This window comes from Hymenobacter fastidiosus, assembly GCF_039539565.1.
Lineage (GTDB): Bacteria > Bacteroidota > Bacteroidia > Cytophagales > Hymenobacteraceae > Hymenobacter > Hymenobacter fastidiosus.
In genome coordinates, this window is record NZ_BAABDJ010000036.1 from 1 (window position 1) to 115,343 (window position 115,343).

Consider the following 115,343-nt stretch of genomic DNA (forward strand, 5'->3'; position numbering starts at 1 on the left):
ACGCCCCGGCGGGGGTGCTGGTGGAGATGCCCCACAAAAAGCCACCGAAACAGGAATTGACGTTTTCCCAAAAGCTTTACAACCAGTTGCTGAGCTCGTTGCGCGTCGTCATTGAGCACGCCCACAGTGGCATCAAGCGCTTGCGCATGGTCCAGGGCACGCTGCGTTTACGCGGCGAGTGGCGGCGCGACACGGTGATGGCCGTGGCCTGCGGCCTGCACAACCTGCGCGTCCGTAGCGCCTGGCGGGCCTACGCGCCCGATAAACTCACCAACCAAGTCGAATAAGGTCTTTTGTCTCGGTGGTCAGTTTATACTGCCAGCGCACGGGCCTGACCCTGGCCCTGCAGGACTACACGGACAAGAAAACGGGGGAGATGAGCGTGCTGCGCGACTTGCTCGCCGGCTTGCAGGACCGGGGCGTGGTGTTCACGCTCGACGCGCTGCATGCCCAAAAAAAACGGCCGCCGCCATCGTGACCAGCGGCAACGACTACGTGCTGCAGATCAAGGGCAACCAGCCCAAGCTGCGGGACGCCATCGCCGCCTGCCACGCCGCCGACCCCACGCCCGCCGGGGCCACCCATTGCCAGGGCGAGCGCCGCGACATCAGTTGGCAGACCAGTGTGTACGCCGCCGACCCGCGCTGGCTGGCCGACTGGGCCGGGGCGGCGGGCTGCGTCGTCGTCGTCAAAACCGTGGTGGGCCCGCAGCTCACCACCCAGCAAACGCACTACTACCTCACCAGCCTAGCCGGGCGCCCGGCGGCCAAATTCGCCGCGGGCATTCGCGGGCACTGGGGTATCGAAAACAAGCTCCACCGTACCCGCGACGTGCATTTTGGTCAGGATACCAACGGCATCCGCCACCGCGTCGCGGCCATGAACGTGGCCCTGTTTAATACCCTGGCCCTGAATTACCTGCTTACCAACGTCGACGCCTCCATCAGCTACGCCCAACTATTCTTCGCCCAAAATTTCAAAAATGCCATGCCCTGACCGAGAACGTATCAACTCTGGCTACTCTACCCTACGATTTTTCAATTAGTTGATTTACAGTTATTTAAAGCTATTTTCAAGCAGAAAAAGGCCTCTGCTGTCTGTTTAAAGGAGTTGCAGACGAAAAACGGGACGGACCGGCCTTTGTGGTTCCAACACCTAAAAGCCACTCCCGCCCCGTGAAGCAACGCCTCATCGCCAAAATTACGACCGTTTTACAGCACGTGCCCCTGGTAGGCCATCTGTCGCGGCAAAAGTTTATCGCGCAATTCGTTATCGGCCTGATAAAGAGCCGCAACGTGCACTTCTGCGAAGTGGCCCAGCACCTGAACGATGCGGCCAAACCCGCCTCGGATGAAACCCGGATTCAGAACTTCTTCCGCGACGTGGAGCTCGACTACCTGGTGCCGGTTCAGCTGCTGGTCAGCTTGTTACCGGCCACCGGCAAGCTGCGCCTGCGTCTGGACCGCACCGAATGGGACTTCGGCCGGTGTCAGGTCACTATCCTGCTCGTCACCGTGGACTACGGCGCGTGGCACGTGCCGCTCTACTGGGAACTGCTCGACAATCGCAGCGGCAACTCCAACGCCGCCCAGCGCATTGCCGTGCTCGAGGCCTGCGTGGCCCTGCTGGGCCGCGAGCGGATTGGCCTGGTGCTGGGCGACCGCGAGTTTGTGGGCCATGTCTGGCTTAAGTGACTCAAAAACAACGGGTTGAATTTCGTCATGCGCTTACCCAAACACCACCTGCTGACCGAGCAGAGCGGCCGCCGTCGCGCCATTGCCGACCTGGGCCTGGCCGTGGGGCAGGTGCGCCGATTTGCCCACGTGCAAGTCGATGGCGTGTGGGGGCAAGTCTGGGTCAAGGCCCTGGCTGAAGGGGAGTTTCTCTTTCTCTTTGGCACGGCCGGCCTGACTTCGCTGGGGCAGTTCTACGCCAAGCGCTGGATGATAGAGCAGTGCTTTCAAAACCTGAAAGGCCGGGGATTCAACCTGGAAAACAGCCACTTGCGCTCGCACGACAAGCTGCGCAAACTCGTCGCGCTGGTCAGCCTGGCCTATGCTTTTTGCCTGAGCGTGGGCCAGGCGGCGGACCGGCGGACGCCAGTGGCGCATAAAAACCACGGCTATCGGGCCACGAGCCTGAGCCGCCACGGCTTGAATATCGTGCGCCAACTACAGCGGTTTCCAAGTTGGTGTACAGTTTTCAAATGAATTAAAAATGAAGAATTAAAAATTAAAAACTTGTTAATCAGGGTTTTAATTTTTAATTCTTCATTTTTAATTCTATTCATTACAGCTGAAACTGCTCTAACCCGCCCCGCCACTGATGCCCGAACCAGGCTAGCCCGACTAGTCGAAGCCTTATTGGACTGGCTCATCAGGCAAGTTGCTCGCTATCAGATACCTGTAAAAATCATGGAGTAGAGTAGTCGAAGCCTTATTGAACTGCTTAGATTCCAAAATGAAATGCAACAAATTTATCTGTAGCAAAAATAGCACATTACCCAGAATGTCAGCGGGGAGTCGCCTCCCCGCTGACGTTCTGGGTAATGTGCTATTTTTGCCACAATCGCCAAACTGTTGCACCATGCCCCACCTAACCCTTAGCCAAAGATATCAAATCTGGCGCCTGCGCCATCTCAAGCCCGCCGAGATTGCCCGTAGAATCGGCAAACACCGCTCGGTCGTCACGCGCGAGCTGGCCCGTAATGGCCCCACCCGCCAGGCGTACCAGCCGCAGCTGGCCCACAAACGGGCGGCCCAACGCAAAAAAGCCAACGCCGTGAAAACGATACCACTTGTGTGCCAGACCATTGCCCAAGGCCTGGCCAACCAATGGTCGCCCGACCAGATAAAAGGCCGCTGCCAGCAGCAGGGCCAGCCCATGCTCAGCCGGGCGGCCATTTATGCCCACATCTGGCGCGACCAGCGGCAGGGCGGCCAGTTGTACAAAGACTTACGCCACGCCAATCGGCCCTATCGCAAGCGCTATGGCAAACCCGACGGGCGCGGCAAAGCAGCCCGCCGGGCGGCTAAACCCAGTATCGACCAGCGGCCGGCGGTGGTCGCAGAAAAGAGTCGTTTCGGCGACTGGGAACTCGACACGGTGCTGGGTCCCCAGCAAAAAGGCGTCCTGGTCACGATAACCGAACGCAGCAGCAACTATCTGCTCATGCAGCGGGTAGACGATAAATCCGCTGCCCAGACCCGTCAGGCGGTTATTGACAGCCTAAGCCAAAGCGGCTTGCCCGTCCACACGCTCACGTCGGATAACGGCACCGAGTTCGCCGACTATGAGCAGATCGCCAAAGCGTTAAAAACGTCTTTCTATTTTGCCCACCCCTACCATGCCTGGGAACGGGGAGCCAACGAGCATAACAACAAACTCATCCGCCAGTATCTGCCCAAAAAGCAAGACTTTTCCCAGATGAGCCCCCAACAGATAACCACCTACCAGGACCGCCTCAATGACCGACCCCGAAAGAAATTGAACTATTCCACGCGCAACAAACACCTTAAATCCCTCTTTTCAACCCAATTTGTTGCATTTCAAACGTGAACCTGCGCTGGCTTATCAGGCAAGTTGCTCGCTATCAAATACCTGTAAAAATCGCGGGGTAGAGTAACCAAGCTCCTTCCTACTTATGGTTGACGGCTATCAACCCCTTACTGACTCGCAGTGGCAAGTTATTGAGTTGCTGCTGCCCACACAACGACGGCGGCGCTTGTGTTTGCGTCACGTCTTCAATGCGTTGCTCTATGTGTGTTGCACCGGCTGCCAGTGGCGGGCCCTACCGCCGCAGTTTCCGCCTTGGACGGCGGTCTACTACTATTTCTATCGCTGGCAACAGCTGGGCCTGTGGCCGCGCCTGAATGTAGCCCAGAATGGGATGGACCGCCTGGCCCAGGGCCGAGAAGCCTTGCCGACGCTGGCTTGTGTGGACAGTCAAAGCGTGAAGCTGGCCCCGCGCATCTATGAACACCGGGGCTTGGATGCGCACAAGCTCGTCAACGGCCGTAAACGGCAGATTTTGGTCGATTCCGGCGGGCGTATCTGGGCCGCGCACGTACACGCCGCCCACCGCCATGACAGCACCGGTGCCTTGGCCTTGCTGCCCCACCGCCCCTGGTGGGCGCGGCGCCTACAGCTGGTGCTCACCGATGCGGCTTACCGCGGGCGCTTCGCGCGACACCTGCAGCAACTGGGCCTGGCCCAGCAGATCAGTAGTCGGCCGCCCACGCAACGCGGTTTCGTGCCGCTAGCCCGCCGCTGGGTCGTGGAGCGTACCTTCGCTTGGCTAGCCTGCTTTCGGCGCGTGATCGTCGATTACGAATTCACCCCCGCCAGCCACGCGACCTAGCTCCTGGTGGCCAATATTACTATGTATCTCAATCTAACCTGAATTCCCAAACACGCTCTTAGTTCCGTTTGCGCTGGCCAACCCACTGTATGGTGGTATACCTGGCCGGATACTGATTAGGATCACACCACCTGCATAGCTTCTTGCAGAACTTTAACGCGCGGATACAGTTGCGCCTCAATACTGAATAACTCTTTTATTTTGGCCTGCCCTTTTTTGGCTATCGTCAGCAGCTCCGAATAGTTATTGTAATAATATTCAACGAATTCAACTATATTATCCGCGTTGTTATCTATGATTACTATATCAGTTTTGTGTTCAAAGTAAACATTCTGCCCCATACTATCGGAGCAGAACAGTGCTACGCCCATCAATCCGGCTTCAATGCAGCCGCCCGTTGGAAAACCATCAAACGCGCCATTTTCAAGTGCCGAAGGAACATTGGGTGAAACAACTATGTCCATCTTGGCATAAAAATCCGGGAAAAATCCTGTTTTTTGCGGACCATAGAACACGATGTTGTCGTAGCCACTGACGTCTATATCGGAGGCATCGAAGCTGCCTACTATATGGAATTTCACGTCATCATGTGCATCACTCATTTTTTTTGCTATTGCAATAAAAGTATCATACCCTTTATCAATACCCAAAGGCATATATTTATTGGCAACAAAGCACAGATCAAAAGTGAATTTGTTCTTCTTAAATTCCAGCTTATTCGCGGCTGCCAGCTGAAGCTTCTCAACCGGGAGCACTACGCCATAAACTAGCTCTATTTTTTCAGCAGGGCAAAGGTTGTTAGTAACTAAGTAATCAAAAGTAATTTTCTGAGTAACAATTACCTTTCTGAAATATTTAGAGTTGAAAATTTCTTTCAACTGCCTGTTCACTATTTTGCTATCCATGAAGAACCCTCCACCGGGATACAAAGTAAAGACAAAGGGAATAGCATTTTTTTCTATTATCGGCAAAAACCGGTGAGTGTTATGCAAAAACACAACATACGCCAAGGAACCCTTGAGCTTTCTGCTTGGATTAAACTCAACGACTCTGCCAGCATAGTCAGGATTTTGCAGCATATGCAAATCCATAATGGCCGTCAAACTTTTCGTTTCGCCGATATATTTCAATGCAGTTCCCGTAGTATATACAATTGAGTCCGGGAATACAGATAAGTAATAATTGAACTCAACTAAGCGGAATGGTGACATCACTAAAGGATATATATCATCCAGCACAATCACTGTGTGTCGTTTTTTGCTGAACAAGTTCGCTGGCAAAGCAAGCCAATAATTCTTTTGCCATTGCAACAATTCACCTGCTTTACGAACTATGCGCTTTATCATATTTTGGGCAATTCAGGAACGCAAAAATGTAAGCCAATACGGCCGGACACTGATTAAGATTATCCTGATACCGGCTTGGCCAGGCCCTGCATCATAAGGACAGCAACTTTCTGGCAGGCAGGGCACAGGCTGCGGGCAGCTATTCCTAGCCTGACTAAGCCAATGCTGCTTACTTGTACTCAACGAGTTACTTGCGCGGCTCCTTTATCACGTACAGGGGCCGCTTGCGGGCAGCATCAAGCCCTCGCCACACGTACTCGCCGATGATGCCCAGCGCCGCCATCTGGAAAGCGGAGACAAACAACACTACCACCATCAGCGTAGACCAGCCTTCCGGCACTTTACTGCCGAACAGGTGCAGGCCAATGATGTAAAGTCCGTAGCCAAACGCGACCAATCCTAAAAACAGGCCTATTACTGAAATCGCACGAATAGGAAAATAAGAGAAGGCCAGAATGGAGTCAATAAACAGCTTAGCTTTTTTCTTAAGCGTCCAGCGAGACTTCCCTATCTCGCGCTTACGCCGCACATAGGGAATATTCACGTAAGGATATCCTAACCAGACCATCAGGTAGAACAGGTTGCTGTTGCGCTCCTGCAGCTGGGTGATATGCTCCGCTACCTGCCGATCAAAAAAGACGAAGTCGAAGCCACCATCCGGAATATTGGGGAGGGCGATTTTCTTCATCAGCAGGTGGAACGTCTTAGCAAATACCTGCTGCAAGCCCGTTTCCTCCCGGTCCTGCCGGTTACCAATGACCAGCTTGAATCCCTGCAGCCAATAGTTGTACATCTGTACCATCAGCTCGGGCGGATCCTGCATGTCGGCCGTAATAATGGCCATACAATCGCCGGTAGCCTGGGAAATACCGGCCACAATGGCATTGTAGGAGCCTACGTTGCTGACCAGCTCGACTACTCTAACCCGATCCGGATATTGGTCCCGAAAGCGGAGCAGTTCGCGCACGGTGTTGTCACCGGAGCCGTCATCCACCATTACGTACTCAAAAGTCACATCAGCGGGAAAGCCGGCTTCGTTGGCAATCAGGGCCTGCGCCGTCACCGGGATATTGTCTTCGTTGTAGTAACAGGGAATGATGATGGAGAGCTTGGGCATAGTAGATGACGGGACGCGAGGCAAGGGGTTGTGGGCACAACAAAGGTAGGGCTCCGTTTGGTTTAAGCTGTTGGCACGACTCGGATTCAGCTGGCGTCCTTGCGAAAACAGCGCTTAGGGATGGTAAGGGTTAGGCTTGATCACGACGCTATCCACGCCGTAATAAAGGGCATACTGCACGGCGTCGTCGTTGTTGAAGTCGTAGGTGTAAAGCACGCTTGGGACACGGTAGGCATCCTCGTTGCTATAGAGCGGATGCATTTCCGTTATTTTGACGTGGTGCGCGGCCTGCTGCTGCAACATTTGCTCGCGCTGCCGGATCCGGGCATAATGCTCGGGGGCCTTGGCGGCCACATCCAGATAAGCCATGTGGGTATTGCTGGTGCTGCTGAAGAAGCACAGGACGCAGAAAGCCAAGGCCGCTAAGCGCCAGCCCGCAGTGCTGCTCAGCGCCCGCAAAAGGCCCGAACGGGAGCTGTACCGAGCAATTACCGTTGTCAGCACCCACAGCCAGCCCAAGAGAAAGTAGAAGTAGACGCACTGCCAGCTATGAGGCCACACCGTCTGGTAAACCAGCATCGAGGGGAAAATCATGGCCCCAATACCGCCCAGAAGCCACAACACCAGCAAAGCCGGGTGGATCCGGCTTAGGTCGAGCCCCGTATCCTGGCGCACCTGCGTGAGCAGGCTAGCCAGCAAAATACTACCCAGCAACAACAACATGCTGTTGGTCCAGGAAATGGTCTGCGTGAGGGCAAAATAGATGCTCTTGATAATGATGACAACGCCCTGAGAGCTCTTCAGCACATGGCCCAGATCCCGGCCGGACATCGCCGCACGCACCTGATTGCCAGGTGCAGTCACAGCAAAGAAGGCCCCGATCATGGCCAGGGCAAACAGGACAAGAAACCAGTTTCTGGCGGGTATTTTCAGCAGCCAAGCGAACACGACAGTACTGCCAAGCAGGTAGCACATGGCCATCATCGACACATCGTAGGCCCCGATGGCCACGATGCTGAAAAAAGCGGCCCAGATCAGACTGGCAAGCTGCGCGCCCGGGCGGCCTTGGTAGCAGTGCAGGCCCAGCATACCCGTGAAGGCAAACAGGCTGGCAATAATCCCGGCTGTGAACGAGGTGTAGCCGCCAAACCAGTAGAAGGCCGCCCCGGCCATTTCGAACCCGTTCAGGTAAAGTACCGTCATCAACAGCGCACAGGCAGCTACGACAGACACATGGGCAGTACGGAGCAGCACCCGAAAAAAGCCGTACGCCGCGATAAGGAGCAGCAGAATAACCACAACGGGCTGGATCCGGGCCAGCAGTGCGGTTTGCTGATAAGACAGGGGGTCGAGATAGGCTTTTAAGGCCAGCTCGGTGTAGCGGCCGGTCCAGGTGTTGTACAAGTCGTGAATAAACTGCTGTCGGCCCAGCTGAATAATCCGGTTGGAGTTGGCGTAGTCATCGTGAATACTGGGGTAGTTATAATACGCCAGGAGCAGAAACGGCAGCACGGCAGCCGCTAACCCCAGTAGCCACCAGCTTCGTACGCGCAGTGCGTTAACAGCCGGGGCACTGATGGTAGAGTCAGAAACATTCATGCGAGAGTGGATACACCAGAAAAGAAGATCAGCGGCTCAAGAACGAGCGGATGGCATCGGTCACGATAGCCACGTCCGCCGCCGTCATGCCGGGCCACATGGGCAGGCTGAGGCAGGAAGTAGCCAGGTTTTCAGCAATAGGAAAGTCGCCGGCCTTGAAGTTCATAGAGCGGTAGGCTTCCTGCAGGTGAGGCGGAATCGGGTAGTGAATCAGCGTGCCGATGCCCTGCTCCGTGAGGTATTTCTGCAGCTCGTCGCGCCGGCTGGTGCGCACCACGTACAAATGATAGACGTGGGTAGCCCCGGCGGCCACGACCGGCAAACGCAGATCAGCAATATCGGCGAGGCGCTCATTGTACAGCGCCGCCACTTGCTGGCGCTGGCCGGTCCACTCCATCAGCATGGGCAGCTTGGCGCTCAGCACGGCGGCCTGCAGCTCATCGAGCCGGGAGTTGTGGCCGATTACCTCGTTGTAATATTTCTGCTGCGAGCCGTAGTTGCGCAGCGTCCGTACTTTCCTGGCCAGATCGGCATTGCTGGTCGTGACGGCCCCGGCGTCGCCGAGGGCACCCAGGTTTTTGCCGGGATAAAAGCTCGTGGCATTCACGTCGCCGAAGCTGCCGGTGATGCCACCTTCGAAGGTAGCGCCCTGCGACTGGGCATTGTCTTCGATTACGTACAGATTGTGGCGCCTGGCAATTTCCATGATGGCCGTCATTTCGCAGGCCTGCCCATACAAGTGCACCGGCATGATAGCGCGGGTACGCGGCGTAATGGCGGCCTCCAGCAGCGCCGGATCCAGGTTGTAGGTGGTTGGGTTGGGCTCGACGGGCACCGGCGTGGCCCCCACGAAGGAAATGGCCAGCCAGGTGGCAATGTAGGTATTAGACGGGACGATTACCTCGTCACCTTCCTTCACGTCGAGGGCCTTGAGCGCCAGATGCAGCGCGTCGAGGCCGTTGGCTACGCCTACGCACTCCGTAGTAGTGGAAAAGCGGGCGTATTCGGCTTCAAACTGCTGCACGGCTTCGCCCAGCACGTACCATTGCGAGTCGAAAACCCGGCTCATGGCATCCAGTACCTGGGTGCGGATGGCTTGGTTCTGGGGAGTGAAGGAAAGAAAAGGGACTTTCATAGCGACTTAGTTAAAATGCGAGCAGGCCAGTACGTGGCCGCAGCCACCGACTCTAAAATTCAATTTTTCGCAGGTCCGGAATACGGCCCGGTTGGTCGCCTGCGTGGTCATCAATACATACTCCGCCCCGTTTTGGCGGGCGCGCTGCACCGTTTCCGCTACTAGCTTCAGGTGCCAGCCCCGGTTGGCAGGGCCTACGGCTGTAAGCACCACGCGGGAAAAGCCCGAGCTCAGACTGACGCCGTGGGCCTGCAGGTCGCTGATGGCCAGAAACGAGTCGACGGGCAAGCCGGGTTCGGCCGGCACCAGCACGTCGTCGCAGTAGCCTTCTACGGCGGCTGCGGCATAGCGCGCCAAAAACCGGTCACCCTGGTCGTCGGCAAACCACTGGTCGGCGTGGAACCGGTCGTACTCGTTGCGGGCCGCCGCCGAAATCCGGCCAATGGCCGCCGCCTCTTCCGGCCGGGCCGGGCGGACCGGGTAGCGGGGCTGCTCAAACGCAGCGACGCCGTCGTGAAAGTACGTCAGCCGCGTTTCGACCAGCCGCCAGCCGGCATCACCCAGGGCCTGGGCCACGCGGGTGTCTTCGGCGGGCAGCTCGGCAAAGCAGTAGGCGGCTCCCTCCTGCCCCAGCTGCTGCCGGAAAGCATTTCCGGCAGCAGCCAGGGTGGTAGCGGAGGTATCATCGGCAAACAAGGCGGTAAAGACCTTGTACACCGGAGCCCGGAAAAAATCAGTATCCCAGGGCAGAAAGGTGTACAGGAACTGGACGGTAGCGCCTTCGTGCTCAAACTCAAATACCCGGTGGTTGGCGTCGGCGGCGTAGTGCAGCGCCGCCCCGGTACCAAAAAGCTCCTGCTGCGTAGCCACGTCGAGCTTGCGAAGGAAATTGTAGGGCGAGTAGAAAAAGAGCTTTTCCGCCCGCGCCGCTACCAGCTTCGCCTTTACTGCTGTCCCCATACCTGGCGAAAGTTTTCGTACTGCCGGATGTAGTCCTGCTCGTTGTAGCGCGTGGAGGCAAATACCAGCTGCACGGCCGTGTGCGAGTACTGCATAGTGTGCCAGGCATTCGGCGGCACGTACACGCCCACGTGCGGCGACTCCAGCACGAAGGTCTGAATTTCCCCGTCGGGCATCTCCGTGGTCACGATAATGCGGCCGGCTACGGCCACCAGTACCTGCTCGGTAGCGTGATGCGCGTGCCGGCCCCGCACGATGCTCTCCGGTGTAAAGTAGGTCCAGAACGTGCGTTCCACCGAGAAGGGGATCAGACCATTGGCTTCCCCGACGGAAATGTAGCCGATGTCGGAGGCGCCCAGCTTCGGAAACTCAATCAGATGCGGTTTTTGCATATGCAGCAGCTACGGCTCAAAAAGAGCGGGGCGTGTTATTGACCTGACCAGAAGCAGCTACCTCAACGTGTTCCTTGAAGTACTCCAGCGTCCGGCGCAGTCCTTCGGCGCGGTCTACCTTCGGCTCCCAGCCCAGAATCTCGCGAGCCTTGGTGATGTCCGGCTTACGCTTCATTGGGTCGTTCTGGGGCAGCTCCTGGTAGGTCGGCTTAAACTCCACGTTCATCAGGTTGGCAATTTCTTCGCCGAACTCCTTGATGGTGATTTCGTCGGGGTTACCAATGTTCACGGGCAGGGCGTAGTCGCTCAGCAGCAGGCGGTAGATGCCTTCCACCAAATCATCGACGTAGCAGAACGAGCGGGTCTGGGAACCGTCACCGAATACCGTGAGGTTTTCGCCGCGCAGGGCCTGGCTCAGGAACGCCGGCAACACGCGGCCGTCGTTGAGGCGCATGCGCGGACCGTAGGTGTTGAAGATGCGCACGATGCGCGTTTCCAGGCCGTGATGGTTGTGGTAGGCCATGGTAATGGCTTCCTGGAAGCGCTTGGCCTCGTCGTAGCAGCCGCGGGGGCCGACGGGATTCACGTTGCCGAAGTACTCTTCCACCTGCGGATGCACTTCCGGGTCACCGTAAACCTCCGAGGTGCTGGCAATCAGCATCCGGGCGCCCTTCACCCGGGCCAGGCCCAGCAGGTTGTGGGTACCCAACGAACCCACTTTCAGGGTCTGAATCGGAATCTTGAGGTAGTCAATGGGCGAGGCCGGCGAGGCGAAATGCAGGATATAATTCAGCTTGCCGGGCACAAACACGAACTTTGACACGTCGGCGTGGTGAAACTCGAAATCCTCTTTGCCGAACAAGTGCTCGATATTCGCCAGGTCCCCCGTAATAAGGTTGTCCATGGCAATGACGTGGTAGCCCTCGGCCATGAACCGGTCGCAGAGGTGCGAGCCCAGAAAGCCGGCGCCGCCGGTAATTAAAACACGTTTTTTATCAGACATCTTATAGTCTTTGCAGCCGGCCCACGGAGTTGCGCTTCGCACACCGGCTTGTTTTGAAATCTAGGCCACCGGCTCCTTGTGGTCGGTACGGATACCGATGCAGTGGTAGGTGAAGCCCGCTTCGTGCAATTCTTTGGCGTCGTAGATGTTACGACCGTCGAAGATAGCCTTTTGCTTCATCAGGCGGGCTACCACGTCGAAGTTGGGCGAGCGGAACTCGGGCCACTCCGTTACCACCAGCAGGGCGTCGGCATCAATCAGGGCGTCAAACTCATCCTTGGCGTAGGTGATCCGGTCGCCGAGGGTGTGCCGGGCTTCGGCCACGGCCACCGGGTCGTAGGCCGTTACGGTGCAGCCTTCGGCCAGCAGCTTTTCGATGATGACCAGCGACGGCGCCTCACGCATGTCGTCGGTCTTGGGCTTGAACGACAAGCCCCAGATAGCCATCTTCTTGCCTTTCAGCTGGCCGCCGAAATGCCTGGTCACTTTGTCGAACAGCACTTCCTTCTGGGCCTCGTTCACGCTTTCCACGGCCTTGAGCACCTGCATCTCGTAGCCGTTCTCGGCCGCCGTCTTGATCAGCGCCTTCACGTCCTTGGGAAAGCACGAGCCGCCGTAACCGATGCCGGGGTAGATGAACTTGGTGCCTATGCGGGCATCCGAGCCGATACCTTTGCGGACCATGTTCACGTCGGCGCCCATGATTTCGCACAGGTTGGCAATGTCGTTCATGAACGAAATCTTGGTCGCCAGCATCGAGTTGGCGGCATATTTCGTCATCTCGGCCGACGGGATATCCATGAAGATAATCGGGTGGCCATTGAGCAGGAAGGGCTTGTAGAGCTTGGTCATCACCTCCTCGGCGCGGGCCGAAGCCACGCCGACCACAATGCGGTCGGGCTTCAGGAAGTCGTCGATGGCGGCACCTTCCTTGAGGAACTCGGGGTTGGAAGCCACGTCGAACTCGATGGTTTCGCCGCGCCGGGCCAGGGCCTTTTCGATTTCGGCGCGCACTTTGGCGGCCGTGCCCACGGGCACCGTGCTCTTGGTCACAATCACGCCGTAGCTGTTCATGTGCTCACCCACGCCGCGGGCTACCGCCAGCACGTACTTCAGGTCGGCTGAGCCATCTTCACCGGGAGGCGTGCCCACGGCAATAAAGGCCACGTCGCAGTCTTTGATGCCGTCGGCCAGGCTGGTGGAGAATTTCAGACGACCTTTTTCCACGTTGCGGCTCACCATTTCCTCGAGGCCGGGCTCGTAGATGGGCAAAATACCTTTGTGGAGGTTATCAATCTTCTTCTGGTCGATGTCGATGCACGTAACTTCAATGCCTACTTCGGCGAAGCATGTGCCGGTAACCAGGCCTACATAACCGGTGCCTACAATTGCGATTTTCATATGGCGCGAATGCGTGAGGGAAAGCTGTTTATCTTAATTCTTGAAGCAAATTTAGCTCATCATCCACTTTTTCCACCACCACTGAAATACAATCAGCGCCCAGATGCGGGCGTGAACGTCGCCGGGATTGCGGGAGAAAAGCTGGGTTTTGAGCGCGCGCGTGGCCTCCACGCTGAAAATACCCTGGGCTTCGATGAAGGCATCGGAAAGCAGGTCGTCTTCGATCAGCGGGCGCAGCTCGTTGCGGAACCACTTCAGCAGCGGCACTTCAAAGCCGTGCTTGGGCCGCTGGTAGAGCTCCTCGGGCAGCAGCGGCCGGAACGCGTCCTGCACGATGCGCTTTTTCATATTCGCGTCGATTTTGCTGGTGACGGGAATAGAGAAGGCGAAATTAACCACGTTGGGGTCCAGGAAGGGCGGGCGCACCTCCAGGGAGTTGGCCATGCTCATCAGGTCCACCTTGGCCAGCATGTCGTAGGGCAACACCAGGTTCATGTCGGTAAGCAGCACCTCGTTCAGGTCGCCATCGGCGTGCAGGTGTTGCAGGATGTCGCGGCGGCGCTTTTCGGCCAGGTTCTTTCCTACTTTCCGACGGGAGGCCGGGCTGAGCAGATTGCGGGCGTCCTTCTCGCTTACAAAGCTGGCCCAGTCCCAATACCGGTCTTTGGGGCCACTAATCATGCCGCGCGAAAAGCGCTGAAACTGCCGCACCTTATTACCGAAGAACGAATTGCGCGACTTGGGCAGCACATCCCAGAGCAGGTTGAGCCCCGTCACGGCTTCGGCCTTAAAGCCGCCTTGCCGCACCTGAAACTCGCCCATGTGCTTGTTGTAGCCGGCAAACATCTCGTCGGCCCCGTCGCCGGACAGGGCTACGGTAGCCTTTTCGCGGGTGCGCTTGCTGAGGATGTATACCGCCAGGGCCGAGGAATCGGCAAAGGGCTCGTCGATGTAGTCGAGCACGTCGAAGATATGGTCGTACAGGTCCTGGTTGGTAAGCGAGAAAACTGTGTGATTGGTTTTGTAACGCTCGGCTACCAGCTTGGCGTACTTGGTTTCGTCGAAGAAGGGCTCGTCGCGGTAGCCGATGCTGAACGTGTTCAGGTGGGGCGTGTGGCGCGAGGCCAGGGCCACAATCACGCTGCTGTCGATACCCCCGCTCAGGAACGCGCCCACGGGCACGTCGGCCACGAGGCGGCGGGCGGTAGCATCATCGAGGAGCTCCACCAGCTTTTTCTGCTGCTGCTCGTAGCTGAGCCGGTTTTTGTTGGTCTTTTTCTGGTCGTAAGGAATCTTGTACCAGCGCTTGCGCACCACTTTGCCGCCTTGCACATAGAGGTAGTGGCCGGGCAACAGCTTCTTGACGCCCTTAAAGATGCTGGCGGGACCCGGAATATAGTTGAGCTGCAGATAGTGGCTCAGGGCCGCGTAGTCGAGTTTGCGGGGCACCCCCAGGGCCAGCAGCGACTTCATCTCCGAGGCAAAGAACAGCTTATCCTCGTCGCGGTACACGAGCAGGGGCTTCTCCCCCATCCGGTCGCGGGCAATGAACAGGGAGTCTTCTTCCTTGTCGTAGATAGCCAGGCCGAAGAAACCGTTAAGCTTCTTCAAAAAACCCCGCCCCTCGCTGATGTAGAGCTTCAGGATAACTTCCGTGTCGGTCTGGGAGCGAAAGGTGTGACCTTTCTTGACCAGCCGCTGCCGCAGCTCCCGGAAGTTGAAAATCTCGCCGTTGAAGACGATGGTATAACGCCCCGACTCATCGGTCATGGGCTGGTTACCATCGGCCGAGAGGTCGAGAATGGCCAGCCGCCGGAAGCCCAGGCCGCAGCTATCGTACACAAAATGCCCCTGGGAGTCAGGACCACGGCTGACGATGGCGTCCGTAGAGGCTTGCAACGCGGCGAGCGAACTACGGCCAGCGTCGGTAAAGGCGAATATTCCGGTGATTCCACACATAATTGGCGGGCAAAAGTACGAACTCTGGGGACTAACGTTCTAAAAAAAGTAGCGGGCCGCCCCCGCAACCAAAGCCGTGCCACGATAGTACACCCTTCGAGATTCACTTTTTACTTCCCCATTTTATGGACCTTCAGCAGCAAATGGACCTACAACAGCAATTCGAAGCCGCCGTGTCGCGGGTGAACGGCTTACCCGGTGACCAAGCCGCGGCCCACATGACGGAGCTTTACGGCCTTTACAAGCAAGCCACCCAGGGCGACCATGACACAACCGGCGAAACAGTCGGCGACGACTCGCCCGACAACCCGAGCGGTGAGCCGGGCATGTCGCAGGCCCAATGGGACTCGTGGAGCAAGTTTAAAGGCGTGAGCGAAGACGACGCCAAGCGACAGTACGTGGCCAAAGTAAGCGAGTTGGCCGGCTCGGCAGATGAAAAAGCCGCCGTATCCACTGATAGTGGTCAGTCAGCTACCGGCAGTGCGGTAAATCCAGGTACTGCCGACAGCAATACCACAACCTCTCAGCAGCCCGAAACCGGTCCCGGCGTATCGCAGGGCGGCCTGCGCGGCGACATTACGGCCGGTGCCCCCTACGGCGGCGAGGATAAGCTCAAGGGCCAGCAGTAGCCCGGAACCACGGATTCGTCCGGATTTGTGGACCACGGATTCGTCCGGATTCGTCGACCACGGATTCGTCCGGATTTTTCGGATTAGTCGGATTTTGTAGTCGATTGTTCAAAAAAAGGAGAAGGCCGCCTGTTTACTTGTCCTTACCCAAATCTTCCCCCGTCTTTCCGGATGTGGCGTAATAGCCTTTTTGCTGTTGGTCGAAGCGGCTTTGTCAGCTGTAAAACGATAGGGTAACCCCTCAAAAAAGCCCTCCTGGCCATATAGCCAGGAGGGCTTTTAAAATTTGGGAAAGGACAAGCTATTGGGGGGCCTTCTCCTTTTGGGTTAGCATGTGCTTACGTCCGTCAGCGCCGTTCACAAAATCCGACCAATCCGAAAAATCCGGACGAATCCGTGGTCGACGAATCCGTGGTTCCGGGCTAGAAGATCTTGCCCGGGTTCATAATGCCGTGCGGGTCGAATACGCCCTTGATGCCGCGCATCAGGTTCAGGTTGACTTCTTTGAGGGCAATGCCGATGTAGCCTTTCTGCACCAGCCCGATGCCGTGCTCCCCGCTGATGGTGCCGCCCAGCTTCACGCAGAGCTCGAAGATCTCGGAAATGGGCTGGCGCAGGCCCACGTTCCACATCTCGTCGTCGAGGTCGCCGCGGATGATGTTGACGTGCATGTTGCCGTCGCCGGCGTGACCGTAACAGACGCTCTTGAAGCCGTAGCGGGCGCCGATTTCTTTCACTCCTTTCAACAGGGTGGGTAGTTCGGCGCGGGGCACTACGGTGTCTTCCTCTTTGTAGACCGAGTTATAGCGCACGGAGTTGCCGATGTTGCGGCGGATCTTCCATAGCTCGTCTTTCTGAGTGGCGTTGTCGGCCAGCAGAATTTCGTCCACGTCATACTTCTCCAGCACTCCGTACACCTGCTCCGCTTCCTTGTACAGCTGGTCCAGGTCCTGGCCGTCGAGCTCGATGAGCAGGTGGGCCCGAATATCTTCGGGCAGGGTAAGCGGGATTTTCAGGTAGTCGGAGGACCAGGCAATTGCCTCGCGCTCCATAAACTCCATACCGGAGGGGATGATGCCGGCCCGGAACACGGCTGACACAGCCTCGGCGGCCTGATCTTCCTGCCGGAAAGGAACCAGCATCAGAATAGTATGCTGCGGATAAGGCAGGAGGCGGAACACTACTTTGGTGATAATCCCCAGGGTGCCCTCAGAACCTACCATAAGCTGGGTGAGGTTGTAGCCCGTGGAGTTCTTAAGCGTGTTGGCGGCCGTCCAGATGATATCCCCGGTGGGCAGCACCACCTGCAGATTGAGCACGTAGTCGCGGGTAGTGCCGTACTTAACCGCTTTGGGGCCGCCACTGCTGTGGGCCAGATTGCCCCCCAGAAAGCAGCTTCCCTTGCTGGCCGGATCGGGAGGATAGAATAAGCCGACCTCTTTCACCGCGTTCTGAAAGGCCTCATTCACCACCCCGGGCTCTACCGTAGCCTGCAGGTTGCGCTCATCAATCTGAATGATCTTGTTGAGCCGCTCGGTACTCAGCACCACCCCGTGATGAACCGGCAGGGCCCCGCCACTCAGCCCCGTACCCGCCCCGCGGGGCGTAACGGGCAGATGATGCTCATGGCAAAGGCGGACAATCTGGCTGATCTCATCTACGTTAGCCGGCCGCAGAACCACGTCGGGCGCGAAATAAAGGTCTTCCGTATGGTCACGGCCAAAGTCGGCGTAGGCCGCGGCCTCGGTGCGCTGGGCCGTGAGCACGTGCTCGGCTCCGACAATGCTTTCGAAGGCGCTGAGCAGTTCAGGAGTAAGGGCTTGGAAATCCATATATAGCGGGACAAAATGAACCTGACACCTATCTTTGTTCCAATGCGGGAACACATCACGAAGGTACGGCATTCAGCACAGTGGCATTGTTGGCTGGTGTTGGGGCTATGGGTACTGCTGGCCGGGCTGGGCAGTTGTGGAGGCACTAAAAAGCTGAACCAGCGCAACGGCCGCTATTACTCAGCCCGGGATATGGCCCGGATGAAAGCGGCCGAACGACGGCGCGGCGGCGTGGCCAAATCCAAAGCGAAAGCCACCTCGCCGGGCGGTAAGTCAAAAGTGGTGGTGAAGCGCAGGTCGACTCCGGCTACCGTTCGGAAAGAGCTGGCCACCGTAATCCAGACGGCTCGCTCTTTCCAGGGCACACCCTACCGGTATGGCGGCACCACTCGCCTGGGCCTGGATTGCTCTGGGCTACTCGTTAATTCTTTCGCGGCCATTAATGTTCAGATTCCCCGCTCGTCTAATGAGCAGGCCAGCTGGGGCACGCCCGTGAAACCGCAGGATCTACAGGCCGGGGATTTGGTATTTTTCGGAGCTTCCCCTGGCAGCAGCACCATCACCCACGTCGGACTGGTAACGAATGCCAGCCCGGAAGGCGTCCAGTTCATTCACTCTTCCAGCTCCTTAGGGGTAGTCGAAAATAGTCTGGAAACAGATTATTTCCTGGGTAGGTTTATCCGGGCGGTACGGCCCGTATTGTGAATTCCCCTGTTACCTTTGCGGCATTATTCGGCACCGGTCGCATTTTTACCAAATCAGAACAATAACGATTCGGTAATGCGCGCCGGCTGCTGGGTCCGTAGTTTTGCACCGTTTTTTAGCAGTTTTCTCTTTTCTCACCATTCCCCCCCTTTATGAAACACTTACGTTTACGCCATTTCTTGCTGCTGGTGCTGACGTTGCTGTCAGCGCAGGTAGCCTGGAGCCAGGGCACCACCACTTCGGCCATGAACGGTGTCATCACTGATAAGGCCGGGGCTGGTTTGCCGGGAGCTACGGTAATTGCCGTGCACACGCCCACCAACACGCAGTACGTGGCGCCAACCAACTCGGAAGGTCGCTTCAACATTCAGAACATGCGCGTGGGTGGTCCATACACTGTTCGCATCACCTTCATCGGCTACAAGGAAGCTGCCCGGGACGGCCTCTTCTTGACGCTGGGCCAGAATCTGCGTCTCGATATCAACCTGAATGAAGCCAGCACGGAGCTGGCCGGAATAACCGTAACGGGCCGCGAGAATCCAGTGATTAACGCCGGGCGTACCGGGGCGGCTACCACCATCCAGCGCGAACAGATTGAGCGGCTACCTACTTTGAACCGCTCGTTCAGTGATTTTACGCGCCTCACTCCCCAGGCTGGCTCCAGCAATACCTTTGGTGGCCGCAGCAGCTCGTTCAACAACGTAACCGTCGACGGAGCCGTGTTCAACAACGCCTTCGGCCTGTCGGGCACGGTAGGCGGGCAGACCAACGCCCAGCCGATTTCGGTGGATGCAATTGAGCAGATTCAGGTGAACTTGGCGCCGTACGACGTACGGCAGGGGTCGTTTACGGGAGCAGGCATCAATGCCGTGACCCGCTCGGGCACTAACACGGTAGCAGGGTCGGTTTACTTCTTCAACCGCAACCAGCGCGAAACCTTTCTCGGCCGTAAAGTAGGCGACCAGGAGGTTACGATTACAGATTTCCGCTTGCAGAACTATGGTTTCCGCCTCGGTGGGCCCATCATCAAGGACAAACTGTTCCTCTTCGTCAATGCCGAGCGTGAGCGTCGGACCGATCCACCGGCGGGCAACTTCATTGCCAGCCGCAGCGACCTGCCCGCAAACGGCACGAGCATTTCGCAGGCAAGCGAACCAACGCTGAACACGCTGAGCACCTTTTTGCAGAATCAGTATGGCTTCGCTTCGGGCCCCTACCAGGGCTACAGCCAGCGCCAGAACAGTGACAAGGCCACCGTTAAGCTCGACTGGAATATCAGCCAGAACCACCGCTTCAACATCAAGTATAACTACCTTGAGTCGTTGGCCGATGTGCCGCCCAGCGGTAGCGGCTCCATCAACACAGCCCTCGGCCGTTCGGGCAACCAGTTTGGCTTGCCCTTCCAGTCGGCCTACTACACTATCAACAACAACCTGAACTCGCTGATTGCCGAACTGAACAGCACGTTTGGCTCACGCTACTCGAACAACTTCACGGCGGGCTACACTGCCTTTCGCGACTTCCGCACCCCTTTCTCGTCGCCGTTTCCCTTCGTAGAAATTGGCAACGGCGTGGGCTTGCAGGGCCAGACGGGTACGCAGGCGCCTAACGCTACGCTGACCTCTTTCGGGTTTGAGCCTTTCACGGCCAACAACATTCTGAACACGGACGTGTATCAGGTAGGCGACAACTTTACGGCCTTCCTGGGCAAGCACAACGTGACGGTGGGTACCTATAATGAGTACTACCGCTTCAAAAATGGTTTTGCGCCCAACTACAACAGCTTCTACCGCTTCAACTCGCTGGAAGACTTTTACAGCAACACCGGCTTCCGCTACGACCGCAACAACCAGGCGCTAACGGCGCTGGGCGCTACGGATCCGCGCGCCAACCCCACGCTGTTTGGCATTCAATACGGCGCCAATGCTGCCCGCGAATTCCCATTCGCCGAGATTCAGGCGGCTCAACTGGGCTTGTACCTGCAGGATGAATACACGCCCATCACCAACCTGCGCATTACAGCCGGCGTCCGGGCCGACCTGCCGATCATTACCTCGGACGTAGCCCAGAACTACGCCGTATCGGGCGGTACCGATCCGGCTACCGGCACCACGTATCCGGGCCTGACTTTCCGCGACGGGGAGACGATCAACACGGGCCGCCTGCCCAAGCGCCAGGTATTGTTCTCGCCCCGTATCGGTTTCAACTGGGACGTGAAAAACGACAAAACCACCCAGTTGCGCGGTGGTACCGGTATCTTCACCGGCCGGGTGCCCTTCGTCTGGATTTCGAACCAGGCCAGCAACAACGGCGTGCTATTCGGTTCGCAATTCGTAACTAACTTCACGGGCGCAAACGCGGTATACAACCGCTTCAATCCCCGCCCCGACTTTTACGCTCCTGGCTCGGGTGGCCCTGTTGCTGGTCCAGCTGCCGCTAACGTAGCCTATAACCTAGCCGTGACGGACGAGAACTTCAAGTTTCCGCAAGTATGGCGCACCAATCTGGCTATTGACCAGCAGCTGCCTGGTGGCGTCACGGCCACGCTGGAAGGCTTCTACACCCGCGATCTGAACGCGGTTTACTTGCAGAACATCAACCTGCCCGGCTCCGAGTCGGCCCCGTTCAACCGCGCCAGCGGCCCCGACCAGCGGCCTATCTTCTATAGATTTGGCGCGCCCCAGACGGGTACCGGCGCTGGCCTGTTGACAACAACCGTCAACAACCGTATCTATGGTTTGGTGCCAACCGCCCAGGGCGGCAATACTGTGGCCAGCCCGAATATCTCGGATGCTATTGTGCTGCGCAACACCAACAAGGGCTACTCCTACGCCGTCACGGGTCAATTGCAGAAGTCCTTTGATAATGGCCTGTATGCCAGCTTGGCTTACACCTACACCGATGCCCGCTCTGTAAACGACGGCGGCTCCATTGCTCAGTCGCAGTGGCGCGACCGGCAGGTATCCGGCGACCCGAACGCCAACGTGCTCGGCTACTCGCAGTTCTTCCAGCGCCACCGCGTAATAGCCGTGGCGTCTTACCGCCGAGAATACCTGAGCCACCTTGGTACCACGCTGTCGGTGTTCTACACCGGCGCCCCGCAAGGCCGCTTTAGCTACGTGTATAATGGCGACATGAACGGCGATAGCCAGTTTTCGAATGACTTGATATACATCCCGCGTGACCGGAGCGAGATTGTTTTGCGCGACATCACGCTGACCCCGGCCCAGGGCGGCGGCATCTATTCGGCCGACCAGCAGTACGCTGATTTCACTTCGTTCGTTAATCAGGACAAATACCTAAGTGACCGCCGGGGCAGCTACGCGGAGCGCAACGGGGCCGAGTTCCCGTGGTTGCACCAGGTTGATGCCAAGTTGATTCAGGACATTTTTATCAATGATAAGACCCGCAACACGCTGCAGCTTAGCGTTGATATTTTCAACCTGGGCAACTTGCTGAACAGCGACTGGGGCACCGTTCGATCTACTAACAGGAGCAACCCGTTGAGCTTTGTTGGCTACGACACGAACAGCAAGCCGGTATTCCAGTTTCCTTACCTGACCAACCCCACCGCGGCCACGGCCACGGCTCCCGCCGTGCCGGCTAAAACGCTGACCGACACGTTCCGCGACAACGTGACGACCATCAGCTCGCGCTGGCAGGCCCAGGTGGGTGTTCGCTACATCTTCAACTAAAGCTGAGCAGCGAAACGCTTATCCCACTCCTCGTAAAAACAGACGAAGCACTTGCTTCGTCTGTTTTTTTTATGGCCGAGCCGCACGACTACGGCTAACTTTAAGTAAGTGAAACAGAGCAAAAAAGCGCTGCTTTTTCGCCGGCTACCGTTTTTTTCCAGCTGGGCCAAACCAAAGTATTTGCAAAAAACCTCTTGTCGGCCTTGCAGAATCCAAAACCCGCCGTACTTTTGTCAAACCAAACGCAACCGGCGGCTGGCACAATACGGGGGATTAGCTCAGCTGGCTAGAGCGCTTGCATGGCATGCAAGAGGTCATCGGTTCGACTCCGATATTCTCCACCAAAGGCCGTCTACGAATCGTAGGCGGCCTTTTTGTTTTTTGGTGCGTCGGCACCGGAAGTCCCGGAACGCAGGAAAGGCCCCCCGCCTGGGGGGCCTTTCCTGTTGGTCAATACGCCGTCCCCAAAATCCGGGCAATCCGAAAAATCCGGACGAATCCGTGGTTCAGACGAACAGCCCCTCCACTGACAGGTACCGCTCGCCGGTATCGTAGCAGAAGGTGAGCACGCGGCTGCCCTGGGGCATTTCGGGCAGCTTCCTGGCAATGGCGGCCAGCGAGGCTCCCGACGACACGCCGATGAACATCCCTTCTTCCCGGGCGGCGCGGCGGGCCATCTCGAACGATTCCTGCTGATTGACCAGAATTACGCCGTCCAGGATTTCGCGGTGCAGGTTGGCGGGGACAAATCCGGCGCCGATACCCTGAATCGGGTGCGGACCAGGGGCGCCGCCGCTGATAACGGGAGAAAGCTCCGGCTCTACGGCAAACGTCTTCATATCGGGAAAGTGGGGCTTGAGCACTTCCGTCACGGCCGTGATGTGGCCGCCGGTGCCTACGCCCGTGATGTGAAAGTCGAAACCCTCGGGTGCGTCGCGCAGGATTTCCTGGGCCGTGGTTTCGGCGTGGACCCTGATGTTGGCGGGATTTTCAAACTGCATGGGCAGCCAGGCGCCGGGCGTGTCGCGCACGATTTCGTGGGCCTTCTCAATCGCCCCCTTCATGCCTTTCTCCCGGGGCGTCAGCTCCAGGTTCGCCCCGTAGGCAGCCATCAGGCGACGCCGCTCAATCGACATCGACTCGGGCATAACCAGCGTGAGCTTGTAGCCTTTCACGGCGGCTACCATGGCCAGGCCTACGCCCGTGTTGCCCGAAGTAGGTTCCACAATCAGGCTGTCGGGCGTCAGCAACCCGTCTTTTTCGGCCTGCTCAATCATGGCCAGCGCAATGCGGTCCTTGATGCTGCCGCCGGGGTTGGCCCGCTCCAGCTTCACCCACACTTCCACGTCGGGACGGTGAGCAAACAGGCGGTTGATACGCACCAGGGGCGTGTTGCCGATAGTATCGAGAATGGTGTTGGCTTTCATGGGCTGAAACGGTGAGGTAGTGAAATGGTGCGTTACAGTTCTGTCATAGCTTCGCTTGGCTCGCCATGACAGACGCTCAAATAGAAAACACGATGTCGGCCGTGGGGTCTTCGGTGCGCGTGACGTGAATCTGGGCGCGGTGGTAGACGCGGGAATGGGAAGGCACGCTCGCGGTCAGCCACACGTTGCCCCCAATGATGCTGTGGCTGCCCACCACGGTGCTGCCGCCCAGAATGGTAGCTCCGGCATACACAACGACGTGGTCTTCGATGCTGGGATGGCGCTTGGTGTTGGCCAGGTGCTTGGCTACGCTCAGGGCACCCAGCGTAACGCCCTGAAAAATCTGGACGTGAGCCCCGATTACCGCCGTTTCCCCAATCACGATACCCGTGCCGTGGTCGATGCAGAACGAGGGGCCAATGCGGGCCCCCGGGTGAATATCGATGCCGGTGCGGGTGTGGGCATATTCGCTGAGCAGGCGCGGCACCCGGGGTACCTGCAGCTGAACCAGGGCATGCGCCAGCCGGTGCAGGGCAATGGCGTAGAACCCCGGGTAAGTGCTGATAACTTCCGTCAGGCCCTGGGCGGCGGGGTCGGCGGCCACGATGGCGGCGGCATCCTGGAGCAAGGCTTCGCGCAGCAGCGGCAGGCGGTCCAGGCAGGTAGTGGCTACGGCGGCAGCGGGCTCGGTTGGCAGTACCACCCGCAGCAGGGTGGTCAGCTGAGTTTGCCACCGCTGCAGCTCCGCCTCCACTTCGGGGGCACCGACGAGCGGCCGGGTGTTACGCTCGGGGAACAGCAGCTGCAGGAGCTGGTCAGCAAGCCGACAAAAGGCGGGACCAGGCAACGGGGCCGGAGCCTGCTGGTGGGCCTGAGTTAGTGCCTGGATAAAAGCAGCCTGCATGAGCGAGTGAATAGGCGGAGACGAAAAGCGTTGCCTCGCGCCGCCAAGATAGCAGCAATGCCACACTCCGCAACCAGCCGCCGACTATAAGGTTTGCAACCCCACCTCAGCACAACCACCCGGCGAAACCTTGCGTTAGGAAAGCGGACAGGGTTGCCTGTCGCGCCTACATCCACCATCCAAACACCTTTCCCATGGCTGATACCACCATCACCAAAGTTGATTCCAAGCATTCGCCCAAGGGCAAAGACGGCGAAAAATATCTGGCCTCCGGCGTGCATGTAGCCATGCGGATGTGGGAGAACGAACAGCCCGGGGAGGCGAAGGAAACGGCTACCCGGCCTTACGAAACCGTGGGCTACGTGCTCAGCGGCCGCGCCGAGCTGCATATCGAAGGCCAGATGGTGCTGCTGGAACCCGGCAACTCCTGGGTAGTGCCCCAGGGTGCCTCGCACACCTACAAGATCCTCGAAGCCTTCAGCGCCGTGGAAGCCACTTCCCCACCCGCGCAGGTGCACGGCCGCGAGGACGCGTAAGCTTTTTAGCCCCGCATCCATAAAGGGCCCGACCTCAGCTGAGGTCGGGCCCTTCTGCTTTGTGCCTGGTTTCTGAATTACCGCACCAAGTCGATCCGCTCGATCCGGTCGCCAATTTCCAGGCGGCTCACCACTTCCATCCCGCTCACAACCTGGGCGAAGATGGTGTAGCGACCATCGAGGTGGGGCGTGGGAGCGTGGGTGATAAACCACTGGCAGCTTTCGGTATCCTTGCCGGCCGAGGCCAGGCCCACGGCTCCTTCGCCGTAGTGGAGGTCGGCGAATTCGGAGCGTAGGTTGTAGTCGGAGCTGCCCCAGCCATCCCCGCGGGGGCAGCCACCCTGCGCCACGAAGTTGGGCACGACGCGGTGGAAGTTCTTGCCGTTGTAGAAGCCCTGCCGCACCAGCGCCACGAAGCTGGCGACGGAGCCCGGGGCCTGTTCCACGAGCAGCCGGAACGTCACGTCACCCTTGCCCGTGCGGATAATGGCGCGCTGCCCGGTCGGAATAGTTTGCACCAACGCCCAGTCGATGGGGTGAGACCCGGCTTTGGCCACCGGAAACGGCACGGCCGGAATATTTTCCAGGAAGTCGATGGTCTGCTGCAACGACTGCCAGGCCTCCAGGTCGCGGGGCAGCAGGAGCTTGTCGCGGGCCTGCCGCAGAAACCCGGTGTTGGCAAACAGGCGGCGCAGGTTCAGCTTAGGGTTGCGCAGGGCTTCGGCCGCCGTGCCCATCACGGCTACGTCGCCGGTACCGATGGCGCGCTGGAGCAGTAGGGCAAACGCGGGCTGCAGCTCCACCGGAAACGCCGGATTGCTGCGCATGGCTACCAACGCCTCGGTGCCGTAGGTGCCGATAACGACCGGCTGCCCGGTCAGAAACGTGGCCCGGGTTACGAAGTCGTAGGCGGCCGGATCTTCGCCCAGCGCCTTCAGCAGATAGCCCTTTTCGTAGGGGTCGGCCGCGGCGGAATACCGTTCCTGAATAGCCGCGCGAATGGCGGCCTGCTGGTTGCCACCCTGCTTGAGGGCCGCGGCCAGCAGCGTGGCCCGCACCCGCCAGGTCGTGAGCCTGTTCGCCTTTTCCAGCAGACTCGCGCCCGGCTCACCTTTGGCATGGGCCAGGAAAAACTCGGCTGCCGTCAGGGCCACCTGCTCATTAGCATCCGTCAGCGCATCCCAGGCCGCTTCCTTCACGGGGGCGTACTGGGCGGCCGTCATGGCCCGCAAGGCACTGATGCGCACGCGGTAGTCCGGGTCCCGACGCGTGAGCACCGACAAAGCAGTAGGCACGGCAGCGGCCGGGGAAGCTTTACTCAACGAGGCGGCGGCGGCACTGCGCACGGCGTAGCTGGGGTCGTTCTGGGCTACGGCGGCAATAATGGCAGCGTAAGGCGTCAGGTTGAGGCCGCGGGTGCGGGCCAGCGCATTGGCCGCCGCCAGACGGGCGCCGGACGGATTAGCCTGGGCCAGCAGCTGCACGGTGCGGGCCACGGCCGCTTCCGACGTCAGCCCGCGCAGGCCGGCGCGGTACAGGCCCCAGGCCTGACCGGCCAGGGCGGCGGTGTCGGTAGCCAGGTTGGCGGGCAGCCGGGTCAGCGTTGCCAGCCCAGTGCGGGACGTGCATTTGCCCAAAGCCTCCAGAACGTAGCGGCGGGTGGTGGCATCGGGCTCTTCAGTGATGCGCTGGCGCAGGGCATTTTCAGCGGTGGAGTCGGCCGTCTGGCCCAGGGCGTAGGCGGCAGCGCGGCGTACGGTCACGTCGGCATCGGCGAGATGGGCGCTGAGGGCCGCCGTGGCGGCTTTGTCCTGCACTGAGGCGAAAGCCAAAGCGGCTTCGCGGCGGTACTGGCCTTCGGGCCGCTCCAGAAACGGCAGCAGCGCGCTGGTAGCCCGCGCATCCTGAGCCGTGGCAATCTGGCGCAGCCCAGCGTCAGCGAATTTATTGGTAACCGGCGGGGGGGCGGCTACGGGCCGCGAAACGCAGGCGGTAACTCCGGACAGCAGGCTGCCCGCCGCGACTACGGCAAGGGCAAAACGACGAAACACAGGTTGGCTCATGGGTGAGCCAAGATAATGAGTTGCCAGTTGCCAGTTGTGAGTTGCCTGTTGCCTGTTGCCAGTTGTGAGTTGCCAGTTGCCTGTTGCCTGTTGTGAGTTGCCGGTTGTCTACTGGTTCAACGACCACGACTGGCAACTGGCAACTGGCAACTCACAACAGGCAACTGGCAACTGGCAACTCATAAAGTCGCGGTACTTGGCGAAGTTGACGCGCAGGGTTGCGGGAGCCGTACGCAGGGTGAGAGCCGCCGTGCGCGACTTCGACACGGTGAGGTTGCGGTATGCCAGACGGAAGCTCCGGATTTCGTGCATCCAACCCCGGAAAATTGGCGACCAGCATCTGGTAGGCGCGGGGGCTGCTCACCACGCGCACGTTACGCCCCCGACTCAGCAAATGGCCGATGACGACCCTGCTGCGCGTCGCGTGGCCCAGGTTTTCGCCGGGCACGCCGTAGAGAATGTTCACGTGGTCCGGACTTTTTGGAGAACGTGCCCATTGATCAGGTTCAGCTGCACAGCCCAGCCCAGCCAGTTACTGGCCCACAGCTGCCCCGCATCTTCCCACAGCTCGCGGTAGGGATTATCAGTGGCCCCGGATACCGACTGCAGCACTTCGGCTTTCCAGAGCAGCACCCCCGCCGTGGAAATGGCCGTCACGTTGTTGTTGTAAAGAATACCCAGGGGCGATTCTTCCAGCAGGAGAATCATTTCGCCCAGCGGCAGCAGCTTGGTGATATGGTATCGGGTCTGATAAAGCAGGGCTCCATCGACGATAACCTGGTTTCGTTCGCTGCTGATCATGAAAGGAGTTGGTAAGCCCGGATGCTAATACAAGTACCACTGAAACGCGAAGGACGGCGTTACGGTAGCAAGCTGCCGTAACGCCGTCCTTCGCTGCTGAGTTATATTATTTCACCCGCTCCGGTTCCCGCGTCTGGCCTTGGTCCGGATCCTGGAGCCGCATCAGATAGCTACCGGCGCTCAGGTCGGTGGTCGAAAACGGAATTTCGGGCGGCCCCGCCGGCGTAGCATCAACCGGCGCATTACCGGCCCGGGAGGGCACGTCCGGCACCACGACGGTAACCGGCACCGGCCTGACGACGACGAATCAGCCGCTGATCTTCGTCCTGGCGCCGGACGAAAGGCACCGTGTATGCCTACCCAAACCGGGGACTGTCGACCTGGCGTGGCTGTGCAGTCAGCCGGTGGACTTTTTACGTTGTCAGACAGCGGAAAGGCCCGGCCGGCTCGCCAGCCGGATGCCCGCCGGCAGCTTTCATTGGCAAGAGCTTCAGCCAGATACCCTGTCCGGATAGCGCGGACGACAAGCTACCCAGGGTTGGACGCGGCGGGCAGTTTTGCGGGCTGGTCGGGGTCACCACGAACTCGTAAGCGCTGTTCGTGTACTTTCGGCCCGGTTTTGGTCCCGCGCCATCCATCATTTATTTTCTTCTCTGGTCTATTTTCGTTTTCTGCTGATGCAAGGGCTTCCTACTTTTCGCACTGGGTTGGCGCTGGCCGCGCTCACCGCTTTCTTCGCTACCAGCTGCATGGCCCCGCGCGCCATCACCAGCTCCGGCAAGGTTACGCCCCGGGGCGAATTCCGCGTGGGTGGTACGCAGTCGTTCAACATCCCCACCGAAACCATCAGCAAAACCGGCGCGGTGGTGAAAGAAGCCGCGGACCAGCTCAGCCGCCAGGACAAAGTGCAGTACAGCGACCTGGTCGACAAGCTGCAGGTGGCCGCCCTGACCTACGTTATTGACCCCGTGCAGCCCGCCGCCGATCTTTACGTACGCTACGGCGCTATTGACCGGCTCGACGTGGGCTACAAGTACGCTTTCGGCTCCCACGTTTTCGATGCCATGTACCAGTTTATGGGCACTACGGGCACGCCCGAGAGTCCGGGCGGCGCGGCCGGGGGCATGTACGGCAGCATCGGCCTGCAGTTTGCCACCCAGCGGGCCAGGCTGCCCACCATTCCCTATTTCGACAACATCAACAGCCTGCTCCGCTTCCAGGCCAACCGCAACGACCTGCTGGTACCGCTGGTATTCAGCAAGTCCTTCGGGCCGGAAGAAGAAATCGGGGCCGTGTCGTTCGGCGCCGTGTACACCCGCACGTTCCTGCGCTACGGCTTCGACCCGCGCAACATCTACAAGTCGGGCTCCAGTACCGACCTGCTGCCCACGCTGCCGGAGCAGAGGCGCAGCTTCTCGTCGTACGGCGCTTTCGCCAACGTGAAAATCGGCTACCGCTACGCCTACATCATTCCGGCGTTTGCGATGTACTACCAGAACTACGGCACCTTCCAGCTGCTCAACAATAAGACGGCCAAGCTCAAAGGATTCACCTTTATTCCCTCCATCGGCCTGCAGTTCCGCATCCCCACGTCCCGCAAGTAAATCGGCGCGCTGTTTTCAGCCCGGCCATCCGCTCACGGATGGCCGGGCTTTTTTGTTAACTTGAACGCCCTGCTTTGCCTTTTCTTCCGTCGCATGCTGCACTTTTACCTCAACAACCAGCGTATTCGCACCGACCAACCGGCGGGCAGCACCCTGCTCGATTTCGTGCGCTACCACCAACACCTGACCGGCACCAAAATCGGCTGCCGCGAGGGCGACTGCGGAGCCTGCACCGTGCTGGTCGGCGAGCTGCAACCCGACGGCCAGACCATGCGCTACCAGTCCATGACCTCGTGTCTGACGCCATTGGGCAACGCCCACGGCAAGCATATCGTGACGGTGGAAGGCATCAACGCGGCGGCGGGTACCCTCACCCCGGTCCAGCAGGCCATCGTGCAGGAGGGCGGCTCCCAGTGCGGCTTCTGCACCGTGGGCTTCGTAATGTCGCTCACCGGATACGCCCTGAGCCACCAGCCCGCCACGCCCGCCGGTGGACTGGCGGCTATCGACGGCAACATCTGCCGCTGCACCGGCTACAAGTCCCTGGAGCGGGCCACGACCCGGCTTACGGAGCAGCTGGCCGCACGGCCGGCCGAAAACGGAATGGCCTGGCTGAGTGAGCAGCAGTTCGTGCCCGCGTATTTCCAGGAAGTGCCGGCCCGGCTCCAGACCCTGCAAGCCGAATTGCAGTCAAACGAGACCAAAAACCAACAACCAATACCCAATAACCAAATCCTGGGCGGCGGCACCGACCTGCTGGTGCAGCGCCCGGAGCAGCTCCGCACCGCGCCGGTGCAGCTGGTCTTCGATCAGACCCACCTGCGCGGCATCCGCCAGCACGCCGACGGACGGGTAGTACTGGGCGCGGCCGTTACGGCCGAAAGCCTACGCGACTCGCCCATCATGCGCCGTCTTTTTCCCCGCCTTGCCGATTACCTGAAGCTGGTTTCGAGCACGCCCATCCGCAACATGGGCACCGTGGCCGGCAACTTCGTCAACGCCTCCCCCATCGGCGACCTGACCATTTTCTTCCTCGCCCTCGATGCTGGCCTGACGCTGGAATCGGCGGCCCGGCAGCGGCGACAGCTGCCACTGCGGGAGCTGTACCAGGGCTACAAAACCCTGACCAAAGAAGCCGACGAGCAGGTAGTAGAAATCAGCTTTGAGGCCCCGGAACCCACTGACTTTTTCAACTTCGAGAAAGTCTCCAAGCGTACTCACCTCGACATTGCCAGCGTGAACTCGGCAGCCTGGCTGCGCATCGATCAGGGTTTTATCCGGGAAGCGCGTATCTCGGCCGGCGGCGTGGGGCCCGTACCGCTGTGCCTGGCCAAAACCTGCGCCTTCCTGGTCGGCCAGGCAATCAGCGCGGCCACCGTGGCCGCGGCCAATGAGGTGATGCAGACGGAAATCAGCCCGATCAGCGACGCCCGCGGCACCGCCGACTACAAGCGCCTGTTGCTGCGGCAGCTGCTGTTTGCCCACTTCCTGCGGTTTTTTCCGGAGCAGATTAACCTGCGGGAATTGATGTAGTTTTTTTCGCCTGTCATCCTGAGCAGAGCGAAGGACCTTCCTCTTCGCCGCCGCAAAACTCATTTCAACGTCTCCTCTTCCACCGCTGACAAAAAAGGTTTTGCTTAATTAAGGGGCTTCTGCTTCGCCCGGAGGCAGGTCCTTCACTCCGCTACGCTCCGTTCAGGATGACAGGCGAAATTTCAAAAAAACCGGTATGCTGCGCCTCACAGCGGCTACTCCGAATACTCAACCCATGAATCACCTCGACCCGGTGCGCCACGTGCGCGGCGAATCCCAGTACGTAGACGATATTCCGACCCAGCGGGGCACGCTCTACGCGGCCGTGTTCGAGTCGCCGCGGGCCCACGGCCGGCTGCTGAGCCTCGATTTCGCGGCGGCGCTGGAGCAGCCCGGCGTGGTGCGCATCCTGACGGCGGCCGACATTCCCGGCGAAAATCAGATTGGCGGCATCGTGCCCGATGAGCCGCTGCTGGCGCAGGGGCACGTGCATTTCCGCGGGCAGCCCGTGGCGCTGGTGCTGGCCGAATCTGAACACCAGGCCCAGGCGGCGCTGTCGTTTATCACGGCGGAAATCGAGCCGCTGCCCATCATCACCGACCCACGCGTGGCCGCGGCCCAGGGTGAGCTGATCGTGCCGCCGCGCACCTTCCGCCTCGGTGACGCGGCGGCGACCTGGAGCCAGTGCACCCACGTTTTCGAGGGGGTGGCGGAGTCAGGCGGCCAGGAACATCTGTACATCGAAACCCAGGGTGCTTATGCCTACCCGACCGAAATGGGCGGCGTGCGGATTATTTCCTCCACCCAGGGCCCCACGGCTCTGCAACGCCATACGGCCCGCGTGCTGGGTATCGGCATGCACCAGATTGAGGTTGACGTAACCCGGCTGGGCGGGGGCTTCGGCGGCAAGGAAGACCAGGCCACCCCCTGGGGCGCTTTAGCCGCGCTGGGGGCTTTCGTGGTGCGCCGGCCCGTGAAGCTGATCCTGGACCGCATGGCCGACATGCGCATGACCGGCAAGCGCCACCCCTACTCCTCCGATTTCCGCATTGGCCTCGATGCCGACCTGCGCATTCTGGCCTACGAAGTCACGTTCTACCAGAACGCCGGCGCCGCCGCCGACCTCTCGCCGGCCGTGCTGGAGCGGACGCTGTTCCACGCCACCAACGCCTATTTCATCCCCAACGTGACGGCCACGGCCTACAGCTGCCGCACCAATCTGCCACCCAACACGGCCTTCCGGGGGTTTGGCGGGCCCCAGGGCATGTTCGTGATGGAGTCGGCCATCGTAAAGGCGGCGGAAGCTTTGGGCGTTGCGGCCAGCGAGATTCAACGGCGGAATCTGCTGCGCGAAGGCGACCTGTTCCCGTACCGCCAGCCGGCCGAAATGTGCAACGCCCGACTGGCCTGGGATACGGCCGACCGGATCTACGACCTGGCGAACAGCCGGGCGGCAGTAGCGGCTTTCAACGAAACCAGCGAGCAGTTCAAAAAAGGGCTGTCGGTGATGCCGATTTGCTTCGGCATTTCCTTCACCAAAACGCCCATGAACCAGGCCCGGGCGCTGGTGCACATCTACACCGACGGCACCGTGGGCGTGAGCACCGGCGCGGTGGAAATGGGGCAGGGCGTAAACACCAAGATAGCCCAGGTAGCGGCCCGGACGCTGGGCATCGGGGTGCACCGCATCAAGGTGGAAAGCACCAACACCACCCGCGTGGCTAACACGTCTCCTTCGGCCGCCAGCGCCACCGCCGACCTCAATGGCAAAGCCACGCAAATGGCCTGCGCCGCGCTGCGGGAGCGGCTTTTGCGCCACGCCTGCACCGAGTACACCCTGAATTACGAAGGCCTCGAAATCAGCAACGAGCAGGTGCTGGCCGCCGGGGTAGTGGCTGACACGAACTGGGAGAAGCTGGTTTCCTCCGCCTACTGGAAGCGCGTGAGCCTGACCGAAAACGCCCACTACGCCACTCCCCACCTGCATTTCGACCCCGTTACCAATCAGGGCCACCCCTTCGCCTACCACGTTTACGGCACGGCCTACACTACCGTCACCGTCGACTGCCTGCGCGGCACCTATGCCTTCGACGCAGTACAGATTGTCCACGACTTCGGGGAAAGCATGAACCCGGCCATCGACCAGGGCCAGATTGAGGGCGGGGCAGTGCAGGGCATCGGCTGGATGACGTTGGAAGAGCTGATCTACAACGACGAAGGCCGCCTGCTGACCAACTCGCTCAACAGCTATAAAATCCCGGATCTGTACTCCGTACCGCAGCAGATGCCGGTGCATTTTCTGGCTACCCCGGGCCATCCGCAGGCCATTCTGCGCTCCAAAGCCGTGGGCGAGCCGCCGCTGATGTACGGTATCGGGGCTTACTTCGCGGTGCGCGACGCCATCCGGGCCTTCCGCCCCGGCCACGAAATAGCTTTCTCGGCGCCCATCACGCCGGAGAAAGTGCTGTTGAATCTGTACCCGAATGCGGTGGCCGCGCCGGCTGGTCCGGTAGTGGTTTCGGCGGAAGCATAACCATCCACCAGAACGTCATTCCGAGCTTGCCGAGGAATCTCGCGTGCTGACGCCTGGTTAGTAATCCTACGTCAGCACGCGAGATTCCTCGGCAAGCCCGGAATGACCGTTCTTTTTTCAGTGCTCTTGCCTGTGCAACCACCTTCTTTCTCCTCCCAATCCCGGCCCCGCGACCTGCTGGTCTGGCAGCACGCGGCGTACCACCTGCGGGCCGGCCAGCCGGCCGCGCTGCTGTGCGTCCTCAGCAGCCACGGCAGCAGTCCGGGCCGGCAGGGCTTTAAGATGAGCGTGGCGGCTGATGATACCGCCGGCTCTATCGGGGGCGGAATCATGGAGCACAAGTTCGTGGACCTGGCCCGGGCTAAGCTGCGCGAGGCGGATCCGGCCCTCGTGCTGCGGCCCCAGATTCACCGCCGCGAGGCCCCCACCGACCGCTCCGGCATGATCTGCTCCGGCGAGCAGGTGGTGTTGCTCTTCCCGTTGCAGGCCCATGACCTGCCGACTATCGAAGCCGGCATCCGGGCCCTGGAGCAGCTGTCGGCGGCGTACTTGCGGCTGTCGGCCACCGGCTTACAGATCAATCCAGCGGCGGCGGACACGCCCGGCTTCACCTACCAGGAGGGCTCCGACTGGTACTACGAAGAGCGGCTGGGCTTCCGCGACCAGGTCACGGTTGTGGGCGGCGGGCACGTTGCCCTGGCCCTGTCGCGCGTGCTGGCCACGCTGGACTTTGAGCTGACGGTGCTCGACGACCGGCCCGGGCTGAACACGCTGGCCCAAAACCCCTATGCTCACCACAAGCGCACCGTGCGCTACGAGGCGCTGGCCCGGGAAATCCCCGAAGGCCCCAACCAGTTCATCGTCATTATGACTTTTGGCTACCGGCCCGATGAGGTTGCCCTGCGCCAGCTGCTGGGCCACCGGGTGAAATACCTGGGGCTGCTGGGCAGTCAGGCTAAAGTAGCGCAGCTGTTGGGCACGCTACGGGCCGCGGGTTTGCCGGAACACGCGCTGGCCCGGATTCACACGCCCATCGGTCTGCCAATTCACAGCCGCACCCCGGAGGAAATAGCCATCAGCGTAGCGGCCGAGCTGATCAGCGTGCGCAATTCGGAATAGCCAGTGGGAGCCTGATCTTACGGTGTCGAATCGGTGCAAACGGCTAGTTGTGCGTCCCCTGTCCTTCGTTGCCGTTGAGGTAGCCTTCGGTGAAGACCCGGTATTGATCGAAGATGGAGCGGACCGAACGTCGCAGCACCACTTCGCCCCGTGGTCCGGGGGGCACCGTGACGCCCGAAGCGTAGCCGTTCCACACCGCCCGGTTGGTGTGGTTATCAACCAGGGTAATGAGCAGGGTACCTTCGGCCAGGATCATCCGAACGGGCCTGTAGCCCTGACGCTCTTCTTTGGGAGTATTTTCATCCTCAACCTGGCCATTGTTCACCCAGCGCGCGATATCATCCTGGGCATACCCGCGGAACGACATGTCGCCCTCAAATACGCGGAAGATCACCAGCAGGTCGGGGCGGTTGCGAGCGGCCCGGTAGCCCTGCACCTTCATTCGGGTGCGGATAGCATCGCGCAGCACCTCGCCCGTCTTGCTGGTGTCGGCAGCGAGGCCGCTCCCCGTTACGAACTCATAGGTGCGATACCGGCGAAAGGTACCGGCGTAGCTGTAATCAGATTCAATACGGGCTTCCCGGGAGGCCAAGCAGCCGGATAAGGTCAGGCCCAGGCCCAGCCAGAACGGAACAGATAGTTTCATACGAGCAGACGTAGGGGGAACACTCTCTTCAAGTTACGACTTACTCGTGCGCTACAAGATTGACAATCAGCTAAAAGACCGTGTAAAATTTTGGCATATTCCGCTCACACCCTCCAATCCCCGCTTTCGGCCAGGCGCTACCGATACCCGGCCGCCTGCAGAGCAAATAGTTCGGCATAACGCCCCGCTTTACCCAGCAGCTCCTCGTGGGAGCCGATTTCCACAAACTGCCCGTTTTCGATGACCAGAATCCGGTTGGCCATGCGCACGGTGCTAAACCGATGCGAGATAAGGATGGCGGTTTTACCCTGGGTCAGCTCGGCGAAGCGCTGAAACACTTCGTGCTCGGCGCGGGCGTCGAGGGCGGCGGTGGGCTCATCCAGAATCAGGAGCTGAGCGTCGCGCATGTAGGCCCGGCCCAGGGCTATTTTCTGCCACTCGCCCCCGCTCAGGTCCACGCCGCCGGCAAAGCGGCGGCCGATAATCTGGTCGTAGCCGTTGGGCAGCTTCTGCACCACCGTATCGGCCAGGCTCTGCGCCGCGGCCGACTCGATGCGGGCCTGGTTGTCCTTTTCCTCGATGCGGCCCACGGCCAGGTTCTGCCCCGCGGAGAGCTGGAAGCGCACGAAGTCCTGGAAGATGACCCCGATTTCCTGGCGCAGCTCGGCCGGGTCGTACTCGCGCAGGTCGTGGCCGTCGAGCAGGATGCGGCCTTCGGTGGGGTCGTAGAGGCGGGCCAGCAGCTTGACCAGGGTAGTTTTGCCGGCCCCGTTTTCACCCACCAGCGCCAGCTTTTCGCCCGCCTGGAGCTGGAAGTTCAGATTACGCAGGGCCCACTTTTCGGCGTTGCGGTACTTGAAGCCCACATTCTCAAACGTAAAGCCTTCCCGGATCGGGTGCGGAAACGGGCGCACCACGTGGGCTTCGTCGCGGATGATGCGGGGCTTGAGGTGGAAGAAGTCGAAGAAATCCTGGAGGTAGAGGGCTCCATCGGCCACCGAGCTGAACCGGCTCAGGATACCCTCCAGCAGCCCCCGCATCCGGGCAAAGGACCCGGCCAGAAACGTGAGCTGCCCAATGGAAATCTGGCCGCGCACGGCCTGGCTGATGATGTAGACGTAGGCCGCGTAGTAGCCCGTGGCGCCCACCCCGGCAAAGAAAGCCCCCCAGCCCGCGCGGCGAATCACGAGGTCCTTGTTCTTCTGGTAGAAGTCGTCGGACAGCAGCCGGAACCGGTCGATGAGGAAGGGTGAAAGGCCGAAGATCTTAACTTCCTTGGCCGTTTCGTCGGAGGCTCCGGTCTGGCGCAGGTAGTCCAGCTCCCGCCGCTCGGGCGTCCAGCCGTGCACCAGCGAGTAGCTGCGCTCATTGAAGTGCGACTCGCCCAGAAACGCCGGAATCACGGCCACCAGGAGCAGCAGCAGCAGCCACGGATTGAACGCCACCAGGCCCACGGCCAGAAAGGCCATCGTAATGGCGTCCTGGGCCTGGCTCAGCACCTGGGCCATGAGCACCGTGCGCGAGAGGGTCTGGCGGCGCGCCCGCTCAAGCTTGTCGTAGAAGGTGCTGTCCTCGAACTGGTCGAGGTCCAGCTCGGCGGCGTGCTCCATCAGGCGCACCGAGGTGCGGTTGGCAAACAGGTCGCCGAGCAGGGAATCGAGCAGGGCCACGCCCCGGCCCAGGGCATCGGACAGGATGGCCAGGCCAAACTCCAGGGCCACCAAAGTCAGGACGGGCGTAAGCAGCCGGTCGGCGGCGGGCTGGCGGCTGAGCTGCACCACGGCGTCGAGGATCAGCTGCGCCACGTAGAGCATGGCCACGGGCAGGGCCGCCCGCAGCAGGCGCAGCAGTACGTTGCCCAGGGTGAGGGCCGGGCTGGTTTGCCAGATCAGGCGCAGAAACTCCGGCAGGTTTTTCAGGGCCGAAACCCGTTCCCGCACCGAAACGGCGGGCTTGCCGTCGGGCTGGGGCTTTTTGGCAGAAATAGTGGCGAAGAAGGAATCGGAACGAGCCATAGGCCCCGGCTACGGCACACTTCGGGCCGGAGTTCCGGGGCGGCCGTTTTGGCAGGGGGGAGTTGGGGGAATGGAGTTACCTTGCCCGGATTAAGGGTTATCACATCGACCAGAATGCTTCTCTATAAGAACTCAAAGCTCTACAAATCAAGGACTTACAAGCTGATCTGATAAGCCACTAATCAAGGAGGCCACAGCGTAGGAACCCTGAATTACCTATTCTACTTCCTATCCCTGCACCAACCGGCTGTTCAAACTGCTCTTTTCCTAACGGGCTTCCTCCAAGCCTGGGCCATGGTGATTGTGCTGCCTGAGCGTTTCAGCAGCCGGATGACTGCCAGGCAAGCGCGAATCTACTCTGGCAGGTTTTAACCCGGCATACTACCGCGGATTCATGACCGGGGTACGCTCCGGTCCGGCGGCTTTTTCAGCCGTCGGGCCGGTCGCCGCCAGAACAACCTGCCAGCATGAACCAATATCCGCGACCTTCGACCGGCCCGACGGCTGAAAAAGCCGCCAGCATGAACCAATATCCGTGACCTTCGACCGGCCCGACGGCTGAAAAAGCCGCCAGCATGAACCAATATCCGCGACCTTCGACCGGCCCGACGGCTGAAAAAGCCGCCGGACCGGACCGTACCCCGGTACCCCGATTCCGAAACCGCTATAGCGGCCAACCCCTCATGGCAGAAGTTGCCAAGATCGGTAAATACACAACTTGCAGCGTCGCCAAAAAAGCCCCTGCCGCCGGGGCTTCCTCGTGCCAGGCCGACACGTCTTTACAACCAAGAACAACTCGCAGGAGTTGCTCTGTCTGGTCAGCAGCGATGCGCGCCTGAACCAGGTCCAACTCACCGCCACGCAACCTCAGTTACTATGTTTTCCAGTAAAGACTACTCTAAAATGACGCTTGAAGAATTAGGGTCAGAAGAGAAAAAAATGAAATCACAGAAAACCATAACTGCTGTGTTCATAGGGGTGTTGATTGGCATTGCTGTCTGGTCTGCTACCCATAAAGGGTTTGTCCTGCCGGTTATTTTGCTGATTTCTGCTTTTCTAATTGGTTACAGAAATTCACAAAACCTGAAGAGCGTCCAGGCGGAAATAAGCCGCAAGGATCCGGTTGGTTAATTACAGCGTCAGCGAACGGGGTAGGTCCCGGCCCGACGACTTTTTCAGCCGTCGGGCCAGTTTCCGTTCGCCGACGCTGTTCAGGCGGCATGGCGCAAGCGGCGACCGGCCCGACGGCGGGTAGCCGCCGGACCAGCAGCCACCCCGTTCGCGAAACCGCTGTAGCTCGAGGTGCGCCGGTTTCGGTCGACAGGCAGACCCTGTTGTACACGACGTTGGAGTACCCTAACCGGCGCGAGTGTAGCGACGAAGGAGCGTAACCCGGGACCAGCCTTCGGGCGAGGCTGTGCCTCGCAATAGAACGATGCGGCCGGACAAGCCAAACGGCGCGGCCCCGCTTTGCCGCTGGCATGGCAGTGGAGCGGCAAACTCCCCCTTTTGCCGGGCACGGGTTACGCTGCCTGCGGCCGCTAAACTCCCGCCCGCGCCGGCCCGCAACCGCTGGCCGCCGTTTGGCACTCCGTGAGGCGCACCGAAGCGGGAGAGTGCCCGGCAAGCTCGTAATGACCGTTCTGCCCCAGCCGCCCCCGCACAGGTAGCGCTACCGCCCGGGTTTTCTGCCGACCTTTGCAGACCTTATCCGTGCCGCAGTGTCCATGCCTTTCCTTAAAAGCAGTGTTTATACCGTCGGCTTCTGGCTGATGTGCCTGAGCTCATTTCTGTTTTTCATGAGCTTCAACATGCTCCTGCCCGAGCTGCCCGACTTCCTGACGCGGCTGGGCGGGGCCGAGTACAAGGGGTTCATCATTGCCTCCTTCACCCTCACGGCGGGCCTTTCGCGCCCCTTCAGCGGGAAGCTGGCCGATACCGTGGGCCGTATTCCGGTGATGGTGTTCGGCTCCCTGGTCTGCTTCATCTGCGGGTTCTTCTACCCCTGGATTTCCACCGTGGGCGGCTTCCTGCTGCTGCGGCTCCTGCACGGCTTCAGCACCGGCTTCAAGCCTACCGGCACGGCCGCCTTCATTGCCGATATCATTCCTTACCAGCGCCGGGGCGAAGCCATGGGGCTGCTGGGCGTGGCGGGCTCGTTGGGCATGGCGGCCGGCCCGGCGCTGGGGCCCTACATCACGGCGGCCACGTCGCTCAATACGCTGTTCTACTGCTCCTCGGGCCTGGCCCTGCTGAGCCTGATCGTGCAGGGCACCATGACCGAAACGCTGCCCCCGGCCCAGCGTCAGCGTTTCAGCTGGCGCCTGCTGCGCCTCGACTGGCACGAGGTGCTGGAACCCCGGGTACTGGGCCCGGCCGTGGTCACGCTGCTGTGCCTGTTCCCGTTCGGCGCCATTCTGACGGTGATACCGGATCAGAGCCAGACCCTGGGCCTGAGTCCCGCGGAGAAAGGCCTGTTCTTCACCTGCTTCACCCTGTCGTCGCTGCTGGTGCGCCTCGTGGCGGGCCGGGCCTCCGACCGCTACGGCCGGCTGCTGATCCTGCGGGTGTCGACGGTGCTGCTGGCGGCCTCGCTGCTCCTGCTCACGCTGGCCCACTCGAAGGAGCTATTTCTGGCGGCGGCCCTGCTGTTTGGCATTGCCGCGGGGCTGAACTCGCCCACGCTCTACGCCTGGACCATCGACCTGAGCCACCCCGAGCGGCGCGGGCGGGCGGTGGCCACCATGTACATTGCCCTCGAAGCCGGTATCGGGCTGGGGGCGCTGCTGGCGGGCTGGATTTTTGGCAACGTGGCCGCTCACCTCCCCTATGTGCACGCGCTGAGTACGGCTTCGGCGCTGCTGGCGCTGGCCTACCTGCTGTGGGGGGTGAAAACCCCGCCCGCTGTAGAGGCTTAGCCCCGGCTCCCGCGGACTTTACTTGGGGCGCTCCGTCTTTTTTGACATCTTTGAGGTGGTCCCGGTCTGCGCCATTGCCTATTCTATTCTTCCCCTCGAAGCTGTTTAGTAATTCGGTTTTTTGTCGATTGTCATCCTTCATCTGTCGGACGCTTGCGAAGGATGACGGACCTGTTGAATTACTAAACAGCGCCCTCGAAAACGGACAGCTAAGCCTACGACTCCCAAAACCCGGGTAGTTCGAAAGCGGCGGGGCCTGGCGGAGCGCCGGAAGTGGTGGCGGCGGCATTTCCGGTAGCCCGCACTCCGGCAGGTTTGGCCGGATTATCGCATCTTCCCCTATTCTGACTCCGTCATCCCGGCGGGTCAGCCTTTTGCTGCCGAAGATGACGTCATTCCTGCTCCTGCCGCTTATTGCCCTGCTCACTGGTTCGCCGCCGGCTCAACCGTCCCGCCCCGGCAGCTTACCCGGGCAGTCCGGGTTCTGGCGCGCGGTACCCCCGGCCCAGGCCCGCCGCCTCGGCCCCCCGCGGCTGGCTCCGGCCCGCTACCGGGTGTTCACGGTAGATCTGACCGGCCTGCGGCAAGCCCTGGCTACGGCCACTCCCACTTCCGGCCCGGTGCTGCTCCTGCCGCTGCCCGATGGTCGTCAGCAGGCTTTCCGGATGCGGACCACCACCGTCCTGGCCCCCGAGCTGGCGGCCAGGTACCCTAGCCTGCGCACTTACGCCGGCCAGGCCACGACGGCCTCAGCCGACTATGTCCGCCTCGAAATAACCCCGGCCGGAGTGCGGGCCCTGCTGGGGCGGGCGGGGAGTACTATCCTGATTGAGCCCTACCGGGCCGGTGATACGCGATACTCTATCTGTTTCGACAAAAATTCGCTTCCTGCCGGCAGCAAGCAGGTTTTTGAAGTTCCCGGCGGACCCGTACGCTGACCAGTAGCGGACAGTAGCGGGTTTTTCCGGCGGCTTGCGCCGCACGGTAAGAGGAAATCCTTCTATCTTAGGGTCTTCATCCTAAGCGCGTTTCGCGGCCTCACTCTTCCCCTATGATTTCAACCTTTACGAACGTGTTGCGCACCTGGCAGCCAGCTTTGCTGGGTGGTTTATTGTGCGCAGCAGCCGGGCAGCCGCAAACCGCGGTAGCTCAGCGCGTGCTGTGGGCCGATGCCGCCCAGGCCCCCGCCGCCGCCCGCCAGACGATGGCCCGGCTCAGCCAGTACCGCTCCGTTACGGTGCAGCTCGAGTCGATGCGGGCCACCCTGGCGCCGGCGCCGGTGGAGCAGGGCGCCGGCGCCCGCAACTCGGCCACGGTAGTTTCGCTACCATTGCCCGACGGCACTTCCCAGCGCTTCCGCATAGTCCAGACCCCTGTTATGGAGCCGGCGCTGGCCGCCCGCTACCCCAATATCCGGACCTACGCGGGCCAGGGCATCGACAACCCCGCCGCCACTGCCCGCCTCGACGTGACCCCGGCCGGTTTTCACGCCATGATCAGTCTGGCGGGCCGCACCGTTTACATTGACCCGGCCACCAACGGCGACACCGGGCACTATGTAGTCTTCGACCGGCAGGCCATGAACTCGAAGGGGTTTGTCTGTCTGAACGATGACGCCCAGGATCTGGGGGTGCCCGAGCCCCCGACGGCGCAACGCGCGCCCAATGGCGCGCTGCTGCGCACCTACCGGCTGGCTCTGGCCTGCTCCGGAGAATACGCCGTAGCGGTGTGCGCCCCGGCCACGCCCACCAAGGAGCTGACGCTGGCCAAGATGGTGACTTCCGTGAACCGCGTTGATGGGGTGTACGAGCAGGAAGTAGCGGTGCGCCTGGTGCTGATAGCCAATACCGACCAGCTGATCTACCTCGATGGCACCACCGACCCCTATACCAACGACAACCCCTCCGCGCTGCTAAGCGAAAATATCAGCAACGTCAACACCATCATCGGAACTGCCAACTACGATATCGGCCACGTGTTTACCACGGGCGGCGGCGGCGTAGCCTACCGGCCTTCGGTATGTACTAACCTTAAAGCCGGAGGCGTAACGGGTCTGCCCAACCCCGTCGGCGACGCTTTCGATATTGACTACGTCGCCCACGAGATAGGCCACCAGTTCGGCGGCGACCACACGTTCAACAGCAACACCGGCAACTGCGCGGGCCGCAACCGGGCCGCAACGTCGGCTTACGAGCCCGGCAGCGGCATTACGATCATGGCGTATGCGGGCATCTGCTCTCCGCAGAACCTGGCCAACAGCAGCATTCCCTACTTCCACTCCCGCAGCTTCGACCAGATCGTGGCCCACATCACGGGCGCGGGCAGCTGCGGCGTCAATACGGCAACGAACAATAATGCCCCGCTCGTAAAGGCCGGCCCCAACTACCGGATTCCGGCCCGTACCCCCTTCACCCTCACGGGCTCGGCTATCGACCCGGAGAATGATCCGCTGACCTATTCGTGGGAGCAGTTTAACCTCGGCCCGGCGGGTTCCCCCAACACGCCGGTGGGCGATGCCGCCATTTTCCGGGTTTTTGCGCCCAGGACGTCGCCGGCCCGCACATTCCCCAAGATCTACAACCTGATTACCAATACCGATACCATCGGGGAGCAGCTGCCCACCTACAGCCGCCGGCTGATTTTCCGCCTCGTGGGCCGTGACAACCGCGTGAACGGCGGCGGGGTCGATTACGACTCGATGCACGTTGTGGTAGTAGGCTCGGCCGGACCGTTCCTGGTAACCTACCCCAACACCCCGGGGTCGGCCATTTCCTGGCTGGCCGGCACGCCCCAGGAGGTGAGCTGGGAGGTGGCCAACACCACGGCAGCCCCCATCAACGCGGCCAACGTGGACATTATGCTTTCGACGGATGGCGGCCGAACGTTCCCTACGACGCTGCTGGCCAATACGCCTAACGATGGTACCCAGACGATAACGCTTCCCATAACCTTAGCCGGCACGGCCACGGCCCGCATCAAGGTGCAGGCTTCGGGCAATATCTTCTTCGACATTTCCAACCAGAACTTTGCCATCCGGGCCGTTACGGCTCCTACCTTCTTCCTGACGGCAACCCCGGCTGGCGGCGGAATCCCGGCCCTCTGTCCCGGCAGCTCTGCTGCTGTTACCGTGGCCGTAGGTCAGCTCCAGGGCTTCACGGGCGCAGTCACGCTGTCGGCCGCTAACCTGCCCGCGGGGCTTTCCGTGGCCTACACCAACGCGACAGTAGCGGCAGGCGGCACCACGCAAGCTACCATTACCGCTACGGCGGCCGTGGCGGCGGGCACCTACTTCATTAACCTGAGCGGAACCAGCGGCAGCACCACCCAAACCCAAACCGTACGAGTCATTATCCGCACGTCGGCTACCGTGGCCGCCGTACCCGTTTCGCCGGTGGGGACTAGCCGGGTGGCCCCCCGCCCCCGCTTCAGCTGGAGTGCCGTCCCGAATGCGGCCAGCTACGAGCTGCAGGTAGCTACCGAAGCCACGTTTGCCAACCCCGTGCTCACCCAGGCCAATATCACGGGCACCAGCTATACCCCCGCTACCCCGCTGCTGGCTAACACCACTTACTTCTGGCGCGTCCGCGGGGTCAGCCCCTGCGGTACGGCTCCTTACTCAGCGACCACTCAGTTCCGGACGGGCCTGGAAGTGTGCAATACGACGGTAGCTACGGCGGTGCCGAAAGTTATTCTGCCCGATGCCAACAGCACCGTGACGTCGGTTATCACCATAGCCAACACCGATCAGGTTTCGAATGTCCGCATCCGCAATCTGATGATCACCCACCCCAACGTGGGAGAGCTGGAAATCAGCCTCACCAACCCTGCGGGCCGGACGGTGGTGCTGGCTTCCCGGGTTTGCCCCGGCACCAGCGACCTCAGTCTGAGCTTCGATGATGCCGCCGCCGCCGCCCTGACCTGCCCCCTGACGGGTGGGGCCACGTACCGGCCGGCCAATCCGCTGGCCGCCCTGATCAACGACCCGGCCAATGGTGACTGGACGCTGAGCATCAACGACAACGCGGCGGGCAACGGCGGCACGCTCACGGGCTGGAGCCTGGAGCTGTGCACCGTCGGCGACGCTCCGGCGGCGCCATCGTCGCTGACGGTTATTGCCGGCACGTTCTCGAACGGCTCCAACGAAAACACCCTGATCTGGCTCGACAACTCGACCAATGAAACCAGCTTCCAGGTGGAGCGCGCGTTTGGCACGAATACCACTTTCCAGCTGGTAGCTACCACCGGGGCCAACGAATCGAACACCGTAGACCGCGTAACGGTTAGTGGCACCTACTACTACCGCGTCCGGGCCTGCAACGCCGTCGGCTGCTCCGCCTACACCACCGAAGCCACGGTGCTGAGCAACCGTAACGCCGAGCTGCTGCAAGGCATCGACGTGTACCCCAACCCAAGCACGGGCGTCTTCCGGCTGAACATCGACAACGGCCGGCGGGGCAACATTACCCTGCGCGTCACCGATGCGCTGGGCCGTACGGTAGCGGCTGAAACGCTGGTGAAAGGCACTACGGCGCTGCAACATCAGCTCGACCTGAGCAAGCTCAGCCCCGGCATGTACCAGCTGCACCTCGACCTGCCCAACGGCACGGCCGTAACGCGCCTGCTGAAGCAATAAGCGGCTTTGTAGCTTGCCTCTGAAAAGGGCGGTTCCGATGGGGAGCCGCCCTTTTTTTTGCGTTGGGGGCTATGATGATTTCTCAAGAAGCGGTTTGAGTTAGCGCAAGAGCCGTCGGAACGAGGTAGCGACGCGACCCTTCGCGTCTCCTCGTTGAACGACCGAAACAGCGGCTTCCAGGCAGCTGATAGGCCTAAAACTTATACCGGACCTGCGCTTTCACCTCGCCCCGAACCGGGCCCTGAATTTCTTCCAGCCCGGAACCCACGCTTTGCTGGTGACGGTAGTGGGTTTCGGCGTAGCGCAGCCAGAGGGTGAGGTGGCGGGTGCATTTCACTTCCGCAATGGCATACACGCGCGTACCCTGACCGGAAAGGGCGGGAATAGAAAAAGCATACAGCACATCCTGCTCGAACACGTATTGCCGGGTGTCGTAGTCGTCGGTGTCGAACAGGGCATAGCGGCCACTCAGCCGCAGGTAGCGGCTCACGGTAACGGAGGCATCCTGGGCCAGCACGTAGCCGGTACGCAGCGGGCCGCCGTCTGCGCGGTAGCGGGTGCCCTGCACGCGGGTGCGCAAACTCAGGCTGAGCGTCGGACTCGTATCATAAAACAGCAGCAGGCTGTGGCGCACGGTGGCTACCGGCATACGCACCGGACGGGGGGCAGCGGGGCTGCGGGCATCGTACTCCTTCACGCGGGAGCGAAACTGGGCGTAGAGCAGGCTGGTTTTCGCGGGCGTGAACGTCAGACGCACCAGCCAGTCGTAGCCCTGCGAGGGGGCCGAAACCTGGTACTTCACCCACGGAAACCAGAACTGGTCGTAGTAGGCCGAGACTTCCCACCGGGCCAGGGGCCGCACTTTCAGGCCCGCGTACAGCCCGGTTTCGTTGATGTTGCGGGTGTTTTCGCTCAGAGCGTTGCCGTAGAAGGTGTGGAAGTCGCGGCGGTAGTGCCGGTAGAGCACTGACGCATCGACGTTGGGCGTCAGACTGGCCAGCAAACCATTGACCGATCCGATACCGCCGCCCGTGGAGCGGGCCGTTTCGCCGAATAGCAGCAGGTTGCGCACCACGTAGCTGTAGTGCGCCCCCACGGCCAGGTTGTCGCGGCCCCGGAATTCGTAGCGGTTATAGAGTTCCGCCCGCCGCTGAATGGGCGTGTCGAAGTGGGTGTTGACGGCCGTGAGGCCCGCACTGAAGTGGCCGCTGCGGCTGACGTAGCTCAGGTTGCCGCCCCCGATGGTTTCGCGCAGCGCCTGGCGGTTAGCCAGCTCATTGGCCGTACGGTGAAACCCGGTCAGCAGCAGGCCCGAGGAGAATTCGTCGAACTGCGCCAGCGAATCGGTAGCCGACTGCACGCTGGCATCGACGCGCTTACGCGAGACGAAGGCCGTGGCCCGGATGGTGGGCACCACCGCCACCGTAGCCGCCGCGCCCCGGAAAAAAGCACTTTCCAGCACGGAGGAATAGGCCCGTACCCCCAGACTGCTGCGGCGGATGGTGGTGATGGTTTCGGCCCCCTTGCCCACCTGCAGCCCCGACGACAGCAGTAGTCCCTGCCCGAACTGGAGCTGATAGTCGCCGATAGCCAGGGTTTTAAGCTTGCCGCGCTCCTGCAGCAGAAAGTGGGCGGAATAGAAGTCGGCGCCGTAGCGACGGGTGGCCGGACTCCAGGTAAGCTGCTCGCCGGCGTCCTTTTCCGCCGTCAGGCCCAGGCTGAAGTCGCGGGCGTGGCTGACGCGGTAGCGCACCAGCAGCTTGTCGGGCGAGCCGAGGTAGCGGCTGGCGAGGCCACCGCGGCTGCTGTCGGCGGGGGTATAGCCCCGGCGCTGCTGCACCACCCGCTCGTAGCGCACGAACAGGGCGTTGTTGTCTTCGCGGGCCATCCGCTGCCAGAGTGGTACCCGGCTGCCGCCGGCACCAGCCAGCACCGTCACGAACGGGGCCACGCGGTAAATGGAACGGGTATCGAAGCCCTGAATGCTTTGCAGCTCGTAGAGGCTGATCAGGCTGCCGCGCCGCTGCCGGTGTTCCAGCAGATGCGAAATCTGGGCTTCCGAAAACAGCAGCAGGCCCCGCAATTCCTCCCGGCTGGCGGTGTTCAGGTTAAGCGGCGTCTGGTAGTACTGGAGCAGCGTTTCGTACAGATCCTCGTAGGGCACCTGGTCGCTCTGAATTTCAGCGAACAGCTCCTGCACCAGCCGGTCAAGGTCGGCGGGCGGGCGCACGTATTCCTGGGCCCGGGCGCGGAATACAGTCAGCCCCACCAGGAATAAGGCCAGCAGGCACAATCCGCGTTTCATGGTTTTTTCAGCCGTTGCAGGCCCACACTCAGGTGCTGACTCAGCCCCAGCCGCGCCTGCCAGGCCGCCGCGTAATCCACCTGAAACTGCCCGGCCCGCAGGCCGATGCCCCCGGTCGTTTGCCGGGTCAGCGACGAAAATCCGGCCCGCACCGCCAAAGCGGCCACGGCCTGGTACTCCAGCCCGGCCTTAAAGTCTGCCGCCTGGGCCACATCCTTCTCGGTTTCCACGTTGAGCCTCACCTTGTCCGTCGGCTGGTACGAAAGCCCCGCCTTCAGCACGGTCGGGACCCGCTCGTCTTCGTACCGGGCCAGCCGCGCCTGATTCAGATTGTAGAGGTAAGCGCCGAAATACAGGCGTTTGGGCACCACCTCCGCTTGCCCGCCTACGGAGCCGGTCACGGAGCGGCGGCTGCCCAGCCCTTCAATGCTGATCTGCAGTACATCTACCCGCGCCCCGATGCTGAACAGGCCGCCCCGGTAGCCGTAGCCCGTACCCACGCGCTGCTCGGAGTACAGCTTATCGCCGAAGCGCTGCACCTCCACGCCGACCACACCATTTGGCGCTTTCCCGTCGCGGAGGCTGCCGAGCGGCAGCGCCGCCGTCAGCACGGCGTTGTTGAGGGCCCGGCTCAGGTAGCGGTTTTCAGCGTACACGCCCACGAAGGCCTGGGTGAGCTGGCCCAGCCCGGCTACGTTATTGCCCATGGCCCAGCCGTCGGCCAGGGCCACGGAGGCGTTGCCCAGCGCCGCCGCCCGGGCCCCACGGATTCCGGGGCCGCTACCCTGGCCGTGGGTCGAGCCGGTAAGAATGCACAGTACACCCAGAATAAAGTAGCGATTCGGCATAAGCGGCAAAGCTGATGGTGCAGGCCCGGGGCCGGATACAATTACAGTATTTTTACAGTAATAAATTGCAATATATTCTTCCCTGCGCTGGCTGTTTCTGCTCCCGGAATGCCCGCCCGGTGCCCGCAAAAAAGCTCTTTCCCGCGCGGCGAAAGAGCTTTTTTGGTGGGCAACAGGTAAAGCACCGGCCGGGCAGCTACTCCACCAGCACGCGCCGCACGACTACCCCCTCCGCGGTACGCACTTTCACTACATACAGGCCCGCGGCCCCTGGCGGCAGCTGTAGCAGCTGCGGCTGTTGCAGCGAAGCCAGCCGCTGCTGCCACACCACCCGCCCGGCCAGATCAGCTACGGTCACTTCGGCGGGACCGGCGGCCGGAGCTTCCAGCCAGCACCGCCCCGCCGGCGCGGGGTTCGGGTAGAGCTGCAGCTTCGCGGCCGGGAGCGGGCCGGCGGCGGCGGTGCTGATTACCGGCGGCACCGTGACGCGGAACGTGCGCGTGATAGTGCCGTTCAGGCTTTGCCCGTTGCTCACCGTGAGGCTGATGACGGCCGTGCCACCCCGCGTGCCACTGATGGTATAGGGCAGGCTGCCGGTGCTGGCAGGGCTGGTGTAGCTCACCGGTCCCACGGCCACCAGGGCCGGATCGGAGCTGACGGCCGTGACGGTGAGGGGCAACGTCTGGTCAGGGTCGCCGTCGGAAATGCCGGTGAGCGGTACGCGTACCTGACTCGCCAGGGTACGGTCGGCGGTGCGGTCGGCAATGGGGTCGAGGGTGGGCGCACCGGCCGTGCTGCCGGGCTGGTAGAACACCCGGAACGTACGGCTGAAGGTGTTGCTGCTGGCCTGCCCGTCGTTCACGGTGAGCGTAACGGTAGCGAAGAGGCCGGGCTGGAACGCGCCTACCGGCAGCACGTACTGCCCGGTGGTGGCCGGACTGGTGTAGGTGAAGCTGCCGTTGGAAATAGCCCCGCCACTCGCCGACGATACCGACGCGGCCAGCGTAAGGGCCTGATTCTCATTGGCCGCACCCGCGGTGATGCCCGACAAAGCCACCACAATCTGGGTGGAAGTCTGATTGAAAATAATATCGGGCACCGCATCCAGCGTGGGTGGGTCGTTTACGGGCGTGATGCTGACGGTAAACGAGCGGCTGATCGTGCCGTTCTGGCTTTGTCCGTCGGAGGCCGTTACGGTGATGGTGCAGGTGCCGAAAGCATCCGGGGCGGGCTGCAAGCGCAACGTGCCGGTGGTAGTGGGGCTGAAGTAGCTGATGGTGGGGTTAGGCACCAGGCTGGGGTCGGAGCTGACGGCCGTGAGCGTAACGGCCTGCCCGGCGTCGCCGCCGTTGCTGATGCCGCTCAGGGCCACGGTTTGCGGGCCGGCATCTTCGCTGAGCGTCAGGTTGGGGAGGGCGTTGAGGGTGGGCGGGTTGTTCTGGTTGGGGTTGGCGGCGGGATTGTAGCGGTAGAGCGAGAGCAGGTCGTTGGTGGCGGTGGTCGTCACGATGTCGGTGCGGCCGTCGCCGTTGAAGTCGCCGGCCAGGGCCTGGCGCGTGCCGCTGGGGTTAGCAAAGCTCACGGGCTGAGTGAAGCTGCCGCCCACGTTGCGCCACACCGACAGCCGCGCCCCATCCGTCACCAGCACGTCCAGCCGACCGTCGCCGTCGGCATCAGCCGCGGTCAGCGAGCGGTTGATAGAACCGCTGGTGGCCAGCTGCGACGAGAAGGTCTGCCCGCCCTGAAACGCCGTGCCCGACGCGGCCCGCTGGTACAGCAGCAGATCGTAGCCGCCCTGCGACGAAGCGCTGGAGCGCAGAATCAGCACATCCGGCCGGCCGTCGTCATCGAAGTCGGCCACCGTCATGCGGTACTGGTTCAGCGACAGCGCGGTGGTTTCCGGGGCATTGAAGCCGGTGTTGGCGGCGTTGCGCAGCAGCACCGTGAGGCCACTGCTGCTGATGCCCAGCAGGTCGGTCAGGCCATCCTGGTTGAAGTCGCCCACGGCCAGGGCCTCGCTGTTGGGGCCGCCGGGCGCGGGCTGGAGCTGGAAGCCGCTGCCCGTGTTGCGCAGCCACTGCAGCGGCCCGGTGTTGGAGGCAATGCTGATCCGGGAGATAAAGATGATGTCCGGCAGGCCATCATTGTCGGCATCGGCCACGCGCAGCGTACGCAGGCCCGCCGTGCCGTCGGCCAGCCGCAACCCGCCCAGATCCGGATTCTGGGCCGTGGCAAACCCGCCGCCGGCGCTGCCCAGCAGCACCGAGATATCCAGACTGCCGGCATTGCCCACCACCAGATCGGGCCGGCCGTCGCTGTTGAGGTCGGCCACTTCCAACTGGCCGGGCAGAAAGCCCGCGAGCAGCTGAATGGGCGGCTGAAACTGCCCGGCGCTACCGTTCAGCAGCAGCGTCACGCTGCTGCCGCCGGTGGCCGCGGCCCCGCTGGCGGTCAGAATGTCCACCAGGCCATCGTCGTTCACGTCGGCCCCGGCCACGTCGTTCACGTTGCTGGCGGCCGGGTAGTCCGTGCGCTGGTACGTGGCCGGGTTCAGCACCCCCGCAAACGTGAGCCGGAAGGCAGCCGTGCTGGCCTGCCGGCCCGAAGCCGTATTGACCACGGTGATGAGGCTGGGCGACGTAGCCCCCACGGGTACCGTGGCGGTGAGCTGGGTGGCACTGGCCGCCGTGAGGGCCACCCGCACCCGCCCTACGAACACCGCGTTCTGTGCCGTCGTGGCCCCAAATCCGCTGCCCTTCAGGGTGATAGTGGTGCCGACCGGCCCGCTGGCCGGCGCGACGCTGGTGAGCGAAACAGGCGTCTGAGCCCGGCTCTGGCCGGTCAGCCCACTGAGCAGCAGCAGGCTGACGAGGGCGGGTAAGCAGTGTTTCATAGAACGGAAGAAAAGGGCGTGGCGGGTTTTATGCAGGACTGCAACCGCTTAACATTGTTCCGCTTAGCTACGAATATTTTTGCTTTTTCCTGCATTATCACCAGGCCAGCCAGTCAGAAAAAGCGCCCCGGCATCAGCAGATACCGGGGCGCTTCTGTGCATGACCGTGGGCCGGCGGCTTACATCCCGGCACCGACGGCTTCCTTTTCCTTCTTCTTGACTTTGATTTTGCTGCCGTCCTCAATTTTTACTTTCATCTTGTCCAAGTCCCTCAGCTGGTTGAGCAGGGCCGGGCCATTAGCGGCCCGGCTCCCGCCGGGGCACCGCTTAGGGCGGGATTGACGTGGTGGGTAGCTGGAGGCTGCCATAGCTGGTTTCCGGACGCAAATAGGATTACCTGGTGTACTCGCCCAGGATTCCTCCCACCGGATCTTTCCGGGCCGTCCGGCCACTGACCGGACAGCCGCAGATTGTGGCGGCGGCCTGTATTGCACTGCCAAAGCCTTAGTCCTGAGTGAAATGCAGCAGACCGGCTTTCCGCTCTGGGATATTCTCTTTAATCAACCCGTCGCGCAACGACCGCTAAAACCCGGACCTGAGCCGGCCGGTTGTCCCCGGTCACGGCACCATTTGCTCGGCCAGGGAGCTGCTTAACGCATTCCTGATTACTTTACGGTCACTCCTGCCACCGCAGAGTTGTCCCCCCCGGGCCAGAAGGCGTCGCTACCGGTTTCATAGTCATATGATTACCCGCTTTATCGTTTACCAACCGCTGATCTCCCCTTGCATCTCCTAACCGGCAATCTTTCGTGGGCCAGGCTGCTCACCTGCTTTCTTTTGGTGGGCCTGGCCGGCTGCGCCCCGAAGACCCAGGAGCCCGTGTACCGGATCGGCTTTTCGCAGTGCACCACCAACGACGCCTGGCGCCGGGCCATGCTGGCGGGCATGCAAAAAGAGCTCAGCTTCCACCCCAACGTCCAGTTTCAAATGCTGGATGCCCGCAACGAAAGCGACTTACAGCAACGGCAGGTACGCGAGCTGATTCGGCAAAAAGTGGATCTGCTGCTGATTTCGCCCAACGAGTCGGGGCCGCTTACGGCCCTGGCCGAGGCCGCTTACAACCAGGGCATTCCGGTGGTGATACTGGACCGGCGCACCACTTCGCGCCTGTACACGGCCTACGTGGGCGGCAACAACCGGGAGGTGGGCCGCACCGCCGGGCACTACGCCGCCCAGCTGCTGGGGGGGCGCGGCCAGGTGCTGGAAATCCTGGGTACGCCCGGCTCCTCGCCGGCCACCGAGCGCGACCTGGGCTTCCGCCAGGCCCTGGCCGGCCACCCCGCGCTGCAGCTCACGGCCCAGGTGAACGGCAACTGGCAGCCGGCTTCGGTGCTGCGGCGCCTGCCGGCGGTGCTACGCGCCCACCCCGAGGTCGACCTGATTTTTGCCCACAACGACCCTATGGCGCAGGCGGCCTACCAGGTGGCGCGGCAACTGGGCCGGGCGGGGCACATCCGCATCATCGGCGTCGACGGTCTGGCCGGGCCCGGCAACGGCTTGCAGCTGGTGGAAGACGGCATCCTGAAGGCCACGCTGCTGTACCCCACCGGGGGCGAAGAGGCCATCCGCACGGCGCTGCACATCCTGCGCCAGGAGCCCTACGAGAAGGAGAACGTGCTGGGCACGATGATAATCGACTCGACCAACGTGGGCACCATGCGCCCCCAGACCGAGCTGCTCGCCCAGCAGCGGCAAGACATTCAGCGGCAGCAGCTGTTGCTGCAGGAAGACCTGCGCCGCTTCGCCAGCCAGAAAACCACCATGTCCCTGCTGCTGACCAGCCTGGTGGTGGCCGTGCTGCTGGGGGCGCTGGCGTGGCGCTCGTCGCGCAACAACCGCCGCATTCGCCAGGTGCTGGAGGGGCAAAACGCCGAAATCAGCGCCCAGCGCAACCAGATTGCGCAGCTGGCCGAGGACGCCCGCCGCGCGTCGGAAGCCAAGCTGCGCTTTTTCACCAACTTTTCGCACGAGCTGCGCACGCCGCTCACCCTTATTCTGGGCCCGGTGGAGGATTTGCTCAGCAACCCCGACGACCTGACCCTAGCCCAGCGCCACGACCTGAAGCTGGTGCGGCGCAACACCCAGCGCCTGCTTCAGCTGGTGAACCAGCTGCTCGATTTCCGCAAGATTGACGTGGGCAAGATGGCCGTACGCGCCACCGAGGGCAACCTGGTGGCCTTCGTGCGCGAGCTCATGGACCTGTTTGAGAAGGCGGCCCACCGGCGGGGCATCACGTTCCGGTTCCGGCCGGCCGAGCCCGTCATCACCCTGTGGTTCGACGGCGCTATCCTCGACAAGGTGTTTTACAACCTGCTCTCCAACGCCTTTAAGTATACCCCCGACGGCGGGCAGATTACGGTGAGCCTGCAGCGCGGCCCGGCCAGCACCGTGCGGGTGAGCGTGGAAGACAACGGGCGCGGCATTGCGGAGGTTGACCAGCCCCACATCATGGGCTGGTTCTACCAGGGCAGCCAGGCGTCGCCCAACGGGTCGGGCCTGGGGCTGGCCCTGGCCGATGGCCTGACCCGGCTGCACGAGGGCACGCTGGCGTTTCGCAGCCAGTCGGGCCACGGCAGCACGTTTGAAGTAACCTTGCCGCTGGCCCGGCCGGCCACCTTCCTCGACGCCGAGCCGGCCCCGGCGCACGCCCCCCTGGCCCTGGATATGCTGCTGGACGACGATCCGGCGCCACCCCACCCGGCTGGCCCGGCCCGCACCGCCACCACGGTACTCGTGATTGAGGATCAGGAGGAGGTGCGCGACTTTCTGGTGCAGAAGCTGCAGCCGCATTTCCAGGTGAGCACCGCTGCCGACGGGGCCACCGGCCTGCGCCAAGCCGGCGAAACCATCCCCGATATCATCGTGTGCGACGTGAACCTGCCCGAGCTGAGTGGCCTGAAGGTAGCCGTGGCCCTCAAAGGCGACTGGCGCACCTCGCATATTCCGCTGGTGCTGCTCACGGCCCACGGTGCCCCCGAGCAGCAGATTGAGGGCGTGCAGGCCGGGGCCGACCTCTACCTGACCAAGCCCTTCAACCCTACCTTTCTGGTGGAGAGCCTGCGCACCCTGCTACGCAACCGCGACCAGCAGCGCGAGCATTTCCGCCGCGAGCTGAGCGTGAACACCGCCACCGTGGCCCCCCAGCGCGTGGACCAGAAGTTCCTGGCCGACCTCACCGCCATCATCGAGGCGAACCTCGACCGGCCCGGCCTGAGCGTCGACGACATTGCCCGCAGCCTGGGCGTGTCGCAGATGCAGCTCTACCGCAAAGTGAAAGCCCTGCTGGGCACCGGGGTCACGGACTACATCCACGGCCTGCGCCTGACCAAGGCCCGGCAGCTGTTGCTGCAGGACGGCAGCACCGTAGCCCAGGTAGCCTACCAAACCGGCTTCTCTTCCCCTTCCTATTTCGCGACCCTCTTCAAAGGCCGATACCAGGTGTCGCCGTCCGAGTTCAAAGCCCTGCACGCCGCCAACCAATACTGACGGATTTTTGCAGGCGGTGTACGATTCGTGAAGATGCGCCCGGCTTGCGCAAACGGTTGTTGGGCCTAACCCACTGACCAGCAGGCCGGGTATAGATAATTGACTCATTGTAAGAATCCTTGATGCTTTTGAAAGAAAGCAGCAGATGATTACTGGAAATCGGGGTAACATTTGGGAAACGTTCTGGCCGGGCCTCCCATGATTCAACGCAAAGTAATTTTCTGGTCCATGGTCACGGCGCTCGGCGGCTTCCTGTTCGGGTTCGACACGGCCGTGATTTCGGGCGCGGAAAAAGCCATTCAGCAGCTCTGGCAGCTCAATGCTTTTGAGCACGGATTCACCATTTCCATTGCCCTCATCGGCACGGTGCTGGGGGCCATGTTTGGCGGCATTCCGAGCGACCGGCTGGGGCGGCGGCAGACGCTGCGCTGGATTGCGGGGCTCTACCTGGTATCGGCGGTGGGGGCGGCGCTGGCCCCGGCCTGGGTGCCGTTCCTGCTATTCCGCTTTTTGGGCGGGCTGGGCGTGGGGGCCTCGTCGGTCACGGCCCCGCTCTACATCTCCGAGATTTCGCCGGCCGAGTCGCGGGGCAAGCTGGTAGGCCTGTTTCAGTTCAACATCGTCTTCGGCATTCTCATTGCCTACCTCTCCAACTACCTGCTGGCCAACGCCGGCGAGCACTCCTGGCGGCTGATGCTGGGCGTGCAGGCGGTACCGTCGGTGGCCTTCCTGCTGTTCCTGTTCCGGGTGCCCGAAAGCCCGCGCTGGCTGCTGCTGCACGGCCGCCTGGCGGAGGGCCGCGACGTGCTGCGCATCATCGGCCCGGAAACGGTGGAGGCCGACGTGGCCGCCATTCTCACGGCGCAGGCGCGGGCGGGGCAGCAGAGCGAGTCGCTGTGGGCCACGCAGTACCGCACACCGGTGCTGCTGGCCGTGACCTTCGCCTTCTTCAACCAGGTGTCGGGCATCAACGCCATCATCTACTACGCCCCGCGCATCTTCGAGATGACGGGGCTGGGCCAGGGCGCAGCGCTGCTCTCGTCGGCGGGCATCGGGCTGGTCAACTTTGTCTTTACCCTACTGGGCGTCAACGTCATCGACCGGTTTGGGCGGCGCAAGCTTATGCTGGTGGGCTCGCTGGGACTCATTGCCACGCTCGGGCTGGTGGCCCGGGCATTCTACGCCGAGCAGTTCGGGGGCATGCTGGTGCCAGGGCTGCTGTTCGTATACATCGGCTTCTTTGCCTTCTCGCAGGGCGCGGTTATCTGGGTGTTCATTTCCGAGATTTTCCCCAACGCCGTGCGGGCCAAGGGGCAGGCCCTGGGCTCGTCCACGCACTGGGTAATGGCCACGGTCATCGCCTTCACCTTTCCTTATTTCGCCGAAAAGCTGGGCGGCGGGCACACGTTCACATTTTTCTGCGCCATGATGGTGCTGCAATTGATTTTCGTGCTGCGCTTCATGCCCGAAACCAAGGGCAGCAGCCTCGAGCAAATGGAAAAAACCCTGGTCATGCACTAGCGGCGCGGGCAGTTTCTGCAACCCCCTTTTTATAGCCTCTAACCCTCCTAACCGTTCCGTCGAGCCTGTCGAAGCATCGCCGCTTTGCGGGGCCCTCGTCCGCTGCAACTGACGAGCCCAAGGCCGGCGCTGCTGGTGGGCCGATGCCCGGCACCAAAGCAGCGCGCTGCTTCGGCAGGCTTAACGGAACGGCTTTTTTCACTCCTTCCTCATTCCCTCCCATGCCCATTGTCTGCTTCGGAGAAATGCTCTGGGACGTGCTGCCCACCGGCAAGCAGCCCGGCGGCGCGCCCCTCAACGTGGCGGTGCACCTGCACAACTTTGGCCTGGCGGCCGAGATAATCAGCCGGGTGGGCCACGACGATCTGGGCTCCGAGCTGCTGGCCTTCGTCGCATCCAAAGATATCGGCACGCGCTTCGTGCAGCGCGGCGAAACCCACCTGACGGGCGTGGTGAAGGCCAACGTGAGCGACAGCATGGAGGTGACCTACCAGATAGTGCAGCCCGTGGCCTGGGACTACATCCACTACGAAACCGCGCTGCGGGTGCTGGTCGAAACCTGCGAAGCCTTTGTGTTTGGCAGCCTGGCCGCCCGCCAGGCCCCTTCCCGCGAAACGCTCTACCGCCTGCTGCAGCAGGCCCCGCGCAAGGTGTTCGACGTGAACCTGCGGCCCCCGCACTACTCGCGCGACGTGGTAACGTACCTGCTGAACCAGGCCGACATGGTGAAGCTCAACCACCACGAGCTGGCCGAAATCATGGCCTGGTTTGGGGTGAACCCCGACGAAACCACCGCCCTGCGCTGGCTGGCCGAACGGTTTCAGCTGCAAGCCGTGTGCGTGACCAAAGGGGCCGCCGGCGCCGCCCTCTGGGTGAACCAGCAGCTGTACCGCAGCCCCGGCATTGTGGTGCGGGTGCAGGACACCATCGGCAGCGGCGACGCTTTTCTGGCGGCGCTGCTCCGGGGCTGGCTGGCCGGCCAGGCCCCGGCCGAGTACCTGGCCTTTGCCTGCGCGGCAGGCTCGCTGGTGGCCACTTGCCAGGGCGCCACGCCGGCCATCTCCGAAGCGCAGGTGCTGGCCCTGGCCACCGCTGCGGCTGCCTGAAGTCCCTTTCTACCGTCGCTTTTTCCTCGCATGAAACTCGCTTTACTTTCCGCTTTCACCCTGCTGGCCACTTTTCAGGGCGCCGCGCAAGCCCCCGACCCCTACCGGCCGGTGTACCACTTCACGGCGCCCAAAAACTGGATTAACGACGCCAACGGCCTGGTGTACACCAACGGGCAGTATCAGCTTTTTTACCAGTACAACCCGTTCAGCGCCGACCCCGGCCACCTGAGCTGGGGCCACGCCACCAGCTCCGACCTGTTGCGCTGGACGCCCCAGCCCGTGGCCCTCACCGAGTACCAGAACCCGGACGGCAGCAACACCATGATTTTTTCGGGCAGCGCCGTGGTGGATAAGGACAACACGTCCGGCCTGTTTCCGGCCGGCCAGAACGACGGCCTCGTGGCCTTCTATACCGGCCACGTGGAGCGGCCCGGCGTGGTGCTGCGCCAGCACCAGAACCTGGCCTTCAGCCTCGACCACGGCCTCACCTGGCAGCGCTACGCCCAGAACCCCGTGCTCGACATCGACAGCAAGGAGTTCCGCGACCCCAAGGTATTCTGGTACGCCCCCCAGCAGAAGTGGGTGATGGCCACCGTGAAGGCCGACCGCCAGCAAATCTACCTCTACGAATCGAAAAACCTGAAAGCCTGGACCTTCCTCAGCCGCTGGGGCCGGGCCGGCAATACCGTGCGCGAGTGGGAATGCCCCGACCTGTTTGAGCTGCCCGTACCCGGCGGCGGCACCAGGTGGGTGCTGCTGATTTCGGCCGGCAACCCCACCGAGCAGTTCCGGGGCCAGCAGTACTTCCTGGGCAGTTTTGACGGCCAGTCCTTCACCCCCGACCAGCCCTACGACGAGGCCAGCTACCTCGATTTCGGCAAAGACTTTTTCGCCGGGGTCACCTTCAACGACGCGCCCGACAACCGGCGCGTCCTGATAGGCTGGACCAACGACTGGGCCTACGCCCGCGACGTGCCCACCGGCACCCAGTGGCGCGGCAACTTCGCCGTGCCCCGCGAGCTGAGCCTGCGCCGCACGGCCCAGGGCCTGGCGCTGGTGCAGCGGCCCGTGCCCGAGCTGCGCAAGCTGGGCAAGGCAGCCGTGAACCTGAAAACCCTGGCGCTAAAACCCGGCCCGGCGGGCTACGAGCTGCCGTTCCGGGGCGAGGCCTACGACCTGGAGTTGACCCTGAAGCCCGGCACGGCCAAAATCCTCAGCCTGCACGTGCTGCAAAGCGAGGCCGAGCGCACCACGCTGCGCTACGACGTGGCCCGGCAGGAGCTGACGCTGGACCGCACGCAGTCGGGCAACGTGGGCTTCCACCCCCTGTTTGCCAGCAGCCTGGAAACGGCGCGCGTGCCCCTGCAAAACGGGCTGCTGAAGCTGCGGCTACTGGTAGACAAGTCAGTAGTGGAAGTATTCGCCCAGGACGGCGAAGTGACGCTCACCGACCTGGTTTTTCCCCGGCAGCACGCCGGCCGCATCACCCTGGCGGCTGAAGGCGGAACGGCGCAAGTCACCGCGTTGCGCCTGACCAACCTGAACCAACCCATTGCGCCGTAGCCAGTCAGCGCTTTCCCAACTCACTTTCTCCGCTTCAACAACCAACACCAGTGCATAAAGCGAGTAGCGGGGCCGGCCGCCCCGAAATCGATTGCAGTAATCCCCGTTCGGCTGAAGGCCGCTATAATTCCCACCATTCACCATTTTCACTCATGAGAAACAACTGGTACCCAACGCACAATCACGCAGCCGGGGTCCCGGCTGGTCGATTCGGACCCGCGGCGGTGTTTAGAATGCTGGCTTTCGCCCTGCTGGCTATTTTTATTCCGCTGCTCAGCCAGGCGCAGAACCGGACCATTACCGGCAAGGTGAGCGACCCCGCCGTGGGCGGCCTGCCCGGCGTAACGGTACTGGTGCCGGGCACCAGCAATGGCACCAGCACCGGGGCCGACGGTAGCTTCCAGCTGGACGTGCCCGCCACGGCCACTACGCTGTCTTTCTCATTCGTGGGCTACGCCATGCAGCAAGTCGATATCACGGGCAAAACCTCGGTGCAGGTAACAATGAAAACCAACGCCCAGGGCCTGGACGAGGTGGTGGTGGTAGGCTACGGCACGGCCCGCAAGCAGGACGTGACCGGGGCGGTGGCGGTTATTGGGGAAAAGGACTTCAACCGGGGCACCTTCACCTCGCCCGAGCAGCTGATTCAGGGCCGCACGTCGGGAGTACAGGTGGGCAACAACAGCGGCCAGCCCGGTGGGCCGGCTACCGTGCGCATCCGCGGCAACTCCGCCGTGACGGGCTCGGGCCAGCCGCTCTACGTGGTAGACGGCGTACCGCTCGACGGCCGCTCGGCCCGCCCGGGCCTGGTGGCTTCGAACGACATTGGGGCCGGTGCCGACAGCAACCCACTCAACTTCCTCAACCCCGACGACGTGGAGTCGGTGACGGTGCTCAAAGACGCCTCGGCCACGGCCATTTATGGCTCGCGGGCTGCCTACGGGGTGGTGCTTATCACCACCAAGAAAGGCAAAACGGGGGCCCCGGTCCTCAACGTGGGGGTTTCTACCGGCTTCTCGACCCTGTTGCGCCGGCCTGAGTTCCTCGACGCCAGCCAGTACCGGGAGGCCTTGACTTACTACGGCGTAACCGGCGGCGACAAAGGGGGCGACGTGGACGCGCTGGACGAAATTCTGCGCACCGCCCGCCTGCAGAACTACAACGTGGCCATGAGCGGCGGCGGCGAAACCGGCCGCTACCGCCTCTCGCTCGGCTACCTCGACCAGGATGGCATCGTACGCAAAACGGGCTTTAAGAAATACAGCGCCAACCTCTCGACGAACTTTCAGTTTCTGGAAAGCAAAAAACTGGGCCTCGACATCAACCTGACTACCAGCCAGTTCCGGGAGCAGCTGGCCCCGATTACGACCGATGCCGGCTTCCGCGGCAGCCTGATTGGGCAGGCCCTGCAATGGAATCCCACGCAGTCGCTGCGCAACCCCAACGGTACGCTGTTCGTGCAGGCCGGCGACGTGGTGAACCCCGTGGCCGCCCAGGAGTATTATAACGACAACTCCCGGGTAACCACCATTTTGGCCAATGCCTCACCTTACTACAAGTTTACCGACTGGCTGGAGTACCGGGCCTTGCTGAGCGTGAACTACAACACCGGCCAGCGGCGCACCTCCATCGACCAGCGCCTCATCAACTTCCCCGATCTGATTGACAAGGGCTTTGCCAGCATCAGCGACAACGAGCTGACCACGCAGCAAATCGCCCAGACGCTTAACTTCAACAAGGCCATTGCCGGCGACCTGAACCTGAACGCGTTGCTGGGGTACGAGTACACGAAGTTCGCCAATTCGGGCTCCAACGTGAATGCGTTTGGCAACCCCGCCGGGGGCGGCTTCGGGGTCTTCGGCCTCGATTACACCAACTACATTCAGTATTCGGCGGCCGGCAACCGCCAGGTGTCGTCCTTCATCGACCCGTCGTCGGAGCTGCAGTCGATTTTTGGCCGCGCCATCCTCAACTACAAGGACCGCTACGTGCTGACCGGCACGCTGCGCCGCGACGAGAGCAGCAAGTTCGGCCCCAACAACCGGGTGGGCTACTTTCCCTCCTTTGCCGTGGCCTGGGACCTGGGCCAGGAGGACTTCTTCCCGGCCGAGAAGCTCAGCCAGCTTAAGTTGCGGGCCGGCTACGGACGCACGGGCAACCAGGAGTTTCCCGCCGGCTCGGCCCAGTCGCGCTACACCTTCGACAACAACGGCCAGGCCCAGTCGCCGCTCAACGTCGGGAACGACGATTTGAAGTGGCAGTCGGACGCGCAGTTCAATGCCGGCATTGATATCGGGGCCTTCGACAGCCGCCTCACCTTCACGGCGGACTACTTTTACAAAAGCACCACTGACCTGCTGTTTCCCACCACTCCCGGGGAGCCCCGGCCCTCCAACGCGGCCATTCAGTGGGAAAATCTCGACGGCAAGATCATAAACAAAGGCGTGGAGCTGGCCGTGACTACGGCGCTGGTGCGTAGCGAGCAAGTGGAAGTGGGCCTGAACGTCAACGCCACCTTCATTCGCAACGAAGTATCGGACCTGATTGGGGCACCCATTCCGACCGGGGCCATCAACGGGCAGGGCCTGTCCGGGGCGTTGTCGCAAAGCATTCGCAACGGACTGCCCATCAACGCCTTCTACCTGCCCCAGTACAATGGCCTGAACGACAATGGCCTATCCAACGAATTTGGCGCCCTCGGGTACGCGGGCAGCCCCAACCCCCGCACACTACTGGGGTTGAGCGCTAATGCCCGCTACGGCAAGCTCGCCCTCATTGCCAACATGACCGGCGTGTTCGGCCAGTACGTTTACAACAACACGCTCAACGCCGTGGGCAACGTGGGTCAGATCGGGGCCGGCAAAAATATTGCCCTCTCCACTTTCGAAAACCCCATTAAGGAAGCCACCGGCAACCCGTCGGCGGCCTCGACCCGCTACCTGGAAAAGGGCGACTTCCTGAAGCTGTCCAACGTCACGCTGTCCTACAGCTTCGGCGACGTGAGCAGCTTCATTAAGGGGGCCCGGATATACGCCACGGGACAGAACCTGTTTGTGTTTACCGACTACGACGGGTTCGACCCGGAAATCAACACCGTGAAGCGCGGGGCCAACCAGGTTCCTTCCGTCGGGATTGACTACCTGCCCTACCCCAGCGCCCGCACCTTCACGTTCGGCGTCAATTTCTCCCTGTAACTCCTAATTTATTCCCACCATGAAATACCCTAAAATTGTCTGTACGGCCGCCGTGCTGACGTTGCTACAGGTGGTTAGTAGCTGCGAAGTCAACGAGGTTCTGGAAGGCCAGCTCACGGAGGGCCAGATTCCGCGCGGCGACCCGGCGGCCTTGCTCACGGGCGTCTACAACGCGCAACGGGACCCCATCCAGGGCTGCGTGAGCGTGTTTGCCCTCGAGGAGGTCTCCACCGATGCCCGCATCATGCCCACCCGCGGCCCCGACTGGGACGACAACGGCAAGTGGCGGCAGCTGTTCAACCACACCTGGGACCCCAACAACGAGCGGGTGCGCGAAACCTACACCCAGCTCAACGGCATCATCTTCGCCGCTACCGACCTGCTGCGCTTCAATCCTACCACGCAGCAGCAGGCCGAGGCCCGGTTCCTGCGGGCCTGGGCCATGTTCCTGGTGCTCGACCTCTACGACCAGGTGCTTTACCGGGAGCCGGGCGAGAAGCTGAGCGAGCTGGCCCGCATCCGCAAGGGCAGCGAAGCGCTCAACTACATCGTCAGTGAAATCACGGCTATTCAGGCCAGCCTGCCCGATGCCCCCGTTAGCCGCGCCACCAAGGATGCCGCCCGGGTGCTGCTGATGAAGTGCTACCTCAACAAGGGCGTGTACGCCAACCGCCAGGCCCCGACGTTTGCCGCCGCCGACATGAATCAGGTGGTGGCACTGGCCGACCAGATCATCACCAGCAACAAGTACTCATTCACGCCCAACTTCTTCGACAACTTCGCGCCCAACAACGGCGCCATTGGCCGGGAGAACATCTTCACCCAGGAAAATACGTTCGGCAACAGCGGCCCTACGCGCGACTTCTGGAAGTTTGTGTCGCACTACAAAATGGTGCCCGTGGACGGCTACAATGGCCCGGCGACGACGGCCGAGTTCTACGACCTGTTTGAGGCGACCGACAAGCGCCGGGGCGTGGCCTACGATGTCAGCGGCGGCCCCGCTAACCCGGGCCGGCGCATCAACGTGGGCTTCCTCATTGGCCAGCAGTACAATCTGCTGACCGATGCCCCGCTCGAAACGCGGCGGGCCGGCACACCGCTGATCTTCACCAAGGACATCAATCTGTTTGAAACCGGCGCCGACCTCGAAGCCAAGGGCATCCGCCCGCTGAAATACCCCGTCGACTACGTGAGCGAAGGCAAAGGCGGCAACGGTGCCGAAAACGACCACGTGAGCTTCCGGCTGGCCGACGTGCTGCTGATGAAGGCCGAAGCCATTCTGCGGGGCGGCACGGCCACCAGCGCCGGCACCTTCGGGGCCACGCCGCTGGCCCTCGTCAACACGCTGCGTACCCACCCCTCGCGCGGGGCCAGCGCCCTGGCCGCGCTCACCCTCGACGAGCTCAGCAACGAGCGGGGCCGGGAGCTGTACGGCGAATCGTGGCGGCGGCAGGACCTGATCCGGTTCGGCAAGTTTCTGCCGGCCCGCAAAGACAAGCCCGCCAGCGCTCCGACGCGGCTGATTTACCCCATTCCGCAAACGCAGGTGGACGTGAACCGCAACATCACCCAGAACCCCGGCTACTAAGCCCGGGCCACTCTCCGGTAGCGCAGGAGCAGGCCGTTGGTTGCTGCCCGTCGGCAGCGGCCAGCGGCCTGTTTGCGTGGATATTGCTTTTGCTACCAGCAAATAAAGGCCGAAGGGGGCAACCTCACCCGGTTTGTAGAAGCCCAGAAGCTCACCGGCCGCGACAACGGCCGCACACCGTTTCAGTGGGATGCCACCGCCAATGCCGGCTTCAGCACCGGCAAACCCTGGCTGACGGTTAACCCTAACTACCCCACCATCAACGCCGCCGCCGAGGAAGAGGCCCCCAACTCCGTCCTCAACTATTTCCGCAAGGCCACGGCCCTGCGCCGGCAGCACAAAGTGCTGGTGTACGGGGCCTACCAGCTGCTCGACGCGGCCAATCCGCCCATCTACGCCTACACCCGCACGCAGGGGCCGGAGAAAGTGCTCGTGGTGCTCAATTTCACTTCCGAAAAGCGCGCCTGGGCGCTGCCCGCCGGCCTGGCGCTGGGCGGTGCGCCCTGGCTCAATAACTATCCTACCTTTAGTCCAGCCGCCACGCCGGCGCTGCAGCCCTGGCAGGCGCTGGTGCTGCCGCTGCGCTAAGTGCGGAAAACAACTCGTCCGGCCTTTACCGGCCAGCCTTTACTGCCCTCCATTCAGCTCGTCCTACGCCTACCTAAATTCTCCCCATGCCCGCGCACAGCAAAAAACTACATCTGCTCTTATCCGCCCTGGCGCTGCTGCTCCTTGCTGCTCCCCGGCCGGCCGAGGCCCAGGCCCCCGACCCCTGGCGCATCGCCGCCGACCCGGTAGACCCGCGCAACTACTACGGCGTGACGGTGGCCAACGGCATGCTCGGCATTGTATCGTCGCCAGAGCCGTTTCAGGTGAAGAGCGTGGTGCTGGCCGGGGCCTACGACCAGTACGGCCGGGGCCGGGTGAGCAACTTTCTCAATAGCTTCAACCTGCTGAACATGTACCTGGAAGTGGACGGCCGCCGGCTCTCGGGCAAGGACGTGACCAACTTCCGCCAGGAATTGGACCTGCGCCACGCCGCCCTCACCACCACCTTCGACTACGCCGACAAGGCCACCATCCGCTACACCCACTACGCGCTGCGGCACCTGCCGTTCACGGTGCTGCTCGACGTATCCATAACGGCCAAAAAGGACGTGGCCCTCATTGCCGCCAGCGTCATGGACGCCCCGGATGCCCTGCGCGAGGTGCAGAACTACTACAACGAAATCGACCGGCCCCACGTCGCGCTCAGCCTGCTCACGTCGTCGGCGAAGAGTTCGACCGGCAAGCTGCAGCTGTGCGCCTCCAACAGCTTTCTGTTCGGGGAGCCGCACGGGCAGGAGCCGCGCGTCATCCACGAAATGTGGGACAGCAACCAGCACCTGATGAAGTTCAGCAAGGCGCTGAAGGCCGGGCAGTCGTACAGCTACGCCGTGGCAGGCTCGTCCATCACCTCGGCCCACCACGCCGACCCGCTCAACGAGGCCGAGCGCCTGACCATCTTCGCCCGCCTCGAAGGCAAGGAGCGCCTGCTGGCCTTCCACGCCAAGGCCTGGGACGAGCTGTGGCAGAGCGACATTCAGATTGCCGGGGACCCGCAGGCCCAGCAGGACGTGCACAGCATGATGTACCACCTCTACAGCTTCTCGCGGGCCGGCACCGACTACTCGCCCTCGCCGATGGGCCTTTCGGGGCTGGGCTACAATGGCCACGTGTTCTGGGACACCGATTTGTGGATGTTCCCGGCCCTGGCCGTGCTGCACCCCGAAATCGCCAGGTCGATGGTGGAGTACCGCTTCCGGCGGCTGGAGCCGGCCCGGCGCAACGCCTTCGCCCACGGCTACCAGGGCGCCATGTTCCCCTGGGAAAGCGCCGACACCGGCGTGGAGGAAACGCCCGTCTGGGCCCTGAGCGGCCCGTTTGAGCACCACATTACCGCCGACGTGGCGCTGGCCGCCTGGCAGTACTACTGCGTGACCCAGGACAAGACCTGGCTGCGCGAGAAAGGCTGGCCCATTTTGTCGGCCACCGCTGATTTCTGGGCCAGCCGGGTGGAGCGCAACGGCCCCGGCCGCTACGACATCAAAAACGTGGTGGCGGCCGACGAGTGGGCCGAAAACGTGGACAACAACGCCTTCACCAACGCCGCCGCCCAGGTGAACCTGCGCAATGCCGCCGCCGCCGCCAAGCTCCTCGGCCTGCCCGCCAACCCCGACTGGGTGCTGGTGGCCCAGAACATTCCCATCCTCAAAATGGCCGACGGCGTGACCCGGGAACACGCCACCTATAAGGGCGAGGGCATCAAGCAGGGCGACGTGAACCTGCTGGCCTACCCGCTGAAAACCATCACCGACCCCGCCCAAATCCGCAAAGACCTGGAATACTACGAAACCCGCGTGCCCACCGAAGGCACCCCGGCCATGACCCAGGCCATCTTCGCGCTGCTCTACGCCCGCCTCGGCAACGCCGACAAAGCCAAACTCTGGTTTAAGGATGCCTACGAGCCCAACCTGCTGCCGCCCTTCCGCGTCATCGCCGAAACCAAGGGCGGCACCAATCCCTACTTCGCCACCGGTGCCGGCGGGGTGCTGCAAGCCGTGCTCATGGGCTTCGGCGGGCTGAACATCACGCCCACGGGCATCACCCAAAGCAAAACCACGTTGCCCACGGGCTGGCAGTCGGTAAAGATTACGGGCGTGGGCCCGCAGCGCAAAACCTACTCCGTGAGTAGATAATGGTGTTTTAGTGAGCAAAAAGCCCGTCAAGCCGAGCGCAGCCGAGGCATCTCGCGGGTGGCAGTACCTCAATCGTTGAACGAAGCGAGCGAGATGCCCCGGCTGCGCCCGGCACGACATTATTCCCGCAAAACCCCACCTCATGCGCAAGCTATTCCTCGCGTTGCTGCTCGCCACCACGAGCCTCGCCTTTGCCCAAACGCTGCCGCCCTCGCCCCGGCAACTGTATCCCGGGCTGTTCGAGGCGGTGCAGCTGGGCCGCGTGTACCCCGACAATAAAACCTTCGTCGATGCCGTGGCCAAACAGCCCCCGGCCGACGTGCTGCGCGCCTACAACCAGCAGAAAGCCGGGCCGGGGTTCGACCTAAAAACCTTCGTGGCGGCCCACTTCACGCCCCCCGCCGCGGCCGGCGGCCAGTACCAAAGCCGGGTAGCGGCCGGCCTGCGCGCCCACCTCGACACGCTCTGGACCGTGCTCCAGCGCCAGCCCGACGCCAAACAGCAAGTGGGCTCGTCGCTGCTGCCGCTGCCGCGGCCCTACCTCGTGCCGGGCGGGCGCTTCCGCGAGGTCTACTACTGGGATTCGTATTTCACTATGCTCGGGCTGGCCGAAAGCCACCGCACGCCCGTCATCCGCGACATGGTCGACAACTTCGCCTACCTGCTCGATACCTACGGCTTCATCCCCAACGGCAACCGCACCTACTACCTCACCCGCTCACAGCCCCCGTTTTTCTCCCTGATGGTGAGCCTGCTGGCCCGGCAGGAAGGCGGCCTGAAAACGCTGCCCCGCTACCAGAAGCAGCTGCTGCGCGAATACGCCTACTGGATGGCCGGGGGCGTAACACTGAAGCCCGGCACCGCCAAAAACCGCGCCGTGCGCCTGCCGCGGGGCGAGCTGCTGAACCGCTACTGGGACGACAGCGACCAGCCCCGCGAGGAATCCTACGTTGAGGACGTTGAAGCGGCTAAACGCAGCCCGCAGCCGCCCGCCCGGTTCTACCGCAACGTGCGCGCCGCCGCCGCCTCGGGCTGGGACTTCAGCACCCGCTGGTTTGGCCCCAAAGGCGACCTGGGCAGCATTCAAACCACGGATTTGGTGCCCGTTGATTTAAACTGCCTGCTTTACAACCTCGAAACTACCATTGCCAAAAGCTACCGGCAGCAGGGCAACGGGGCGCGGGCCACCGCTTTTCTGGCCAAGGCTCAAGCCCGTAAAAAAGCCATTCTGGCCTACTGCTGGGATGCCAAAGCCGGCTGGTTTGTCGATTATAACTTCCGGCGGCAGCAGCGCTCCCCGCGGCAGACCCTGGCCGGCGTGTACCCGCTCGAATTTGGCCTGGCCACCCCGGCGCAGGCCAAGCTGGTCGCCGCCGGCTTAAAAACCAGCTTCCTCAAACCCGGCGGCCTGACCACCACCCGCACCCGCAGTGGCCAGCAATGGGACGCGCCCAATGCCTGGGCGCCTCTGCAGTACATGGCCATCGACGGCCTGGAGCGCTACAACCACACCACCCTGGCCCGCACCATCGGCACCCGCTGGATTAGCCTTAACCGCGAAGTATTCCGGCAAACCGGCAAGCTGATGGAGAAATACAACGTCGTCGACCCCCATCTGAAAGCCGGCGGCGGCGAGTACCCCCTGCAAGACGGCTTTGGCTGGACCAACGGCGTACTGCTCAAACTCATGAATAAATACGAACCGCAAAAGCCGTTGTGAGGCAGCGGGAGCCCCAGGCGACAGCGTTTGCCCGGTCCCGCAAAAATGCCCCGGCATCTTCCGATACCGGGGCATAGTGCCGGAGTCGTCAACGCCCGGGCTTACATCCCGGCGCCGACGGCTTCCTTCTCCTTCTTCTTCTTGACTTTGGTTTTGCCGCCGTCCTCGGTTTTCACTTTCATCTTCTCCACGTCGCTCATGCCATTGAGCAGAGCCGCACTGCTGCCGCCCAGGCCCACGCCGGGGTTCGGGCCGTTGTTGACGATGGTCATCTCATCGACCAGGCTCTTGGCGCCACCGAGCTTCTCGATGCACCAGAGCACGTAGCGGATGTCCACGTTGATGCAGCGCTTCAGATTGGGGTCGTAGGCCAGGTCGCCGGTCATGGCTTCCCAGTTACCGTCGAAGGCAATGCCGATCAGCTCGCCCCGGCCGTTGATGACGGGCGAGCCGGAGTTGCCGCCGGTGATGTCGTTATCGGTAATGAAGGCTACCGGCAGCTGGCCGTCCTTGCCGGCGAAGCGGCCGTAGTCCTGGGCCTTGAGCAGGGCCAGTTCCCTGGTCGGCACCGCAAACTCGGGGTTGGTGGCGTCTTCCTTTTCCAGAATACCCCGGGCCGTGGTTTTGTAGTCAAACTTCACCGCGTCGCGGCCGGTGTAGGCGCGCACGGTGCCGTAGCTCAGCCGCAGCGTGGAGTTGGCGTCGGGCGAGTATACTTTGTCGGTGTTCTTGGCGCGCAGGGCCGCCACGTAGGCGCGGTTGGCCCGGCCCAGCGGGGCCTGGAAGGCCTGCTGCTTGGGCAGGATGTTCTGGGTGTAGTTGCTGTAGACCGAGTTGAGGGTGGCAAACGCCGGATCCTTTTCCAGCTGGGCCAGCGTGGGCTTGGCCAGGAAGGCCTCCACTTTGCTCTTCGAGGTCAGGAAGGAGTTGGCAAATACGTAGTCGGCATACTTCTTCATCGAGCCGCCGTACTGCTTTTCCACGGTGCGGAACACGTCCGGCTGCTGGGCTTTCGGTACGTCGTTGTAGTACAGCTGCATCAGGGCCGCGTACACCTTCTGGTCGGTGGCCACATTGTAGTCTTTGAAGAAATCTTCCAGAGGCCCCTGCAGGTCGGCCGTGGCTTTTTTCACGGCGGCGGGGTCAGCCTTGGGGTCTTTCAGCAGCGTGTGGAGCGGCAGCATCCGGGCGGCGAAGGCGGTCAACTCGTTGCCCAGGGCGGCTTCGTTGAGGTACACGCTGGTCAGGTTGTACTCGCGCAGGCCGGCGTAGCTCCGGTTGATGTCGTTCAGGGCGGCGCCGTAGAGCTGGGTGCGGGCCGGGTCGGCGGCAATCCACTGGGCCAGGGCAGCCTCTTCAGCCTGCTTGGCCTCCACGGTTTTCAGGCGCTTCATGCCCTCGTTCTGCCCGAGGTAATACTTCCAGTAGTTGGCGATGCCGGCGTACTTGGAGGCGTACTTCAGGCGGATGTCGGCGCTCTGGTCCATGTCTTCCTTCCAGAGCTTGAGGCGGGTATCGCGCAGCTTCACCCGGGCGGGGTTGCTCTGGTCCAGCGTCAGCTGCAGGCCGGCGGCGGGCAAAAAGCGCTGGGTGCGGCCGGGGAAGCCGAACACCATGGCGAAGTCGCCCTCGCTCACGCCCTGCAGGCTTACCGACAGGTGCTTTTTGGGCTGGTAAGGTACGTTATCGGTCAGCGGGCCGGTAGTGGGCTTATTGTCTTTGGAGGCATACACCCGGAACATGGAGAAGTCGCCGGTGTGGCGGGGCCACATCCAGTTGTCGGTGTCGCCGCCGAACTTGCCCACCGCTTCCGGCGGGGCGCCTACCAGGCGCACGTCGCCGAAGCGTTGGTACACGAACAGATAGTACTCGTTGCCGGCGAAAAAATCGCGCACGTAGGCTACGTACTGGCCGTTTTCCTTGGCCGCGTCCGCCAGCTCCTTCTGGTGCTTCTGCACCAGGGCGGTGCGCTCCTGCTCGGTCATCTGGGGCGTCACGCCGTCGAGCACCTTGGCGCCCACGTCTTCCATGCGCACCAGAATGTCGACGAACAGGCCGGGGTTGGTTTTTTCCTCAGCGGGGTTCGCGGCGAAAAAGCCGTCCTGCAGAATGTTCTTCGCGGGCGTACTGTGGCTTTGCAGCGCGTCGTAGCCGCAGTGGTGGTTGCTCAGCATCAGCCCGCGGTTGCTCACGAACTCGCCGGTGCAGAAGCCGCCGAGCTGCACGATGGCATCCTTGAGGCTGGCGTTGTTGACGTCATATATTTCTTCGGCCGTCAGCTTAAGGCCTTTTTTCTGCATGTCGGCGTGGTTGAGGCGCTTCACGTAGAGCGGCAGCCACATTCCTTCATCGGCGTGGGCGGCGCCGGGCAGCAGCAGCACGGCCAGCAGCGCCAGGGTAAGCCAGTTGATTTTCAGCATGGGAATTTGTTGGTAAGAGAATAAATTGGGAGCAAACTGCCGTTAAGCCGTTGCGAAATCAAATCTACAACTTGCCGGCTGTTTACCGCTACTGGCGCCGCTACTGGCGGAAGTCTTAGCCGCCTTAGGCGGCGCGACTTCCAGCCGCAGCACGAGGTCAGTCTCCTGACTGACGGCTGTTGAACAACTGTTGCTGGCACCATTGCGCAAGTCCGGAGACTTGCCGCGTGCTTCCGGCTGGAAGTCGCGCCACCGGCGGCGGCTTAAGACTTCCGCCAGCGGCAGCTTCGATACGCTAACCTGACCTTTTGCTTACTCTTCCCATGTCTTTTCTCTTCCGGCAACTATTCCTGGCGCTCATCTGGCTGTACCAGAAGCTGATTTCGCCGCTCACGCCGCCCAGCTGCCGGTTTCAGCCCACCTGCTCAGCCTACGCAGCCCAGGCCCTGCGCAAGTACGGGCCCTGGCGGGGAGGCTGGCTGGCCCTGCGGCGCATCGGGCGCTGCCACCCCTGGGGCGGGCACGGCTACGACCCGGTACCCTGAGCCGCGCTTTCTGCGTACACGCTCTTCTACCGCTGCCTGGGCCCCGGGGCCCGGGCAGCTTTTTTTTCGCACCAGCTTACCCTACCATGCGCAGATTATTTGTGTTCGTCACCCTGATAAGTACCGTTATCGGCGGCAGCAGCTGCTCCGAAGCCCAGAGCGACGACAACGCCTCCAAAGGCAAGAAGAAGGATAAGTCGGAAGCGGGCAACGCCGGGGGGCTGGTGCCCGGCCTGCAGAAAGTGGGCACGATGAACAACGTGTCGGAAAGCTCGGGGCTGGCCCGTGCCAACACCGCCGGCACCTTCTACACCCACGCCGACGCCGGCAACGAGCCCATCCTCTACAAAGTGGACATGACCGGCCGCCTGCTCGAACGCTCCCAGCTGCCCTTCACCAACGTGGACTGGGAAAGCCTGGCCCAGGACGATAAGGGGACGCTTTTCATCACCGACGCCGGCAACAACAACAGCTCCCGCCGCGACCTGGCCATCTACCGCCTGAACCCCGGCACGTCGGAAACCACCAAAATCAAGTTCGTCTACGCCGACCAGCGGGCGTTTCCGCCGGGCAAGAAGGAGCGCAACTTCGACTGTGAGGCCTCGCTCTGGCACGCCGGTAAGCTCTACCTGTTCACCAAGGACCGGGCCCAGCAGCGCACCAGCAAAGTGTACACGTTGCCCGATCAGCCCGGCGAGCAAACCGCCCGCCTGCTGACCAGCCTGAGCATTCCCGGCGAAGTAACCGACGCCAGCCTCAGCCCCAACGGCCGGCGCCTGGCGCTGCTGGGCCGCGAAGAGCTGTTCCTGCTGGATGGCTCCGATCTGGCTTCAGCCCTGAAAGCCACCCCCAGACAGGTATCGCTGAAAGGCGCGGGCCAGACCGAAGGCGTGGTATTTCTGGACGACCAGACGCTGATGATCAGCACCGAGGAAGGCTTTTTGTACCAGTATAAAATTCCGGCGGAGTAAAAGCAAACGGCCATTACGCTGGAAACCAGCCGGTCATCCTGAGCATACCGCGCTTAAAGCGGTGACGAAGGACCTTCCTCTTCGCCTCTACCAAGCCTGTTTCAATGCCCAAAGCCCTTTCCCGTACGCAACGGAAAAGGGCTTTGGGCATTGAAACAGGCTTCTGATCAGCTCGGAGGAAGGTCCTTCGCAGGCAGACGCCAGATGAAGGATGACAAACGTATGCGGACTTTTTCTATTTGGCTTTGATGGCGGTTCCTTTTTGCGGAACCTCCTCGTCCAGATCCCGGGGCGCGTAGCCATAAGGGTTGCCGGAGTCTTTGCCGGCTTGCCAGAGCACCCACAGTCCGACCAGAATCAGCGGCAGGCTTAGCAGCTGACCGAGGTTCATGTGGGTCAGGGCCAGCATTTTCCGGTCCCACTCGCCCTGGTCTTCCTTCAGGAATTCACCCAGAAAACGCTGGGTGAACAGCAGCACGACGAACAGCCCGAACAGCCGGCCGCGCGGGGTGCGCTCCTTGGTGCGGGTCCACAGGAAATAGAGAATGACCAGCAGCAAAACGCAGAACAGCGCTTCGTAGAGCTGGGTGGGGTGGCGCAGCTCGTTGGGAATGTTGGTCACCTCGTGGTGAATCTCGTTGTAGCGGGCAAATTTGAAGGCCCACGGCACGTCGGTTACCTTGCCGATAATCTCGGAGTTGAACAGGTTGCCCATCCGGATCAGGGCCCCGCCAATGGCCACCACAATCACAATCCGGTCGAGCACCCAGAGGTAGTCGAACTTATTGTTGCGGGCAAACAGCCAGCAGGCCAGCAGAATGCCGATGGTCGCGCCGTGGCTGGCCAGGCCGCCCTCCCAGATTTTGAGAATGTCGAGCGGGTGGGCCAGGTAGTACTGCGGATCGTAGAACAGGCAGTGCCCCAGCCGGGCCCCCACCACCGTACCGATGAGCATGTAGATGGTAATCACATCGACCCAGCGCGGCGACACCCGCTCCGAGCGGTAGATGTGCGACAGCACGAAGGTGCCAATCACGAACCCCGACATGAACAGCAGCCCGTACCAGCGCAGCGTCAGCGGCCCGATATGAGCGATGATGGGGTCGGCAGTCCAGGTGATGAAAGCAAGCATAGGTAACATGGTTACGAAAAGATGGAAAGGACTCAAAGGTACTCAGACATTCGGCTTGCGGCTTGGCAAACTGCCCTCCTGCTCGGGCACTGGGCAGGAGCAGCGCGTAACGGCGGCGACCAGTCAGCGGGCGGGGAGCAATGCTTGCTGGCCGCCGGGATAGAGTTGATAGGGGGTGGCCGGCGCTGCTGAGCGCAGCACCGCACCGTCGCCGCTAAGCAGCAGTATTATACCGAGCATGAAGGCATAGCTGGGCCAGCGCAGCCAGGTGGGCAGCGGTTGGCGCTCCACCGGTGCCTCACCAACGAGCCGGGCACGGACCCGACTATAAAAAAACGGGCGCGGCTGGGCTTTTTGCTGGGCCCGCCATTGCCGCAGCAGGTTTTCCCATTCTTCATCGGCAGGCGGGCGAGGGGCGGAATCAGGCATGACGCAGGGAAAGAGTGAGATGGGTACGAAGAGTTTTGCGGGCGCGAAACAACAGGGATTCTACGGCCGGCACGGTGGTTTTGAGCACCGCAGCTATTTCCTCGTAGCTCAGTTCCTGCTCGTGGCGCAGCGTAAAAGCCAGCTGCTGCTGGTCAGGCAAGCGGGCAATATGGGCGAGTAAAAGCTCCAGCTGCTGCTGCCCTTCCATTCGCGCCTGCGGGTGCGCATGGTCAGGGGGCTCGTGCAGCACCTGGTTGTCGAAGCCCAGCAGGCTGGTGAAATAGGCAAAGCGCTTCCGGGTCCGGGCCCGCTGCCGATGTTTCAGGGCCCGCGAAGTGGCCAGCCGGTAGAGCCAGGTACTTAGCGCGGCATCACCCCGAAACCGGCCAATAGTTTGGTGGACTTCTACAAAGACTTCCTGCGCCACGTCTTCCGCCTCTTCCGGCGACCGTAGCAGGGCCAGTACCGTGCGGTAAATACGATTCTGGTATCGTTCCACCAGCGTGCGAAACGCAGCCTCGCTGCCCTGCTGCAATTGTACCACCAGCTCGGCATCAGCCGAAGCAGCGATGCATGGCGCAGGAGGCAGGGAGCCATGAACGATAGGCAGCGGGAGGGTATACACCAGGGAAGCGAGAGCTGAAGGATAGAAACGATACCTGTTCAGCTCCCGGCCCGGGCCGCGAATACTGAAGCTACACCTGCTTAGGCCACGTTAGCGCGTAAAACTTGCGCCAGCCCTTCCAACTTTCTTACAGCCCGTTGGCTTACAAGCAATTAGACTTGTTCCTAAACACAGAAAAGCGCAAATTCAGCGGTCATGCTTCATCTGGCGTCCGCGCAGTCGAAGCATCTCTACCGCTTTGTTGCTGTAGCATTGATTACTAATGCGGTAGAGATGCTTCGGCTGCGCGGACGCCAGATGAAGCATGACGTTCTTTTTTCATTATTGCTTATTCGGGAACAAGTCTATTGCCTTTACAAAAACCCGCAACACCCTTCTTCCGAAGCTCAACCATAACTTACCCGGTAACTACAACTCAGCCAGCTCCTGGGCGAAGCCTCCGCTCAGAATCGGGAAGCGCAGCCAGGAGCGCGGGTCCACATTGTAGTCGTCGAGGTGGAAGGCGGGGGCATACCGCTCGCGCTTCCACTGGTTGCGGCTCCAGAGCGTGTAGAAGCGCTTCACGTAGGTTTTGAGCTGCTCCGGTTCGTAGCTTTTCTCTTCCTGCACCAGCGCAGCCAGCACCTGGGCCGGACTGAGCCGGTCGTAGAAGGCCAGCCGCTCGATGCGGTTAAGCAGAATGTAGGGCATCAGGTCCTGCTCGTCGGTCTGCTGATGTTTCAGCGGGCGCAGCTCGGCGGTGGGCCACAGGGCATTCACGTGGCGCAGGCCGGGGTAGCCCAGCTCAGTTTCGGCCCAGCGCAGCCACTTCTTCACGAAGTCCTTATCCACGCCGGCAATGGGCGAGATGCTGCCGGCCGTGTCGCCGTCCATGGTGCAGTAGCCCACGGAAGCTTCCGAGCGGTTGGAGGTTGTCAGCAGCAGGCCGTTGAGCACGTTGGCCAGCATCCAGATGCCGGGAGCCCGCACCCGGGCCTGAATGTTCTGCAACGCCAGGTCGTCGGTTTCCCAGGTCAGCTTCCGACCCAGGGCGTGCTCAATCTTGCCCACGTAGCCGGTTACCTCCGCATCGATGCCCCAGTTGAAAAACACGGCCCCGAGGGAATCGGCCAGCTCTTTGGCCGAGTTGTAGGTGTCGTCGGAGGAGTTGACGGTGCCCTGGTAAGCGCAGGTGAGCAGCCTTTCCGTTAGTTTTTGGTTGGTAGTTTTTGGTTGGTGGTGGTTGGCCGAATTATTAATTACTAATTCTTCATTACTAATTCCAACGCGGCGCCTAAACTCCTCCACGCCCAGTTCCTCCACGCCCAGGCGCACCATTTCGGCCACGCCCACGGCGCACATGCAGGAGTCGGCCCCACCGCTCAAACTCAGCACGAAGCCTTTGCTGCGGGCCTTACGCAGGTAGTCGAACAGGGCCAGGCTCAGCGCCTGATTCAGCTCGCGGTACTCGTCGGGCTCGGACAGCGGCACGATGGTTTCAGCCAGCGGCAGATCGGTAGTGAAGTCCACGTCCACGTGCTCCATATCCACTTCCTTGAAGCTGAGCAGCTGGTTGCGGTGCAGCAGGTGGCCGTTGCGGGCCACCAGAATTTCGCCGTCGTAGATCATGCGGCCGGCTTCGTTGCCGAGCAGGTTGGCGTAGAGGTAGGTGCAGCGGAAGTTGCGCGACGCATTCAGCACCAGCTTGTAGCGCACGTCGGTTTTGCTCATCGCAAAGTGGCTGGCCGACGGATTCACGATCAGGTCCACGCGGCCCATGAGGCGGCAGGCAGGCCGCTCGTTGTCGGGCCGCCAGGCATCCTCGCAGATTTCGAAGCCGAACCGCACGCCCTTATGTTCGAACACCAGGTCGCCGATGGCCCACTGCTGCCCTTCCCAGACTACGGTGCCGGTTTCGCCGGCCCGCCACGGCGTAAACCAGCGCGGCTCGTAATGCACGCCGTCGTTGGCCAGAAACTGCTTGGCCGCGAAGCCCAGGATTTCGCCGTCGCGCAGCACGGCGGCCGTGTTGTAGGTGCGGTGGTTCAAACGGATGGGCAGCCCCACGCACACCAGAATGCCTTGGGTCCAGGGCCGGATCTGCTGCAAATGGGCCAGCGCCGACTCCGGGAGCCAGTCACTCAGAAACAGATCCTCGCAGCCGTAGCCCGTCAAACACAGCTCCGGCAAACACAGCAGCTCCACGCCCGCGGCTTTGGCCTGCTCAATAGCCTCGCGGATGGTGCGCAGGTTATGTTGCCAATCGAAGGGAATCTGGTTGAGGGCAGCGCCGGCAATTCGCATCTTAAAGAGATATTGATTCTATCTAACAACTGTATTCCCTGGCATCAGGTTGTCGTTAGCCCTCTGCGGACCTGCGCGAAACCACCCGCGTACCTCTGCGGGAACCGTCGTCTAACGATTTTTCCCGCAGAGGTGCGCGGTGGTTTCGCGCAGGTCCGCAGAGGGTTATACGCCCAGCGCCGTCAGGGCCCGCTCGGCGGCCAGCTGCTCGGCCTGCTTCTTACTCAGGCCCATGCCAGTAGCCACCACTTCGTCGTCGAGCACCACGGAGGCCGTGAACTCCATTACGCCGCCGGGGCGGGCTTCGCCGTTGAGGTCGTAACGGATGGCTTTGCCGTTGCGCTGGGCCCACTCGATGAGCTTGCTCTTGAAGTTGGTGGTGGTTTCGGTCAGGGACTTTACATCCACGAAGGATTTGATCAGCCGGCCCAGCACGAATTTGCGGGCCGCTTTGTAGCCCTGGTCGAGGTACACGGCCCCTACCAGCGCCTCCAGGGCGTTGCCGTTCACGGAGCGGGAGCGGGCGGCCCGGCCCTGGGCGGGGTCGAGCTGCACGAGCTTGTCGAGGCCGATTTTCAGGGCCAGGGCATTCAGGCTTTCTCGGTTCACGATGCGGGAGCGCAGCTCGGTGAGGAAGCCTTCCTGCTCGTAGGGAAACTTACGGAACAGGTATTCGGCTACCACCGCCCCCAGCACGGCATCGCCCAGAAACTCCAGCCGCTCATTGCTCTGATGGCGGCCCATATCCGTCTGCTGGCGCACGATGGAGGAGTGGGTGAACGCCAAATGGTAAAGCCGCACGTTGTCAGGCGTGCGGCCGGTTACCGTGGCAATAGCTTGCCGGAATGCTCTGTCGTGCCCCAGCACCCGCCGGAAAAAGCCGAAGAGCGGCAACGGCTGGCCGGGACGAATCATTAGTCTTGGAGCTTGCGGAAAAGGACGGAGGTATTGTGGCCGCCAAAGCCGAAGGTGTTGCTCATCGCCACGTTCACTTCCCGCTTCTGGGCCGCGTTGAACGTGAAGTTCAGGCGGGCGTCCAGCTCCGGGTCATCGGTGACGTGGTTGATGGTAGGCGGTACGATGCCGTGCTGAATGGCCAGAATGCTGGCTACCGCCTCAATGCCGCCCGCGCCGCCGAGCAGGTGCCCGGTCATGCTTTTGGTCGAGCTGATGTTGAGGTTGTAGGCATAGTCGCCAAACACTTTCTGGATGGCCTTGATTTCGGCTCCGTCGCCGAGCGGCGTGCTGGTGCCGTGGGTGTTGATGTAATCCACATCCTCCGGACCAATACCAGCGTCGCGCAAAGCGTTCTGCATGACCAGTACCACGCCTTCGCCGGTGGGGTCGGGCGCGGTGATGTGGTAGGCATCCGACGACAGACCGCCGCCGATGATTTCGGCGTAGATCTTCGCGCCGCGGGCTTTGGCGTGCTCATACTCTTCGAGAATGAGCGCTCCGGCGCCTTCCCCCAGCACGAAGCCGTCGCGGTCCTTGTCGTAGGGCCGCGAGCCGGATTCCGGGTCGTCGTTCCGCTCGCTCATGGCTTTGAGGGCATTGAAACCACCTACACCGGCTTCCGTAATAGCCGCCTCCGAGCCGCCGGTCACGGCCACGTCGGCCATACCCAGGCGGATATAGTTGTAAGCCGCCACGATGGCGTCGGAAGAAGAAGCGCAGGCCGAAGTGGTTACGAAGTTGGGGCCGCGGAAGCCGTTCTTGATCGAGATGTTTCCCGACGAGGAGTCGGCAATCATTTTCGGAATGAAGAACGGATTGTAGCGGGGCGTGCCGTCGCCCTTGGCGAAGTTGAAGCACTCGTCCTGGAAGGTTTTGAGCCCTCCAATCCCCGAGCCCCAGATCACGCCGACGCGGTCTTTATTGACGCCTTCCAGCAGGCCGGCGTCCTTGATGGCTTCGTCGGAGGCGATGACGGCAAACTGCGTGAACAGGTCCATCTTCCGGCCTTCCTTGGTGGGGAAGTAGTCATCCGGGTTGTAGTTTTTCACCTCGCAGGCGAAGCGGGTCTTGAACTTGCTGGCGTCGAAACGGGTGATGGGCGCGGCACCACTCACGCCCGCCGACAAGCCGTCCCAGTATTCGGCGACGGTCTTGCCCAGCGGGGTAATGGCACCTAGGCCGGTCACAACAACTCTCCGAAGAGACATAGGCGATTGGGAGACGGGATAGAAAAGCAAAACGGCCGGCGGCGAGCCGGCCGGTAAGCGCTAAAGGAGGGTAGAAAGACGCAAAAGCTTACTTAGCGTGCTCTTCCAGGTAGCTGATGGCCTGACCTACGGTAGCAATGTTCTCGGCCTGATCGTCTGGAATAGATACGTTGAATTCCTTTTCGAATTCCATGATCAGCTCAACGGTATCCAGCGAGTCAGCGCCCAGGTCGTTCGTGAACGACGCTTCCGGCGTTACTTCCGAAGCCTCAACACCAAGCTTATCAATGATAATGGCTTTTACTTTTTCTGCAATTTCAGACATTTCCGTGGGGGTTTGGGGAAAACTAGGCGCAAATAACACTAACTTCCCTAACATTGTCAAACCAAGCCGGCCGAATCTTGTGTCCGCAAGATTATGTTGGGCCGAGTTTCAATCGGCCGGTAGCGTGCGTAGTTTTGCCCTTCCCTGCCCTGGTACCTGTCTATGAAAACGCTGACGCTCGATGTGGACTACGATTGTGATTTCGACCTGTTCGGCATTGTATCGTCGAGCCGGGAACACAAGCTGGCCTGGACGCTGAACAGTACGTTGCGCCTGCGTTTGGTGAAGCAGCAGGACCTGATTTACGACCTGCTGACTCAGGGGCGCCTGGTTATCAGCAACTACCTGCACGCTACCGAAACGCTGTCGTTGCGCCTGTTTCGCAACCGCTCGGTGGATCCGTCGCCGCTGAAAAAGCCTTTTCTGGCCCCCGATATCAAGGAATATGATTACTTGATTCAGGTCAGTAATGGCTGCGGCGCGCTGGCTCCGGAAGAGCTGCTGGAGCAGCTGACGCGGCTGCCGGAGGTGCAATACGCCTGTCAGTTCGATCCAAATTCGTTGAAATTCAAAGAAAACCTGCTCTTTTGAGCTTCTAAATGTTCGTTGTCAGAACCAGAAAAAGCGGAGTGCGGGGCTTTTTGCCGGGCTGAAAACAGCTGATTCTTACGCGTAAGAACCGCTGTTTCTCCGGCAAAATAAAGTTCTTCCCTCCGCTTCGCCGCGTTCGGATGCCACCCTAACTCCTGACCTTAATTTTCCTTATGGAACCTCGTCCGCACTTCAACAAAACCAAAATCGTGGCCACCGTGGGCCCCGCGTCCAACACCTACGAACGCCTGGGCACCCTGATGCGCGAAGGCGTGGATGTGTTCCGCCTCAACTTTTCGCACGGCTCCTACGAGGACCACCTCTCGGTTATCAACACCGTGCGGCGGCTCAACAAGGACATGCGCACCAATGTGGGTCTGCTCCAGGATTTGCAGGGCCCCAAGATTCGCCTGGGCGAAGTGGAAGGCGGCGGCGTCGAAATCACGCGCGGCGACAAAATCAAGCTGGTGTGCGGCGAAAAGGAAATCAGCACCGCCACCCGCCTGAGCACGATTTACCTGGGTCTGGCCCGCGACGTGAAGGCCGGGGACATGATCCTGATCGACGACGGCAAGATTGAGCTGAAGGTGCTGGCTACCGACCGGGAGACGGAAGTGGACGTGGAGGTTATCTACGGCGGCCTGGTGAAGCCCCGCAAAGGCATCAACCTGCCCGACTCCGACGTGTCGGCCCCGTCGATGACGGAGAAGGACGTCGAAGACCTCAAGTTTGGTCTGGAGCACGATGTGGACTGGGTGGCGCTGTCGTTTGCCCGCCGGGCCGAGGACATCCGCTTCATCAAGCAGCTCATTGCCGAGAGCGGCAAAACGGCCCGCGTCATTGCCAAAATCGAGACCCCCGAAGCCCTCAAGAACATCGACGAAATCATTGCCCTGGCTGATGCCATTATGGTAGCCCGCGGCGACCTGGGCGTGGAGGTGAAGATGGAAGAGGTGCCGATGGCCCAGAAGATGATTATCGAGAAGTGCAACAAGGCCGGTAAGCCCGTCATTGTGGCCACGCAGATGATGGAAAGCATGATTACGGCCCCCCGCCCTACCCGCGCCGAAACCAGCGACGTGGCCAACGCCGTGATGGACGGGGCCGACGCGCTGATGCTCTCCGCCGAAACCGCCGTGGGGGCCTACCCCGCCGAAGTTATCCGCTCGATGGTAGGCACCATTCTGAGCGTGGAAACCCGCACCGCCAGCCTGTTTCACCACTGGTTCCCCATCGACGCCACCGCGCCCACGTTCATGGCGGACAGCCTGCTGTCGGCCGCCTGTCACCTGGCCAAGAACACGGGCGCCCGGGCCATTACCGGTACCACCCACCGCGGCTACACGGCGTTCCAGATTGCGAAGTACCGGCCCAAGGCGGACATTTTCATCTTCACCGACAACCGCCCGCTGCTCACGGCTCTGAGCCTGGTCTGGGGCGTGCGCGGCTTCTACTACGACCGGCTGGTGAGCAACGACAATACCGTGTCGGACATCAAGTACATTCTCACCACCACCGGCCACCTCTCCCCCGGCGACGTGTTCATCAACACCGGCTCGATGCCGATTATGGACAAGGGCTTGGCCAACATGGTCAAAGTAAGCGTAGCGTAGATCCGCTCAGCCTTAAAACGTCATAGCAAAGCCCGTCTGAAGTTTCAGACGGGCTTTGCTATGACGTTTTAATTCTTTTACTGGTGCTGCAGCCGCAGATGCTGCGCTGCCCCGCCGGCGGCCTGTACTTCGACCATGTACAGGCCAATGATCAGGTCCTGAAGCGGTAGGATAGCGGTAGTTTGCCCGGCGGCCAGCGGCTGGGTGCGGACCGTGCGGCCCAGGTTATCGAGCAGGCGAATGGTGGTAGCGGCCCGCGCCGGCGCGGGAAGTTGCAGCGTAGCAGAAGCAGTGGCCGGGTTCGGATAGAGTTGAAAGAACGCGACTCCAGAGGCAGCTTTGGCCGGCAGCAGCGTGGCGAAATCGGTGCCGCTGCCGCAGGCTTGTACCGTGCCGTTCAGCATTCGGCTTACGTAAGCCAGGGCAAACTCCGACTGTCCCAAAGACCCTACGCCGTCCGCCACCCGCCTTTCCCAGGTTAAGGCGTCGATACCGGGCCTATAGCCGCCCGGTGCACTATTGCTACGGTACAGCATCTGCTGACGTAGCTTAGCGGGGCCACTGCAGGCGGTGCCGGCTTGCGCGGGGATGACCGGGTGGCCCATCAGCACCGCCGTTGAGCTTAGCTGCCCCCCCCGGTACTCGTACGCCAGCAAGTCGATGCCGGCGTACGGAATAGCACCCTGGCTCTGCCACTGGCCGGTCCGCCGGCCCGCGGCCACCCGCACCACCGACACCGGGGAAACCACCGGACTTCCTCCCGGGCAGCCGGGGGCAGTGCTGAACGCGGTACGGCTCTGCTCCTGAAACGTATAGATAACGCTGTCGGCCGTAAGCTGACGATTCAGCACCCGCCGCAGAATAAAGCTGGTGTAGCAGGAAAAAGGGGTGAAAGAAAATGCTTCCCGCCTGTACCCCAGCGCGTCGCCGGGCTGCAGGTCGAGGATGATCAGCGGATTGTAGTAGCTGCGGCCGGCGGCATCCGGACGGCGGGCCAGGGTGAGTATTTTGGCCGCCGGGTCGCGCATGCGCAGGTTCTGCGGAGCCGATACCAAGCCGTAGTGCTTGCTCAGCACGATGTTCTGGCTGTTGCCCACGCGGAACGTGGCAACGGAGTCGCTCACCCCGTCAATCTGGACCGTGCCGCGCGACAGCAGCGTGGTAGGTATGATTACGTCGATATCGACACTCTGCCAGGTGGTGCCCACGGGCACAAAGGGCTTCAGCACGATGACCTGCTGCAGTTGAAAGTTGTTCGTGGAGTACTCAAACAACAGAGAGTAGGTGCGCTGGGCCACATTGTAGCGCAGCTGCTGGCCGAACTGGTTATTCACCGCTTTGCTCCATCCGAAGCTGCCGGTGCGCCGCATGATGCGGTTGAAGTAGTACACCGAGTCAGCGCCCTGCACGGCAGCGGAATCCAGGCGCAGGGTCAGCACGGTGTCGGTGGAGGCCCCGTGAAAGGCGTGGACGTCGCCGTTGGGCCGGAAGGGGCGCCAGTTCTGGGCCTGGGTGGGCAGCCAGCTCAGGCAGGCGCATATCATCAACAAGCGGTACCAGTATTTCATAAGTAGATCGTTAAAAGTAAGACGCCGAAAAGATAGAATAATAATCAGGCGGTCAAGCAAGAATACCTGCCTGCTCCGGACGACAGCCGGTCATCGGCACTAAAACCCAGCTGATTTTCCAGCTCGAATCACCTACCCCGGCTATGGCCCGGCCAAACGTGAAAAGGCCCTGCACTTGCGCGCAGGGCCTTTTCTATACCCGAGCAGATCGGTCGGTGGGTTGCTTAAGCAGCCAGCGACGTCACGAACTTAGCCAACTTCGACTTGTTGTTGGCGGCTTTGTTCTTGTGGATGATGTTCTTTTTGGCCAGACGGTCCAGCATCGACGATACTTTCTTCAGCAGCTCCTGAGCAGCTGTAGCATCGGTGGTAGCACGCAGCTTTTTGATAGCGGTGCGGGTGGATTTAGCCTGGTAACGGTTCAACACGCGCTTAGCTTCGTTGGAACGGATGCGCTTGAGGGCCGATTTATGATTTGCCATGAGGATGGAAAAATTGACGTTCTGCTCGTTATTGTATTCAGTTGGGGTGGCAAAGGTAAGGCTTTGCCTGGAAATAGCAAATGCCCCGGCCCGAAAATCCCTGACTTATGCTCCTGGCACAGTAGTTTATGAAACCGCCGTAGGGTGCGGGGCTTGCCCCCGCCCGGCGGTGGACGAATCCGGCCCCAATCGTTCCACGACGGGCGGGGGCCAGCCCCGCCCCTACGGCGGGAGGAGGGTAGCAGCCCCCGGCACCATCAGAACAGCCGGCTGAGCCGGCTTTCTGATCAACTGCTCGTAATTGCGTTACTTCCTTTATTCCCCGGTATCCTGTGCGCATGAAATACCTGACCCGTACTATCTGGCTGCTTTCGCTGGTCAGCCTGTTTACCGACCTGGCCAGCGAGATGCTCTACCCCATCATGCCGCTCTATCTGCGTAGTATCGGCTTTTCGGTGGTGCTGATTGGAGTGCTGGAAGGCGTGGCCGAGGCTACGGCAGGATTGAGCAAGGGCTATTTTGGGCAGTGGTCCGACCGGCTGGGCCGCCGGCTGCCCTTCGTGCAGTGGGGCTACGGGCTGAGCGCCCTCTCCAAGCCCATGCTGGCGGTACTGGCCGCGCCGTGGTGGGTGTTTCTGGCCCGCACCCTCGACCGGCTGGGCAAAGGCCTGCGCACCGGCGCCCGCGACGCCCTGCTTTCCGACGAAACCACCCCCGAAACCAAGGGTCGCGTGTTCGGCTTTCACCGCGCCATGGACACCTTCGGAGCCGTGCTGGGGCCCGCCGTGGCCCTGCTCTGGCTGGCCTGGCGTCCCGGCGACTACCGCCTGCTGTTCCTGCTGGCTTTTTTACCTGGCCTGGCGGCCATCGCGGTAACGCTGCTGGTGCGCGAGCAGCGGCGGGAACCCTCCAGCCGCCCGGTGCTCCCGTTCTGGGCTTCGTTCGGCTACTGGCGGCAGGCCCCGCCGGCGTACCGGCAGGTGGTGGGCGGACTGCTGATCTTCGCCTTGTTCAACAGCTCCGACGCCTTCCTGCTGCTGCTGGCCCGCGAGCGGGGCCTGTCCGATGCCACCGTTATCGGGCTTTACATCTTCTATAATCTGGTGTACGCGCTGGCGGCTTTCCCGGCGGGGTATTTATCCGACCGGTTCGGGCCGCGCCGGATGCTGGTGGGCGGGCTGCTGTTGTTTGGAATCGTGTACGCCGGCGTGGCTATGGCGCATGAGCTATGGGCTTTTGGCGCGCTGTTCGGGCTCTACGGGCTGTATGCGGCCGCTACTGAAGGCGTGAGCAAAGCCTGGGTCAGCAACCTGTGTGCCCGGCCCGACACGGGGGCCGCGCTGGGTACGTTTGCCGGCCTCAGCAGTCTGGCGGCCCTGGTGGCCAGCAGCACGGCGGGCCTGCTCTGGCACTGGGCCGGGCCGGGTCTGACGTTTGGGCTGGCGGGCGTAGTGGCCGGAATGGTCGCGCTTTATCTGGCGCTGGCGCGATTGCGCCCTGCAACTACCTGACCCTGAAGGCGAAGCTTACCGCGGCGAAACGAAGTTGCCAAACAAGTAGTATGCATGTCGCCATTATGGTATATTATCTGTGATTTCGCGCCTGTTCTACCGCTGCCATGCCTATCGTAGCCCAATCCCCGTATCAGCCGCCGTTCTATATGTTCAACGGCCACGTGCAGACCATTGTACCCAGCCTGTGGCGCTCGGTTCCCGAGGTGCAGTACCAGCGCGAGCGGGTCGAAACCGAGGATGGCGACTTCCTGGATCTGGATTGGTCCCAGCTGCCGCAGGGTAAGTCCGATACCCTGGCCATCGTTTCGCACGGCCTGGAAGGGGATGCCGGCCGGCCCTACGTGCGCGGGATGGTGCGGGCGCTGAACAAAGCCGGCTTCGATGCCCTGGCCTGGAATTACCGCAGCTGCAGCGGCGAAATGAACCGCCTGCTGCGCTCCTACCACCTCGGCGACACCGACGACCTCGACTTCGTGGTGCGCTATGCCCTGGGTACCGGCCACTACAAGCATGTGTACCTGACCGGCTTCAGCGCGGGCGGCAACGTGACGCTGAAATACCTGGGCGAGAAACCCGAGCGCGTGCCGGTGCAGGTGGAGCGGGCCGCCGTTTTCTCGGTACCGACCGACCTCAGGTCCAGCTCCTACCAGATTTCCAAGCCGGAGAATCGTCTTTACCTGTACCGGTTTCTGAAATCCTTGCGAATCAAAATGCGGCAGAAAGCCGAGCTGCTGCCCGGCCAGGTAGATGTAACCGACCTGGACGAGCTGCTGGACTTTCCCCAGTTTGACAACCGCTTCACCGCGCCCATGCACGGCTTCAAGTCGGCGGATGACTATTATGAGCAGGCCAGCTCGGGCCGCTACTTAGCCAGCATCCGTATTCCCACCCTGCTGGTGAATGCCGAAAACGACCCGTTTCTGCCGCCCTCCTGCTTCCCGCGGGATTTAGCCGCGCAGAGCAAATTCGTCTTTCTGGAAACCCCACCCGAAGGCGGCCACGTCGGTTTTGCCGAAGGCTCGCCCGACGGCGAGTATTATTCCGAGCGGCGCGCCGTACAATTCCTGACGGCGAAAGTGCCGGCGTAGAAACACCGGTCCTTGCGAGGCATAAGCCGAAGCAAGCCGTCCTGAATAAGGATAGAAAGTCTTATAAACAGCCAAGCCCTGACGTTGGCATACGTCAGGGCTTGACAGTGAAAAAGAGCTACGGGCATCTCAGAGGACGGATTGCTTCGGCTTACGCCTCGCAATGACAATATCAGGATTCCCCGCTCTTTCAGGCCTCTACCGCGGGCCGGCATTGGCCACGGGCACGAACACGACTTTCTTCGTCTCAAAGAAATCTTCCTGGAAATAGTCGCTCAGATGCTGAACGTGGGCTTTCAGGCCGGACTCTTCTATTTCTTCGGTCAGGTCGCCACCCTTCAGGTAGTAGAGGCCGCTGGTGGCGTCGCCCTGCGGCTTGTAGCGGTGGGCAATCCAGGTGTGGAAGGTGGCGAGGCGGGCCACGGCGCGGCTGACCACGTAGTCGTACTTGGTGCGCAGCTGCTCGGCCCGGATCTGCTCGGCCGTCACATTGTGCAGCCCCAGCGCGGCGGCCATTTCCTGCACGGCGTGGATTTTCTTGCCGATGCTGTCCACGAGGTGAAACTTCACCTCGGGGAACAGGATAGCCAGCGGCAGACCCGGCAGGCCCCCACCCGTGCCCACGTCGAGTACCGAGCTGCCGGGAGCAAACTGCACCACCTTGGCGATGCCCAGTGAGTGCAGAAAATGGCGCTCCGCCAGATTATCCACGTCGGTGCGGGCTATCAGGTTCAGGCGCTCGTTCCAGCTGCGAAACTCGGTGTCGAGCCGCTGGAAGTGACGGCGCTGCGCCTCGGTGAGGTCGGGGAAGTAGTGGGCGAGAATATCCATCGGGGCAAAGATAGTACGGTAGCTTCTTGCCCGTCATCCTGAGCAACGCGAAGGACCTGCCTCAGTTCTATCGTAAAACTCCTTCCAATGCGTAAAACCCTGTATCCATTCGTCTTTCACCGGCACCGGCGTTGAGCATTGCACACCGTTTTACAGTGCAGAAAGAGGAAGGTCCTTCGCTCTGCTCAGGATGACAGACGGAAAAAGCGGCAAAAAAAGCCCCGACTCGCGCCGGGGCTTTGGTATTCAACTTGTCAGCACGCTTAAATGATGTGCTTCTTGTTCTTTACCATGTCATAGAGCAGCTCCCGGGCGCGGTGCAGCTGGGCTTTCACGGTGCCCAACGGAGCTTTCAGCTCGGTGGCAATTTCCTCGTAGCTCAGCTCGTCGAAGTAGCGCAGCGTAACCAGGCGCTGGTATTTGTCGGGCAGGCGGGCCACGACGTGCTGCATGATTTCAATTTTCTGGTTTTTGATGGCCGTCTCCTGCGGGTTCAGGTTCTGGTCGCGGAAATCGATGGTAATTTCGTCGCCATTATCAATCTTGATGGCTGAGTCGATGGACATCGTCTTGATTTTATTCTTGCGAATAAAGTCGATGCAGTTGTTGGTGGCAATACGGAACAGCCAGGTGCTGAAGGCGTATTCCGGGTTGAACTTGTGCAGGTTCCGAAACGCTTTGGCGAAGGCCTCAATGGTCAGATCCTCGGCGTCGTCGGGGTTGCGCACCATTTTGAGCACCACGTGGTACACCGGCTTTTTGTAGATCTGCATCAGCTCGGCGTAGGCTTTTTCGTCGCCGTGCTCCACGGCGGCCCGGATCAGCTTGAAGTCGTGCTTGGCCTTGGCCGAAAACTGTTTCTGAATTTCCTGATTGTTTACTTCCATCGGAGGTTGCGGTAGAGGAACAGCGAAATTCCCAAGGCGAGATAGTAAAAAAAATAAACAACGTCGAGCAAGGGTAGCCAGGCCACCGGTAGCCGGTCATCGAGCCGACGGCCAATCTGTGCGTAGGCCGCGCCAACCGCTACCGTGCGTACACCCCACAGAACGGCCAAAGGTACCCAATCGGGGCGGGAAAACAGCAGGGCTGCCGTAGTGAAATAAAAAAGCAGATTAGCACCAATAAAGTTTCCAATCCGCCACCGGTCGGCGAAGCGGTAGCTTTTGCCGGCCGACAAATGCCGCCGCTTTTGCCGCCACCAGGCGCTCCACGTATGCGCGGCCTCGCTCAGCGTATGCGCCGCCGGCTCGGCCTGCACCGCTACCCGCTGCCCGTGCCGCGCGGCGTCCTGCACGAACAGGTCATCGTCGCCGCCGAGGCTGCGGATGTGGGAAGCAAAGCCCTTGGTGGTGCGGAAACAGGCCTGGGTGTAGGCCAGGTTGCGGCCCACGCCCATGTAGGGCTTGCCCCGCCACGCGAACGACAGGTACTGCGCCCCGGTCAGCAAGGTTTCAAACCGGATCAACTTATTTAAAAACCCGGGCTCCGGCGCATAGGCCGAATAGCCCAGCACCAGATCGGCGGACCGGGCAAAGTCCTGTTGCATCTCCCTGATCCACTGCCGGGTGGCCGGAATACAGTCGGCATCGGTGAAGAGCAGACGCTCGTGGCGCGCCGCCCGGATGCCCAACGTCAGGGCGTATTTTTTGGGCGACAGGCCCTCCGGCGTCCGGTGAACGGAGACGAGGCGCACGTTGGGATAGTACTGGGTGAGCTGCTGCACATAGAGGTAGGTGTCGTCGCCGGACCGGTCGTCGATAAGAATGACCTCGAAGCCGGGCCTATATTCCTGCTGGAGCAGCAGCGGCAGCAGGCGGCGCAGATTTGCCAGCTCGTTGTGCGCGCACACCAGCACCGACACGGGCCCGGCGGCGGAATCATCGGCGGCAGCGGCCTCGGGACGGCGGGCGAAGGGCAGGAAATAATAGCCCACGTAATACAGCTGGATCAGCACACTCGCCGCGAGCAGCCACAGAACGGGGGAAAAGGAAATCGGCAAAGCGCAGAGTCAAGGATTGGGCCCACGAAAGTAGGCATTCGGGATGGGGCGAGTACCTTTGCAGTCGTATCAGTTGCCAGTTGCGGGTTGCCAGTTGCCAGTTTGTTCTTTCTTAGGAACATCTGCTAACCGGCAACTGGCAACCCGCAACTGGCAACTGGCAACTCAAGCTCTATGACCTTCGACCTCGTCGCCCACGATCCGCACACCAAAGCCCGCGCCGGCGTAGTCCACACCGCGCACGGGGCCATTGAAACGCCTATTTTCATGCCCGTGGGCACGGCCGGCACCGTGAAAGCCGTGCAGCAACGCGACCTGGTGAACGACGTGCAGGCCCAGATCATCCTCGGCAACACCTACCACCTCTACCTGCGCCCCGGCCTGGAGGTGCTGCGCGCCGCCGGCGGTTTGCATAAATTCAACGGCTGGGACCGGCCCATTCTCACCGACTCGGGCGGCTACCAGGTGTACTCGCTCAGCGGCACGCGCAAAATCAAGGAGGAAGGCGTGAAGTTCCGCTCCCACATCGATGGCTCGTCGCACCTGTTTTCGCCCGAAGGGGTGATGGACATTCAGCGCACCATCGGGGCCGACATCATCATGGCCTTCGATGAGTGCACGCCCTGGCCCTGCGAGTACGACTACGCCAGCCGCTCGCTCGACATGACCCACCGCTGGCTGAAGCGCTGCATTGCGCAGTTCGACAGCACCGAGGGCCACTACGGCTACGACCAAACCCTGTTCCCGATCGTGCAGGGCAGCACGTTTAAAGACCTGCGCATCAAGTCGGCGGAGTTCGTGGCCGAGCAGGGGCGCGAAGGCAACGCCATCGGGGGCTTAAGCGTGGGCGAGCCGGCCGAGCAGATGTACGAGATGACCGAGCTGGTCTGCGACATTCTGCCGAAGGACAAGCCGCGCTACCTGATGGGCGTGGGCACGCCGGCCAATATTCTCGAAAACATTGCGTTGGGCGTGGACATGTTCGACTGCGTGATGCCGACCCGCAACGCCCGCAACGGCATGCTCTTCACCACCCAGGGCATCATCAACATCACCAACAAGAAGTGGCAGCTCGATTTCGAGCCGATTGACGCGACGCTGGGCGGCTACGTCAGCACGTTCTACTCGCGCTCCTACGTGCGCCACTTGTTCCAGAGCCAGGAAATGCTGGGCCCGCAGATTGCCTCCATTCACAACCTGAGCTTCTACCTCTGGCTCGTCAGGCAGGCCCGCGAGCAAATCGTGGCCGGCACTTTCCGCGAGTGGAAGGAGAAGATGGTGAAGCAGGTGATGACGCGACTCTAAATCACTGATTTCCGCTGATTAAATTGATTTCGCTGGTTTTTTCATTCAGCGAAATCAATTTATGAAAAAGGCTTGTTGAACGGCACAAGGCCGGCAGAAGCACAAAAAAATCAGCGAAATCAGGCCTAATCTGCGCAAATCAGCGATTTATGAAGCTGCTCGACAAATACATTATCCAGAAGTTTCTCACCTCGTTTTTCTTTACGGTGGTGGTGCTGGTGGCCGTTATCTGCGTGATTGACTTCACGGAGAAAAACGACGACTTCATTCAGCACAACCTGTCGGCGGGCAAAATTATTTCGGAGTATTACCTCAACCTGTTTCCCTACTACGCTAATCTGCTGAGCCCGATTACGGTGTTCATCTCGGTGGTTTTCGTGACGGCCCGGCTGGCGGCGCGTACCGAAATAGTGGCTATTCTGGCCAGTGGCGTAAGCTTCAAGCGCCTGCTGCTGCCCTACCTGATGGGGGCTACCGTTATCAGCGCCGTCACGTTCGGGCTCATTGGCTGGGGCATCCCGAAGGCGAACAAAACCCGGGTGGCCTTCGAAAAGAAGTATATCAAAAACCCCTTCCGCTACGACGCCCGCAACATCCACATCAAGATTGGCCCGAAAAGCTACGTCTACATGGAGAGCTACGACAACAGCAGCAACGTGGGCTACAAGTTCGCGCTGGAAACCATCGACGGCACCGTGCTCAGGCGCCGCATGACGGCCGACGCCATCAGCTGGGACTCCACGCGCCGGGCCTGGCACCTTTCCCCTCAGCTGGTGCGCACCTTCAACGGCCCGCAGGAAAGCCTGCGGACCGTAGCGGCCCGCGACACGACGCTGAACCTGTTCCCGAAGGACTTTGCCAGCACCTACCGTCTTTCCGAAACCCTGACTTTGCCGGAGCTGAACCGCTACATTCAGCAGAAGATCGAGCGCGGGGCCGACGATACCCAGATATACCTGAGCGAAAAGTACGAGCGCTACGCTTACCCCTACGCCATCTTCATCCTGACCACCATCGGCGTGGTGCTGAGCGCGCGCAAGTCGCGGGCCGGCGTGGGGGGGCAGATTGCGCTGGGCTTCGTGCTGGCCTTCGTCTTCATCATCTTCGTGATTCTGAGCCGCAACCTGGCCCAGGTCGGGGATATGTCGCCGATGCTGGCCGCCTGGGTACCGAGCATCGTGTTCACCGTTATCGGCGCGGCCCTGTACCGGTTCGTCCCCCAATAGGTGAACCGGTGAGGTTGGGAAATGGTGATTTTGAGGTTTTACCGGCGCGAACGGCGCAGGCAGAACCTTAAACTCACCATTTCCCAACTTTACCAGTTCACCACTTCACCTTATGCTCAAAGACTACCTGCGCCTGCACTTTATTGTCCTGCTCTGGGGCTTCACGGCCATTCTGGGCAAGCTCATTTCAGTGCCGCCGGTAGAGCTGGTATTCTGGCGCACGCTGCTGGCCTCGGCGGGCCTGGTGGTTTTACTGACGTTGCGCCGGCGGAGCTGGCGGATTCCGCTGGCTGATGCGGCCCGGCTGCTGGGCGTGGGCGCGCTGGTGGCCGCCCACTGGATTACCTTTTTCCTGGCGGCGCGCCTGTCGTCGGTCAGCGTGTGCCTGGCGGGCATGGCCACGCTGGCGTTGTGGACGTCGCTGCTGGAGCCGCTGCTGCTGTGGCGCCGGGTGCGGGCCTACGAGGTATTTCTGGGCCTGCTCACCATGGTGGGGCTCTATCTGGTGTCGCAGGCGGAGTTTGACCAGCTGCTCGGGCTGGGCGTAGCCATTGTGTCGGCGGGACTGTCGGCGCTGTTCAGCGTGCTGAACTCGCGGCTGGTGAAGCAGCATTCGCCTTTGCGGCTCACGCTCTACGAAATGCTGGGAGCCTGCCTGAGCATCGTGCTGTTTATGCCCGTCTACTCCCGCTATTTCACCGCAGGCGCGGGGTTGCAGCTGGCCTGGCACGGCTACGACTGGCTCTGGCTATTCCTGCTGGCGGGCGTGTGCACCGTGTACGCCTTTTCCTCGTCGGTGGAGCTGATGAAGCGGCTGTCGGCCTTCGTGGTGAACCTGACCGTCAACCTGGAGCCGGTCTACGGCATCATTCTGGCCGTGCTGCTTTTCTGGCTGGGCATCCCGGGTTTTGATAAGGAAAAGCTGTCCGGCGGCTTCTACCTCGGCACCCTGGTTATCCTGTTCAGCGTCCTCATTCACCCCGTGCTGGACCAGTGGATGCAGCGCCGCCGGCGCAAAGCCGAGCCGACGGAAGCCGTAGGGTAACCCCAGCCTCCGGCCTTACAGCACTCCGTCCCAAACCAGGTAGCCGTCGGCGACCGGAAATTCCGGCGGCAGCTCCCGACCCGGAAACAGCCCGTACACTGCCGACCCCGACCCCGACAGGCTGGCGTAGGTAGCTCCCGCATCGTAAAGCGCCTGCTTGATTTCGCCCAGCACCGGGTAGAACGGCGTCAGGGCCTCCTCAAAATCATTGCTGACCGTGGCGCGCCAGGTTGCCAGCGGCTGGGCCAGGCTGGCGCGTAGCTCGTGGCGCGGCGGGCGCGGCGTCACGCGGCCGTACGCTTCCGCCGTGCTGATGTGCAGGCCGGGGTAGATGACTTTGCAGGCCGTGCCGGTCAGGTTCAGGTCGATGGACTGAAATACGTCGCCTTTCTCGTGGGCCAGCACGGGTTGATTGCGGATGAAAAAGGCGCAGTCGGAGCCGAGGCGGCGGGCGTAGTTTTCCAGCGCTTCGGGAGTCAGCTTTAAGTCAAAAAGCTCGTTCAGGGCGCGCAGGGTGAAGGCCGCGTCGCCGGAGCCCCCGCCCAGGCCGGCCCCGATGGGCACGACTTTATGCAGGTGCAGCTGCACCGGGGGCAGGCTGAAATCGGCTTGCAGCAGCTCGTAGGCCCGCCAGCACAGGTTGGTGGCCGGGTCGCCGGGAATGGGAATACCGGTGAGGGTCAGCTGATTTTCCGGGGCGGGCAGAATTTCCAGCGCGTCGCACCACGGCAGGGGCACAAACACCGATTCCAGGGTCCGGAAACCATCGGGGCGCCGGCCGGTGACGTAGAGGCCCAGGTTGAGTTTGGCATTCGGAAAAACGAGCATAGGCGGCGGCGGACAGGAAACGACGAGCAGGTAGCGGAGGCATGGCGGCTCCCACCGGAGTGGACCGGGGCCGCAAGCTACGGCCCCGACTACAGAAAAAGGATATTTTTGCCCCGCCCGGAGTCTGCCGGCGCTAACATTCGCGTATGTCTTCCACCCAACCCACCAACTGGTACCATAGCTGGGGCAAGCGCAGCCTCGACCTGGGGCTGGCACTGCCAGTGGCTCTGCTCACCTTCCCCCTGCTGGGGCTGGCGGCCGCGGCGGTGGCGTTGCAGAACCGGGGCCGGGTGCTGTTTCGCCAGCTGCGGCCCGGCCGGCACGGCGTCCTTTTCCCCCTCTACAAGCTCCAGACCATGACCAATGCCCGCGACGCCCGGGGTCAGCTGCTCCCCGACGCGGCGCGGCTCACCCGCCTCGGCCGCTGGCTGCGGGCCACGTCTGTTGATGAGCTGCCCCAGCTCTGGAACGTGCTGCGGGGGGATATCAGCCTGATTGGCCCCCGGCCTTTATTGCCGCACTATCTGCCGCTGTATTCGCCCGAACAGGCCCGCCGCCACGAGGTGAAACCCGGCATCACGGGCTGGGCGCAGGTGAACGGCCGCAATGCCATTTCCTGGGAGCAGAAATTCAGCTACGACGTCTGGTACGTGAATAACCTGTCGCTGGCCCTCGATTTACGTATCCTGCTCCGTACCATCCGCCGCGTGCTGAGTGGCCGCGACGTCAGCATGCCCGGCCAGGCGACTACCGAAGCCTTCCGCGGCTCTCCCTCTTCGACTTCTTCTCTATGACCCAGCTTTTCTTTTCGGAATACCACGACGAAGACAACCCACCCCTGCGGCCCCTGGTCATCGTAGGCGCCGGCGGCCTGGGCCGGGAAGTGCGGGTGCTGGTTGAGCAGCTCAACGACCAGCAACCTACCTGGAACCTGCTGGGCTTCTACGACGACGTGCGGCCAGCTTCCGCATCCCCACTTCCGCTGCCCTACCTGGGTACGGTGGCGGACCTGAACGCCACTGCGGAGGCGGTGGCCGTAGTCGTGGCCGTGGGCAACAGCCATTCCCGCGCCGCCGTGGCCGCCCGGCTCACGGCCGCCCACCTGTCGTTCCCAACGCTGATTCACCCCAGCGTGGCCCGGGCTCCTTACCAGCAGCTGCACTTCGGGGAAGGCTGCCTTATCAGCCAGGGCTGCATTCTGACCACCGACATCCGCCTGGGCCGGCACGTGTTGCTCAATCTGGGCTGCACCATCGGCCACGATGCCGTGCTGGAAGATTTCTGCTCCCTGATGCCCCACGCCAACGTGGGCGGTGAAGCGTATCTGGAAGCCGCCGTGTACCTGGGCACCAATGCTACCGTTATCAACCGGGTGCGCGTAGGGGCGCGTACCATCGTCGGAGCCGGGGCCGTGGCCGTGCGCGACCTGCCCGCCGATTGCACCGCCGTGGGCGTACCGGCCAAGCCAATGAGCAATGAGCAATGAGCAATGAGCAATTATTGAAGCTGTTTAGAAAGTCAGGAAGTCTGTCATCCTGAGCGCAGCGAAGGACCTTATCACGGCTGAACGGTACCCGCTCGATGAACTATCAGGCGTGATAAGGTCCTGCGCTGCGCTCAGGATGACAACCGCTTAGAAAAACCGACTTTCTAAACAGCTTCATCAGCTATATCTCACTCTGCTGCTCCTGGTTGTTGTCAATTTCCCCCTATCTGATTGTTGGTAATTGCTCATTGTTAATTGCTCATTGATCTACCATGCGTAGCCAGGATTACGACCGACTGTATCTTTCTCCACCCCACCTGGGCCGCCACGAGCTGAACTACGTGCACAAGGCCATTGAGGACAACTGGGTAGCGCCGGCCGGACCCAACCTGGCGGGCTTCGAGGCCGATATTTGTGCCGCTACCGGCGCAGGGTACTGCGTGGCCCTGACGTCGGGCACGGCCGCTATTCATTTGGGGTTGCTGCTGCTGGGCGTAGAGCCCGGCGACGAAGTACTGTGTCCTTCCTTCACTTTTGTGGCCACGGCCAACCCGATTCTGTATTGCGGGGCCACGCCCGTATTTGTCGACAGCGAGGCGGCCACCTGGAACATCTGCCCTGACCGGCTGCGGGAAGCTCTTGCGGACCGGATTGCCCAGGGCAAAAAACCCAAAGCGCTGATTCTGGTCCACCTGTACGGCATGCCGGCCCGGCTGCCGGAAATCCTGGCTATTGCGGACGAGTATGCGGTGCCGGTCCTCGAAGATGCCGCCGAGGCCCTGGGCGCCCGCTTCCGGAATCAGCCGCTGGGCAGCTTCGGCACCGTAGGCGTGTTTTCCTTCAACGGCAACAAGATTCTGACTACCAGCGGTGGCGGGGCCCTGGTGACGAATGACGCGGCACTGGCCCAAAAAGCTCTCTTTCTCGCCACTCAGGCCAAGGACGAGGCGCCCCACTACCAACACTCCGAAGTAGGCTACAACTACCGCCTGAGCAACATCCTGGCCGGCATCGGCCGCGGGCAGATGGAACTGCTGGAGGCCCGGGTGAAGCGCCGCCGCGAGATTTTTGCCTGGTACCAGGAGCATCTCGCCGGCCGGCCCGGCCTCACCGTAGCCCTGGCCCCGGAACCCGCCGGCAGCCACTCCAACCGCTGGCTGACGACTATTCTGCTGAACCCGGCCGCAACCTCGGCTACCCCCGAAACCCTGCGCCAGCACCTCGAAACGCGCAACATTGAAAGCCGCCCGCTCTGGAAGCCGCTCCACCTGCAGCCGCTGTTTGAAACGACGCCTATGTACGGCGGGCAGGTGGGTGCCGACCTTTTCGCCCGCGGCCTGTGCCTGCCCAGCGGCTCGGCCATGACGGAAGCGGACCTGCGCCGGGTTGCGGAAGCCGTGCGGCAAGGGTTAGGCCAGTAAGCCGGTAAGCCGCCGCTGCTGCCCGCGAGGGTAGACGAAACAACTTGCCGGCCGGCTTGTACCTTTAGCTGTACCCTGACTGTACCCTGACTGTACCCTGACTGTACTCTGGCCCGCCGCTGCCATGCTCGTTCACGTTGACTTCAGCGTTATCCTGCACCTGTTCTGCATCGGGCAGGGCCTGACAACGGCCGCGTACCTGCTCACGGCCGGGTCCCGGACGGCGGGTAACAAGTGGCTGGGCCTGCTGCTGCTGGGCCTGACCCTGCAGGTAGCCGACTACTTCCTGAGCCGGTCGGGAATCTACTACCGGCACCGCTGGCTGTACTTCACGCCCCTGTTTTTCTCGTGGAGCTTCGGGCCGCTGCTGTGGACCTACGTGCGGACCCGCTACGCGCCGGGCCGGGGCCTGGCGTGGCCGCATTTTCTGCCGGTGGTCGTGCAGGGGCTGTTTTACGGGGTGATTTCGCTGCAGTCGTTCGATACGAAAACGTGGTTCTGGCTGATTGTGCACAAGCCCGTAACCCGCTACGTGGAACACTACGGCGCCATCGTCTCCATTCTGAGCTACCTGCTGCTGGCCCTGGGCTTTCTGCGGCAGCACGCTCCGGCGCTCCGCTGGCCGCGGCACGTGCTGCTGGGGCTGGGCGCGTTCTACCTGGCCGCCGCCCTCGACCCACTGGTGAACAGCTATTACCTTCCCGCCGGAGCGCCTAAGTTTTACCTGACCAGTCTGGTGCTGCCGGTACTGGTCTATGGGGTGGCGCTGATGAGCTGGCTTAAAAGCCCGAGCGCCGCCAGTCAACCACAGCCGGAGCCAGCGTCTGCCCTGGGGTTGGTGCCGGCGACTCCGGTCCGCCAGGCCGTTGAGCCGGGGCCGCCAGTAGATGGGGAGCAGCTGACCCGGGTGGTTCAGGCGCTGGAGCAGGAAGAGCTGTTCAGGAATCCGGAGCTGACTTTGGACGGACTGGCCCAGCACCTGGAGCTCACGCCCAACACCGTTTCGCAGCTGCTCAACGCCGGCCTGGGCCAATCCTTCCACGACGTGGTGAACGGCTACCGGCTGGCCGAAGTGAAGCGCCGCCTGCTGACCAACGATGCCCGCCGGCTGACGGTACTGGCCCTGGCGCTGGAAGCGGGCTTCAACTCGAAGACCACCTTCAACCGCGTATTCAAGGAAAAGACCGGCTTTACGCCCAAAGAGTACCAAAAGAAGTACCATCCTACCCGTTGGGACGACTCACTAGCGGCTCCCGGCTAGGTTTGGGGCACACTAACTCACCAGCCCATGCGCCTGTTCGTCTGCCTTCCGCTGCTGCTGTGCGGCCTTAGCCCCGCCCTCGCCCAACCCTCGACCCCGGTGCCGCCGCCCTTGCCGCGCACCGTGGCGGCCCGCATCCGGCAGGTCGAAAACAGCCTGCTGCCCTACGTGCCCGTGCAGGGGCTGGCGGGCTGGAACCTGGTTGAGCGCATGAAGCACCACCGCGTGCCGGGCCTCAGCATCGCCGTAATCCGCAACTATAAAATAGACTGGGTGAAGGCCTACGGCTGGGCCGATACCACGGCCCGCACGCCCGTGACGCCGGCTACGCTGTTTTCGGCCGGCTCTATCTCGAAGCTGGTGGCGGCCGGCGCGGCTATGGCGCTGGTGCAACAGGGCCGGCTGGATCTGGATGCGCCCGTCAACACGTACCTGAAATCGTGGCAGCTGGCCGAAAACGACTTCACCCGCGCCCGGCCCGTCACGCTGCGCCTGCTGCTGAGCCACCAGGGCGGCACCAGTCAGTCGTCGTACTGGGGGTTCGTGCCGGGCAAGGAGCCGCTGCCTTCCGTGGTGGATATTCTCAGCGGACAGCCCCGGGCCGAATCCCGCCCCGTGGTGGTGAACCGGCTGCCGGGCACGGGCTTTCAGTACTCCGGCGGCGGCTACCTGGTGGCCCAGCTGGCCCTCACCGATGCCACCGGCCAGGACTTCGCGCCCCTGACCAACGCCCTGCTGTTCCGGCCCTTGAAGATGCGCGCCACCACCTTTGCCCAACCTCTGCCGACCGCTTTGCAGCGCCGGGCGGCCTGGGCGTATTCCGAAAACAGCTGGTTTAAGGGTATGCCCTACCTGTATCCGCAGCAGGCCCCGGCCGGCCTCTACGCCACCCCCACCGACCTGGCCCGGTTCCTGATTGAGGTGCAGCAGGCTTATCGAGGCAAAGGCAAAGTGCTGACGCCGGCCACGGCACGGGCAATGCTCACGCCCCAGGTCGAGGTTTCGGCCGGCACCTACCACGAGCAGATGGCGCTGGGCGCGTTCCTGCTCCAGCGCGCCGACCTCACCGACGAAAGCAGCCGCTATTTCGAGCATACCGGCGTGAATGCGGGCTTTGTGGCCTACGCCGTCGGCAGCGTGACGGGCGGCAACGGCGTGGTGATTATGATGAACAGCGACGGCGGGGCCGCCGAGCTGGGAAAAGAGCTGCGCCGGGCCGTGGCGAAAGTATACGGCTGGCCCGGCTTTCTGCCCCCGCCCATCCAGCCCGTGGTATTGCCGGCTCAAAATCTGGCGGCCTACGCCGGCCGCTACCAGCGTGGCCCCGACGAAGTGATATCCTTCCAGCAGCAGGGAAACTACCTGATCGAAACCATTAACGCGGGCAGCCCGATCCTGACTTTTCCCGTGGCGCCGGATACCGTTGCCTTCACCGATTACCCCATGAAAGGCGTATTTGAGCGCACCGCCACGGGCCAGGTTACCGGCTTTCGGATGCTGGGCGCCGACAAAGCCATGCCGCGGCTGGACGCCAGGGAGTTTCTGCCCAACGAGCTGCTGCGCCTGGGCCGCGTGCCCGAAGCCGTGGCCGGCTACCGCGCCCTGAAGCTCAACGAGTACCAGCTCACCTACATGGCCTACGAGCTGTATCATCGGGGAGCCGCTAATCTGCCGGCGGTGGAAGGGCTGCTGAGTCTGGCGCTGGAACAGTTTCCGCAGTCGGCCGTGGTGCACGCCCGCTGGGGCGACCTGTACGCCGTGAAGGGCGACACGCCCCGAGCCATCGGGGCCTACCAAACCGCCTTACGCTTCAACCCCGACGATAAAGACCTGCAAGAGAAGCTGCAGGGATTGATGAAATAACGGGCCCGTGGCAAAGACCGGCCCGGCCCCAGACCGGCCGCCCCAGGTTTCCCGACCCTATTCCAGCGCCTGCGCCAGATCAGCCAGCAACTCCTCCACCGGCTCAATGCCCACGCTCAGCCGCACCAGCCCCACGGTAATGCCCAAGGCCTGCTGCTGCTCCGACGTAAGGGAACGGTGCGAGGTGCCCAGCGGATACGACAGCGACGAATCAACCCCCGCCAACGACGGCGCGAACGGAAACCGCTGGCTACGGCGCATGAAGTCGTTCACCACCTCCGCGTCGTCGGGCAGCAGAAACGACATCATCCCGCCGAACTGCCCGGCACCCTGTTTCAGCGCCAAATCGTGCTGCGGATGCACGTCTAAACCTGGATAATTCACCTGCCGCACCTTCGGGTGCGTGGCCAGAAACCGCGCAATGGCCAGAGCGTTGGCGCTGTGCTCCCGCATGCGGATACGCAACGTTTTGAGCCCGCGCATCGCCAGCCAGCTTTCCATCGGGCTCAGCGTGAGGCCATAGAACACCCCGATCTGCTTCAGCCGCGCCGCCACCTCCGCGTCGGCCGCCACCACTACGCCGGCCGTTACGTCGCTATGGCCGCTGATGTATTTGGTTACGCTGTGCAGCGTAATGTCGGCCCCCAGCGCCAGCGGGCGGGTGAGGATGGGCGAGGCAAACGTATTATCGACCACCAGTTTCAGGCCGTGGGCGTGGCACTCAGTGGCCAGGCGGCGCAGGTCGGCTACGCGCAATAGTGGGTTGCTGATGGTTTCGGCCAGCAGCAGACGGGTAGTGGGCTGCACGAACCGGCTCAGGTCATAGAGCTGCTCGAATGGTACGTAGCTCACCGTGATGCCCAGGCGGCTCAGCTCCGCATTCAACAGCGCCGAGGAGCCGCCGTAGATGTCGGCGGCGCACAATACATGGTCGCCGGCCTGGCAATACCCCGTGATGGCGGCGAAAATGGCGGCCATGCCCGAGCCGGTGGCCACGGCGCCCGCGCCGCCTTCGAGCTGGTTCACCGCTTCGGCCAGCTCATCGGAGTTCGGATTGCCGTTGCGCGAGTAGAGGTAGCGGCTGCCCGGCTCCCCGAAATACTGCTCCAGCTCATTCAGGTCGTCGAATTTAAAAACCGAAGTCTGGTAGATCGGGGTGATTTTGGGTTTGATAAGCACAGGAGAAAGTTTGTGGAGTTGGAATTCAGCTAGCCGGCTATCGTCGTGAAATCTGCGCCTGGCCCGGATGGTGGTTGTTTTACTCGGGTACGCTACGGTTGTCCGGGGAGCTGCTTCACTTTTCGCGCCGCCAGTGCCGCCCGGTTTTCGCGCCGGAACACTTCCATCAGCACCAGAAAGTAGGAAACCAGCAGCGGCCCCACCACCAGCCCGATAATGCCGAAGATTTCGATGCCCAGCACCAGCCCCACCAGCGTTACCAGCGGATGAATGTCGCCCATACGCCTGGCCAGCACGATGCGCAGTACGTTATCCACGTTGATGATGACGATAAAGCCGACCAGCAGAATGCCCAGGGCCGACCCGGTTTGCCCCTGCGAGTATTGGTACACCGCCGCCGGCCCCCACACCAGCGGGGTACCCAGCACCGGTAGAAACGCCATGAAAAAGGCCACCACGCCCCAGAACAGCGGATCGGGCACGCCAAATAGCCACAGCACAAGGCCCGTGAGCACACCCTGCACCAGCGCCACCAGCACCTGCCCCAGCACGTTGGCATTCACGTTGTTTTTCAATGACTCGCCCAGCTCACCCATGGTATCACCGCGAAAGGGCAGGTAGCGGCGCAGCCCCAGCAGGAAGTAGGTTTCCTGCATAAACAGATAGTAGAGCGTGAACAGCATCAGCCCCACCACTACCAGGAAGTTGAGCGCGCCGCTGGCCAGCGTGGGTAGCCAGCCGCTCAGCTGTCGGGCGCCCTGCTCCAGCAGCTGCCGCACATTCTGCTGGGCAATCAGGCGCAGGCCGGTAGCCTGCTCCAGCTTGTGCAGCACAGCCAGAATCCGCTCCGGGTGCCGGGCAAAGACCAGCAGCCGGTCGATGAGCAGCGTGCTGAGGGCATAGAAGGGAATGACGAGCACGACCACCGTCACCAGCAGCACCCCAATCGTCACCAGCTGCCGGTTCCAGCGCCGGCGGTGCACCAGCGCCACCCACACCGGCCGGAAGATCACGAACAGAATACCCGCCCCCAGAAACGCCGTCAGGTACTGCGCCAGGCCCACCACAATCAGCGCGCCCAGCCCCAGCAGCGACACCACCAGCAGCACGTGCCGCTGCCGGGGCGTGTAGATGTTTTCGATGGCGGAGAAGAAGTCGGGGGGCAGCTGCATAACGAAAGCCGGACAAGCCTGAAACGTAAAGGTAATCGCCGCGGCCGCGGTGGCCCTACGGCCCGGCAGCGCGCCGGCTAGTTAGCAAAAAGCCGCTTCTGCGGGGCAGAAGCGGCTTTTTCAAGCAAATCGATTGGGAAATAGCTTAGGCTACTACGCCTTCCGCCAGCACAATCACGTTGTTGCGGAGCACTTCCACCACGCCACCTTCGATGCGGAAAGCCTCGCGGCCGGCAGCACTGCTCACCGTCACGTTGCCGGCCTTCAGCGCGCTGATGAGCGGCGCGTGGTTGTTCAGAACTTCAAACAGGCCGTCGGCCCCCGGAAACTGAGCCGAGCTAACCTCGCCCTCAAATACTTTCCGGTCCGGGGTGATGATTTCTAAATGCATCTTTTCTAATGTGAGAAATGTGGAAATGTGATGAATGTGCCGGTGAGAAGGTGAAATCAAAGCATTTTCACATTTCCCCCATCAGCACATTCCTCACATTAGAAATTACTTCGCTTCGGCCATCAGCTTGGCACCCTTGGCTACGGCATCTTCGATGTTGCCGACCAGGTTGAAGGCCGACTCGGGCAGGTGGTCGTACTTGCCGTCGATGATTTCGTTGAAGCCTTTGATGGTGTCCTTGATGTCGACCAATACGCCGGCGAGGCCGGTGAACTGCTCGGCCACGAAGAAGGGCTGCGACAGGAAACGCTGCACCCGGCGGGCGCGGTTTACGACCTGCTTATCCTCTTCGCTCAATTCGTCCATACCCAGGATGGCAATGATATCCTGCAGCTCCTTGTAGCGCTGCAGAATCTCCTTCACGCGCTGGGCGGTGTTGTAGTGCTCAGCGCCCAGAACTTCAATCGACAGAATGCGCGAGGTGGAGTCCAGTGGGTCAACGGCGGGGTAAATGCCCAGCTCGGCAATCTTCCGCGACAGTACCGTCGTGGCGTCCAGGTGAGCGAAGGTGTTCGCGGGGGCCGGGTCGGTCAAGTCATCGGCCGGCACATACACGGCCTGTACCGAGGTGATGGAACCGCGCTTGGTGGAGGTGATGCGCTCCTGCATGGCACCCATCTCGGTAGCCAGCGTAGGCTGGTAGCCTACGGCCGACGGCATGCGGCCCAGCAGAGCCGATACTTCCGAACCCGCCTGCGTAAAGCGGAAGATGTTGTCGATGAAGAACAGGATGTCGCGGCCGGCACCGGTGCCGTCGCCGTCGCGGAAGTTCTCCGCAATGGTGAGGCCCGACAGGGCTACGCGGGCCCGGGCTCCCGGAGGCTCGTTCATCTGGCCGAACACCAGCGTCGCCTGCGACTTGGCCAGCTCAGTCTGGTCAACTTTCGACAAATCCCAGCCGCCCTGCTCCATCGAGTGCTTGAACTCGTCGCCGTAGCGGATGATGTCCGACTCAATGAATTCGCGCAGCAAGTCGTTGCCCTCGCGGGTACGCTCGCCCACGCCGGCAAACACCGACAGGCCTTCGTAGGCCTTGGCGATGTTGTTTACCAGCTCCATGATGAGTACGGTTTTGCCTACGCCGGCCCCCCCGAACAAACCGATTTTGCCGCCCTTCACATAAGGAGCGAGCAAGTCAATTACTTTAATGCCGGTGTAGAGAATTTCCGACGACGTAGCCAGATCCTCGAAGGGTGGCGGCTGACGGTGAATCGACATCGGACCCGCGCTCTTAGGCTGCGGAATGCCGTCGATGGCATGACCAATTACATTGAACAGACGACCTTTCACCCCTTCGCCAGTGGGCATCGAGATGGGGGAGCCCAGGTCAATGACCTCCGCACCGCGGGTCAGGCCTTCGGTCGAGTCCATGGCGATGGTGCGCACACGGTCTTCGCCCAGGTGCTGCTGGCACTCCAGAATGACCACCTGGCCATTATCTTTCGTGACCTGCATTGCGTCGAGGATGTTAGGAAGCCTGGTGTTTTCACCAGCGAAGCTCACGTCCACAACGGGACCGATTACCTGGGTGATTTTGCCGTTATTCGCCATTGCGGTTGTTTATAGGTAAATGTTGCAACGTTTTCAGGCCGCAAAACTACGGCTTAATCCCCGCTTTGCCAAAGCTCGTCCGGCGGAAAGATTTACCCGGGCCGAACGCGTACGTCGTGGGTTGAAAATCAGCCCTTCAGCCTTCTTTAATGGACTTTTAGGACGGGAGGACAGAAAGTTTTCCGGAAAAATAGTTGCCGGAAAATTTGCCCCGAATGAATCCCGTAGTACATTTGCAGACCCAAACAGAACACGGTTTGGCATTTTGTCCGATGGTGTAACCGGCAACACGCTTGATTTTGATTCAAGAAAGTCCAGGTTCGAGCCCTGGTCGGACAACTCCCTAAGTAACGCGAAAGGCGCTGATCCTTCCTCCCCGGAAGAATCAGCGCCTTTCGCTTTTGGCATTGCTGATGCCACCGATTGAACGCTGATTTCGCCGACCTCTCGACGCCTCCGCGCTCCATCAGCGAAATCAGCGGGTAATCAGCGGCATCAGTGATTCATCTTCATTCCCCTTGGCCATGTCACAGCAGGTTAAAATCTTCGCCGGAAACGCCTCGCCCGAACTCGGGCTTAAAATCGCCGCAGCCTTCGGTCAGCCCCTGGGCGACCTGAGCATCCAGCGCTTCGCCGATACCGAGCTGGGGCCCAGCTTCAACGAAAGCATCCGCGGCTGCGCGGTTTTTCTGATTCAGAGCACCAACCCGCCGGCCGAAAACCTGATGGAGCTGATGCTGATGGTGGATGCCGCCAAGCGCGCCTCCGCCGCTTCGGTAACCGTGGTGATGCCCTACTACGGCTACGCCCGCCAGGACCGCAAAGACAAGCCCCGCGTGAGCATCGGGGCCAAAGTGGTGGCCGAATTCATCCAGAGCGTGGGCACCGACCGCCTGATGACCTGCGACCTGCACGCGGGGCAGATTCAGGGCTTTTTCGATATTCCCGTCGATCATCTGGACGGCGCCACGGTACTCGCGCCCTACATCAAGTCGCTGAACCTCGACGACCTCATCTTTGCTTCGCCCGACGTGGGCGGCGTGGTCCGGACCCGCGGGTTCGCCAAGAAGTTCGGGGCCGAAATCGTGGTCTGCGACAAGATGCGCCTGCGGGCCAACGAAATTGCTTCGATGCAGGTTATCGGCGACGTGACGGGCATGAACGTAGTGCTGGTCGATGACATCGTGGACACGGCCGGCACGATCTGCAAGGCCGCCGAGCTGCTGATGGAGCGCGGGGCCAAATCGGTGCGGGCCGTGATTACCCACGCCGTGCTGAGCGGTCCGGCCCACGAGCGGATTCGCAATTCCGCTTTGGAAGAGCTGATTGTGACCGATACCATTGCCCTGCGCGAAGAGAACCCCAAAATCAAGGTCATTTCCCTGGCCGAGCTGTTTGCGCGGGCGATTCATAACGTCGTATCGCACGAGAGCATCAGCTCACTGTTTGTGTAGTATCCCCAAAGTCGTCTGTTATTCTCCCTCTGGCGTCCGCTCGTAAAGGCCCTGCCTCCTCGACTCTGACAACCATTGTTTAACGAGCAAAGCCCTTTACCATACCCCGGTAGAGGGCTTTGCTCGTTTACGAAGGCTCATTACCTTATCCGAGGCAGGTCCTTCGCTTTGCTCAGGATGACAGATGATTATATATGCAGCCTTTTCAATCCCGAACTATCCGCCTATCTTTGCGGCCCGTTTGGGGCTGATTTTCAGCCTTGGCGGAATTCACACCATCATTTTTTTCAAAAACACCAGCTTATGAAAAGCCTCGAGATTGTAGGGTTTAAAAGAGCGAATCTCGGTAAGAAGGATGCTAAAGCGTTGCGTCTTGACTCGTATGTGCCGTGCGTATTGTACGGTGGCACCGAGCAGGTTCACTTCTCGTCCCCAGCCATCCTCTTCCGCGAATTGCTGTACACGCCCGAAGCCCACATCGTTGATCTGAACGTGGAAGGCACCATGTACCGCGCTATCGTGCAGGACGCCCAGTTCCACCCCGTAAACGAAATGCTGCTCCACGTTGACTTTCTGCAACTGGAAGAAGGCAAAGAAGTGAAGATGGACATCCCCGTGAAGTACATCGGGGTTTCGCCGGGCGTACTGGCCGGTGGCAAGCTGGTGAGCAAGCTGCGCAAAGTGAAAGTAAAGGCTCTGCCCGAGCACCTGCCCGACTACGTGGAGGTGAACATCGCGGCCCTTGAGCTTGGCAAGTCGGTAAAAGTAAGCGAGGTCGTTGCTTCCGGCTACACCATCCTGACCAGCGGCGCGGCGCCGATTGCCACGGTGGCCATCCCACGGGCGCTGAAAGGCACCCTGGCTACCGACAAGTAAGGCCTGCACCACGGATTCGCGCGGATTTTTCGGATTCCGCGGATTTTGTGGACGACTTACCTGAATTATCCGGAAAGCCGCTCCAACGTTGGAGCGGCTTTTTTGTGGGCTCAGGCGCCCTGAAGTAAGCTGGCCTTCCCAGCTACGAAATCCGATTACTCCGTCTAATCCGAAAAATCCGTGGTCAGGACATTGGTTCTTTGCCTGGGCAATATTGGCCCCGAATACGCCGACACGCGCCACAACATCGGCTTCATGGTAGCTGATTATCTGGCGGCCAAACACGATGCCCGCTTTGAAATAGGCCGTCATGCTTTCGTAACGGAAATCAAGGCCAAGGGTAAAATGTACGTGCTGGTAAAACCCACCACCTACATGAATTTGAGCGGCAAAGCCGCGGCGCATTACCTGACCAGCCTCAAGCTGGAAAAGGAGCAGCTGCTGGTGGTAACCGATGATCTGGCGCTGCCCTACGCCAAGCTGCGGCTCAAAGGCAAAGGCTCGGCCGGCGGCCACAACGGCCTCAAGTCCATCCAGGAAATCATCGGCAGCGACGAATACGCCCGCCTGCGCTTCGGCGTGGATGCTAACTTCCCCAAAGGCCGGCAGGTAGATTATGTCCTGGACCCTTTCTCCGCCGACGAGCGGATTGATTTGCCCTTACACATCGAAAAAGCCGCCGACGCCGTGCTGGCGTTTGGGGCGCTGGGCATTGAGCGGGCCATGAACGTGGTGAACGTGAAGTAAGAGCCTCACCCCCTTTCCTGAAGAGGGGAGCCTGATGGCATGAACGCACAAAAGCCAACTGCTTCGCAACAGTTGGCTTTTGTATCCCGGATATTCCCGAATCAACTCGTACCCGGGCGGGGTCAGAGGCGAAAGCCGATGACTCCGCCCGGGTGCGTCCTAAGGCTCCTTTCTCCTCTTGGAGCGGGGCCGGGGGTGAGGCTACGCCACGAAGCTGCCCGGCTTCACCGGCTGGCCGGGCTGCATGAGTTGGAGCGTGCCGTCGGCGTCTTCGGCCATGAGCAGCATGCCCTGGCTCTGGATGCCCTTGATTTCGCGGGGCGCTAAATTCAGCAATACCAGTACCTGCTGCCCTACCAGCGCTTCGGGAATAAAGTGTTCGGCGATGCCGCTGACGATGGTGCGCTGCTCGAGGCCGGTATCGACGGTGAGCTTGAGCAGCTTTTTGGTTTTGGCCACTTTTTCGGCGGCTACCACCGTGCCCACGCGCAAATCCATGCGGCCGAAATCATCGAAGCTGATGTCTTCTTTCGCCGGGGCGGTAACGGCATTGGCCATTTCGTTGGCCTTTTTTGTGTCGAGCAGCTTCTGTACCTGGGCTTCTACCGTGGCATCCTCAATCTTGTCGAAGAGCAAAGCTGCCGCGCCAATTTCATGGCCCGCAAGCAGCGCATCGGGGCGGCCCGCCGCCTGCCACGTACCCTTTTCAATACGGAGCATTTCACCCAGCGTAGCGGCGGAAGCGGGCAGGAAAGGCTCCAGCAATGTGACGAGTCCGGCGGCAATCTGCAGCGCTACGTGTAGCACCGTGCCGGTGCGCGCTTCGTCGGTTTTAATTAATTTCCACGGCTCCGTTTCAGCCAGATATTTATTACCGGCGCGGGTCAGGTTCATCAGTTCGTGAAGCGCGTCGCGGAAGCGGTAATGCTCAATCAGCTCGCCGATGCGCCGCGGAAACCCAGCTAACTGCGTCAGTACTTCGCGGTCGATATCCTGTAATTCGCCCCCGATGGCGGGTACCTGGCCGGCGAAGAATTTGTGCGTCAGCACTACGGCGCGGTTCACGAAATTACCGAGGTTGGCAACCAGCTCATTGTTGTTGCGCGCCTGAAAATCTTTCCAGGTGAAGTCGTTGTCCTTGTTCTCCGGCGCGTTGGCACAAAGCACGTAGCGCAGCACGTCGGCTTTGCCGGGGAAATCCTGCAAATATTCGTGCAGCCACACGGCCCAGTTACGGGACGTCGATATTTTGTCGCCTTCCAGATTCAGGAATTCGTTGGCGGGCACATTGTCGGGCAGAATATAGTCGCCGTGGGCCTTAAGCATCGCGGGAAATATGATGCAGTGGAACACGATGTTGTCCTTGCCGATAAAATGCACCAGCTTGGTACCACTGTCTTTCCAATACGTTTCCCAGGTGTCGGGCAGCAGATCCTTGGTGGCGGAAATGTAGCCGATAGGGGCATCAAACCACACGTAGAGCACTTTGCCGTCGGCACCTTCCACCGGCACGGGCACGCCCCAGTCCAGGTCGCGGGTCACGGCGCGGGGGTGCAGGCCCTGGTCGATCCAGGATTTGCACTGCCCATACACGTTGGCTTTCCAGTCGGACTTATGGCCTTCCACAATCCACTCGCGCAGCCACGGCTCGTACTGGTCGAGCGGCAGATACCAGTGTCTGGTTTCGCGCAGCACGGGCTGGTTGCCGCTGAGCATGGAGCGCGGATTAATCAGGTCGTTGGGGCTGAGGGAGGAGCCGCACTTCTCGCACTGGTCGCCGTAGGCGTTGTCGTTGCCGCAGTTCGGGCAGGTGCCCACGATGTAGCGGTCGGCCAGAAATTGTTCGGCTTGCTCGTCGTAGTACTGCTGCGAAGTCTGCTCAATGAATTTTCCCTCTTCGTACAGCTTGCGAAAAAAACCGCTGGCGACCTCGCTGTGCGTCTGGGAAGAAGTACGCGAGTAAATGTCGAACGACACGCCGAAATCAGCGAACGAGTCGCGGATAATTGCGTGGTATTTATCCACTACCTGCTGGGGCGTAATGCCTTCCTTCTGCGCCCGGATGGTGATGGGCACGCCGTGCTCATCGGAGCCGCAGATGAACCTGACATCACGGCCTGCGGAGCGCAGATAGCGCGCGTAAATATCGGCGGGCAAATACACGCCGGCCAAATGCCCGATATGCACCGGACCATTTGCGTAAGGCAGCGCCGCCGTGACGGTATAGCGTTGGAAATCAGCTTGCATGAGAAACAAAAAAGACAAACAAAAGTGTAGGATGGGAAGCGTTGGTGCGCGCAACCCTGGCAGGAAGCAGGACGCAAATAAACGAGGAAAAGCAGGAATTAATGGCCCGAAAACAACCCGGTATCGTTTGAGTACTGAATTGCTCTATATTTGAGCACAAGCCCGCCAAGTCAGGCTTTTTTTGAACCCTACTTTCTCACCACCCTCGCCCATGAAAAAAGCTGCTCAAGATCAACCTGAAAAAAAGGGCAAAAAAGATCCTGCTCAAAAGGCCCAGCGCCAAGCGGCTAAAGCTGCGGCGCAGGCAACGGATACGATGAGCGGCGTGAAGGCCGGTAAAAAAGCGGATCAGAAGAAGTCGCTCAAAATTGCCGCCAAGCAATTGCAGAAGGAACTGGACGGCCGCATCTCGGAAGTAGTGAAACGCATCCGCAAAGAAACGAAAGCCAAACTGAAGGAAGTCGTAAAAGATGCCACGCGTCGGTTGGACCAGGACACGGAGCGGATGTTTGAGCAGGCTCTGCACACCATAGTGCGTCACAACGACAGTGGCACTCCCGCCGCCTCCGACAGCATTTCCACCGCGCCTGCTTCTACCGCCACTTCTCCTGCAGCCCCGAAAAGAAGCCACGCGGCCAAGGTATCCAAGCCGGCAACGGTCAATACCAACGGCGTCCTGCGCAAGCCCCGGACCACGGCTACCGCGGCCGCCAGTGCTGCTCCGGCCAGCCGAAATGTCAAACCTGCCGTCAGCCCTACCAAGCGCCGCCCGAAGAGTACGGGTAGTGCCGCTGCCGACGCCCCCGATACGGCCGGTGATGCCAGCTAATCAGCGCGGTTAAACATCCTCCAGCTGCAAAACGGCCCGTTCCCTTCGAAGGAGCGGGCCGTTTTGCGGTCAGGGGCGGCGCAGGGTGTCAGCCGGAGCATCGTTGAGGCGACGCATCCGGGTTTCGGGGGTGGTATTGTTCGGGTCGTTGGTATTGAGCGTTTCCACCCGTTTGCGGGCATTGGTGCCGCTGGCCTGCTCGCCCAGATTTACCCGGCCGGGCGTGGCATCCGGCACGGCGCCCCCGTAACCGGCCCCACTGTTGTAAACGGCCTTACGGTCGGCGTCAGAACGAATTTTGGTGGGTACCGGCGCCCGGTCAACTTCAGCGGCACTCTCCTGGGAAGTGGTACAGGCACCCAAAAAAGCACTCAGCCCCAGAGTGAAGCTCCGGCACAAGAATCTACGGCAGGTTGTCATTGGGCAGCAGCTGAAAGCCGGCTCGGTGCTGAGCCAGCTTTGCTACAACGCGCTTTGCAACCTGGAAGTTAGTTTATACCCGGTGCGGCCACGCTCAGCGTCTGGCGAATCCCGTTCCAGAGGGCCACGCGGGCTTGCATGCACCGGCTGGCTACGTCCTGACAGTCAGCCCAGCGCTGGGCGTCGGTACCGCACAACTCGCGCACCATCTGCTCCGCCAGCGGCGTATGCACTTCCTCATCCAGCTGAATGTGCCGGTCGAGATAATACGCGAACGTGTCGAGCTGGCCGGGAAAACGCTGGTGCAGATCGGCAATCAGGTGGCGGAACATATCCGGAATAACGTCTTCGCGGCCGAAGGTAAAGGCGGCGGCTACGGCGTGGGGCTGGCCCGAATTGATAATACTGAACGTGCTGAGCACGAACTGCTGCACGGCGTAGGGCGCATCGGCCCGCAGCAGCGCCTGTTCCACCGACTCGCCCACCGACAGCGCATCGAGCAGACGGCGGATGGGCTGGGTGTCGGCCCCGCATTCTTCCATGGCCCGCAGGTAGAGCTCGAAATGGCTGGTGGGCCGGCCGTGCTGATCCACGTCGGTTTCCTCTTCCAGCACGATTTCGTTGATCAGGCGGCGGGTGGCGGCGTTGCCGCGCGGCACCCACGGCACCGTCACGCAGGTCAGGTCGCGCTGCAGGCATTTGAGCAGGGACATAAAGTCCCAGACGGCAAACACGTGCTGCTGCATAAACTGGCGCAGGTCATCGAGGGAGTTCAGGCTTTGGTAGACGCCGTGCGCAATAAGCTGCGCCCGGGCCGGGGCCAGCTGCTCGTGCAGCACTTGGATAGGGTCAGTGGCGGTGGTAGTGGTCATGAGCGGGAGGCGGAACCGGAGTCCGCAGTTGGTGAAGTCAGACAGCCTGAATAAGCGCAATGGCGCTACAAAGTTCAGGCGGTATTTTTCGGCTATAAAGCATGACCGGCCGGCAGAGGCTGCCGGCCGGTCATGCGCGGGAAGCATATGGGGGCCTACTGCTTCTCGAAGATCATGGCGTCCGAGTCCATGCAGTAGCGCTGGCCGGTGGGCTTGGGACCATCATCGAATACGTGACCAAGGTGGCCGCCGCACTGGGCGCACACAATTTCGTCGCGGCTCATCCCCAGGGTGCCGTCGGCAGTTACCTTCAGGCTGCCGGCGGCAGCCGGAGCCCAGAAGCTGGGCCAGCCGGTGCCCGACTCAAACTTGGTTTCGGACGAGAAGAGCAGGTTGTGGTCGGCGGCGCAGTAGTAGCTGCCCTTCGCGTGGTTGTCGTGGTACTTGTTGGCGAAGGGCCGCTCGGTGCCCTGCTGGCGCAGGATAAAGTACTGCTCCGGCGTGAGCTGCCTGCGCCACTCCGCATCGGTTTTGGTTATCGGAAACTCGTTGGGCTGGCCCGTGACCAGCGCGGGCTTGGGGTAAGCGCTGGCCGCCGCCGTGGGTTGGGTGGCGGCCTGGGGCTTTTCGGTGGCCACGGCCTGCCGCTTCTGGGAGCAGGCCGAGCCCAGCGTAAGGACGAAAAAAAACAGAATCAGAACGGAGGAACGCATACGTAGAAAGAGGATTAAGTCAGAATACCAGGCCGGCAGGGCTGCCGCGCCACTGCTCAAACATACGCGGCGGGTATTGGGTTCGGTTCGGTTTGGCGGGTACGTTTCAGTCTCAGGAGGTTAACATTTTCATCACGTGGGCTTTTGCGGTAAACATTCTATACCTTTGCACCCGGAAAACCCTTTGTATGCAGAACATTCGGAATATCGCAATCATTGCGCACGTTGACCACGGCAAGACTACGCTCGTGGACAAAATCATTCACGCCTCGAAGCTATTCGACGAGCACCAGCAGTTCGACGACTTGATCCTCGACAACAACGACCTGGAGCGCGAGCGAGGCATTACCATCGTCTCCAAGAACGTATCCGTACGCTACAAGGACGTTAAAATCAACATCATCGACACGCCTGGTCACGCCGACTTCGGCGGCGAGGTGGAGCGGGTGCTGAAGATGGCCGACGGCGTATTGCTGCTCGTTGACGCCTTCGAAGGCGCCATGCCCCAGACCCGTTTCGTGTTGGGCAAAGCCATCGACCTGGGCCTGAAGCCGATTGTGGTGGTGAACAAGGTGGACAAGGAAAACTGCCGTCCCGACGAGGTGTACGAGCAGGTCTTCGACCTGATGTTCAACCTCGGCGCTTCGGAAGACCAGCTCGACTTCGTGACGCTGTACGGCTCCAGCAAGCAGGGCTGGATGAGCACCGACTGGAAAGAAAAAACCGACGACATCATTCCGCTGCTCGACGCGGTGGTGGCCTCGATTCCACCGGCGCCGACGTTGGACGGCACGCCCCAGATGCAGGTTACCTCGCTCGACTACTCGTCGTTCGTGGGCCGTATCGCCATCGGCCGCGTGCACCGCGGTACGCTGAAGGAAGGCGCCAACATGAGCCTGGTGAAGCGGGACGGCACGATCAAGAAAGTAAAAATCAAAGAGCTGCAGGTGTTCGAAGGCCTGGGTCGTACCAAGGTTTCGGAAGTTAGCTCCGGCGAAATCTGCGCCGTGACCGGCATCGAAGGCTTCGACATTGGCGATACCCTTGCCGACGCCGAAAACCCGGAAGGGCTGGCGGTAATCAGCATCGACGAGCCGACGATGAACATGCTGTTCACCATCAACAACTCGCCGTTCTTTGGTAAGGAAGGCAAGTTCGTGACCTCGCGCCACCTACGTGACCGGCTGTTCAAGGAAACCGAGAAAAACCTCGCTTTGCGGGTGAAGGAAACCGATAAGGAAGACACGTTCCTGGTCTACGGCCGCGGTATTCTTCACTTGTCCGTCCTCATCGAGACCATGCGTCGCGAAGGGTTCGAGCTGCAGGTAGGTCAGCCACAGGTACTGTTCCGCGAAGACGAGGACGGCCACCGCACCGAGCCTATCGAGCACCTGGTGGTCGACGTACCGGAGGAAACCGCTGGTAAGGTTATCGAGCTGGTGACGATGCGCAAGGGCGAGCTGACCATCATGGAGCCGAAAGGCGACCTGCAGCACCTGGAGTTCAACATTCCGGCCCGGGGCCTGATCGGCCTGCGTAACAACGTGCTGACGGCTACCGCTGGGGAGGCTATCATGAACCACCGCTTCGCGGCTTACGAGCTGTACAAAGGCGTAATTCCCGGTCGTATCTCCGGCTCGCTGATTTCGATGGATACGGGTGCCGGCACCGCGTACACCATCGACAAGATGCAGGACCGCGGCGAGTTCTTCGTTGATCCGGGCGAAGAGGTGTATGCCGGCCAGGTTATCGGCGAGCACACCCGCCCGAACGATTTGACCATCAACATCCAGAAAGGCAAGAAGCTCACGAACATGCGCGCGTCGGGTACCGACGACAACGCCAAGATTGTTCCCAAGCGCCAGTTCTCGCTGGAAGAAGCCATGGAATACATCCAGAAGGATGAGTACCTGGAAGTAACCCCCAAGTCGGTGCGGATGCGTAAGATCCTGCTCGACGAAAACGAGCGTCTGCGCTCGGCCAAGAAGATTGACTAGCTTTTAGGAAGCTAGTTTGAAAAGGGGTGCGGCCGACGGCTGCACCCCTTTTTTGATGCCGGTTGAAATCAGGAATGATGATTTGGCCGCTTTCCTGTTGTAGCAGCACCGGCTTCGATAAGAAGCTGGGCGGCTGCTCCACTTTGCGTTATTTCACGTCCGTGCCTTCTTCCCCACTTTCTCCTCCCCAACGGTTCTCTATCATGCGGCAGCGCTGGAGCCAGCTGCTGTTCGCGCACTGGCCCGTAGACCCGGCCCTGCTACGCCCTTACCTGCCGGCGCGGCTGGAGCTGGATTTGTTTGAGGGGCAGGCGTGGCTGGGCGTGGTGCCTTTTACCATGAGCCACATCCGGCCGCTGGGGCTGCCCGCCGTGCCGGGCCTGAACCGCCTGCACGAGCTGAACGTGCGCACCTACGCTACGCTGGACGGCGTACCGGGCGTATGGTTTCTGTCCCTCGATGCCACCCAGCCCCTGGGCGTGTGGGCCGCCCGCACGCTGTTTCACCTCCCCTACCTCCACGCCCGTATCCGCCTGACCGACACGAATGGCACCCTCCGGGCCGTGGCCGAGCGGACGCACCGGGGGGTGGCGCCAGCCCGATTTTCCGCTACCTGGACTCCGGGAGAAAAGCTGCCGCGCGCGGCACCGGGTACCCTGCCGCACTTCCTGACGGAACGCTATTTCCTGTACACTGCCGGCGCCGATCTGAGGCAAGCCGTGAGCAGCCCCAACCTGTGGCGCGGCCGCCTGTTCCACGAGCCCTGGACTTTGCGGGAGGCCACGGTAAGCGAATGGGAATCGACACTGGTGGAAAGCCACGGCCTGCCCACCCCTACCGGACCACCGCTGCTCTACGCCGCCGATGCGCTGGACGTGTGGATCCAGGAGTTGCGGCGGGTATAGTGGCGGAGGTCGGCAACCAGGCCCCTAAACCAAAACTTTAGCTATTAGAGTTGTTCCCGAACAAGCAATAATGAAAAAAGAACGTCATGCTTCATCTGGCGTCCGCGCAGCCGAAGCATCTCTACCGCATTAGTAATCAATGCTACAGCAACAAAGCGGTAGAGATGCTTCGACTGCGCGGACGCCAGATGAAGCATGACCGCTGAATTTGCGCTTTCTGTATTTGGGAGTAAGTCTATTGACTTTTGGGCCACGATTGGTGCCGTGAGCTGACAATACCGTTAGCCGGCGGAAGCGGCGCAGAGCAGCGGCTCCCGCCCTGGTCAGCACTCTGCGGATAAGATAACCTTGCCGTGGGCTGATTCCTTACGAGCGCACCTCAAAGGCTCGATAATTAATCACCGCGCCTTGCGCCGCTTCCACCTTGTCGACCCGGGCGGCGGGTGGCCCGTGCCGGCACCAGGCTTCCAACCTGGCCAGGGCAGCTGCGGGGCCTTCCGCTTCGATGGTGACGGTGCCGTCGGGGTTGTTGCGGGCGTAGCCGGTGAGGCCCAGCCTCTCCGCCTGCTGCCGGGCCGATTGGCGGAAGAATACGCCCTGCACGCGGCCGAAAATATGGAAGACACGATGCTTGGTCATGGCGTAAGGCGGCTGGGTTTCACCCGTAAAACCAATCCGAAGCCAGTGGAATATTCCGCGGGGCTTAGCGTTGGCAGCACGTAAATTACGCCATCTTATTTTGCGTAGCTGAACCCCGGCAGGTTCTTCCATTTCCAGTAGAATACCTCCTGAATATTAGCCACCTTTGCGGGTGTTTATCTCCCTTTCCAACGTCTGAACCAGGTTGTTAAAGGGTTTGCTTTATTGGTTTCACTCCCCTTTATAGTGCTTTTATGAAGCTACTCTTTACCCTCAGTCTACTGCTGGGCACTACCCTGCTGGCGGCCGCCACGCCCGGTCCGGGCTTCGATTTCGTCCCGAATCAGCGGCAATGGCCGGCCCCGGTCCGGTTCAGCACCCT

At 61.5% G+C, this 115,343-nt stretch carries 94 protein-coding genes, 2 tRNA genes and 1 pseudogene (1 of these 97 running past the window's edge); 51 read left to right on the top strand and 46 right to left on the bottom strand.

Annotated elements, in window-relative coordinates; genetic code table 11:
- From ABD833_RS15555 to ABD833_RS15585, 7 genes are all read left to right on the top strand, one after another.
- The coding region (locus tag ABD833_RS15555; protein ID WP_345074203.1) for a transposase family protein at positions 1-287 on the top strand (287 nt) is incomplete at its 5' end.
- A gap of 14 nt (positions 288-301) precedes the next feature.
- Positions 302-478: a hypothetical protein gene (locus ABD833_RS15560; RefSeq protein WP_345074205.1), complete on the top strand. Its 177-nt coding sequence runs from the start codon at positions 302-304 to the stop codon at positions 476-478.
- Positions 475-996, top strand: a complete 522-nt coding sequence (locus ABD833_RS15565) for an ISAs1 family transposase (protein WP_345074207.1) — start codon at positions 475-477, stop codon at positions 994-996. Before ABD833_RS15560 ends, ABD833_RS15565 begins: the two co-directional genes overlap by 4 nt.
- 179 nt (positions 997-1,175) lie before the next feature.
- Complete coding sequence (locus tag ABD833_RS15570) at positions 1,176-1,694, top strand: hypothetical protein (RefSeq protein WP_345074209.1); 519 nt, start codon at positions 1,176-1,178, stop codon at positions 1,692-1,694.
- A 27-nt stretch (positions 1,695-1,721) separates the two neighbouring features.
- The gene (locus tag ABD833_RS15575) at positions 1,722-2,210 is read left to right on the top strand and encodes a transposase (RefSeq protein ID WP_345074211.1); all 489 of its coding nucleotides are present in this window, start codon (positions 1,722-1,724) and stop codon (positions 2,208-2,210) included.
- A gap of 376 nt (positions 2,211-2,586) precedes the next feature.
- On the top strand, positions 2,587-3,558 hold the full coding sequence (locus ABD833_RS15580) for an IS30 family transposase (RefSeq protein ID WP_345074213.1): 972 nt from the start codon (positions 2,587-2,589) through the stop codon (positions 3,556-3,558).
- Between the two features lie 85 nt (positions 3,559-3,643).
- Positions 3,644-4,360, top strand: a complete 717-nt coding sequence (locus ABD833_RS15585; protein WP_345074215.1) for an IS5 family transposase — start codon at positions 3,644-3,646, stop codon at positions 4,358-4,360.
- 122 nt (positions 4,361-4,482) lie between these two features.
- On the opposite strand, the gene ABD833_RS15590 is transcribed toward ABD833_RS15585, so the two are convergent.
- The 9 genes from ABD833_RS15590 to asnB form a co-directional block, all read right to left on the bottom strand.
- The gene (locus ABD833_RS15590; RefSeq protein WP_345074216.1) at positions 4,483-5,706 is read right to left on the bottom strand and encodes a glycosyltransferase family 4 protein; all 1,224 of its coding nucleotides are present in this window, start codon (positions 5,704-5,706) and stop codon (positions 4,483-4,485) included.
- 187 nt (positions 5,707-5,893) lie between these two features.
- Positions 5,894-6,823 (bottom strand): glycosyltransferase family 2 protein, encoded by a 930-nt coding sequence (locus tag ABD833_RS15595; protein WP_345074218.1) that lies wholly within the window; start codon positions 6,821-6,823, stop codon positions 5,894-5,896.
- A 114-nt stretch (positions 6,824-6,937) separates the two neighbouring features.
- Positions 6,938-8,422 (bottom strand): DUF6056 family protein, encoded by a 1,485-nt coding sequence (locus ABD833_RS15600; protein WP_345074219.1) that lies wholly within the window; start codon positions 8,420-8,422, stop codon positions 6,938-6,940.
- 28 nt (positions 8,423-8,450) lie between these two features.
- Positions 8,451-9,557: a DegT/DnrJ/EryC1/StrS family aminotransferase gene (locus tag ABD833_RS15605; protein ID WP_345074221.1), complete on the bottom strand. Its 1,107-nt coding sequence runs from the start codon at positions 9,555-9,557 to the stop codon at positions 8,451-8,453.
- Between the two features lie 6 nt (positions 9,558-9,563).
- Positions 9,564-10,517, bottom strand: a complete 954-nt coding sequence (locus tag ABD833_RS15610; protein ID WP_345074223.1) for a GNAT family protein — start codon at positions 10,515-10,517, stop codon at positions 9,564-9,566.
- The gene (locus tag ABD833_RS15615) at positions 10,502-10,909 is read right to left on the bottom strand and encodes a sugar 3,4-ketoisomerase (RefSeq protein ID WP_345074224.1); all 408 of its coding nucleotides are present in this window, start codon (positions 10,907-10,909) and stop codon (positions 10,502-10,504) included. Before ABD833_RS15615 ends, ABD833_RS15610 begins: the two co-directional genes overlap by 16 nt.
- 16 nt (positions 10,910-10,925) lie before the next feature.
- The gene (locus ABD833_RS15620) at positions 10,926-11,912 is read right to left on the bottom strand and encodes a UDP-glucuronic acid decarboxylase family protein (protein WP_345074226.1); all 987 of its coding nucleotides are present in this window, start codon (positions 11,910-11,912) and stop codon (positions 10,926-10,928) included.
- A gap of 60 nt (positions 11,913-11,972) precedes the next feature.
- Positions 11,973-13,313 (bottom strand): UDP-glucose dehydrogenase family protein, encoded by a 1,341-nt coding sequence (locus ABD833_RS15625; protein WP_345074228.1) that lies wholly within the window; start codon positions 13,311-13,313, stop codon positions 11,973-11,975.
- Positions 13,314-13,364: 51 nt separating this feature from the next.
- The gene (gene asnB, locus ABD833_RS15630; RefSeq protein WP_345074229.1) at positions 13,365-15,272 is read right to left on the bottom strand and encodes an asparagine synthase (glutamine-hydrolyzing); all 1,908 of its coding nucleotides are present in this window, start codon (positions 15,270-15,272) and stop codon (positions 13,365-13,367) included.
- A gap of 125 nt (positions 15,273-15,397) precedes the next feature.
- Between asnB and ABD833_RS15635 the strand changes: the two genes are divergently transcribed.
- Positions 15,398-15,901 (top strand): acyl-CoA-binding protein, encoded by a 504-nt coding sequence (locus tag ABD833_RS15635; protein WP_345074231.1) that lies wholly within the window; start codon positions 15,398-15,400, stop codon positions 15,899-15,901.
- Positions 15,902-16,323: 422 nt separating this feature from the next.
- On the opposite strand, the gene ABD833_RS15640 is transcribed toward ABD833_RS15635, so the two are convergent.
- Positions 16,324-17,733, bottom strand: a complete 1,410-nt coding sequence (locus ABD833_RS15640; RefSeq protein WP_345074232.1) for an FAD-binding oxidoreductase — start codon at positions 17,731-17,733, stop codon at positions 16,324-16,326.
- Between the two features lie 42 nt (positions 17,734-17,775).
- Between ABD833_RS15640 and ABD833_RS15645 the strand changes: the two genes are divergently transcribed.
- The 3 genes from ABD833_RS15645 to ABD833_RS15655 all read left to right on the top strand — a co-directional run bounded on the left by ABD833_RS15645 (position 17,776) and on the right by ABD833_RS15655 (position 22,477).
- A complete protein-coding gene (locus tag ABD833_RS15645; protein WP_345074233.1) occupies positions 17,776-18,438 on the top strand; it encodes a C40 family peptidase in 663 nt (220 codons plus the stop codon).
- A 152-nt stretch (positions 18,439-18,590) separates the two neighbouring features.
- Positions 18,591-22,133, top strand: a complete 3,543-nt coding sequence (locus tag ABD833_RS15650) for a TonB-dependent receptor (RefSeq protein ID WP_345074235.1) — start codon at positions 18,591-18,593, stop codon at positions 22,131-22,133.
- A gap of 267 nt (positions 22,134-22,400) precedes the next feature.
- Positions 22,401-22,477 (top strand) — tRNA-Ala (locus ABD833_RS15655).
- A 162-nt stretch (positions 22,478-22,639) separates the two neighbouring features.
- Here ABD833_RS15655 and cysK read toward each other — a convergent pair.
- Together cysK and ABD833_RS15665 are read right to left on the bottom strand one after the other, a co-directional pair.
- Positions 22,640-23,560 (bottom strand): cysteine synthase A, encoded by a 921-nt coding sequence (gene cysK / locus ABD833_RS15660; protein ID WP_345074236.1) that lies wholly within the window; start codon positions 23,558-23,560, stop codon positions 22,640-22,642.
- A gap of 76 nt (positions 23,561-23,636) precedes the next feature.
- The gene (locus tag ABD833_RS15665) at positions 23,637-24,464 is read right to left on the bottom strand and encodes a serine O-acetyltransferase (RefSeq protein WP_345074237.1); all 828 of its coding nucleotides are present in this window, start codon (positions 24,462-24,464) and stop codon (positions 23,637-23,639) included.
- 194 nt (positions 24,465-24,658) lie between these two features.
- Here ABD833_RS15665 and ABD833_RS15670 point away from each other — a divergent pair, with 194 nt between their 5' ends.
- Entirely contained in the window at positions 24,659-25,000 is a 342-nt protein-coding gene (locus tag ABD833_RS15670; protein WP_345074239.1) for a cupin domain-containing protein, read from the top strand.
- Positions 25,001-25,077: 77 nt separating this feature from the next.
- Here the strand turns inward: ABD833_RS15670 and ABD833_RS15675 are convergent, their stop codons facing one another.
- From ABD833_RS15675 to ABD833_RS15690, 5 genes and pseudogenes are all read right to left on the bottom strand, one after another.
- Entirely contained in the window at positions 25,078-27,063 is a 1,986-nt protein-coding gene (locus ABD833_RS15675) for a peptidylprolyl isomerase (RefSeq protein WP_345074240.1), read from the bottom strand.
- Positions 27,064-27,171: 108 nt separating this feature from the next.
- Entirely contained in the window at positions 27,172-27,375 is a 204-nt protein-coding gene (locus ABD833_RS15680; RefSeq protein ID WP_345074241.1) for a hypothetical protein, read from the bottom strand.
- A 70-nt stretch (positions 27,376-27,445) separates the two neighbouring features.
- Positions 27,446-27,529 (bottom strand): annotated as a pseudogene (locus ABD833_RS19400) (glycosyltransferase family protein); the annotation flags it as partial.
- Positions 27,526-27,864 (bottom strand): DUF7957 family protein, encoded by a 339-nt coding sequence (locus ABD833_RS15685; protein ID WP_345074243.1) that lies wholly within the window; start codon positions 27,862-27,864, stop codon positions 27,526-27,528. The pseudogene ABD833_RS19400 and the gene ABD833_RS15685, both read right to left, overlap by 4 nt.
- 106 nt (positions 27,865-27,970) lie before the next feature.
- Positions 27,971-28,153: a hypothetical protein gene (locus ABD833_RS15690; protein WP_345074244.1), complete on the bottom strand. Its 183-nt coding sequence runs from the start codon at positions 28,151-28,153 to the stop codon at positions 27,971-27,973.
- A gap of 388 nt (positions 28,154-28,541) precedes the next feature.
- On the opposite strand from ABD833_RS15690, the gene ABD833_RS15695 reads away from it, so the two are divergent.
- The 4 genes from ABD833_RS15695 to ABD833_RS15710 all read left to right on the top strand — a co-directional run bounded on the left by ABD833_RS15695 (position 28,542) and on the right by ABD833_RS15710 (position 34,653).
- A complete protein-coding gene (locus tag ABD833_RS15695) occupies positions 28,542-29,468 on the top strand; it encodes a hypothetical protein (protein ID WP_345074245.1) in 927 nt (308 codons plus the stop codon).
- A 93-nt stretch (positions 29,469-29,561) separates the two neighbouring features.
- On the top strand, positions 29,562-31,001 hold the full coding sequence (locus ABD833_RS15700) for an FAD binding domain-containing protein (RefSeq protein WP_345074247.1): 1,440 nt from the start codon (positions 29,562-29,564) through the stop codon (positions 30,999-31,001).
- 235 nt (positions 31,002-31,236) lie between these two features.
- Positions 31,237-33,534 (top strand): xanthine dehydrogenase molybdopterin binding subunit, encoded by a 2,298-nt coding sequence (locus ABD833_RS15705; RefSeq protein ID WP_345074248.1) that lies wholly within the window; start codon positions 31,237-31,239, stop codon positions 33,532-33,534.
- Between the two features lie 132 nt (positions 33,535-33,666).
- Complete coding sequence (locus ABD833_RS15710; RefSeq protein WP_345074249.1) at positions 33,667-34,653, top strand: XdhC family protein; 987 nt, start codon at positions 33,667-33,669, stop codon at positions 34,651-34,653.
- 43 nt (positions 34,654-34,696) lie between these two features.
- On the opposite strand, the gene ABD833_RS15715 is transcribed toward ABD833_RS15710, so the two are convergent.
- Both ABD833_RS15715 and ABD833_RS15720 read right to left on the bottom strand, forming a co-directional pair.
- A complete protein-coding gene (locus ABD833_RS15715) occupies positions 34,697-35,299 on the bottom strand; it encodes a DUF4136 domain-containing protein (protein WP_345074251.1) in 603 nt (200 codons plus the stop codon).
- 137 nt (positions 35,300-35,436) lie between these two features.
- On the bottom strand, positions 35,437-37,314 hold the full coding sequence (locus ABD833_RS15720) for an ABC transporter ATP-binding protein (RefSeq protein ID WP_345074253.1): 1,878 nt from the start codon (positions 37,312-37,314) through the stop codon (positions 35,437-35,439).
- 876 nt (positions 37,315-38,190) lie between these two features.
- Between ABD833_RS15720 and ABD833_RS15725 the strand changes: the two genes are divergently transcribed.
- From ABD833_RS15725 to ABD833_RS15740, 4 genes are all read left to right on the top strand, one after another.
- Complete coding sequence (locus tag ABD833_RS15725) at positions 38,191-38,445, top strand: hypothetical protein (protein WP_345074254.1); 255 nt, start codon at positions 38,191-38,193, stop codon at positions 38,443-38,445.
- Between the two features lie 596 nt (positions 38,446-39,041).
- Complete coding sequence (locus tag ABD833_RS15730) at positions 39,042-40,232, top strand: MFS transporter (RefSeq protein ID WP_345074256.1); 1,191 nt, start codon at positions 39,042-39,044, stop codon at positions 40,230-40,232.
- Positions 40,233-40,618: 386 nt separating this feature from the next.
- The gene (locus ABD833_RS15735; RefSeq protein WP_345074257.1) at positions 40,619-41,170 is read left to right on the top strand and encodes a hypothetical protein; all 552 of its coding nucleotides are present in this window, start codon (positions 40,619-40,621) and stop codon (positions 41,168-41,170) included.
- Positions 41,171-41,283: 113 nt separating this feature from the next.
- A complete protein-coding gene (locus tag ABD833_RS15740; protein ID WP_345074259.1) occupies positions 41,284-44,865 on the top strand; it encodes a reprolysin-like metallopeptidase in 3,582 nt (1,193 codons plus the stop codon).
- A 193-nt stretch (positions 44,866-45,058) separates the two neighbouring features.
- Here the strand turns inward: ABD833_RS15740 and ABD833_RS15745 are convergent, their stop codons facing one another.
- The 4 genes from ABD833_RS15745 to ABD833_RS15760 form a co-directional block, all read right to left on the bottom strand.
- Positions 45,059-47,170 carry a ComEA family DNA-binding protein gene (locus tag ABD833_RS15745; RefSeq protein WP_345074260.1) on the bottom strand — a complete coding sequence of 704 codons (2,112 nt, stop codon included), beginning with the start codon at positions 47,168-47,170 and terminating at the stop codon, positions 45,059-45,061.
- Positions 47,167-48,018, bottom strand: a complete 852-nt coding sequence (locus ABD833_RS15750; RefSeq protein WP_345074261.1) for a hypothetical protein — start codon at positions 48,016-48,018, stop codon at positions 47,167-47,169. The genes ABD833_RS15745 and ABD833_RS15750 overlap by 4 nt, the downstream gene beginning before the upstream one ends.
- Positions 48,019-48,214: 196 nt before the next feature.
- The gene (locus ABD833_RS15755; protein ID WP_345074262.1) at positions 48,215-50,911 is read right to left on the bottom strand and encodes an FG-GAP-like repeat-containing protein; all 2,697 of its coding nucleotides are present in this window, start codon (positions 50,909-50,911) and stop codon (positions 48,215-48,217) included.
- A 179-nt stretch (positions 50,912-51,090) separates the two neighbouring features.
- Positions 51,091-51,279, bottom strand: coding sequence for a hypothetical protein (locus ABD833_RS15760; protein ID WP_345074264.1), 189 nt, complete (start codon positions 51,277-51,279; stop codon positions 51,091-51,093).
- Positions 51,280-51,694: 415 nt separating this feature from the next.
- On the opposite strand from ABD833_RS15760, the gene ABD833_RS15765 reads away from it, so the two are divergent.
- The 9 genes from ABD833_RS15765 (at position 51,695) to treF (ending at position 67,890) form a co-directional block, all read left to right on the top strand.
- Entirely contained in the window at positions 51,695-54,457 is a 2,763-nt protein-coding gene (locus tag ABD833_RS15765; protein ID WP_345074265.1) for a hybrid sensor histidine kinase/response regulator transcription factor, read from the top strand.
- A 198-nt stretch (positions 54,458-54,655) separates the two neighbouring features.
- Entirely contained in the window at positions 54,656-55,978 is a 1,323-nt protein-coding gene (locus tag ABD833_RS15770; RefSeq protein ID WP_345074266.1) for a sugar porter family MFS transporter, read from the top strand.
- Between the two features lie 221 nt (positions 55,979-56,199).
- Positions 56,200-57,084: a carbohydrate kinase family protein gene (locus tag ABD833_RS15775; protein WP_345074267.1), complete on the top strand. Its 885-nt coding sequence runs from the start codon at positions 56,200-56,202 to the stop codon at positions 57,082-57,084.
- A 30-nt stretch (positions 57,085-57,114) separates the two neighbouring features.
- Positions 57,115-58,650, top strand: coding sequence for a glycoside hydrolase family 32 protein (locus ABD833_RS15780; protein WP_345074269.1), 1,536 nt, complete (start codon positions 57,115-57,117; stop codon positions 58,648-58,650).
- Positions 58,651-58,883: 233 nt separating this feature from the next.
- The gene (locus ABD833_RS15785; RefSeq protein WP_345074271.1) at positions 58,884-61,844 is read left to right on the top strand and encodes a SusC/RagA family TonB-linked outer membrane protein; all 2,961 of its coding nucleotides are present in this window, start codon (positions 58,884-58,886) and stop codon (positions 61,842-61,844) included.
- Positions 61,845-61,863: 19 nt separating this feature from the next.
- A complete protein-coding gene (locus ABD833_RS15790) occupies positions 61,864-63,432 on the top strand; it encodes a RagB/SusD family nutrient uptake outer membrane protein (protein WP_345074273.1) in 1,569 nt (522 codons plus the stop codon).
- Between the two features lie 72 nt (positions 63,433-63,504).
- Positions 63,505-64,020, top strand: a complete 516-nt coding sequence (locus ABD833_RS15795) for an alpha-amylase family glycosyl hydrolase (RefSeq protein WP_345074275.1) — start codon at positions 63,505-63,507, stop codon at positions 64,018-64,020.
- An 86-nt stretch (positions 64,021-64,106) separates the two neighbouring features.
- A complete protein-coding gene (locus ABD833_RS15800) occupies positions 64,107-66,170 on the top strand; it encodes a kojibiose hydrolase (RefSeq protein WP_345074276.1) in 2,064 nt (687 codons plus the stop codon).
- A gap of 142 nt (positions 66,171-66,312) precedes the next feature.
- Positions 66,313-67,890: an alpha,alpha-trehalase TreF gene (gene treF, locus ABD833_RS15805; protein WP_345074278.1), complete on the top strand. Its 1,578-nt coding sequence runs from the start codon at positions 66,313-66,315 to the stop codon at positions 67,888-67,890.
- Positions 67,891-67,991: 101 nt separating this feature from the next.
- Here treF and ABD833_RS15810 read toward each other — a convergent pair whose 3' ends face one another.
- Positions 67,992-70,310, bottom strand: a complete 2,319-nt coding sequence (locus ABD833_RS15810) for a S46 family peptidase (protein WP_345074280.1) — start codon at positions 70,308-70,310, stop codon at positions 67,992-67,994.
- A 323-nt stretch (positions 70,311-70,633) separates the two neighbouring features.
- Between ABD833_RS15810 and yidD the strand changes: the two genes are divergently transcribed.
- Positions 70,634-70,855, top strand: coding sequence for a membrane protein insertion efficiency factor YidD (gene yidD, locus ABD833_RS15815; protein WP_345074281.1), 222 nt, complete (start codon positions 70,634-70,636; stop codon positions 70,853-70,855).
- Between the two features lie 86 nt (positions 70,856-70,941).
- Complete coding sequence (locus tag ABD833_RS15820; RefSeq protein ID WP_345074282.1) at positions 70,942-71,826, top strand: hypothetical protein; 885 nt, start codon at positions 70,942-70,944, stop codon at positions 71,824-71,826.
- 235 nt (positions 71,827-72,061) lie between these two features.
- Here ABD833_RS15820 and lgt read toward each other — a convergent pair whose 3' ends face one another.
- The 7 genes from lgt to ABD833_RS15855 all read right to left on the bottom strand — a co-directional run bounded on the left by lgt (position 72,062) and on the right by ABD833_RS15855 (position 78,785).
- The gene (gene lgt, locus ABD833_RS15825; RefSeq protein ID WP_345074283.1) at positions 72,062-72,958 is read right to left on the bottom strand and encodes a prolipoprotein diacylglyceryl transferase; all 897 of its coding nucleotides are present in this window, start codon (positions 72,956-72,958) and stop codon (positions 72,062-72,064) included.
- Positions 72,959-73,081: 123 nt separating this feature from the next.
- The gene (locus tag ABD833_RS15830) at positions 73,082-73,387 is read right to left on the bottom strand and encodes a hypothetical protein (protein WP_345074284.1); all 306 of its coding nucleotides are present in this window, start codon (positions 73,385-73,387) and stop codon (positions 73,082-73,084) included.
- A complete protein-coding gene (locus ABD833_RS15835; protein ID WP_345074285.1) occupies positions 73,380-74,012 on the bottom strand; it encodes an RNA polymerase sigma factor in 633 nt (210 codons plus the stop codon). The genes ABD833_RS15830 and ABD833_RS15835 overlap by 8 nt, the downstream gene beginning before the upstream one ends.
- A 408-nt stretch (positions 74,013-74,420) precedes the next feature.
- Positions 74,421-76,295 carry an NAD(+) synthase gene (gene nadE / locus ABD833_RS15840; RefSeq protein WP_345074286.1) on the bottom strand — a complete coding sequence of 625 codons (1,875 nt, stop codon included), beginning with the start codon at positions 76,293-76,295 and terminating at the stop codon, positions 74,421-74,423.
- A 165-nt stretch (positions 76,296-76,460) separates the two neighbouring features.
- On the bottom strand, positions 76,461-77,210 hold the full coding sequence (gene rnc, locus ABD833_RS15845; RefSeq protein WP_345074287.1) for a ribonuclease III: 750 nt from the start codon (positions 77,208-77,210) through the stop codon (positions 76,461-76,463).
- Positions 77,210-78,460: a beta-ketoacyl-ACP synthase II gene (fabF, locus tag ABD833_RS15850; protein WP_345074289.1), complete on the bottom strand. Its 1,251-nt coding sequence runs from the start codon at positions 78,458-78,460 to the stop codon at positions 77,210-77,212. Before fabF ends, rnc begins: the two co-directional genes overlap by 1 nt.
- Positions 78,461-78,548: 88 nt before the next feature.
- The gene (locus tag ABD833_RS15855) at positions 78,549-78,785 is read right to left on the bottom strand and encodes an acyl carrier protein (protein WP_073109216.1); all 237 of its coding nucleotides are present in this window, start codon (positions 78,783-78,785) and stop codon (positions 78,549-78,551) included.
- Positions 78,786-78,947: 162 nt separating this feature from the next.
- On the opposite strand from ABD833_RS15855, the gene ABD833_RS15860 reads away from it, so the two are divergent.
- Together ABD833_RS15860 and pyk are read left to right on the top strand one after the other, a co-directional pair.
- A complete protein-coding gene (locus ABD833_RS15860; protein ID WP_345074292.1) occupies positions 78,948-79,376 on the top strand; it encodes an IPExxxVDY family protein in 429 nt (142 codons plus the stop codon).
- Between the two features lie 173 nt (positions 79,377-79,549).
- On the top strand, positions 79,550-80,989 hold the full coding sequence (gene pyk, locus ABD833_RS15865; protein ID WP_345074294.1) for a pyruvate kinase: 1,440 nt from the start codon (positions 79,550-79,552) through the stop codon (positions 80,987-80,989).
- A gap of 77 nt (positions 80,990-81,066) precedes the next feature.
- Here the strand turns inward: pyk and ABD833_RS15870 are convergent, their stop codons facing one another.
- Positions 81,067-82,557, bottom strand: coding sequence for a T9SS type A sorting domain-containing protein (locus ABD833_RS15870; RefSeq protein WP_345074296.1), 1,491 nt, complete (start codon positions 82,555-82,557; stop codon positions 81,067-81,069).
- 224 nt (positions 82,558-82,781) lie between these two features.
- Positions 82,782-83,039 (bottom strand): 30S ribosomal protein S20, encoded by a 258-nt coding sequence (gene rpsT, locus ABD833_RS15875; protein WP_129922670.1) that lies wholly within the window; start codon positions 83,037-83,039, stop codon positions 82,782-82,784.
- Between the two features lie 338 nt (positions 83,040-83,377).
- On the opposite strand from rpsT, the gene ABD833_RS15880 reads away from it, so the two are divergent.
- Both ABD833_RS15880 and ABD833_RS15885 read left to right on the top strand, forming a co-directional pair.
- On the top strand, positions 83,378-84,550 hold the full coding sequence (locus ABD833_RS15880) for an MFS transporter (RefSeq protein WP_345074300.1): 1,173 nt from the start codon (positions 83,378-83,380) through the stop codon (positions 84,548-84,550).
- 107 nt (positions 84,551-84,657) lie between these two features.
- Positions 84,658-85,641, top strand: a complete 984-nt coding sequence (locus ABD833_RS15885) for a YheT family hydrolase (protein WP_345074301.1) — start codon at positions 84,658-84,660, stop codon at positions 85,639-85,641.
- Between the two features lie 198 nt (positions 85,642-85,839).
- On the opposite strand, the gene rsmG is transcribed toward ABD833_RS15885, so the two are convergent.
- The 3 genes from rsmG to ABD833_RS15900 form a co-directional block, all read right to left on the bottom strand.
- Entirely contained in the window at positions 85,840-86,472 is a 633-nt protein-coding gene (rsmG, locus tag ABD833_RS15890) for a 16S rRNA (guanine(527)-N(7))-methyltransferase RsmG (protein WP_345074303.1), read from the bottom strand.
- A 263-nt stretch (positions 86,473-86,735) separates the two neighbouring features.
- The gene (locus tag ABD833_RS15895) at positions 86,736-87,359 is read right to left on the bottom strand and encodes an RNA polymerase sigma factor (protein WP_129922678.1); all 624 of its coding nucleotides are present in this window, start codon (positions 87,357-87,359) and stop codon (positions 86,736-86,738) included.
- Positions 87,350-88,474, bottom strand: coding sequence for a glycosyltransferase (locus tag ABD833_RS15900; RefSeq protein WP_345074305.1), 1,125 nt, complete (start codon positions 88,472-88,474; stop codon positions 87,350-87,352). The genes ABD833_RS15895 and ABD833_RS15900 overlap by 10 nt, the downstream gene beginning before the upstream one ends.
- 174 nt (positions 88,475-88,648) lie before the next feature.
- Between ABD833_RS15900 and tgt the strand changes: the two genes are divergently transcribed.
- From tgt to ABD833_RS15915, 3 genes are all read left to right on the top strand, one after another.
- Positions 88,649-89,779, top strand: a complete 1,131-nt coding sequence (gene tgt, locus ABD833_RS15905; protein WP_345074306.1) for a tRNA guanosine(34) transglycosylase Tgt — start codon at positions 88,649-88,651, stop codon at positions 89,777-89,779.
- A 149-nt stretch (positions 89,780-89,928) separates the two neighbouring features.
- Positions 89,929-91,005: an LptF/LptG family permease gene (locus ABD833_RS15910; protein WP_345074308.1), complete on the top strand. Its 1,077-nt coding sequence runs from the start codon at positions 89,929-89,931 to the stop codon at positions 91,003-91,005.
- A gap of 112 nt (positions 91,006-91,117) precedes the next feature.
- Positions 91,118-92,050: a DMT family transporter gene (locus tag ABD833_RS15915; protein ID WP_345074309.1), complete on the top strand. Its 933-nt coding sequence runs from the start codon at positions 91,118-91,120 to the stop codon at positions 92,048-92,050.
- A gap of 15 nt (positions 92,051-92,065) precedes the next feature.
- On the opposite strand, the gene ispE is transcribed toward ABD833_RS15915, so the two are convergent.
- Entirely contained in the window at positions 92,066-92,878 is an 813-nt protein-coding gene (gene ispE, locus ABD833_RS15920; protein WP_345074311.1) for a 4-(cytidine 5'-diphospho)-2-C-methyl-D-erythritol kinase, read from the bottom strand.
- Between the two features lie 146 nt (positions 92,879-93,024).
- On the opposite strand from ispE, the gene ABD833_RS15925 reads away from it, so the two are divergent.
- From ABD833_RS15925 to ABD833_RS15945, 5 genes are all read left to right on the top strand, one after another.
- On the top strand, positions 93,025-93,672 hold the full coding sequence (locus ABD833_RS15925; protein WP_345074313.1) for a sugar transferase: 648 nt from the start codon (positions 93,025-93,027) through the stop codon (positions 93,670-93,672).
- Positions 93,669-94,364 (top strand): NeuD/PglB/VioB family sugar acetyltransferase, encoded by a 696-nt coding sequence (locus ABD833_RS15930; protein ID WP_345074315.1) that lies wholly within the window; start codon positions 93,669-93,671, stop codon positions 94,362-94,364. The genes ABD833_RS15925 and ABD833_RS15930 overlap by 4 nt, the downstream gene beginning before the upstream one ends.
- A gap of 272 nt (positions 94,365-94,636) precedes the next feature.
- A complete protein-coding gene (locus ABD833_RS15935; RefSeq protein ID WP_345074316.1) occupies positions 94,637-95,785 on the top strand; it encodes a DegT/DnrJ/EryC1/StrS family aminotransferase in 1,149 nt (382 codons plus the stop codon).
- 124 nt (positions 95,786-95,909) lie between these two features.
- Entirely contained in the window at positions 95,910-97,046 is a 1,137-nt protein-coding gene (locus tag ABD833_RS15940) for a helix-turn-helix domain-containing protein (protein WP_345074318.1), read from the top strand.
- A 27-nt stretch (positions 97,047-97,073) separates the two neighbouring features.
- Positions 97,074-98,909 (top strand): serine hydrolase domain-containing protein, encoded by a 1,836-nt coding sequence (locus ABD833_RS15945; RefSeq protein ID WP_345074319.1) that lies wholly within the window; start codon positions 97,074-97,076, stop codon positions 98,907-98,909.
- A 57-nt stretch (positions 98,910-98,966) separates the two neighbouring features.
- On the opposite strand, the gene ABD833_RS15950 is transcribed toward ABD833_RS15945, so the two are convergent.
- From ABD833_RS15950 to atpD, 4 genes are all read right to left on the bottom strand, one after another.
- Entirely contained in the window at positions 98,967-100,088 is a 1,122-nt protein-coding gene (locus ABD833_RS15950; protein WP_345074320.1) for a trans-sulfuration enzyme family protein, read from the bottom strand.
- Positions 100,089-100,180: 92 nt separating this feature from the next.
- The gene (locus tag ABD833_RS15955; protein ID WP_345074321.1) at positions 100,181-101,260 is read right to left on the bottom strand and encodes an AI-2E family transporter; all 1,080 of its coding nucleotides are present in this window, start codon (positions 101,258-101,260) and stop codon (positions 100,181-100,183) included.
- Positions 101,261-101,405: 145 nt separating this feature from the next.
- Positions 101,406-101,651 carry an ATP synthase F1 subunit epsilon gene (gene atpC, locus ABD833_RS15960; protein WP_345074323.1) on the bottom strand — a complete coding sequence of 82 codons (246 nt, stop codon included), beginning with the start codon at positions 101,649-101,651 and terminating at the stop codon, positions 101,406-101,408.
- 105 nt (positions 101,652-101,756) lie between these two features.
- The gene (gene atpD, locus ABD833_RS15965) at positions 101,757-103,262 is read right to left on the bottom strand and encodes a F0F1 ATP synthase subunit beta (protein WP_345074324.1); all 1,506 of its coding nucleotides are present in this window, start codon (positions 103,260-103,262) and stop codon (positions 101,757-101,759) included.
- A gap of 266 nt (positions 103,263-103,528) precedes the next feature.
- Between atpD and ABD833_RS15970 the strand changes: the two genes are divergently transcribed.
- The 4 genes from ABD833_RS15970 (at position 103,529) to pth (ending at position 106,339) form a co-directional block, all read left to right on the top strand.
- A tRNA-Gln gene (locus ABD833_RS15970) sits at positions 103,529-103,601 on the top strand.
- Positions 103,602-103,786: 185 nt separating this feature from the next.
- Complete coding sequence (locus ABD833_RS15975; RefSeq protein WP_345074326.1) at positions 103,787-104,716, top strand: ribose-phosphate pyrophosphokinase; 930 nt, start codon at positions 103,787-103,789, stop codon at positions 104,714-104,716.
- A gap of 303 nt (positions 104,717-105,019) precedes the next feature.
- Positions 105,020-105,592: a 50S ribosomal protein L25/general stress protein Ctc gene (locus ABD833_RS15980; protein WP_345074328.1), complete on the top strand. Its 573-nt coding sequence runs from the start codon at positions 105,020-105,022 to the stop codon at positions 105,590-105,592.
- 180 nt (positions 105,593-105,772) lie between these two features.
- Positions 105,773-106,339: an aminoacyl-tRNA hydrolase gene (gene pth, locus ABD833_RS15985; RefSeq protein WP_345074330.1), complete on the top strand. Its 567-nt coding sequence runs from the start codon at positions 105,773-105,775 to the stop codon at positions 106,337-106,339.
- 201 nt (positions 106,340-106,540) lie between these two features.
- On the opposite strand, the gene metG is transcribed toward pth, so the two are convergent.
- The gene (gene metG, locus ABD833_RS15990) at positions 106,541-108,586 is read right to left on the bottom strand and encodes a methionine--tRNA ligase (protein ID WP_345074332.1); all 2,046 of its coding nucleotides are present in this window, start codon (positions 108,584-108,586) and stop codon (positions 106,541-106,543) included.
- Between the two features lie 211 nt (positions 108,587-108,797).
- Here metG and ABD833_RS15995 point away from each other — a divergent pair, with 211 nt between their 5' ends.
- Entirely contained in the window at positions 108,798-109,415 is a 618-nt protein-coding gene (locus tag ABD833_RS15995; RefSeq protein ID WP_345074334.1) for a hypothetical protein, read from the top strand.
- 69 nt (positions 109,416-109,484) lie between these two features.
- Here ABD833_RS15995 and ABD833_RS16000 read toward each other — a convergent pair whose 3' ends face one another.
- From ABD833_RS16000 to msrB, 3 genes are all read right to left on the bottom strand, one after another.
- Positions 109,485-109,814 (bottom strand): hypothetical protein, encoded by a 330-nt coding sequence (locus ABD833_RS16000; protein ID WP_345074335.1) that lies wholly within the window; start codon positions 109,812-109,814, stop codon positions 109,485-109,487.
- An 89-nt stretch (positions 109,815-109,903) separates the two neighbouring features.
- Positions 109,904-110,707, bottom strand: a complete 804-nt coding sequence (locus tag ABD833_RS16005; RefSeq protein WP_345074337.1) for a DUF3050 domain-containing protein — start codon at positions 110,705-110,707, stop codon at positions 109,904-109,906.
- Positions 110,708-110,862: 155 nt separating this feature from the next.
- Entirely contained in the window at positions 110,863-111,420 is a 558-nt protein-coding gene (gene msrB, locus ABD833_RS16010; protein ID WP_345074338.1) for a peptide-methionine (R)-S-oxide reductase MsrB, read from the bottom strand.
- 188 nt (positions 111,421-111,608) lie between these two features.
- Here msrB and typA point away from each other — a divergent pair, with 188 nt between their 5' ends.
- Both typA and ABD833_RS16020 read left to right on the top strand, forming a co-directional pair.
- Positions 111,609-113,417 (top strand): translational GTPase TypA, encoded by a 1,809-nt coding sequence (gene typA, locus ABD833_RS16015; RefSeq protein ID WP_345074339.1) that lies wholly within the window; start codon positions 111,609-111,611, stop codon positions 113,415-113,417.
- A gap of 161 nt (positions 113,418-113,578) precedes the next feature.
- A complete protein-coding gene (locus ABD833_RS16020) occupies positions 113,579-114,322 on the top strand; it encodes a YqjF family protein (protein ID WP_345074340.1) in 744 nt (247 codons plus the stop codon).
- A gap of 366 nt (positions 114,323-114,688) precedes the next feature.
- On the opposite strand, the gene ABD833_RS16025 is transcribed toward ABD833_RS16020, so the two are convergent.
- Positions 114,689-114,961 (bottom strand): acylphosphatase, encoded by a 273-nt coding sequence (locus tag ABD833_RS16025; RefSeq protein WP_345074342.1) that lies wholly within the window; start codon positions 114,959-114,961, stop codon positions 114,689-114,691.
- A gap of 254 nt (positions 114,962-115,215) precedes the next feature.
- Between ABD833_RS16025 and ABD833_RS16030 the strand changes: the two genes are divergently transcribed.
- Positions 115,216-115,343: the 5' portion of a DUF7948 domain-containing protein gene (locus ABD833_RS16030; RefSeq protein ID WP_345074344.1), read on the top strand. Its footprint extends 2,731 nt past the window's final position; only the first 128 of its 2,859 coding nucleotides appear in the window; the start codon lies at positions 115,216-115,218; its stop codon lies off the right edge, out of view.

Excerpts from the sequence above, each read along its gene's own strand:
- ABD833_RS15870 (WP_345074296.1), bottom strand. The coding sequence starts at position 82,557 with ATGAAATACTGGTACCGCTTGTTGATGATATGCGCCTGCCTGAGCTGG.
- ABD833_RS15600 (WP_345074219.1), bottom strand. The coding sequence starts at position 8,422 with ATGAATGTTTCTGACTCTACCATCAGTGCCCCGGCTGTTAACGCACTG.
- pyk (WP_345074294.1), top strand. The coding sequence starts at position 79,550 with ATGGAACCTCGTCCGCACTTCAACAAAACCAAAATCGTGGCCACCGTG.
- ABD833_RS16025 (WP_345074342.1), bottom strand. The coding sequence starts at position 114,961 with ATGACCAAGCATCGTGTCTTCCATATTTTCGGCCGCGTGCAGGGCGTA.
- ABD833_RS15720 (WP_345074253.1), bottom strand. The coding sequence starts at position 37,314 with ATGGCTCGTTCCGATTCCTTCTTCGCCACTATTTCTGCCAAAAAGCCC.
- ABD833_RS15585 (WP_345074215.1), top strand. The coding sequence starts at position 3,644 with ATGGTTGACGGCTATCAACCCCTTACTGACTCGCAGTGGCAAGTTATT.
- ABD833_RS15955 (WP_345074321.1), bottom strand. The coding sequence starts at position 101,260 with ATGCAGCTGCCCCCCGACTTCTTCTCCGCCATCGAAAACATCTACACG.
- ABD833_RS15860 (WP_345074292.1), top strand. The coding sequence starts at position 78,948 with ATGAAAACGCTGACGCTCGATGTGGACTACGATTGTGATTTCGACCTG.
- ABD833_RS15580 (WP_345074213.1), top strand. The coding sequence starts at position 2,587 with ATGCCCCACCTAACCCTTAGCCAAAGATATCAAATCTGGCGCCTGCGC.
- ABD833_RS15610 (WP_345074223.1), bottom strand. The coding sequence starts at position 10,517 with ATGGGGACAGCAGTAAAGGCGAAGCTGGTAGCGGCGCGGGCGGAAAAG.
- fabF (WP_345074289.1), bottom strand. The coding sequence starts at position 78,460 with ATGTCTCTTCGGAGAGTTGTTGTGACCGGCCTAGGTGCCATTACCCCG.
- ABD833_RS15975 (WP_345074326.1), top strand. The coding sequence starts at position 103,787 with ATGTCACAGCAGGTTAAAATCTTCGCCGGAAACGCCTCGCCCGAACTC.
- tgt (WP_345074306.1), top strand. The coding sequence starts at position 88,649 with ATGACCTTCGACCTCGTCGCCCACGATCCGCACACCAAAGCCCGCGCC.
- ABD833_RS15745 (WP_345074260.1), bottom strand. The coding sequence starts at position 47,170 with ATGAAACGCGGATTGTGCCTGCTGGCCTTATTCCTGGTGGGGCTGACT.
- ABD833_RS15595 (WP_345074218.1), bottom strand. The coding sequence starts at position 6,823 with ATGCCCAAGCTCTCCATCATCATTCCCTGTTACTACAACGAAGACAAT.
- ABD833_RS15700 (WP_345074247.1), top strand. The coding sequence starts at position 29,562 with ATGCTGCACTTTTACCTCAACAACCAGCGTATTCGCACCGACCAACCG.
- ABD833_RS15760 (WP_345074264.1), bottom strand. The coding sequence starts at position 51,279 with ATGGCAGCCTCCAGCTACCCACCACGTCAATCCCGCCCTAAGCGGTGC.
- ABD833_RS15590 (WP_345074216.1), bottom strand. The coding sequence starts at position 5,706 with ATGATAAAGCGCATAGTTCGTAAAGCAGGTGAATTGTTGCAATGGCAA.
- lgt (WP_345074283.1), bottom strand. The coding sequence starts at position 72,958 with ATGCTTGCTTTCATCACCTGGACTGCCGACCCCATCATCGCTCATATC.
- ABD833_RS15625 (WP_345074228.1), bottom strand. The coding sequence starts at position 13,313 with ATGAAAATCGCAATTGTAGGCACCGGTTATGTAGGCCTGGTTACCGGC.
- ABD833_RS16005 (WP_345074337.1), bottom strand. The coding sequence starts at position 110,707 with ATGACCACTACCACCGCCACTGACCCTATCCAAGTGCTGCACGAGCAG.
- asnB (WP_345074229.1), bottom strand. The coding sequence starts at position 15,272 with ATGTGTGGAATCACCGGAATATTCGCCTTTACCGACGCTGGCCGTAGT.
- ABD833_RS15800 (WP_345074276.1), top strand. The coding sequence starts at position 64,107 with ATGCCCGCGCACAGCAAAAAACTACATCTGCTCTTATCCGCCCTGGCG.
- ABD833_RS15715 (WP_345074251.1), bottom strand. The coding sequence starts at position 35,299 with ATGAAACTATCTGTTCCGTTCTGGCTGGGCCTGGGCCTGACCTTATCC.
- ABD833_RS15770 (WP_345074266.1), top strand. The coding sequence starts at position 54,656 with ATGATTCAACGCAAAGTAATTTTCTGGTCCATGGTCACGGCGCTCGGC.
- ABD833_RS15685 (WP_345074243.1), bottom strand. The coding sequence starts at position 27,864 with ATGATCAGCAGCGAACGAAACCAGGTTATCGTCGATGGAGCCCTGCTT.
- ABD833_RS15980 (WP_345074328.1), top strand. The coding sequence starts at position 105,020 with ATGAAAAGCCTCGAGATTGTAGGGTTTAAAAGAGCGAATCTCGGTAAG.
- ABD833_RS15995 (WP_345074334.1), top strand. The coding sequence starts at position 108,798 with ATGAAAAAAGCTGCTCAAGATCAACCTGAAAAAAAGGGCAAAAAAGAT.
- ABD833_RS15935 (WP_345074316.1), top strand. The coding sequence starts at position 94,637 with ATGCGTAGCCAGGATTACGACCGACTGTATCTTTCTCCACCCCACCTG.
- ABD833_RS15790 (WP_345074273.1), top strand. The coding sequence starts at position 61,864 with ATGAAATACCCTAAAATTGTCTGTACGGCCGCCGTGCTGACGTTGCTA.
- ABD833_RS15675 (WP_345074240.1), bottom strand. The coding sequence starts at position 27,063 with ATGAGCCAACCTGTGTTTCGTCGTTTTGCCCTTGCCGTAGTCGCGGCG.
- treF (WP_345074278.1), top strand. The coding sequence starts at position 66,313 with ATGCGCAAGCTATTCCTCGCGTTGCTGCTCGCCACCACGAGCCTCGCC.
- typA (WP_345074339.1), top strand. The coding sequence starts at position 111,609 with ATGCAGAACATTCGGAATATCGCAATCATTGCGCACGTTGACCACGGC.
- ispE (WP_345074311.1), bottom strand. The coding sequence starts at position 92,878 with ATGCTCGTTTTTCCGAATGCCAAACTCAACCTGGGCCTCTACGTCACC.
- rsmG (WP_345074303.1), bottom strand. The coding sequence starts at position 86,472 with ATGGATATTCTCGCCCACTACTTCCCCGACCTCACCGAGGCGCAGCGC.
- yidD (WP_345074281.1), top strand. The coding sequence starts at position 70,634 with ATGTCTTTTCTCTTCCGGCAACTATTCCTGGCGCTCATCTGGCTGTAC.
- rnc (WP_345074287.1), bottom strand. The coding sequence starts at position 77,210 with ATGATTCGTCCCGGCCAGCCGTTGCCGCTCTTCGGCTTTTTCCGGCGG.
- cysK (WP_345074236.1), bottom strand. The coding sequence starts at position 23,560 with ATGAAAGCCAACACCATTCTCGATACTATCGGCAACACGCCCCTGGTG.
- ABD833_RS15705 (WP_345074248.1), top strand. The coding sequence starts at position 31,237 with ATGAATCACCTCGACCCGGTGCGCCACGTGCGCGGCGAATCCCAGTAC.
- ABD833_RS15895 (WP_129922678.1), bottom strand. The coding sequence starts at position 87,359 with ATGGAAGTAAACAATCAGGAAATTCAGAAACAGTTTTCGGCCAAGGCC.
- ABD833_RS15620 (WP_345074226.1), bottom strand. The coding sequence starts at position 11,912 with ATGTCTGATAAAAAACGTGTTTTAATTACCGGCGGCGCCGGCTTTCTG.
- ABD833_RS15670 (WP_345074239.1), top strand. The coding sequence starts at position 24,659 with ATGGCTGATACCACCATCACCAAAGTTGATTCCAAGCATTCGCCCAAG.
- ABD833_RS15615 (WP_345074224.1), bottom strand. The coding sequence starts at position 10,909 with ATGCAAAAACCGCATCTGATTGAGTTTCCGAAGCTGGGCGCCTCCGAC.
- ABD833_RS15730 (WP_345074256.1), top strand. The coding sequence starts at position 39,042 with ATGCCTTTCCTTAAAAGCAGTGTTTATACCGTCGGCTTCTGGCTGATG.
- ABD833_RS15785 (WP_345074271.1), top strand. The coding sequence starts at position 58,884 with ATGCTGGCTTTCGCCCTGCTGGCTATTTTTATTCCGCTGCTCAGCCAG.
- ABD833_RS15735 (WP_345074257.1), top strand. The coding sequence starts at position 40,619 with ATGACGTCATTCCTGCTCCTGCCGCTTATTGCCCTGCTCACTGGTTCG.
- ABD833_RS15680 (WP_345074241.1), bottom strand. The coding sequence starts at position 27,375 with ATGCACGAAATCCGGAGCTTCCGTCTGGCATACCGCAACCTCACCGTG.
- atpD (WP_345074324.1), bottom strand. The coding sequence starts at position 103,262 with ATGGCGAATAACGGCAAAATCACCCAGGTAATCGGTCCCGTTGTGGAC.
- ABD833_RS15880 (WP_345074300.1), top strand. The coding sequence starts at position 83,378 with ATGAAATACCTGACCCGTACTATCTGGCTGCTTTCGCTGGTCAGCCTG.
- ABD833_RS15830 (WP_345074284.1), bottom strand. The coding sequence starts at position 73,387 with ATGCCTGATTCCGCCCCTCGCCCGCCTGCCGATGAAGAATGGGAAAAC.
- ABD833_RS15740 (WP_345074259.1), top strand. The coding sequence starts at position 41,284 with ATGATTTCAACCTTTACGAACGTGTTGCGCACCTGGCAGCCAGCTTTG.
- ABD833_RS15650 (WP_345074235.1), top strand. The coding sequence starts at position 18,591 with ATGAAACACTTACGTTTACGCCATTTCTTGCTGCTGGTGCTGACGTTG.
- ABD833_RS15635 (WP_345074231.1), top strand. The coding sequence starts at position 15,398 with ATGGACCTTCAGCAGCAAATGGACCTACAACAGCAATTCGAAGCCGCC.
- ABD833_RS15780 (WP_345074269.1), top strand. The coding sequence starts at position 57,115 with ATGAAACTCGCTTTACTTTCCGCTTTCACCCTGCTGGCCACTTTTCAG.
- ABD833_RS15695 (WP_345074245.1), top strand. The coding sequence starts at position 28,542 with ATGCAAGGGCTTCCTACTTTTCGCACTGGGTTGGCGCTGGCCGCGCTC.
- ABD833_RS15575 (WP_345074211.1), top strand. The coding sequence starts at position 1,722 with ATGCGCTTACCCAAACACCACCTGCTGACCGAGCAGAGCGGCCGCCGT.
- msrB (WP_345074338.1), bottom strand. The coding sequence starts at position 111,420 with ATGCGTTCCTCCGTTCTGATTCTGTTTTTTTTCGTCCTTACGCTGGGC.
- ABD833_RS15725 (WP_345074254.1), top strand. The coding sequence starts at position 38,191 with ATGTTTTCCAGTAAAGACTACTCTAAAATGACGCTTGAAGAATTAGGG.
- ABD833_RS15945 (WP_345074319.1), top strand. The coding sequence starts at position 97,074 with ATGCGCCTGTTCGTCTGCCTTCCGCTGCTGCTGTGCGGCCTTAGCCCC.
- ABD833_RS15665 (WP_345074237.1), bottom strand. The coding sequence starts at position 24,464 with ATGCAGGCTGCTTTTATCCAGGCACTAACTCAGGCCCACCAGCAGGCT.
- rpsT (WP_129922670.1), bottom strand. The coding sequence starts at position 83,039 with ATGGCAAATCATAAATCGGCCCTCAAGCGCATCCGTTCCAACGAAGCT.
- ABD833_RS15910 (WP_345074308.1), top strand. The coding sequence starts at position 89,929 with ATGAAGCTGCTCGACAAATACATTATCCAGAAGTTTCTCACCTCGTTT.
- ABD833_RS15885 (WP_345074301.1), top strand. The coding sequence starts at position 84,658 with ATGCCTATCGTAGCCCAATCCCCGTATCAGCCGCCGTTCTATATGTTC.
- ABD833_RS15940 (WP_345074318.1), top strand. The coding sequence starts at position 95,910 with ATGCTCGTTCACGTTGACTTCAGCGTTATCCTGCACCTGTTCTGCATC.
- ABD833_RS15755 (WP_345074262.1), bottom strand. The coding sequence starts at position 50,911 with ATGAAACACTGCTTACCCGCCCTCGTCAGCCTGCTGCTGCTCAGTGGG.
- ABD833_RS15775 (WP_345074267.1), top strand. The coding sequence starts at position 56,200 with ATGCCCATTGTCTGCTTCGGAGAAATGCTCTGGGACGTGCTGCCCACC.
- ABD833_RS15855 (WP_073109216.1), bottom strand. The coding sequence starts at position 78,785 with ATGTCTGAAATTGCAGAAAAAGTAAAAGCCATTATCATTGATAAGCTT.
- nadE (WP_345074286.1), bottom strand. The coding sequence starts at position 76,295 with ATGCGAATTGCCGGCGCTGCCCTCAACCAGATTCCCTTCGATTGGCAA.
- atpC (WP_345074323.1), bottom strand. The coding sequence starts at position 101,651 with ATGCATTTAGAAATCATCACCCCGGACCGGAAAGTATTTGAGGGCGAG.
- ABD833_RS15915 (WP_345074309.1), top strand. The coding sequence starts at position 91,118 with ATGCTCAAAGACTACCTGCGCCTGCACTTTATTGTCCTGCTCTGGGGC.
- ABD833_RS15810 (WP_345074280.1), bottom strand. The coding sequence starts at position 70,310 with ATGCTGAAAATCAACTGGCTTACCCTGGCGCTGCTGGCCGTGCTGCTG.
- ABD833_RS15640 (WP_345074232.1), bottom strand. The coding sequence starts at position 17,733 with ATGGATTTCCAAGCCCTTACTCCTGAACTGCTCAGCGCCTTCGAAAGC.
- ABD833_RS15925 (WP_345074313.1), top strand. The coding sequence starts at position 93,025 with ATGTCTTCCACCCAACCCACCAACTGGTACCATAGCTGGGGCAAGCGC.
- ABD833_RS15645 (WP_345074233.1), top strand. The coding sequence starts at position 17,776 with ATGCGGGAACACATCACGAAGGTACGGCATTCAGCACAGTGGCATTGT.
- ABD833_RS15605 (WP_345074221.1), bottom strand. The coding sequence starts at position 9,557 with ATGAAAGTCCCTTTTCTTTCCTTCACTCCCCAGAACCAAGCCATCCGC.
- metG (WP_345074332.1), bottom strand. The coding sequence starts at position 108,586 with ATGCAAGCTGATTTCCAACGCTATACCGTCACGGCGGCGCTGCCTTAC.
- ABD833_RS15930 (WP_345074315.1), top strand. The coding sequence starts at position 93,669 with ATGACCCAGCTTTTCTTTTCGGAATACCACGACGAAGACAACCCACCC.
- ABD833_RS15750 (WP_345074261.1), bottom strand. The coding sequence starts at position 48,018 with ATGCCGAATCGCTACTTTATTCTGGGTGTACTGTGCATTCTTACCGGC.
- ABD833_RS15820 (WP_345074282.1), top strand. The coding sequence starts at position 70,942 with ATGCGCAGATTATTTGTGTTCGTCACCCTGATAAGTACCGTTATCGGC.